We start from the raw sequence: 115,343 nt of genomic DNA, 5'->3' as shown, positions 1-115,343 counted from the left end.
TTGAAGCCCACGAAGGTGCGGGACTCGGCGACGATGTCGAGCGGCTGGGAGGGGCGCCCTTGCCGTACCCCGGCGAGCGCGGCGCCCTCGGGAACCTCGACGAGGAGGCCCGATTCGAGCAGTGGCTTGGTCAGCCGGGTGAGGCTTCCCGCCGAGAGGCTGAGCCGCCGGGCGATCTCGGCGCGGGACAGCGGGCCGTGTACGAGCACCTCGAGCGCCACCGCGCGTTCACCCGTACTGAGCGGCAGCCAACTGGCGGTCCGTGTGGTCATGGACGTCGGACTCCCCCCAACCCAAGATTTCTTTCACTGCGGAAGTAACGGCCACAGTCTATGTCTGGATCTCTCCCATCGAAAAGATGCCTGCAGGCCTCTTGACGCCACAATTATTCCGCCTCAAAAGTAAATGGCCTGAGGACGAGCCGCCGATGAGGGAGTCCCCCCGATGACCGTCGCCTCCAGCAGTCCACCATCACGCCTACCACTGAGCGGTGCCGAGGCCGTGGCGCCCTCCCGGAAGGCGAGGGCCCGCCCCGGCGGTGACGGGGCCCTCGCGGCCGTCTTCATCGCTCCGGCGTTGCTGGGCTTCCTGGTGTTCCTGCTCTGGCCGACGCTCCGCGGCATCTATCTGAGCTTCACCCGCTTCAACCTGCTGACCCCGGCGGAGTGGGTGGGGCTCGACAACTACGTCCGCATGGTCAACGACCCGATCTTCTGGGACTCGTTGAAGGTCACCGTCGAGTACGTCGTCATCAACATCGGCATCCAGACGGTGTCGGCGCTCGCCATCGCCGTCCTGCTCCAGCGGCTGACCCAGTCGGCCGTGCTGCGGGGCATCGTCCTCACCCCGTATCTGATGTCGAACGTCGTCGCCGGCCTGGTCTGGCTGTGGATCCTCGACACCCAGCTCGGCATCGGCAACGAGATCATCGGCGCCATCGGACTCGACCGCATCCCCTTCCTCGCCGACGAGACCTGGGCGATCCCCACCATCGCCCTGATCAACGTGTGGCGTCACGTCGGCTACACCGCCCTCCTGCTCTTCGCGGGTCTCCAGGCGATCCCGAACGGCATGTACGAGGCGGCCAAGGTCGACGGCGCGAGCGAGTGGCGGATGTTCTGGCGGATCACCATGCCGTTGCTGCGGCCGGTGCTCGCCGTCGTGCTGATCATGACCGTGATCGGGTCGTTCCAGGTGTTCGACACCGTCGCGGTCACCACCGCGGGCGGTCCCGCGAACGCGACCAACGTCCTCCAGTACTACATCTACGGATCCGCCTTCGGCCGCTTCCAGTTCGGCTACGCCTCGGCGATGTCCGTCGCGCTGCTGGTCGTACTCAGCGCGATCACCGTCCTGCAGTACCGGCTCACCCGGGCCGGCCAGTCCGACCTCGGCTGACGGAAGGGAGACACCGACATGGCTGCCATGACCGCCGCGACGACAACACCGCCGGCCGTACGACCCGTCAGGCGCAGGTTCTCCCCCGGGCGGGCCGCCGCCTGGGCCGTGATGGGGCTCATCGTCCTCATCACCCTGCTGCCGTTCTACTGGATCCTGCGCACCGCGCTCTCCACCAACGCGGGCCTGAGCGCCGACCCCACCAGCCCCCTCCCGGTCGACGTCACCGGCAGTGGCTTCGAGCGGGCCCTCGGGCTGCAGTCGACGAAGGAAGCCATCGCGGAGGGCGGCGCGGGCGGCGGGCTCGACTTCTGGCGCTATCTGCTGAACTCGGTGATCGTCTCGACCCTGATCACCGGCTGCCAGATCTTCTTCTCCGCGATGGCCGCCTACGCCTTCGCACGACTCAACTGGCGCGGCCGGGACACGGTGTTCGGCATGTTCCTGGCCGGACTGATGGTGCCGACCATCTTCACCCTGCTGCCGAACTTCGTGCTCATCAAGCAACTCCACCTGGTGGACACGCTGTTGGGTATCGCGCTGCCCACCCTCTTCATGACGCCGTTCGCGGTGTTCTTCCTGCGGCAGTTCTTCATGAACATCCCCCGGGAGGTCGAGGAGGCCGCTCTGCTCGACGGAGCGGGGAAGGTCAAGATCTTCTTCCGGGTGATCCTGCCGATGGCGTCGACGCCGATCATCACGCTGTCCGTACTGACGTACATCACCTCCTGGAACGACTACTTCTGGCCGCTGATGGTCTCGTACAGCGACAGTTCGCGCGTGCTGACCGTGGCACTGGCGATCTTCCGGGCACAGACCCCGGCGACCGGCGTGGACTGGTCGGGGCTCACGGCGGCGACGCTGATCGCCGCGCTGCCGATGCTGGTGCTCTTCGCCTGCTTCGCCCGCCGCATCGTCAGCTCCATCGGCTTCACCGGGATCAAGTGAGGGAACCCTGATGCGACTTCGTACGCTGACCGCGCTGGCCGGAGCGCTGACACTGTCCCTGCTGACCGGCTGCGCGAAGGGCGACTCCACGGGGGCGTCCGCGAGCACGGTGACGTACTGGCTGTGGGACGCCAACCAGCTGCCCGCCTACCAGGCCTGCGCCAAGGGGTTCGAGAAGGAGAACCCCGGGCTGAAGGTCAGGATCACCCAGCTGGGCTGGAGCGACTACTGGACCAAGCTCACCGCGGGTTTCATCGCGGGCACCCAGCCTGACGTGTTCACCGACCACATTCAGAAGTTCGGCCAGTTCGCCGATCTGAAGGTGCTGGAACCGCTCGACGACCTGGACATCAAGGAGTCCGACTACCAGCCGGGCCTCGCCGCCAACTGGATCGGCCAGGACGGCCACCGCTACGGCGCCCCCAAGGACTGGGACACCGTCGCGCTCTTCTACAACGACAAGATGGCGAAGGCGGCCGGTCTCACCGCCGAGCAGTTGGGCAGCCTTTCCTGGAACCCCGAGGACGGCGGAACCTTCGAGAAGGCCATCGCCCACCTCACCGTCGACCGTAACGGAAAGCGGGGCGACGAGCCGGGCTTCGACAAGAACAACGTCAAGGTGTACGGGCTGGCCACCAATGGCGGAGGCTTCGCCGACGGCCAGACGCAGTGGAGCCCTTTCACCGGCTCCGCCGGGTGGAGCTACACGGACAAGGCACGCTGGGGCACGAAGTACCAGTACGACAGCAACACCTTCCAGTCCGTCATCAAGTGGTACTTCGGCCTGGCGAAGAAGGGCTACATGGCGCCGTTCTCCGACTACAACATCCAGTCCAACCAGGCCAACACCCAGGTCGCCGCGGGCAGGGCCGCCGCCGCCTTCGACGGTGCCTGGATGATCTCGTCGTACGACGGCTTCAAGGGCAGGGCCATCAAGTCCGCCCCCACCCCCATCGGCCCGAGCGGCAAGCGCGCCACGATGATGAACGGCCTCGCCGACTCCATCACGAAGGCCTCCAGGAACAAGGCCGGCGCCCGGAAGTGGGTGGCCTACCTGGCCTCCGACGAGTGCCAGAAGGCCGTCGGCGACTACGGGGTCGTCTTCCCGGCCACTCCGGCCGGCACCGAGGCCGCCGTCGCCGCCTACGAGAAGAAGGGCATCGACGTCTCCGCCTTCACCCAACCCGTGGCCGACAAGAAGGACTTCCGGACCTTCTCCTACCCGATCACGGATTACGCGGCGGACGTGACGGCGCTGATGCAGCCCGAGATGGAGGCCATCTACGGCACCGGCAAGCCGGTGAGCAGCCTCGACGAGACCAACGACCAGATCAATCTCATCCTCGACCAGTGACTCGATCAGTGATCCACCAGTGACTCGACCAGTGAAGGGCACGCCTTACATGACGTTCTCCCTCGGCATCGTCGGCGCCGGACAGTTCTCGGGCCAGTTCGCCAAACTGTTCCTGGCCCACCCCGGCGTCAGCGACCTGTACGTCACCGATCTGCTCCCCGACCGGGCCGAGCAACTCGCCGCCGCCGAAGGCCTCACGGGCACCTTCCCGTCGTACGAGGCCATGCTGGAGTCGAACGCGGTGGACGCGGTCGCGATCTTCACCCAGCGGTGGACGCACGGCCCGCTGGTACTCCAGGGGCTGAACGCGGGCAAGCACGTGTACTCCGCCGTCCCCATGGCCGTCACCACGCAGGAGATCGCGGCGATCATCGACGCGGTGAGGGCGACCGGGCTGACGTACATGATGGGCGAGACCAGCCAGTACAACCCGGCGACCGTCCACGCCCGAAACCAGATCGCCAAGGGCGCCTTCGGCCGGATCTTCTACGCCGAGGGCGACTACGTGCACGACATGGACCTCGGGTTCTACGAGGCGTACCAGTACAGCGGCGGCGAGAACTGGAAGGCGACCGCCAGCTATCCGCCGCTGCTGTACCCGACGCACGCGGTGGGAGGGGTGCTCGGGGCCTGGCAGACGCACGCGGTGAGCGTGTCCGCGATCGGTGTGGTCGACGGGCGCGGCGACGGTGTCTTCGACAAGGACGTCAGCCAGTTCGGGAACGACTTCTCCAACGCCACCGCGCTGTTCGAGGTGGCGGGCGGCGGCTCGTTCCGTACGAACGAGTTCCGGCGCGTCGGCTATCCCTCGCACATACGGGAGTCGCGTTTCCGGTTCTTCGGGACCGACGCCAGCATGGAGCAGCTTGCCACGGTGGCCCTGTGGCAGGACAAGAAGGGGGTGAAGGACATCAGCGAACTGCTGGAGCCCAAGCCCACCCTGTCACCTGACGACCCGTCACTCCAGCACATAGCGCCGGACCTCCGGGCCGCCTTCACCTCCGGGTCGGCTCCCGTGCACGACCGCTCGCGCCTGCCGCGGGAGTTCGACAACCTGCACAACGGGCACGAGGGCAGCCATCACTTCCTGGTCGACGACTTCGTCACCGCGGTCAACACACGGACACTGCCGTCCGTGAACGCCTGGGTGGCCGCCCGCTACACCCTGCCGGGCATCATCGCCCACGAGTCAGCCCTGCAGGGCGGTGCGAGGCTGGACATCCCCGACTTCGGGGACGCCCCGGAGGCGTAACGGCCACGCGAGCCGGGCGCCCGCACTGCGTCAGGTGCCCGGCTTGCGGCCGTACACGTAGACGTCGTCGCCCTTCTTCAGCAGCGACCAGTACTTCTTGGCGTCGGTCTTGGTCATGTTGACGCAGCCGTGCGAGCCGGGCGGGTTCCACATGCTCACGCCGGCCGAGTGGAAGGCCGGGCCACCGTCGAAGAACTGGCTGTAGGGCATGGGCACGTCGTAGATGGACGAGACGTGGTCGATGTGCCGCCAGTAGATCTTCTTCAGTCCGGTGCGGGTCTCGTAGCCGTCACGGCCGGTGCGCACCGGCACCGGTCCGTACACGAGCTTGTCGCCGTCCTGGATCCAGCTGAGCTGGAGCGTGAGGTTGACGCAGGCGATGCGGCCCTTGTTGACGGGGCACTTGCCGTCCTTGTTGGGTTTGTCGCCCACGGCCTTCTGCTTGCCCATGAGGTCCATGACGCCCCAGGTCACGGGGCCCGCGTAGCCGATGTTCGGTGTGATGCCGTGTTTGGTCTGGAACGCCTTGATCGCCGAGCAGTCGGCGGCGGACTGCCTGCCGTCGACGGGCCGCCCGAGGAACTTCTCGACCTGCTTCTGATACGGGCCGGTCGACGTGGTGCAACTCGCCGCCTGCGCGGGCGCGGTGCCCAGTGCGAGAGTGAGCGGTGCCACCAGTCCGGTGATCCCGAGTGCGACGGCGCCCCGTCTGCGTATGTCCCCCATGGTCGGCCTCTCTGTGTGCCTGGTCGCTGCTTCTGCTTGCTGGACACTCGGTCGGGGCAGAGGGTTGTACGAAGGGGCACGCCGAGACGAAGCGATTGCACGGTCATGTGGATCACACTGCGGGAATTCGCTGGATTTCTCGTTCGGGAACCGCATTGCGGAGATAGAGTCTCCCTATGACCAACAGTGATTCCGTGTCCCGTGTGGCCCTCAAGAAAATCACCCCCGCCGTGTCCGGAGCGATGGGCTCCCTGCATGCTGCCGCTGTTTCCGCGGCCCAGGACGCGAAGGTCGAGTCGGAGATCCTGGAACTGATCAGGATTCGCGCGTCGCAGATCAACGGCTGCGCGTTCTGCCTGGACATGCACACCAAGGACGCGCGCGCCAAGGGCGAGACCGAGCAGCGGATCTACGCCCTGAGCGCCTGGCGGGAGACTCCGTTCTTCAACGCGCGGGAGCGTGCCGCACTGGCGTTGACCGAGGCAGTGACACTGGTGCACGACGGACACGTCCCGGACGCCGTGTACGCGGAGGCCACCGAGGTGTTCGACGACGAGCAGATCGCGGCGCTGATCTGGGCGGCCACCGTCATCAACGCGTACAACCGGATCGCGATCGCCACGCGGATGGTGCCGGGCGCCTACCAGCCCGTCCCGAAGAAGGACTGATCTTCGAAGACCGATCTCCGGAGACTGGTCTTCGGAAGAGCGACAGGATTTCCAGCGACTGATTTTCGAAGAAGAAATATCCGGTCAGGGAATTCCCCCAATATTCGGGAACGTTTGATCGCGCCGGGCCGTATCACTTTCGGCCCGGCGCGTCCTTGTGCCGTGTGTGCCCGTGAATTCAGTTGTCCGGCAGTGGCTCCATGAGGTCGTCCAGCCACTGCCGCCATTCCGGGGCGTGCACGGCGGGCCCCGCGGTCAGCGGGCGGCCGGTCCAGGCGCGCACGGGACGGATTCCGTGAAGGGCGTTGACGAGCCACACCTCACGGCCGTCCAGTTCCGCCAGGGTCCGCTCGTGGTGGGCGACCCGGATGCCGGTGCGCGTCGCCCGTTCCTGGACGAGCGCCATGGTGACCCCGGCGAGGACGGGCAGGCGCGGCGGCGGCAGGCAGAGAGTGTCGTCCTCCCACCACAGCAGGCTGGAGTTCGCCGCCTCCAGCACCACCCCGGAGGGCGCGATCAGCACCGCCTCGTCCGCGTCCGCCCCGGCGGCCCGGCCCCGGACCCGGGCCAGCGCGTCCAGGTCCGGCCCCTTGCGGCGCGGCACAGTGCGCGGGTCGGGCTGCCCCGCCGCCCACACCCGTACGTCCGTGCCGAGCGGTGGCGCGTGCCGCAGCAGCAGGCGCAACTCCAGGGAGCCGGCCACGAGTTCGACGCGGGGGAACCACTCCCCCGTGCGCGGCAGCGCGGCGGTCATGTCGTGCCAGAACTCGATGAGCCGCCGCAGGGGAGGCGCGCCGCACTCGCCGCAGGCCCGCAGGAAGCGTTCACGGTGCCGGTCGAAGCCACGCACCCGCCCGTCCCGCAGCAGCCAGGAGTCCGCGACGAGCAGCCGCCCGCCCTGCGCCGGTGCGGGGGTGAGACCGCGGTCGGGAGACCACGCCGACAGTCCCTCCGCGATGGCCGGTTGTGTCAATGCGGTTCCTCTCAGTACTTCTGGCCGGCGGCGGCCGGAGAGCCGTGCCGGGGACCGTAGGGCGCGTGCTCCAGCCAGGCGCCGCACCGCGGCACGACGGGGGAGAGGGCCGCAGCCGCGCGCTGTTTGACGCGTACGATGCGCCGATGGGGCCGCAGGTGGTCCAGGGCCGTGCCCGCGGCCGCGCTGTTGAACAGGCCTGCCTGGCGCCGGAGTTCGGCGAAGGAGGCGACCGCCTCGGGGGTGCCTGCGGCGACGGCATGCGCGGCGGCGGCCGCGTCCGCGATGCCGCTGTTCATGCCGCGCGCCCCGAACGGCGGGAAGAGGTGGGCTGCCTCGCCGACGAGCAGCACCCGGCGGCCCGGGTCGGTGTAGGAGGCGGCGACCTTGCGCAGGAAGCGGTACGTCGACACCCACAGGATCCGCTCGTCGTAGCCGTCGCCCACCACCGCGGGCAGCCAGCGCCGTACGGCCTCCTCGGTGCCGTACTCCTCCTGCCGGTCGTCGTCGCGGCACTGCAGGTCCACCTGGAAGCCGCCGGTGAACGGTACGCGCATCACGCTGCGGCCGCCGAGTTCCGGATGCTCGTAGTGGAAGACCCGTTCGAGCGGCAGCTCGGCCCCCGGGATGTCGGCCACGTCCACGACGACGTGGAAGCCGTCCCCGTGGGTGCCCTCCATGGCGATGCCGAGCTCGCGCCGTACGGCCGAGCGGGCGCCGTCGGCGGCGGCGGCGTGCGTGCCGGTCCACACACGGCCGTCCTCGTCGGTGAGGGCGACCTCGTCCGGCGTGACGCGCACGCCCGCGATCCGGGCGCCCCACACGAACTCCACTCCGGCGTCCTCGCAGGCGGCGAGCAGGAACCGCTCGGTGTCCACCTGGCGCAGGCTGGTGAAGGGCGGGATGCCCGTGGGTGGCGGGAAGGTGCGCGCGTACACCTCGCGGCCCCTGTAGAGGGTGCGTTTGGTGTGCCAGGTCTGCCCGTAGCCGGTGATCTCGTCGGCGAGTCCCGGGCGCATGCCGTCAAGGAGTTCGAGGGTCTCGCGGTGGACGAACAGGGCGCGGCTGCCGGGCCGTTCGCGGCCCTCGGGGTCGGCCTCCAGGAGTGTCACCTTCAGGTCCTGGGCGCGCAGGGCGAGGGCCGCCGACAGCCCCACGGGTCCGGCGCCGACGACCAGGACCCGGCTCATCCAACCCTGCTCTCGGTGAGCATGCGGGTGATCTCCACCCGCTTCACCTTCCACGTGGACGTCATCGGCAGGTCCTCGAACTTCCACTGGCGCGGCTCGGCCATCGCGGGCAGGTCCGCCGTGGCCTCCTGCCAGCGGCCCATGTCCAGGGGCTGCTCGCCGCGGACGCACACCACGGGTACGGGTTCGCGGTCCGCGCCCCGCACGATGACGACCTCGCGCAGTTCCTCCAGTCGGGACATCAGCGTGTCCTCGACCTCCAGATTGCTGTGCACGGAGTCGATCTGGTCGATCTCACGGTCGATCAGGTACAGGGCACCCCAGCGGCTCTGGTAGCCCATGTCGCCCATCTCCCACCAGCCGTCGTTGAGCTGGCGCAGATAGCGGTCCCGGGCGCCGAGGTAAGTGAGAATGCGGCCACGGGTGCGGGCCTCGATGCGTCCGGCCGTACCCGGCCCGACCCGACGGCCGGAGCCGTCCGCGACCCGTACCCGGGTGAAGCCGGGGATGCCGATGCCGACCCGGCGGCCGTCGGCGCGGGCCGCGCTGCGGCGGGTGAACCACTGGAAGGCGACCGGGCCCGTCTCGCTCTGCCCGTACAGCTGGATGAGCCACGGCGAGCGCCGCTGCGAGGCGTCCAGGAGCCGCTGCACGGTGCGGGGGTGGATCGCGTCGAAGGTGGAGCCGTAGCTGCGGACGCGGGACAGCGGCGCTCCGGGCGCGTCCACCAACTCCTCCCACAGGACGAAGGTGTTGGGGTGGGTCTCGACGATGCCGGGTCGGTGCCGGGCGAGGATCGGGCCCACGGAGGACGGGGCCGGGTCGGTGATCAGCACCAGTGGGCTGCCGAAGTGCAGCAGGACGCCGAGGAGATGGTAGAAGCGCGAGTGCACGAACGACATGTGCAGGGCGGCGGTCTCGCCGCGGGTGGGCCAGCCCATGGCCTTCTGTGGGACGAGCCGGTTCCACATGGTGTTCGGACAGTGCACGGCGAGCTTGGGGACGCCGGTGGTGCCCGAGCTGTGGGTGATGAGGGAGGCCTCCCTGGGGTGGAGCCGGACTGGGGCGGGGGTCGCGGCACCCGTGTACTTCTCCAGTGGCTCGGCGCCGGGCGCGTCGTCCACGGACAGCGTCCGCCGTACGACGTCGGTGAGCTCGACGTCCTTGAGGGGGCCCTCCAGTTTGGCTCTGTCGGTGATCAGCCAGGGGCGGCGGAGCCGTTCGAGGAGCTGACGGACCACCGGGCCCGCGAGCCCCGGCGACAGGAGGACGGGGACGGCGCCGATGCGGGAGACGGCGCAGGTCAGCAGGACGATGTCGACGTTGTCCGTCTTGTGGACGACCACTTCCTCCGAGGGCCGTACCCCGGCCTCCCAGAGGCGGCCGGAAAGTTCGTCGACCACGTCGGCCAGCACCGTGTAGCTGAGGTCGACGCCGAGGTCGGGGTTGACGTCGAGCGGGTGGTCGAGGGTGACGAAGACGCCGCCGTGGCGGTCGGCCGCCTCCCGGAGCATCGAACCGAGGTAGAAGCCACGGTCGGCGGGGAGCAGGGGCTGCGACTGTCGCATGTGCCCAATCCTTTCTGCGGGAGGCCGGGTCACCACGCGCCCTCGCGGACGAGGTGGCGGCGGAGCTTGCCGGTGGGGGTGCGGGGCAGGGACGGGACGAAGCTGACGCTGCGGGGGACCTTGAAGGCGGCGAGCTTCTCGCGGGCCAGGCAGATGAGTTCGGCCTCCAGGCCCGCCGGGATTGGGGTGGCGGGGACGACGAAGGCCCGCAGCCGGCTGGCGCCACGCTCGTCGGCGACAGCGGCCACCGCCACTTCCCGGACCGCCGGATGTCTGCGCAGGAGGGCCTCCACCTCCAGTGGGGAGACGGTGATGCCGCCGACCATCTCCATGTCGTCGGCCCGGCCCAGGTGCCGGAAGGTGCCGTCGGTCTCGCGGCGGGCCCGGTCCCGGGTGTTCAGCCAGCCGCCGACCAGGGTGCGCTCGGACTCCTCGGGGCGGTTCAGATAGCCGGGGGTCAGCGTCGGTCCCCGTACCCAGAGTTCTCCCTCCTCGCCGTCCGGAACCTTGTTGCCCGCGGGATCGCGCAGCTCCACCTCGAAGCCGGGGACGGGGCGGCCGACGGTGCCGGGATGGTTGTGCTCGAAGCTGTTGGCGCAGAAGGCGTGCCCGGCCTCGGTCGAGCCGATCTGCTCCAGCACAGGTGCGCCGAGCAGCTCGGTGACCTGCGTGCCCAGACCGGCGGGCATGCCCTCGCCGGCCGACACGGCGGCCCGCACCGAGGCGAAGCACGTCTCGTGCCCGTTGCCCCGGTCGGCGACGAGCGCGGCGTACGCGGAGGGCACGGAGTACAGCATGGTCACGCGGTGCCGGGCGACGATCTCGTCCACGGCGGCGGGGGTGGGCCGGCGGTCCACCAGGACGGCGGAGGAGCCGGAGAAGAGCGGGAAGACGAAGGCGTTGCCGAAGCCGTAGGCGAAGTACAGCTTGGACACCGACAGGGTGACGTCGTCCTCGGTGATGCGCAGCAACCGCCTGCCGATGAGGTCGTGGTACGTCTTCGGGTCGCCGTGGCAGTGGACGACTCCCTTGGGGTGGCCCGTGGTGCCGGAGGTGTACTGGATGTAGAGCGGGGTGTGTGCGTCGACCGGGTGGGCGTCGGTGGCCGGTTCGGCGGTCGTCGTGAGGGCGATGAGCTGGTCGGCGCCGAGGCGGGTCCGGCGGGGGAAGTTGTCGTCGAGTCCGGGTCCGGTCACGCAGAGCGCGGCTTCGGTGTCCTCCGCCATGAACTGGTGCTCGGGCGGGGTGAGTTCGGGGTTGACCAGGACGGCGACGGCACCGAGCCGGGCGCTGGCGAGGAAGGCCGCCACCCAGGCCACGGAGTCGGGCAGGGCGAGCAGCACCCGGTCGCCGGGTCGCACTCCGTGGTCGGCGAGCACGGTGGCCGCGCGGGCCGCGAGGTCGTGCACCTCGCCGTGGGTGAAGGCGCGGTGGCCCTGGTGGAAGGCGATGCGGTGGGTCCACTCGCGGCGTTCGGCGAGCGCGGCGAGATGGGCGGCGAGGTTGCCGGGGGCCGCCATGTCGGCGGGGACGAGGGTGGACTGCGGTGTCGTCATCGGGCGTGCTCCTCAGCGGTGGCCGGGAGGCCGAAGCGCTCGGTGTGCTGGTGGGCCCGCATCTGGGCCGCGGTCTTCAGCAGCATCTCGTCGTACTCGGCGGCCGGGTCGGAGTCCAGGACGATCGCGCCGCCGGCACCGAGGTGCATACGGCCGCCGGTGAACACGGCGGTGCGGATGACGATGTTGAGGTCGGCGCCGCCGCTGCACCCGAAGTATCCGAGGGCTCCGGAGTACACGCCGCGGGCCTCGGTCTCCAGTTCGTCGATGATCTCCAGGGTGCGCAGCTTGGGAGCGCCAGTCATCGATCCGCCGGGGAAGCAGGCTCGTACGCAGTCCACGGCACCGGTGCCGTCGCGCAGCCGTCCCTCGACGGTGGAGACCAACTGGTGCACGGTGGCGTACGTCTCGGTGGCCATCAGGCGGGAGACGCGGACGCTGCCGGTGGCGCAGACGCGGCCGAGATCGTTGCGGAGCAGGTCGACGATCATGAGGTTCTCGGCGCGTGTCTTGGCGTCCGCGGCCAGTTCGTCCCTCAGTCGCAGGTCCTCGTCCGGTGTCTCACCGCGCGGCGCGGTCCCCTTGATGGGCTTGGCCTCGGCGATGCCGTCCCGGGTGATCCGCAGGAAGCGCTCGGGTGACGAGCCGGCCACATCGAGGTCCCCGAACCTCAGGAAGGCCGCGTACGGTGCCGGGTTGAGTCGGCGCAGCACCCGGTAGTAGTCGTACGGGTCGTACGGCACGGGCAACCGGGCGGCGTTGGTGAGGCAGATCTCATAGCTGGTGCCCGCCCTGAGTTCGCGCCGGCAGGCCTCGATGTCCGCGAGGTAGGTCGCCCGGTCGCGGACCAGCCAGGGTTCGGCGGCGGGCTTCGGCCCGGTGGGTGTGGTCGTGGGCGGGGCCGGGGTCGGATCGGCGGACGCCACGAAGGTGAGCTGGGCGGTGGCGGTGTCGAGCCAGTCGGCGGCCTCGCGGGCGGCCTGGGGGGTGTCCTCGGCGACGCAGACGGCGTAGGTGCAGCCCTCCTCGTGGTCGACCGCGATCAGCCGGTCCGCGAACAGCCAGCAGGCGTCGGGGGTTTCGGCCCGGTGGCGGTTCGGGGAGCCGCAGTCGGCCTTGGTCTCGTAGCCGAAGTAGCCGACGTAGCCGCCGGTGAAGTCGAAGGGCAGTCCGGTCCCGTCGACGCGGCGGGTCGTCAGCTGCCGCTTCAGGTAGTCGAAGATGCTCGCCCGGACCTTGCGCGGGGGCAGTCCGGGCCGCTCGACCTCGCAGACCCCGGCGGTGGCGTCGTAACGGACGAACTCGGCGAGGGGGCCGCTGCCGTCGCCGAAGAACGAGAAGCGGGCGCGGCCCTCCTCCACCTGGGAGCTGTCGAGCCAGAACGCGCGGGGCGCGTCGGCGCACATGCGGGTGAAGGCGGCCTCGGCGTCGATCGCCGTGGCGATACGGCGGGTGTGCAGCCGGTAGGCCGGGCTGGGGGACCGTCGCTGACGGGGGATAGCGGCCGCGGAGGGGGTGACGGCGGTGTTCTTCGTACGCGGCCTTGAGGCCCGTTCCGCTGTCATGTTGCGGAAGTTGACGAGCATCCGGTGGCCGTAGTCGGTGAGGACGGACTCGGGGTGGAACTGGACTCCCCACAGGGGCCGGGTGCGGTGCCGCAGTCCCATGACCACCCCGTCCTCGGACCACGCGGTGGCCTCCAGGGTCTCGGGCAGTGGTTCGCTCACCGCCAGCGAGTGGTAGCGGACCGCGGTGAAGTTCTGCGGCAGCCCCTGGAACAGGTCCCGGTCGTCGTGCCGGACGGTGGAGAGGTACCCGTGGCGGGGCTCGGGTGCGGGAGCCACGTTCCCCCGCTCCCCCACGGCGATGCCCTGGTGGCCCAGGCAGACACCGAGGACGGGGACCGTGGACCGGGCGATGACCCGTGCGGCGATGCCGAAGTCCCGCGGCTCCGCGGGGTGTCCGGGTCCCGGCGACACCACGACGTTGTCGAATTCCCCAAGGTCCGGGATGCCGTCGGGCGGGGTGTCGTTGAGGACGACCACCGGTTCCTCACCGTTGACCTCGGCGATCAACTGGAACAGGTTGTACGTGTACGAGTCGTAATTGTCGATGAGCAGGGTCTTCACCCGCCCACCCCCCTTTGATCGTTCGCGGACCTAGGCGGCCCGTCGCTTGTGCCGTCCGCGAAGCGCCTGGAGCGGCGGGTACAGCCATTTCTTGAAGAAACGCTGCAGTCGCGGCATGAGAATCCACGTGACAATGGCTGTCACGCACAGGCACAGCAGCAGAGTGCGGAAAAGAGGATTAACGCTTTCGAGGTAAGGGAGTACGGTCAGATTGAAAAGGAGTACGGGCGGGAAGACCGCACTCATGTTGACGAACCAAAGTTTCCATTTCGGTGGCGGACGGGGTGCGGCCGGAGTCACGGCCTGGGAGTCGAACCACGCCTTGGAGCCGTTCATGGTCCGCCGGCCGGTCTCCCGTCCGAGGCCCTCCAGCCGGGCGGCCCACTCCACCCAGGTGACCGAGTTCTCCCAGGCACGGATCGAACCATCGCTGTCGAAGCGGTAGACCACATGCCAGTCAGCCTCTCCGTCGACCAGTACGCCACCACCGAGGAAACCCTGCTGCTGCGCACTCTCGCGCAGCACGGCCCACCCCCAGGAATGGAAGTCGGCCTCACGGCCCGGCACCACGTGATACGCCACGGTGACGGTAACGGGATTCCTGCTCACCCCGTCGAGTACGGATAACAACCACGTCACGTTCAAAGATTCAACGAAGAATTTTCAGCTGTCCGAAACGGAACCCTATGTCATCCTTTCATCCGGCTTGACGCCATCTGCCGAACCATACCGCTGGTAACTTCCTCGGAATTCCCGAAAGCGGTTGCCGGGCCAGGAAAGGAAGGAGCACGATCACCATCCGGCTCGGCAAGAAAGCAAAGGAGAGCCATGTCCCGCTACGACTGGAACATGAACCACGAGGGAATTGATCGGGCCCGCGCGGCGATCGAACCCACCCGAAAGGAAGTGACCGCGCACCCGATCTACCAGCGAATGAACAGCCGTGCGGACATGGCGACGTTCCTGGAACACCATGTGTTCGCGGTGTGGGACTTCATGTCGCTTTTGAAGTCCCTCCAGCGGGAACTGACCTGCGTGGACGTCCCCTGGGTGCCGCTCGGGTCGGAAGTGAGCCGGCGGCTCATCAACGACATCGTGCTGGTCGAGGAGAGCGACGAACTGAACGGCGGCTTCACCAGCCACTTCGAGCTGTACCGCGCGGGCATGGCGGAGGCGGACGCGGACACCACGCGCATCGACACCTTCCTCGACCTGGTCAAGGAGGGCCACGACGTACCCGCGGCGCTGCGCGTCGCCCAGGTCCCGGCCCCGGCCGCCGAATTCGTCCGCACCACCTTCGAGATCATCTCCGAGCGGCCGCTGCACTGCCGGGCCGCCGCGTTCGCCTTCTCCCGGGAGGACCTCATCCCGGACATGTTCGACCAGGTGATCAAGAAGGAGGGCACCGACCGCTTCCCCCTCTTCTGCGACTACCTCGCCCGCCACATCGAGGTCGACGGCGAGGAACACACCCCGATGGCCATGCAGATGGTCGCCGACCTCTGCGGCGAGGCCGACACGCGCTGGCAGGAGGCGGCGGAGACGGCGAAACTCGCCCTGGAGGCGCGGATCCGGCTGTGGGACGGCATCGTCGAGGCCCTGGGATGACCTCGTCGGGCTGACGGCCCGGGAATGACCTCCTCGGAGTGACGGCCGAGGACTGACCTCCTCGGACCGACGGCCGTGGGACCGGCCGCGGTCCGAGGACCGTGGGGAGCCGCCCGCGCTGGGGTTGCGGGCGGCCCCCACGAAATCGCTACTGCCCTACGCGGAACGCGAGTTGAGCGGCTGTACCGTGACCGGCGTACTGGAAAGGGAGGGCAACCGCCCCACCATGCCCTGCCCCGCCGGAGGTACCCGATTCCGTGACCGTGACCAGGGCAGCGCCGCCCCGCGCCGACCGCCACGACGAGGACGAGCAGCAGAGCCGACAACACAACTCGCCCCTCGCCCTGACCATGCTGCTGCTCCTGGTGGTCGTCCTGCAGGGGCCGCTCCGCGGGGCGCTCGCCGCTCCGGTGATGCAGAGCTGGATGACCGTGTTCGTGGCGGTGGTGGTGCAGGCCCTGCCGTTCCTCGTGCTCGGTGTGCTGCTGTCGGCGGCGCTCGCGGTGTTCGTACCGCCGTCGTTCTTCGCCCGCGCCCTGCCGAAGAAGCCCGCGCTCGCGGTGCCGGTCGCCGGAATGGCCGGGGCGGTGCTGCCCGGCTGCGAGTGCGCGTCCGTGCCGGTGGCCGGGGCACTGGTGCGGCGGGGCGTCACCCCGGCGGCGGCGCTGGCGTTCCTGCTGTCCGCGCCGGCGATCAACCCGATCGTGCTGACCGCCACCGCCGTCGCGTTCCCCGGCGACCCGGAGATGGTCCTCGCCCGGTTCGTGGCCGGTCTGCTGGTGGCCTGCGCGATGGGCTGGCTGTGGCACCGGCTGGGCCGCAGCGACTGGCTGCGGCCTCCGGCCCGCCCGGCGACGGAGGGCCTCGGCAAGGGGGCCGCGTTCTGGGGGTCCGTACGGCACGACGTGATGCACGCCGGCGGTTTCCTCGTCGTGGGAGCGATGGCCGCGGCCACGCTCAAGGCTGTCGTACCGGAGCACTGGCTGCGCAGCGCGGCCGACAACCCCGTGCTGGCGGTGCTCGCCCTGGCGATCCTCGCCGTGGTGCTGTCGATCTGCTCCGAGGCGGACGCGTTCGTGGCCGCGTCCCTGTCGCAGTTCTCGCTGACCGCCCGGCTCGCGTTCCTCGTCGTGGGGCCGATGATCGACCTGAAGCTGTTCGCGATGCAGGCGGGCACGTTCGGCCGCGGTTTCGCACTGCGCTTCGCCCCCGCCACGTTCGTTCTGGCCGTGCTGGTGTCGGTCCTGGTGGGGGCGGTGCTGCTGTGAACCGCCAGGCCCAGGCACTCATCCTGTTCCTCGTCGGCGTGGCCGTGCTGCGCGCCGGCTTCACCGACCTCTATCTCCGGTACGTCAAGGCCGGCTTGCAGCCGCTGCTGCTCCTGGCCGGCGTCGTCCTGATCGCCGCGGCCGCCGCGACGATCTGGTACGGCCGGCGGCGCCCCCGCCCGGCCGACGGCGACGAGCCCGAGCCGCACGAGGGCCATGAGGGCCACGAGGGCGGCCACGTCCACCACGAACCGCACGTTTCCTGGCTGCTCGTCCTGCCGCTTGTCGCCCTCATCCTGGTCGCCCCGCCCGCCCTGGGCTCCTACAGCGCGATGCGCGCGGGCACCGCGCTTCAGGAAGCCCCCTGGGGCTACCCGAAGCTCCCCGCCGGCGACCCGCTCCGCCTCGAACTGGCCGACTACGCCGGACGCGCGGTCTACGACCACGGACGCTCCCTCGGGGACCGTCACGTCAAGCTCACCGGCTTCCTCGCCCTCGACGAGAACGGCAGCGCCTACCTCGTCCGCATGACCCTCAACTGCTGTGCCGCCGACGCCCAGCCGGTCAAGGTCGGCCTGTCCGGGGAACTCCCGCCCGTGCTGCGGCCGGACACCTGGCTGGAGGTCACCGGCACCTACACCGGCAAACAGGTCAAGGACCCCGTCAACGACGGCGTCATCCCCTTCCTCAAGGCCACCGAGGCCAGACCGGTCAAGGCCCCGCGCGACCCGTACGACGAGAGCTTGAACGGCTGACCCCCGCACCGGGGCGAGTGCCCGGCAGGGGCGAGTGCCCGGCAGGGGCAAGTGCCCAGCAGGGGCGGGTGCCCCGTACGGCGCCCGCCCCCTCTCCTCACCGCTGCCGCATCACACAGCCGCGGGCTGCGGCACCGGAGTCGCCAGCCGGCCCGTACGGTGCAGGCCGTACAGGGCGGCCGCGCAGGCGGCGCCCAGCGCGCACAGCGAGATCCAGGGCAGCGCGGGCATCCCCGCCTCGCGGGCGGCGTCGAGTGCCGCGCCGGTCAGCAGGTTCCCGAGCGTGATGCCGATCCCGCAGATCGTGTTGTAGAGCCCGTAGTGCGTGGCGACGAGACGGTCACCGGAGAGCCGGACGATCGTGTCCATCTCGAAGGGGTACGCGATCATCGTGCCGACCGCCAGCAGCAGCGCGGCGAGCGTGGGCGGCCCCGCGGCCAGCAGCCACAGCCCCACGCCGGACTCCGGGACGGGCACGGCGGTGGCCGCCAGCAGCGGCACGAACGCCAGGCCCATCACGGCCAGCCCCAGAGTCAGCGACTGACCCGGCTCGTACCGGGCCTTGCACCAGGCCGTCACCCTCGTCTGGCCGAGGATCGTGCTCAGCCCGGAGACCGCGAACAGCACCGCCACCGCAGCCGTACCGAACTCGCCGTCGCCGCCGAGCCGGCGCACCTCCAGCGGCAGCGACAGATAGACCTGGAACGTGAGGACGTACGAGCCGATCATGGCGCCGGAGAAGAGCAGGAACGGCCGGTTGGCGAGGATGCCCCGCCACTGGGCGAGCACGCTCTCGCGGCCCTCCTCGGCCGGCTCCTCGCGGTCCTGAGCCCTGCGGGTCGGCAGGGCACGGATCTGCACGACCGACAGCAGCGCGAAGATCCCGGCCGACACCAGACAGGTGATCCGGAAGTCCACCCCGGTCAGCACCATGCCCACGAGGGGGCCGAGCAGGATGCCCGCCTGATAGAAGACGTTGAACAGGGCGAACGCCTCGACCCTGCGCTCCCCCGCGTCCGCCGCGAGATAGGCGCGTACCGCCGGGTTGAACAGCGCGCCCGCGAGACCGGTCGCGGCCGACGCGACGATCAGCGCGGCCAGCGAGTCCACCAGCCCGAGCGTCGCGAAGCCCACCGTGCGCAGCACGCATCCGGCGACGATCAGCGGCTTGTAGCCGAACCGGTCGGCCAGTGTCCCGCCGACGAGGAACATGCCCTGCTGGCTGAAGTTCCGTACGCCCAGGACGAGTCCGACGAGCCAGCCGGCCAGACCGAGCGTTCCGGACAGGTGGGCGGCCAGGTACGGCATCAGCATGTAGAAGCCGAGGTTGATGGTGAACTGGTTCACCATCAGCAGCTGGACGCTGCGCTCGTACGACCGCAGCTGTGCGAAAGTCCCCTTCACTTGCCCTCCTCCTCCGAGGGCGTGCGCAGGACGAGCGGGTCGACGACGTCGGTGCACCGGGTCCAGCGGGCGACCTCCCTCTCGTCGGCGCGGCCGATGAGCTCCGGCTCCGGGGGCGGCGGCACATCGAGGAGCCCGTGCCGGGCGCAGTACTCGTCGTCGTACACCGTCCCGAGATAGCGCTGCGGCCCGTCGGGGAAGATCGCCGCGATCCGCGCGTCGGCGGGCATGGTGCGGGCCAGCCAGCCGGCCACGAGGGCAACGGCACCCACGCTCCAGCCGCCGGTGGCGTAGTGCGAGGCCGCCAGCTTCCGGCAGGCCCACACCGCCTCGTGCGGGGCGACCCAGTGGATCTCGCTGAAGTAGTCGTACGCCACGTTGCGCGGATAGATGCTGGAGCCGAGGCCACGCATCACCCGGGTCCGGGCCGGCTGGCCGAAGATGGTCGAGCCGATGGTGTCGACGCCGACGATCGTGATCTCCGGGTAGAGCTGCCGCAGCACCCGGCCGATGCCCGCGGAGTGCCCGCCGGTGCCCACGCTGCACACGAGGACGTCGATGTGCCCCAGTTCGGAGGCGAGTTCGAGGGCCAGCGGGGTGTACGCGGCGGTGTTGTCAGGGTTGTTGTACTGGTCGGGGCACCAGGAACCCGGGTGCTCCTTCAGCAGTTCCACGACCCGGTCACGCCTGGCCTGCTGCCAGCCGCCCGTGGGGTGGGGCTCGTCGACGATGTCGACATGGGCGCCGTAGACACTGAGCAGCCGGGTCATGGACGGCTCCAGACCGGGGTCGGTGACCAGGGTGACGGGGTGGCCGTGCACCAGTCCGGCCAGGGCGAGGCCCAGGCCGAGGGTGCCGCTGGTGGACTCGATGATCCGTCCGCCGGGGCGCAGGTCCCCGCGGGCGCGGGCCCGTTCGACCATGTACAGACCGGGCCGGTCCTTGATGCCGCCGGGGTTGAAGCCCTCCAGCTTCGCCCAGAAGCCGCGGCCCGCCGGGGCCAGGGGCTCCGACACGCGCAGCAGCGGGGTGTCCCCGACCAGCGCCGACAGGGCGGAACGGCTGGGCGTGACAGGGGTGTTCGTGTTCGTGGCCGTGGTTGCGGCGGTGTTCGTGTCGCTGGTCGTGCTGGTCTTCATGGTCGTGCTGTTGTTCATGGTCGTGCCGTTGTTCATGGTCGTGCTTGCGTTCGTCAGTGACTGCATGTCCGTTCGCTCTCGCTCGATGAATGCGTGCGCGTGCTCATCTCGCGCCACGGCCTCGGGGCGGCAGGTCGGTCGGTCCTGCCCGCCGGCCGGTGGGCGCGGCAGCCGGTGCGGTCGGCTGCGGGCGAGAGGTCTAGATCCGCCAGCGTGAGGTGCGAACCAGCACCGTCCGTCCCGTACGTGCTCTTCGGCGTCCGCAGAGCCGACACCGCCGACGCCTCACGGTCGTGAGAACACCGGCGAGCGGCACCGCCCCCGCGGCGGCGGGTGGTTGCTCGGCCGCGGCGGCGGTGGTGGTTGTACGGAGGGTTCCGTCCGCCGTGCACTTGTCGACGCCGTGATGGCGATGGGGACCATGGGGTGCCTCATCGCCCGCCACGGTGACGGTGGTTGGGGGGACGACGGGCGTGGACGTCGGCACGGCGGCACGCGCCGGCGCCTGCGTGTCGTCGGACGGGCCGTGCACGAGGGCGCACAGGCCGATCACCGCGAGCAGGCTGCCACGCACGAGAGCCATCAGCCGGCACAGCCGGCGCGATGCGGTGGGGGTTCCGCGGGTGGTGCGTGCGGGCATGCGGGTGAGGGTCGGCAACAGATCCTCCGGGCGCCCGCGCTCTCGGGCACCACGGCGGGAGCCATGGCGCGCGGAGGCAGCGGGCATGAGTCGGGGGTGTGGGGGCGAACGGTCCTGCTGTCCGTCGGACGCCGGCTCGGACCAGAGCTCGGGCTCGGACCGGGGTCAAACCCGGGAGTCGGCCCCGGACACTGGCCCCGAAGGCGGGACGGAACAGCCGGAGAGGATGAGTTCGCCGGGCTCTAGACCTGCTGAACGACCGCTGCTCTGAGGCTTCCTGACGACGAGACGGAGAGCTCCGGCTCGTTGGGGCTGCGGTGTGCCACGGCCCGCCGAGGGCTGATCAGTTCGCCAACCGACACTGCAAAGCACGGCTGTGTGAGGGCCGGACCCTGGTACGCCTGTCCGGCGGCGCAGTGCTCGACCGGATGCGATGGAGCGTGGTCGCGGTGGCGTTCGTCCTTCGCGGTGGGAGGCATGGAGCCGTGTGCGTCCGTCGCGCCGTGGCCCTTCTCTGCCGCACCGGCGGAAGGCGCCGCCACGCTGGTCACCAGCTGCCCCGCGACGCCGTCGGGGCTCGCTCCGTGTGTGAGGACGACACCCAACAGCAGTGCGGCGAGAGCCAGCAGACGCAACAGCGGACCCGCACCGGAGCAGGCCCGCGCCATGCGCAGGGGTAACCAAGCCGTAACCACGCCGTGATCCTAACCGGCCCACGGATGCAGATCCGCCCACGCCTGGAGAGATCGCGGCAACAAGCCACGCACATGACCGATTTGCTTCGGCGAGCACTCGTGCGCGGCTGGGTGGCGTCGTTCTGGGCGCACATGTGACAGGCGAGGACCGGCCCGGCCGGGGCTCCGCGGTTCGGCACGCGGATCGGGCGCGATCGGGCGCTTGGATCGGCGCCGATCGACGTCACCCCGTCGTCCGCCCCCACCGGGTGTCCATGCGGCGCCACTCCTCGTCCCACTGCGCCATGCGCCGCCGGTCCAGCCGCTCGCGTACGCCGTACGCACAGGCCCATACCGCCCCACCCGAGAAGGCCCCGGCCATCGTGCCCAGCATGGCCGCCTCCACCTGCGCCTCGGCGGGTGCGAGCGGCCGCGCCGTCAGGAATCCGTGCCGGTCGGTCCATACGGTGACGTGGGTCCCGGGCCGGGTGTCGGGCGCCATCTGGGTGCGACCCGTGTGCTCCACGCCGCCCGTCGCCCTCCAGCGGACGGTGACCCAGGCGAGGTCGTCGTCCGCCACGCGCCGGGACGCCGCGCCCTTGGCGTCGACGGCGCTCCTGGCATTCTCGACGACCGTGGCCGCCACCGCGTGGCGTTCGGCCCGCTGCCCTTCGAAGGCCTGGCCCGCGGCCTCAGCAGCCGTCACCCCGACCAGGGCACCGCCGAACACGCCCAGCACCCAGGCCACCAGCAGCACCCACGCCTCCACGAGGTCGCTGCCCCGTCTCAGCGGGCTGCGGCGCCATCGCCACAGTCCCGCACGGGTGAGGGTTCTCTTTCCCTGCGTCTGCGACATCGGCCGACACCCCCTACGAGCACCAACCACGACCCACTTTCCCGCCACCCGCCTTCCAGTGTGCGCCGCCCGCGGCCACCGCGCTTCCGAGCCCCGACACCGACTCCGCGCCGCGACGGCCCGGTCACCGTGAGCGGCCGATTCGAGCGGCCCGCACGCCCGTTGAAGGCCGTGCGGGCCGTGCGGGCCGTGCGGGCCGGCAAGGTCGCGGTCCGATGTGTGTCCTATGTGTGTCCGATGTGTCTACGGCCTCAGAAGTGCTGGCGAGCGTAGGCGAGCGCGGCGCTGACGTTGATCAGCCCGGGCCCGGTGGCCGCGTCGAAACCGGGTCCGGCCTGGTTACCGAACCGAGGGTGTCCGTGGCCGACGGTGACGTCGGTGGAAGTGGCGGCCAGTGCCTCGGCCACCTGCCCGGGCGTCAGACGGGGCTGGGCGCCCAGAAGGACCGCTGCCGCCCCGGCGACCTGTGGGGCAGCCGCCGATGTCCCGGAGAACAGCGCCCACCCGTCGTCCGGCCGGGTACCGTCGCCGGGGTCCGGCACCAAGCCGTCACCTGCCTGGCTCTCCTCGATGTCGATCTCGCAGCCGGGCGGAACGGGCAGCATCAGGTACTGCGCCCGCGGCAGTTTCCCGACCAGTCCGCAGACCGTGGGCACCGTGACGTTCTGGAACCAGGGGCTGACGTAGCCGCTGGCGTAGTCCGAAGCCTGAAGGTCGAGGCCGGGACCGGCGAAGACGCCGCCGGCCGCGATGACGCCCGGCACCTGCGCCTCGATGCTGAACTGGCCGTTGCCTGCGGAGAAGACGACCGTGATGTTCCGCTCGACGGCGTCGCGGATCTCCAGGGCCCATACGCGGGCAGCCGCAGGCGGCGGTCCGGGCGGCGGGTACGGATCGTCGCCGCCCCAGGAGTTGGTCATCACCCCGGGGCTGTCGCTGTCGGCCAGCAGGTCGCTCTTGGCCCTGACGAAGGCGGCGACGGCGCTGGTCAGCAGCCCGTTGCTGTTGCTGGCGCGGTAGGGCCGCAAGGTCGCGCCGGGCGCCACGGCGAAGATGTTCGCCGACTCACCGGTGCCGTGGCCGACGGGGTCCTCAGCCGGATTGGTGCCCGGTTCGAGTACGACGGCAGGCCGGATGTCATAGCCGTGCAGGGTGAAGTAGGGGTGTGCGAACTGACCGGTGTCGGTCATGGCGACCGGCACACCACTGCCCACCTGACCGTCGTGGTGCGCGGCGGTCGCCCCGACCAGCATGGCCACGTCCCCGGGCAGTCGCAGGTGGAACTTGGCCACGCTGGGCGGCTGCGGGGGCGGGAACAAGCGGTGCGGTGCGCGCGGTTGCTCCAGGACCACCGCGTCGATGGCGTCGGCCCCCGGTACGGCGCCCACGGCGCGGTCCTCGGGCTGGCCCTCGCCGACGATGTCCAGGTGGGTGACGTAGCGGACCCTGCCGGACTCGACCTGCTGCAGGGCGTCGTAGGACTCGATCCGGCCGCCCGTCAGCTCCTCGAACGCCTGGGGCGGTCCGCTGACGGTCAGGCCCATCTCGCTCTCGGCCGTCACGGTCAGCCCGGCCGCCTCCGCGATCCCGCGGGCGGAGTTCCGGGTGCTCTGGTCTGCCCGGAAGGGGACGGCGGACTCGAAGGTGCCGGCTTCGGCCATCGGCGCCCCCTCGCGGGAACGGGCCGATACATAGCCGAAGACCGTCGACGGAGGCGGCTGATTGTTCTGCGCGAAGGGTGGCAGGGTCATACTTCCTCCCGATGGCGGCCGGGCGGGCGGCCGCCCGGTTGATCAACGGATCAGTGGCCGGGAGAGTGCAGGGAAGGCGGCGCGACGACCGTGACGCTCCGCACGACGGTGCGCAGCTCCGGCGGCACGGGCAGTGTCTGCGGCCTGGACCAGTCGGACGCACGGGCGCCGAACGCGTCCAGCAGCCGCTGCCACTCAGCTGTGAGCAGTGCCCCCGCCGCCATGGGCAGCACGCGAATGCCGCGCTCGGCACACCACCCGGTCAGGAGGTCGGCCGATGCGTCGTCCCGCAACTCGGCCACGGCCTCGACGACCTCATCTCCTGGCCTCTGACCAGGCACATCGCTTGAGTGGCACATGCGTGGACCTCCCCGCGGTCTCCCACACCCGAGCCTCCCATTCGGGTGACGGGCACCGCGACGGCGACTACTCCAAACGGGTGACCCTCAGGTCGGCGAGCCGCCCCCACTGGCCCCGGCGGCTTCGGCGCCCCGCAGCATGATCGTCCGGGACACCGCGAACGTCACCGGAATCGCCGCTCCGGAGGCGAGCAGCGGGGCGAGCCGACTGCCGGCGTGCAGGACGCCGACGATCACGTACATGCCTGCCGTCGTGATCAGGAAGCTGGTGGCGTTGGTCAGGGGGAACAGCAGGAATTTCCGCCAGGTCGGGCGCGTGCGGTAGGTGAACCGCGCGTTCAGGAAAAACGATCCCGTCATGCTCAGGGCGAAGGCGAGAAGGTGGGCCGCGAGATACGGCAGGCGCATCAGGAACAGCAGATAAAGGCCGTAATAGGTCGCGGTGTTGACCACACCGACCAGGGCGAAGGCAAGGATCTGGCCCGAGATGGGGCGAGCCGGTACGGGGCGAGCCGATGCGTGGCGAGCCGGTGCTTGGCGGGCTTCGGGAGGTTCTGCCGTGTGTGTGACCGTGCGCGTCTGCGCATGAGACTCCTCGTCGTGCTGCACGCCCTGCGGCCCTCCGTTTGTTCCCCGTTGGTCGCCTTCACCAGGAAGTGCGGGCGCCCCCTCACCTCGTAGCAGATCCGGCCGGTGTACTCCCCGATGCTAACGACCTCGCCCTCCGAGTCGAACACGTCCGAAGACCGGTACTCGACAAGGTCGTTAGCATCGGGACATGCGCTTTCGTCGTAGCCATGACAACCCCGACAACCTGCCCGACTTACCTCGCGATGCGCGAGCCGACCAGTACCCGATGCCGTCCGTCCCATACGGCTGGTACGCCGTGCTCCGCAGCACCGAGTTACGGCCGGGCCGGGTCGTCAGCCTGCACTACTTCGGACGTGCCCTCATCGCCTTCCGAGGGGCGGACGGCCGGCCCGCGGTACGGGACGCGCACTGCCCGCACTACGGCGCGCACCTGGGAGCCGGCGGGAAGGTCGTGGACGGCACCGTGGAGTGCCCGTTCCACGGGTGGCGCTTCGGTGCGGACGGCCGGTGCGTGGAGGCACCGTTCGCGGTCCGGACCCCCAAGGTGTCCATCGGCGGCTTCCCGGTCCGTGAGCACAGCGGGCTCGTGTTCGTCTACACCGGCCCGGGTGAGCCGCCGTGGGAAGTACCCGACATCCCCGAGACCTCATCCAGGGACTTCACCGAACCCATCGACGACACCTGCCGGGCGCGCATCCACATCCAGGAGATGCGCGAGAACATCGTGGACGAGTCCCACTTCCACTTCATCCACGGTCAGAGCGAGCCGCCCGTCCAGGACCTGCGCACGGACGGCCCCTTCGCCGAGGTCCGCGGCCGGATCCGCCGGCGCGTGTTCGGCCGGGACATCGACAACACCTTCGACGCGTTCATGTACGGGCCGGGCGTCATGGTGGTCCGTGCCCACGGTCCCGTCCTGTCGGTGACCGCCGTCGCCCTCACCACCCCCGTCGACGACCGCACGAGCGAGATGCGGATGCTGTACTACGTCCGCAAGCCGTCCCGCCTCCCGTTCCTGGCGCCCGCGCTCAAGCTGGTCTTCCGCATGGAAGCCCTGGACGAGGTGCGCGAGGAGGTCCGGATCTGGGACCACAAGATCCACCAGGCTCGCCCCGTCCTGCTTCCGCACGAGAAGGGAATCAAGGCGCTGCGCCGCTGGTACGCACAGTTCTATCCGGCCGGTTGCCCCGCCCCGACCGACGTGCCGCCCGGCAGTCCGTCCGGGCCGTCGCACGACCTCACCGCGGTCCGTCACGGCAGTGGTCGTATCGCCTGATGGAACGCGGTGTTGACCGCCAGCAGACCGCCGTCCACACACAGGGTCGTCCCCGTGATCCAGGCCGCGTCCCGTGAGGCGAGGAACGCGACCGCCGCCGCGATGTCCTCCGGCTCCCCGACCCGCCCCAGCGGGTACGCCGGGGCCACCGCGTCGAGTGCGGTGTCGCGGCCTTCCCACGCCGAGGTGCGGACCGTGCCCGGCGCCACCAGGTTGACGCGGACCCCGCGCGGCGCCGCGTGCCCGGCGAGGGTGCGGGTCAGCGACATCAGCCCGGCCTTCGCGGCGCTGTAGGCGTGGTTGCCGAAGTCCTGGATGCCGTTCACGGAACCGATGGTGACGATCGCGCCGCGCCCCGAGGCCACCAGGTGCGGGAGCGCCGCGCGACAGCAGCGGTAGGCGCCGGTCAGGGTGAGGTCGATGTCGCGCGCCCACACCTCGTCGGGCCCGTCCTCGAAGAGCGGGACGTCGGGCGTGCAGCAGGCCGCGCTGTTGACCAGAACATCGAGCGAGCCGAAGGCGTCCACGGCGTACGCGACGGCCGCCTCCACCGACGACCGGTCGCCCACGTCGCACCTGTACGCCTCGGCCGTGAGCCCGCGCTCGCGCAGGTCCGCGGCCGTCTTCTCCGCCGCGTCCAGGTCCACGTCGGTGACGAGCACGCGGGCGCCCTCCTCCCCCAGCCGCCGGGCGGTGGCCGCGCCGATACCACGGGCCGCGCCCGTGATGAGGACCCCGTACCCGTCGAAGCGCTTCATCGGGCTGTCCGAATGCGTCTGATGCTTCTGATGCTTCTTCGGATGCGCCGGGTTCATGGACCGATTCATGGACCGATTCATCGGATTCATGCGCCGAACGTACTTGCTCGGCCGTCCGCCTGACGGTTGTCAGCGGTACCCCGTCGCGTCCGCCGGCTTGTTCGCGTCCTGGACCTCGACGATGTAGCGCCAGGCGTCGGGGCGGCTGCCGTCGAGGTCGGTGAAGCCGTACACCTGGGCGAGGCCACCGCTGGAGAGCGACTCGCCGTTCCAGCGCGCGACGTCGGGGTCCGCGGCCAGGGCGGTGACGGCCCGGCCGACATAGTGCGGGGTCTCGGAGATACAGAAGTGGGGGACCTGCTCCAGGGCGTCCCGCCAGGTGTCCTCGGTGACGCCGAAGGTCTCCAGCATCATCTCCGAGCGGAGCCAGCCGGGGGTGAGGGCCACGGCGGTGGCGCCGCGCGGGCCGACTTCGTGCCCCAGGGAGAAGCCCATGCGCAGGACGGACGACTTGGCGAGGTCGTAGAAGAAGGAGTTGCGGTAGGTGTCGCGGTTGTACTCGGCGGTGCCGTCGGTCATCTCCACCACCAGGCCGCCGGGCCTGCGCAGCAACAGGGGCAGGGCATGGTGGAGGGTGATCGCGTGCGTCTCGACGGCAAGCCTCAGCAGCCGCAGGCCCTTGTCGAGGTCGTGCTCCCAGACCGGGGTGTCCCATGCGAAGAGCAGTTCGCCTCCCCAGATGTCGTTGACGAGGACGTCCAGGCGCCCCTGCTCGTCGTCGATACGGTCCACGAGCGCACGGACGCGGTCCGGGTCCAGGTGGTCGGTGGGTACGGCGATCCCGTGCCCGCCCGCCGCGGTGACGAGGTCGGCGGTGTCCTCGATGGTCTCCGGCCGGTCGTACTCCGAGCGCCGTGCGCGGGTGCTGCGGCCGGTGACGTACACGGTGGCCCCGGCGGCCCCCAGTTCCACGGCGATCCCGCGCCCCGCCCCGCGCGTCGCCCCCGCGACCAGTGCGACCTTGCTCTCCAACGGCCTTGCCATGTCCGACCTCCCGTGCCTCTGAACCGCCACCCTGACGAACACCGGCTCCGGAACCGGTGTCTCTTCGAGGGTGTCGTGGAAACCGGACATCTTCTGTCGGGTTTCCCGACGACGACTTCGGAGTTTCCCGATGACGTCGAAGTTTCCTGACGGCTTCGGAGTTTCCTGGCGCCATGCCGGTGGTCGGGGAATCCCGTACCGGCGGCCCGGAGAACTCCGCGGCTCTGCCAGGATGCGTGACCGATGAGCGAGAGTGCGGACTGTGTCGAGTGCGGTGGAACGGTCGCCCCGGACGGGCAGTGCTGGAACTGCGGTGCCGCCCAGCCGGGGTTCCGGGCGCATGTGGAGATCACGGCGGAGGGCGGTGCGGCGGGCATCAGCGACCGGGGCCTGCGACGGGGCGTCAACGCGGACGCGATGGCGCTGGTCGCGACCGGGGCGTGGACGGTGGGGGTTGTCTGCGACGGGGTGACTCTGTCTCCCAGGTCAGAGCGAGCCGCCCGGGTGGCGGCCGACGTGGGAAGCAACTTCCTTGTCGAGCAACTGAGTTCGGGTGTGCTGCCTGAGGTCGCGCTCGTCGGGGCCGCGGTGCGTGCGCACCGAGCGGTCGCGGCCCTCGCGGGGGTCGCCGGTGCCGCTGCGGACCGCCGGGACGTCACAGCCGCCGTCGCACCGGCCTGTACCTATGTCGCCGGCGTCGTCGGACCGGAAGGCATCTGGAGTGCCTCCGTCGGCGACAGCCGCGCCTACTGGCTGCCGGACGAGGGTCCCGGGGCGGCGCTCACCGAGGACGACACGGGCGGCCTCGAAGCCCTGACCGCGTGGCTGGGCGCCGACGCGGACGAGCCGGCGCCGCACGTCCGGAGCTACCGGCCGCCGTGTCCCGGCCGGCTGCTGCTGTGCACGGACGGGCTGTGGCGGTACCTGCCGGACGCGGAGGGGCTGAGGGCGGTGGTCCGGCGCGCGGGGGCGGGCGGCGAGGGTCCGCGGGTCGAGGCACGGGCCCTCGTCGGGTACGCCCTGGAGGCCGGCGGGCACGACAACGTCACGGCCCTGCTGCTGCCGGTCGCGTCGAGCGTGACGGCCAGGTGAGGCGTACGTCAAGGACGAGTGGGGCGTACGTAAGGGACGAGTGGGGCGTCCGTCCGGGATGAGCGAGGCGTCCTCCGGGCCGGGGCCGGGCCGCCATGCCTTCGCGGCGGACCGGCCCCTGCCCCGGGTCGTACGGCTCGGCTCGTACGCGGGTCGGTCAGTGCCCGCGGGCGATCCACTCCTCGAGGTGGGGTGCCTCGGCGCCGATCGTCGTGGACTCGCCGTGTCCGGTACGGACGACCGTGTCGGGCGGGAGCACGAGCAGCCGGTCACGGATCGAGTCGATGATCGTCGGGAAGTGGGAGTACGAGCGCCCGGTGGCGCCCGGACCGCCCTGGAAAAGGGTGTCACCGGTGAAGACGGTACCCAGGCCGGGGTCGTGGAGGCAGACCGCGCCCGGGGCGTGGCCCGGGGTGTGCAGGACGGTGAGCTCGGTGCCGGCCACCTCGATGACATGGCCGTCGGCCAGCCGGTTGTCGGGGAGGCGGTCGGGGTGGGTCTGCTTCCACAGCGGCAGGTCGTCGGGGTGGAGCCAGATCTTGGCGCCGGTGCGCTCGGCCAGGGCGGGCGCGGCGTCGATGTGGTCGTTGTGGGCGTGGGTGCACACGATGGCCAGCAGCCGCCGGTCCCCCAACGCCTCGGCGATGGCGTCCGCGTCGTGGGCGGCGTCGATGACGATCGCCTCGCGGTCGTCGCCGACGATCCACACGTTGTTGTCGACGTCCCACGTGCCGCCGTCGAGCGTGAACTGGCCGGACGTGACGAGGTGTTCGATGCGCGCGTCGGTCACAGCGTCACCACCGAGCGCAGGACGTCACCGGCGTGCATCCGCTCGAACGCCTTCTCCACCTCGTCGAGCTGGATGGTCTCGGTCACGAACGCCTCCAGGTCCAGTCGGCCCTGGAGGTACAGGTTGATCAGCATCGGGAAGTCGCGGTCCGGCAGGCAGTCGCCGTACCAGGACGACTTCAGGGCGCCACCGCGGCCGAAGACGTCCAGCAGCGGCAGCTCCAGCTTCATCTCCGGCGTCGGCACGCCGACCAGGACGACCGTGCCGGCCAGGTCGCGGGCGTAGAACGCCTGCTGGTACGTCTCCGGGCGGCCGACCGCCTCGATGACGACATCGGCGCCGAAGCCGCCGGTCAGCTCACGGATGGCCTCGACGGGGTCGGTCTCGCGGGAGTTGACGGTGTGCGTGGCGCCGATGCTCTTGGCGGTGGCCAGCTTCCGGTCGTCGATGTCGACGGCGATGATCTTCTCGGCGCCGGCCAGCCGGGACCCGGCGATGGCCGCGTCGCCGACACCGCCGCAGCCGATGACGGCGACACTGTCGCCCCGGCCCACGTTGCCGGTGTTGATGGCGGCGCCGATGCCGGCCATCACGCCGCAGCCGAGCAGTCCGGCCACGGCCGGGGAGGCGGCCGGGTCGACCTTGGTGCACTGTCCGGCCGCGACGAGCGTCTTCTCGGCGAAGGCGCCGATACCCAGGGCCGGGGAGAGTTCCTGGCCGGTCGAGGCGAGGGTCATCTTCTGCTCGGCGTTGTGCGTGGCGAAGCAGTACCAGGGCCTTCCGCGCCGGCACGCCCGGCAGTTGCCGCACACGGCACGCCAGTTGAGGATCACGAAGTCTCCGGGCGCGACATCGGTGACGCCCTCGCCGACCGACTCCACGACGCCGGCCGCCTCATGGCCGAGCAGGAAGGGGAAGTCGTCGTTGATGCCGCCCTGCTTGTAGTGCAGGTCGGTGTGACACACGCCGCACGCCTGCACCTTCACCACGGCCTCGCCGGGTCCGGGATCCGGTACGAGGATCGTCTCGATCCGCACCGGCTCGTTCTTGCCCGGTGCGATCACCCCGCGTACTTCCTGCGCCATGGTGGGCCCTTCCGTCGGTCGGTAGTTCGCTACCGACCCTACGTGTGACTGATCGGTAGGGGATGTGGATCACTGCGGAGGGCCGGGAACGGCGGCCCGAGAGGCCGCGAAGAGACGGTTCCGTTCACAAAACCACTTCGGCCGCGCCCCGTACCCCACGTAGCCTGAACGCTCCGCCCCACTCCCTCGCGAGGAGCGACGTGAGCGCACAGGAGACAGAGACCGAGCAGCAGCCCGCGTGGCGGCTGCTGCTCGGGTACATACGACCGCACCGGTGGACGCTGCTGCTGGGCGCGCTGCTGGCACTGGCCACCGGCGCCAGCGGACTCGCGCTGCCGCTGGTGGCGCGGGAGTTGATCGACGACCTGTCGCACGACCGGCCCATCACCGGGGCGCTGCTCCTCATGTCGGGACTGGTGATCGCCAACGCGGCCATCGGCGCGCTGGGGGCATACGTACTGCGGCGCACCGCCGAGTCCGTGGTGCTCGGGGCGCGGCGCACCCTGTCGTCGTATCTGCTGCGGCTGCGGATAGCCGCCGTGGACCGGAGCGAGCCGGGCGATCTCATGGCCCGCATCACCTCGGACACCACGCTGCTGCGCGAGGTCACGACGGACTCGTTGGTGGGCCTCGGCACCGGCGGGCTCACGCTCGTCGCGACCGTGGTGCTGATGGGCCTGGTCGATCCGGTGCTGCTGGCCGTCACCGTCGGTGTGATCCTGGTCGCGGGCACCGTGCTCGGTGTGATCGTGCCGCGCATCAACCGTGCCAGCCGTGAGGCGCAGAACGCGGTCGGCGCGATGGGCGCCTCTCTGGAGCGGATTCTCGGCTCGCTGCGCACCATCAAGGCGTCCGGTGCCGAGCACCGCGAGGAGGAGAGGATCCACGAGGCGGCCGAGGAGTCGTGGCGGCAGAGCGTGCGGGCCGCCAAGTGGTCGGCGGCGGCGGGCAACACGGCCGGGCTGTCGATGCAGATCGCCTTCATCACGGTGCTCGCGGTGGGCGGGGGCCGGGTCGCGACGGGCGCGATCGACGTGGGCACCCTGGTCGCGTTCCTGCTGTTCGTCTTCTATCTGATGTCGCCGATCCAGCAGGTCGTCGGCGCCCTCACCCAGTACCAGACCGGGGCGGCCGCGCTCGCCCGCATCCAGGAGGCGCAGCGGCTGCCCGCCGAACCGGTGTCCCGGCCCGCGCCGTTGCCCTCCCCCGGCGCCGAGCCCGCCGCGCTCGCCTTCGAGGACGTCCGCTTCCGGTACGCCGAGGACCTTCCGTACGTCCACCACGGTGTGACCTTCGCGGTGCCGGCGCAGGGCATGACCGCGTTCGTGGGTCCGTCCGGCGCGGGCAAGACGACGGTGTTCTCCCTCATCGAGCGGTTCTACGACCCCGAGGCGGGCGTCATCACGCTGGACGGCCGTGATGTCACCGACTGGGAGCTGTCCCGCCTGCGGTCCGCGATCGGTTATGTGGAGCAGGACGCGCCCGTGCTGTCGGGTTCGCTGCGGGACAACCTGCTGCTGGGCAACCCGGAGGCGGCCGAGGCCGAGCTCACCCGCGTACTGAAGACGACGCGCCTGGACGGACTGGTCGCGAAGCTGCCTCAGGGGCTGGAGACCCTCGTTGGGCATCGCGGCACCAAGCTCTCCGGCGGCGAGCGCCAGCGCGTCGCCATCGCCCGCGCCCTGCTGCGCCGCCCGCGTCTGCTGCTCCTCGACGAGGCGACCTCGCAGCTCGACGCGGTCAACGAGGCGGCACTGCGCGACACGGTCGCCGATGTCGCCCGGACGACCACGGTCCTCGTCGTCGCGCACCGGCTGTCCACGGTGACGATGGCCGACCGCATCGTCGTCATGGACGCGGGCCGGGTACGGGCGGTCGGCACCCACCGGGAACTCGTGACCGCCGACCCGCTGTACGCCGAACTGGCCGCCACCCAGTTCCTCGCCACCGCCTGAACCGACGGGGCGCGAGCTCTTCGCTCATGTCCCGAAGCTCATGTCCCGACCCGTTTCGGAAACCCGAAGCACTCTTTCGGACGTGCCGCCCGTCGAGCCGGACACGGTCGCACGTACGCCGCCATACTGACCGGTGTGCGGATAGCGATCATGACGGCCGGTTCACGGGGTGACGTGGCCCCGTACACCGGGCTGGGGCACGGGCTGGCGCGGGCCGGACACGACGTCACCCTGGTGACGCACGGGCGTTTCGAGCCGCTGGTGGAGGGGTCGGGGGTGCGGTTCCACGCGCTGCCCGTCGATCCGCGGGCCGAGTTGGAGTCGGAGCGCGGACGCGGGCTGCACCACAGCACCACGGGCGCCGGAAAACTGGTCCGCGTGGTGGAGATGGCCCGCAGGCTCGCCGGGCAGATGGCCGACGACGTCCTGGCCGCCGCCCGCGCCAGTGACGTGCTGCTGCTGTCCGGAGCCCTGGTGCCGCTCGGGCACACCGTCGCCGAGGGGCTGTCCCTGCCGAGCATGGGTGTGTACCTGCAACCACTGGCCCCGACCAGCGAGTTCGCCCCGCCGATGACCGGCACCCGCTCCTGGGGACCGGTGCTGAACCGGGCGGCCGGGCACGGCGTGACCCTGGCCGTGGAGCGGGTCTTCGCCGAGACGGTACGGGATCTGCGGGCTCGGCTCGCTCTGCCCCGGGCCGGTCTCGGGGCCGTCCGCAAGGCCCATGAACGGCGGGGCTGGCCCGTGCTCCACGGTTTCAGCCCCCTGGTGGTGTCCCGGCCCCGCGACTGGCGGGCCGGGCTGGACGTCGTCGGCTACTGGTGGCCGTACGACCGGGAAAGTCAACTGCCGCCGGAGCTGCGGGACTTCCTGGACGCCGGCCCTCCCCCGGTCTTCGTGGGCCTGGGCAGCGCCACCGTGCCCGACGCCGAGCGGCTGAGCGGTCAGGTCGTACGGGCGCTGCGGGCGGCCGGGCTGCGCGGGGTGATCCAGCGGGGCTGGGGCGAACTGCGCGGTGACGGTGACGACATGCTCACCATCGGTGAGGTGCCCCACTCGCTGCTGTTCCCGCACATGGCGGCGGTGGTCCATCACGGAGGCGCGGGCACGACCGCGGCGGGCCTGCGCGCGGGCGTGCCGGCGGTGCCCGTACCGATCCAGTTCGACGAGGGCTTCTGGGCCGCCCGGCTCGTGGCGCTCGGAGTGGCACCCCAGGCCCTGCCGCTGCGGGGCCTCACGGCCGGGGCGCTGACCGGGGCGTTGCGGGAGGCGACGGCCGACTCCTCGTACCGGCAGCGCGCACGGAGTCTCGCCGAGCGCGTCCGCGGCGAGGACGCGGTGGCGCCGGTTCTCGCAGCGGTGCAGCGCGTCGCCGCCTCCGCCTGACCGTCGCGCGCCGGTGAGTTCGTCCGTGTGTCAGGGACCGGAGTCCGCAGGCCCGTCGCACACCTTCCACCCCGGCGGCCGGAGTATCCCCAGGAGCAGCCGTACGAGTTCCTCGACCACCTCGTCGAGGCTCGCGTTCACCCAGCCCGCCTGCCAGTCGTGCAGCAGGCCGTTGACGCTGCCGATGAAGGCGGCGGCCGCGATGCGGTAGTCCCGCTGGGCCGCCTCGCCCCGTTCGGCCGCCGCGGCCGCCTCCCCGCAGATGAAGTCGACCCAGCGGGCACGGCGCTCCAGGCGCTGATGTTCCAGGCGCGGGCTGACGCCGTTGATCTCGATGAAGGTGATGCGCAGCCGGCGCGGGTCACCGGTGACGTTGGCGGCGTACGCGCGGAAGGCCGCCGTGGCACGCACGGTGATCGACTGCCCGTCCGCGGCGGCGAGCCCGGCCAGCGCGGCCTCCTCCGCCCAGTCGTTGACCTGGAGGTGGAGCGCGGCCAGGACGTCCTCCAGGGTGCGGAACTCCTCGTAGAACTGACGGGTCGACAGGCCCGCCGCCTCACTCAGCCCCGCCACGGTCGTGCCACGGAACCCCGGGCTGTCGCCGAAGAGCTGGAGAGCGGCGTCGAGGAAGCGGCGACGTCTCTCTGCCTGGCGCTCCTCGGCGGACCTGCCCCCGTAACGACCGGTCGGCTGTTTGAGCCTGCCCGCCACCCCGTTCCCCTCTCACGCACGACGGCCATCGGATCCGGTTCGGCCGTCGCTCAATTTTGTCGTGTCCGCGGTCTTGTGTTGACGGCCACCCCTTCCTTACTTTCCAGTAAGTTCATTCTGAACGGTGGCGTGTTCAGACTTCGCGCCACCAAGAGCCGCCTTGCCGTACCCCCACCGAGCAGGAGGAACGACCCATGCCCGCCTCCGGAACGCGTCGTATGAGAACCCGTCACCTGTGCGCGGTTGCCGCCGCCCTCGCCCTCACCGCGGGAGCCACGGCATCCGCGTCGGCCGCCCCGGCCGCCTCCGCCGATCTCCGGGAGGTGATGTTCGTGGGCAACAACTGGGACGGCACCGCCGACGTCATCAAGTCCTCGGGCGACTTCGCCAAGATCGGCCGGATCAACGTGATTCCGGACAAGGACGAGCGGATGGCGGAGATCAACGCCGATCCGATCAAGTGGATCGCCTTCATGACCATCCGCAACAGCGTGGGCGAGGGCCACGACCAGTTCGTCGACGACATGTACTCCACCCCCGACGGCACGTCGATGGTGGTCTCCCGCCCGAGCTTCGCCGATGTGGTCTCGATCGACGTGGCCTCGGGCGACATCAACTGGCGCTTCCCCGTGTCGGGTTTCCGCGCCGACCACATGGCGGTCTCCCCCGACGGAAAGCGGGTCGCCGTCTCGGCGTCCACCTCCAACACCGTGCACGTGCTGGACATCAACACGGGCAAGCAGGTGGGTTCGTTCGGCACGGGCGACAAGCCGCACGAGAACATCTTCACGAGCGACGGCAAGTACATCTGGAACATGGGGATCGGCGACGTGACCACCGCGCTCGACGAGCCCTGGCTGGACTGGACGAAGGGCGACCGCAAGATCACGGTCGTCGACGCGGCCACCTTCAAGCAGGTCAAGGTCATCGACATGCGGGAGCGGCTCGACGCGATCGGCCTCACCGACTACTCCGACGCGGTCCGCCCGGCCACGTTCAGCCCGGACGAGTCGAAGCTGTACTTCCAGGTGTCGTTCTTCAACGGCTTCTTCGAGTACGACATCGCCACGGACAAGATCACCCGTACCAAGGAGCTGCCGAAGAACCCGGCGACCAGCACGGACCGCACCACCTGGGTCAACGACTCACGCCACCACGGCATATCGATGAAGCCCGACGGCAAGAAGCTGTGCGTCGCGGGCACGATGGACGACTACGCGGTCGTCGTCGACCGCGCCACCCTCCAGGAGGGCCCGCTCGTCACCGCCTCCAAGCCGTACTGGGCGACCGTCAGCGGTGACGGCAAGTCCTGTGTGATCTCCGAGAGCGGTGCCGACCAGGTCACGGCGATCGACTTCGCCACCGGCAAGAAGACCGTGTCCGTGGCTGTCGGCGACCACCCCCAGCGTGTCCGTCTGGCACACGTGCCTGCCAACTGGACGGGGCCGGCCGCCGACTGATCCACCTTCACCTTCAGCGGCCTACTGGTTGAACTCCGAGGCCGTCCACGACGACAGCTCCGTCCGCGCCGCGCTCAGCAGCGACGCGGACGGGGCTGTCGCGCCGTTGGTGACCAGGGCGTAGTGCAGCGTGCCCGAGTCGGCGGCGGTGAGCAGCAGCCGGCGGCTGCCGGTGCCGCCGGGCTCGGCCGCGGTGGCGATCGGAGTGGTGCGGGTGTACGCGGGCGGGCTCGCCGTCGTGCCGAGGTCGGAGACCACGGTGGTCGACGCGTTCGGGAAGGACGCCGGGAGGTGCAGTTCCGTCGGCTCGGAGCTGCCGTCGGAGCGCCACACCAGCAGGGCGTACTGGCCCGAGCCCACGAGCTGCCTGACGTTCGGCAGAGAGCTCGGCACCGGGTTCCAGGTCAGTGTCGTGGAGCCGTCCCGTGACCGGTCCTCGTAGGTGAAAGCGACCGAGCGGCCCGCGGTGGCGCTCGGGTAGACGCGGTCCAGCAGCCGCGCGTCCTGGCGCAGCACGGCCTTGCCCGAGTCGTCGAGGCGTACCGCGGACAGGTCCTCGCCGTTCCAGGCGTCGCCCTCGGTCTGCGCCTTGTCCGGGTTGTCGTTCATCAGCTCGCGGTGGCGGCCGTTGTAGATGTCCCACTGCCACTGGGAACCGGACAGGACGGGGCCGGAGCCCGCCGGGTCCGACCACCAGTTCGCTCCCTTCACCCGGGAGTCGAGGGCTTGGTACATCGCCTTGTAGACGGTCGGCGCCTTGTCGGAGACGGATCCGGTGAGCGGGTGCCCGAACTCGCTGATGATCCCGGTCGTCCCGGCGGCGGAGGCCCGGTCGCGCACCGTACCGAAGTCGCCGGCGTACTGGCCGTCCTCCGCCTTGCCCCACATGAAGACGCCGGAGATGGCCTTCTGGTCGTAGAAGTGGGTGTTGAAGACGAAGCGCGGGCCCATCGTGCCCGCGTCGAGCAGTCCGCCCTCCTGCTTCTGGAAGTCGAGGTTGGCGTTCCAGAAGAGGTTCGGCTCGACGAAGGCCGGCTTGGTCTGCCAGCCCGCCGCGTCCATACGGGCGCGGAACTTGACGTAGAACGGCCACAGGACGTCCTTCTCCCACGCCCGGCTGGTCTGGCCCGTGTCGTAGGTGCCCGCGTGCGGCTCGTTCCACGGGTCGAAGCCGACGACGCCCGCGAACTGGGTCGCCGTGAGGTTCTGCTTCACGTACGCCATGGTCTTCTGGGCGGTGTCGAGGAAGGCGTCCTGGAGGCCGTACTCGTTGTGCCAGAAGTCGTACGTCGCCTGCTTCACGGCCTCGTTCGAGGTGATGTTCTGACCCCAGAACGGGCAGATGCCGCAGTATTCGTCGGGGTAGTCGCCGAGGTCGACCGCCCACTTGGGGGCGCCGTCGCCGGTGTACCAGCTGTCCGGGTCGAACAGCCAGCGGGAGTAGAGGTCCTGGTGGAAGTCGGGGTACACACGGATGCCCGCGTCCAGGAACGCGCGCATCTGGTCGGTCGCGGCGGCCAGATAGGCCGTGTCCACCTGGCCGCGCACGGGCTCCGCGTACGCCCAGGAGAGCAGGAAGCGGACCGAGTTGCCGCCGCCGAGCGCCCTCAGCGCGGTCGCGGACTTCCTGGCGTCCGCGACCGAGGCGAAGGGCAGGCCGTTGTTCTCCTTCAGTTTCGTCTCGCCGGAGACGTTGTAGCCGCGCAGGACGACCTCGCGGCCGAGACCGTCGGTGAAACGGCCGTTCTCGACGGTGAGGGTGGCCGCGGCCGGGGCGTCGAACCAGAGTTCGTCGGGGAGAGCGGTGGCGGGCTGGGAGCCCGCCGTGGTCAGGAAGCCGGTGACGAGGACGAGGACACCGAGCCAACGCGTTCGCAGTCTTGACATGGCCACCACATTCGACATGTTCACTACCGTCGCAACGACCACGCGAAGCGTCAATAGTACCTGACTCTTGAGTAAGTTTCTTATTACTCAAGAGAGTTACTCGCCTTCCGCCCCACCCGGTCAGGTAACCACCCGCCTGCTCAAGTTCAGCAGGTACTCCCTCCGGTCGAGCGGGTTGTGGTCGGTACGAGCCCGCTCCGGTACGGCACCGGGAGCGACGGGGGCGTAGTGGTCGAAGACGGACTCCAGCTCGCCCTCACCGCGAGTGAGCCCCGGCAGCCGCTGCTCCAGCCGGTGCACCTGTGCCGCCGGCACCCATCCCTCCAGCACGGTCACCGGGCCACGCGTGTTGGTGGACCGCGGTACGGCGCGCAGCTTCGCCAGCACGGGCAGGATCGCGCCGAGCGTGTCCGCCGGGACGTCCAGCCGGAAGCGGTGCAGCGGCTCGTGCACACGGGTGCCGGCCCGCAGCAGCGCGGCCGTCAGCACCAGCGGCGTCACCCCGCGGAAGTCCGCGCCCGTGCTCGACATGCTCTTGTCGAACCTCTGGTGGGCGTGGCTCTGCCGGGGCGAGTACCCGGAGTGCGTCATGGTGACCGTGCAGTCGGGGATCTGCCAGCCATGGATGCCCTGGGTCAGCACCTCCCGCACGGTGTCCTCCACGGCCTTGAAGAACGCGTACGGCATCGAGCCGAGTTCGACCTCCAGCCGGAATTCCACGCCGGAACCGACGGGCGCCGGATCGACGCGCAGTCCGACCGTCGCGAGAAAGGGATTCCCGTCCTTCTTGTTGAACTCGACGGCCGCACCGGTGCCGGTCAGCCGCTCGACGCAGAGGGGTGTGGTCTCACGGAAGGTGACGTCGAGGCCGAACGCGTCGGCCAGGGTGGCCTGGATGACCTCCTTCTGCACTTCGCCGTAGAGCGACACGGAGATCTCCTGGCGGATTCCGTCGTGCCGCAGATTGATCAGCGGGTCCTGTTCGGCGAGTTGGGTGAGCGCGGTGTGCAGGGCGCCCTTGTCGCGGGATCGCACGGGCACGACGACCGTTTCGAGGGTCGGTGGCGCGAAATGGTGCTCGTCGGCTCCCTTCCGGGGTACGCCGACGGCGTCCCCGATCCGGACGTCGGCAAGCCCCCGCAGTCGCGCGATCCGCCCCGCCGCCACGGCCGCCGCCCGGACGGCCGAGCCGCGCTCGAAGACGTCGATCGCGGTGACCTTGCTCTCCGGCTCGCCGTCCCGGAAGGTGAGGCGGTCCCGCGTCCGCAGGATGCCGGAGAACATCCGTACGTACGCGATCTTCTCCCCCGCCACCCCGCGCTCGACCTTGAAGACGGTGCCGGAGAGCGGTCCGTCCGCGTCGCCCTCGGCGCACGGCAGCAACTGGCGGACGCCCGCGATGAGTTCGCCGATACCCGCGCCTGTGACGGCCGAGCCGAAGAACACCGGGTGGACCAGGGCCCGCCCGGTCTGCGCGGCCAGCTCGGTGCGCAGGCGGTCGTGCGGGACGGCCGCCTCGTCGTCGACGTACGCGGCGAGCAGTCCGTCGTCGTGCTCGGCGAGCAGTTCAAGGAGCCGGGGCGGGTGGCCGTCGTACGGCGTGAAGCGGGCGACTCGGGACCCCGCCTCGTCCACCTCACCCATGGGGACGATCGCCCGGGTCAGCCGCGCGGAGATGTTCTGAAGGACTTCCTCGGGCCGCGCTCCACGGCGGTCGATCTTGTTGACGAAGATCAGCGTGGGGATGCGCAGCCGCTGCAACGTCCGCATCAGGACGCGGGTCTGCGCCTGGACGCCCTCAACGGCCGAGACGACGAGTACGGCGCCGTCGAGCACGCCGAGCACCCGCTCCACCTCGGCGATGAAATCCGGATGGCCGGGCGTGTCGATCAGATTGACCGTCACATCGTCGATCTCGAAGGAGACGACGGCGGACTTGATCGTGATACCGCGCTGCTGTTCCAGCGCGAGGGAATCTGTCTGGGTGCTCCCGTCATCGACGCTGCCGATCTCGTCGATGACTCCGACGGCGTGCAGCAGCCGTTCGGTGAGGCTGGTCTTACCTGCGTCGATGTGCGCGAGAATTCCCAGGTTGAGCATCTGCACCGAGCGTCATGTCCTTTGAAGTGAGTGTGGTTTCTTCCCGGGTGGACATGAACGCAGGACGCATAGCGGCTCCTCACTCTCTGGGATCGCCAGGATCTCTGGGATCTCCGCGACCTCTGGGGTCTCGTCCCGTGCAGTGGATCAGAGCGCTTCGCGTGGCCGCAACGGAATAACACTCAACGTTGTTACGTGAAACCCCGGTGACGGAAGCGTTGACGTGGTCATGCACAGGTCCTATCTTCTGGCCGAGCTTACGAACCACGTTCGAAATACCGGCAGCTGTCGGTGAACTCTGCACCCTCCACAGGGAGAAGCCCGTGAGACCTGCGCTCACCCGTCGAACGGTCCTCGGCATGATCGCCGGCTCGGCCGCCGCCACCGCCGTCACCGGTGTCTCGGCCGGTACGGCCCGCGCCGCCGTCCCCGCCTCACCCGGAGTGACGTACACGAACTCGATCGCCGAGCAGCGGGCCGATCCGCACATCTGGAAGCACACCGACGGCTACTACTACTTCACGGCCACGGTGCCCGCGTACGACCGGATCGTGCTGCGCCGCGCCACCACGATCCAGGGCCTCTCCTCTGCCACCGAGACCACCATCTGGACCAAGCACGCGACCGGTGAGATGGGCGCCCACATCTGGGCCCCGGAGATCCACTTCATCGACGGCAAGTGGTACGTCTACTTCGCCGCGGGCGCCGCGAACGACGTCTGGAAGATCCGGCCGTACGTGCTGGAGTGCACCGCCGCCAACCCGCTCACCGGTGCCTGGACCGAGAAGGGCCGTATCGCGCTGCCGCTCGACACCTTCTCCCTGGACGCGACGACGTTCGTCGTGAGCGGGTCGCGCTACCTGTGCTGGGCGCAGAACGACCCGGCCGTCGGCAGCGGTACCAACCTCTACCTGGCGAAGCTGTCGAACCCCTGGACCATCACGGGCACTCCGGTCAGGATCAGCACGCCGACCGCCTCGTGGGAGACCATCGGCCACCGGGTCAACGAGGGCCCGGCCGTGATCCAGCGGAACGGCAAGGTCTTCATGACCTTCTCGGCGAGCGCCACCGACGCCAACTACTGCATGGGCCTGCTGACGGCGTCCGCCTCCACGGACCTGCTGAACGCCTCGTCGTGGACCAAGACCGCGGGCCCGGTCTTCGCGAGCAACGCCGCCACCAGCCAGTACGGTCCCGGGCACAACTCGTTCACGGTGTCCGAGGACGGCGAGTCGGACGTCCTCGTGTATCACGACCGCAGTTACAAGGACATCAGCGGCGACCCGCTCAACGACCCCAACCGCCGTACCCGCGTCCAGAAGCTGTACTGGAAGGCCGACGGCACGCCCGACTTCGGCATCCCGGTCGCCGACGGTCTCACGCCGGTCCGGCTGTCGTCGTACAACTTCCCCGACCGGTTCATCCGGCACTGGGAGTACCGCGCCAGGGTCGAGGCGAGCGTCTCCCCGCTGGCCGACTCGCAGTTCCGTGTGGTCACCGGTCTCGCCGGCAGCGGCACCGTCTCGCTGGAGTCGGCGAACTTCCCCGGCTACTACCTGCGGCACAAGAACTTCGAGGTGTGGGTGGAGAAGGACGACGGGACGACGCAGTTCCGCGGCGACGCCTCGTTCACCGCGCGGGCCGGCCTCGCGGACTCCGCCGGCGTCTCGTACGAGTCGTCCAACTACCCGGGCCGCTACATCCGCCACTACGACTACCTGCTGGGCGTCCAGGCCCTGAGCACGGCCACCGACCGGGCCGACGCCACCTTCTACACACAGTGAGCCGGGCCCCAGCCGCACCGAGGAGAGCCGCGACATGACCACCGCCGACCGCGACAGACCCGACCGTCCCTTCACGCCGTCCCGCCGCACCCTGCTGCGCGCCATGGCCGCGCTGCCCGCCTCGGCGCTCGTCCTGGGTGAACTGCCGGGCATGCACGGCACCGCCCTGGCCGCCGCGCCACCGAACGGGTCCGCCACCCGCTACACGATCGTGCCGTTCCTCAACAGCAACGACGGCACCGTGAACGTCTACCAGTCCGACGACGCGACCGATTTCAGGCTCGTCCAGTCCTCCGCGTACACGCCGCCCAGCAACCGCATCCGCGACGCCAGCGTCCTCAAGCACACGGACGGCTACTACTACATCACCTACACCACGCACACCTGGCAGGACCCCAGCACGACGATCGGCTTCGCGCGCAGCTCCAACCGGGTCAACTGGACGTTCCTGTACGACTACACGGTCCCGATCGCGAACCTCTCGCGGGCGTGGGCGCCCGAATGGTTCGTCGACAGCGACGGCAGTGTGAACGTCATCGTGTCGTGCTCGACCACGAACGACGAGTGGATCTTCACCCCGTACCGCCTGCGCGCCACCAACTCCGCACTCACCGCGTGGAGTTCACCGGTCGCCCTGTCCGGGATCGGGGCCAACCACATCGACACGTTCATCGTGCGGATCGGCTCGACGTACCACGCGTTCCCGAAGAACGAGACGACGAAGTACATCGAGTACGCCACCGCCTCCAGCCTGAACGGCCCGTACACGATCCACAGGACGGGCAACTGGGCGGGCTGGGGCGGCACCCGTGAGGGGCCGGCGCTGATCCAACTCGACAACGGCGGCTGGCGGATCTTCTTCGACGGCTACGGCGACAGCAGTTACTACTACAGCGACAGCTACGACACGTTCGCCACCTGGACGGCGCCGAAGAAACTGCCGGGGATCTCGGGCACGGCCCGGCACTTCACAGTGATCAGGGAAACGGTGTCGGGCGGCCCGAGCCTGCCCACCGGGGTCACCCGCTCCTTCCGTTCCGCCAACTTCTCCACCCGCCACTGGCAGGAGCAGTCATCCCTGCTCAACCTGGCCGTGGTGAGCTCCTCCAGTTCCGCGGCGGAGAGGCAGGCGTCGACGTTCACGGTGGTTCCGGGTCTCGCCGACTCGAACGGCTTCTCGTTCCGGAACGCGGCCGGAAACTATCTGCGGCACTGGGACTTCCGGGCCCGCTTCGACCCGAACGACGGCTCGTCGGTGTTCGCCGAGGACGCCACGTACATCGCCCGGACGGGCACGGCCTCCGGCTCCGTCCGCTTCGAGTCGTACAACTACCCGGGCCACTACTTGCGGCACTACGACTACGAGCTGCGGGTGGACCCGTCGGACGGCACGGACATCTTCCGCCAGGACAGTTCGTTCGTGCCTGTGACGGCGCTCTGACCTGCGCCACCTGCGGGCGAGTTACCGCTGCCCCCATCAGAGATACTTTTCCTCATGCTGATCGCAATCGCTGCCGTGGGCATCACGGTCTTCTGCCTCACGCTCTGGTGCTCGCTCACGGTTGCCCGGATGCGGGACCTTCCCCCTTGGCGTAGATACCTCCCGCTGTCCCTCTTCCTGATCGCGCTCGCCGCCAGTCTCCTGCGCGCCTTCGACATCCCTCAGTTGGCCAACGCCATCGCCTTCCCTCTCAACCTCGCGGCCGTCGTCATGTCTCTGCGTGAGATCCGCACTCGACAGCGCGGAAACCGAGACACGGGACAGGAACACTCACGAGGTGTCCCTCTCGTGCGGTAAGGGGAGAAATGCGTCTATGACGATGGAGCCGACTCCGTGGTAGGTCTGAAGGGCTCCGCCGTCCGACGTCGTGGGGCCGCGGCCAGTGCGTTGACGCGAGGGGAGTCCGATATGCCGGTGAAGAATGGTCGTCTGACAGTGCTGTCGGTGCTGCCCTTCGCCATGATGGCCTTAGTCACCGCTGTCGACATCGGCACCGGCCCTGGGGTGGGCTTTCTGCCGCTGGTGTCGCTGGGGCCCGCTTTCGCCCCGCTCGTGGGCGGCTGGCGGCGCACCGCCTGCATCGGCGTCATCGCCCTGCTGCTGTGCGCCGGACTCGGGTGGTACAACGACCTGCTCGACGCACGGCGCGGCTACATGACCTTCGCTTCCGTCGTAGGCGTCACCGCGGCCGGACTTGTCGCCGTGTCCATGCGCCAGAAACGGGAGGTCGAACTCGCCAACGTCCGCTCGATCGCCGAAGCAGCCCAGCGGGTCCTGCTCAAACCGGTTCCGCTGCTGGCCGGGCAGATCCGAGCGGCCGTCTCCTACATGTCCGCCGTCGCCGAGGCACGCATCGGCGGCGACCTGTACGAGGTCGTCGCCTCACCCCACGGCGTACGGGTCATGGTGGGCGACGTACAGGGCAAGGGGCTGGAGGCGGTGGAGACCGCTGCCGTGGTGCTGGGAGCCTTCCGCGAAGCCGCCCCGGAGGAAGCCGACTTGGCCGCTGTGGGGCGCAGGCTGGAGCGGTCCATAGAGCGGCAGATCGAAGGGGAGAAATTCGTCACCGCCGTCCTCGCCGAGGTGAGGGCCGAGGAGGTCACCTTCCTCAACTTCGGCCATCCAGCACCCCTGTTGGTCCGCGCCGACGGTTCGGTCACCTGGCCCGAACCGACCGTCTACGCACTGCCGCTCGGCCTGCACGCGCACGGTACGGCGCCGCCGGAGGCGTACCGCACCGACTTCCGTCCCGGCGACCAGCTCCTCCTCTACACCGACGGAGTCACCGAGGCACGCGACGCCGACGGCCGCTTCTATCCCTTGGCCGAGCGCGCCCACCTCCTGAAGGAACACGACGCCGAGGCCGCGCTGGAAGCCGTGCGCCAGGACCTTCTGCTGCACGTGAACGGCCCCCTGCACGACGATGCCGCCATGCTGCTCCTGCGCTACCGGTGAAGCCCCGGCACCGGGTAGACAGCCAGCCCCGCCTGCTCAGGCCCGGGAGCGGCCCGGAACCTGGTCACCCGGGCGTCGGCCTCACCGCTGCCCGCGGCCTGGACCAGTGCGAGGTGCGCGAGGGGTAGCCCCTCGGCCTGATCGGCGACTCCGGCACCGCCGTGGCGCGAGTTCCTCGTCTCCGGCCGGTGCGGTCCTTGGGGGCCGCACCGGCTCGGTTCATCGCGTCCGGCTACTTACCGCACACCACGGATCGGAGCCGTGGCCAGTGCGCCGAGCAGGGCGAAAACGGTTCCCGCCACGAACGCGGCCGGGTAGTTCTGGTCTCCGCCGCCGATGGAGAGGAACAGTGGGGCGATCAGCGGGGCGAGCGACTGCGGCAGGGAGTTGGCGATCTGGAACACGCCGAGGTCCTTCGCCGCGTTGTCGGGGTTGGGCAGGACTCGGGCGACCAGTGCCATGTCCACGGCCAGATAGGTGCCCATGCCGAGGCCGACGACGGTGCCTCCCACGAGGAAGTGGGCGTACGACGCGGACAGGCCGATGATCAGCAGGCCCACTCCCATGACCGCGGCCGAGACGCCGACGAAGATCTTGCGGCGCTGGAGGTGGTCCGACAGGCGTCCACCGAGAATCGCGGTGAACAGGCCTCCGGCGGTCGCGGCGAGAGTGCCGTAGAAGATGAGGTCGGGGGCCTCGCTGTCGCTGTAGCCGAGGTGGTCGGTGATCACATAGGCCTGGAAGGTGAGGAAGAACGCGTAGCCGACGTAGAGCAGGAAGCGCCCGGCCCAGGCCCAGCCGAAGTCCCGATGAGCGAAGGGGTTGACCCAAAGGCTGCGTGCGATGTCAGTGAGACGGAAGGGGGCGAGGCGGCCCGGGTCGGCGGGGCGGTCGGGCATGACGGCCACCAGGATGCCGATCATGATGATGCCGAAGAGGGCCGGCAGCAGGAGCATCGGCGCGACTCCGGAGCCGGCGAGAGCGACCAGGCCGGTGCCGATGAGGGTGCCGACCTTCGAGGTGAAGCCGACCATGCCGGAGACTCGGCCGCGTTGTTCCTCGGGCACGTTGTCGGGCAGCAGTGCGTTGAGCGCGGCCTGGGAGGCGTTGAATCCCATCTGGGCGATGCCCCATCCGACGGCGACGAGCGTCACGTTGCCTGCCAGCGCGATAACGGCCAGGCCTGCTGTGCCGGCGAGTACGCCGCCTGCGAGCCAGGGCCTGCGGCGCCCGAATCGGCTGGTGGTGCGGTCGGAGAGGTTGCCCCAGATCGGAGTGGTGATCATCGACAGCAGTGCGCCGATGCTGAGGACGGCGCTCAGGCTGCCGGCCTTGGTGTCCGGGGCGATCTGGCTGATCTTCAGGGAGATCGACACCGTGACGGGCGTCAGGAGCGCGGCCCACAGGCCGAGCTGGCCCAGCATGTAGGCGGCGATGAATCGTCGGCTGACCGGTGCCGATGGCGAGCCGGCGGGGGCGCTGGTCGCCTCCGTGGGGGAAGACAGGGGTGTGGTCACGAGGACCTCCAGGGTAGCTACGCATCAGCGTCGGTGATGATGGCGTCACACCTGTGGGGCTGCGGGGACGTCCGCAGAGGCGTGGGCGCTCACCCGGCGGGTGAGCGGGTCCGGGGGCACGTCCGGTTCGCGGAGTGCGTCCGGTTCGCGCAGTGCGTCAATACGGGGGGGCGGCGCCGACGGGCGGTGTTAAGGGCACCGGGAGGGCGTCGCCCCCCTTGGCGTCAGGCGGAGAGCGCCTCGACGGGGAAGAGGGCCAGGTCGGCCGCGAGGTGGTGCAAGGTGCTGGGGGCGGCGGTGCCCGAGGTCGCGGCGGCGTGGGTGTGCCGCCACGCCGCCCGGTGTGCGGTCTCGTACCGTGTGGGGAGCAGGTGCTCGCCATCCGCGTCGATGCGTACGATGGTGGCCGGGCGGGCACTGGAGGGGGCGGCGAAGTCCAGCCGCCACTGTTCGCCGGCCCCGCGCAGCACGAGGCGGGTGTCGTTGGTGCCGATGCCGGAGCGGCAGCCGCTGAAGCTCACCGGAACGCTCCCGCACTGGGCCGAGCCGCCGTGGCCCCGCGCGTCCAGGCGGGTGACCCGCAGCGAGTCGAGTGCGCCCGCCGTGGCGCGCACCAGCGCCAGCTGATCGAGAAAGGCGTGCGCGGGGGAAACGTCCGCTGCGGTGAACACCTCGATCAGCGCCGCCTGCGCCGCGGCCGCTCGGAGGGCCGGGACGACATCCGTGGTCGCGGGATGCAGGGCCCAGGGGGTGTCGACGACGACCGGTACCTGCGCGGCGTCGGCCAGTGCGGCGAGTTCCTTCACCGTCTCGGGGGGCGCCGGCGTCGGCCGGCTCAGCAGGACGGCGCGTGGTCGCAGAGCCAGGGCCCTGTGCAGCCGGCCGGTCCACGCGGGTCCGCCGATGGCCCGGATGTCCGCGGCGCCGGTGTCGTCGGCGCGCAGCCACTCGGGCAGCGACGCGAGCGTGCCGTGGGTGAACGGGGTGTCCAGTGCCTTGTCGAGCGCCACGGTGAGCGGCCGGGAAGCGGGCGTCGTGCGGGTCGTGCCGGGGGTCATGCCGCCACTCCTTGCTGTTGCAGTACTGCGCCCGCGAGAGCGGCCAGGTCGGTGGCGTATCGGAGGTCGGCGACCAGTTCGTCGGGGGTGTGGCGAGGGGGCGCCGTGCCGTCGGCGAGGTCGGCCAGGTGGAGCCACTCGGCGTCGTAGCCGTTGTGCCGGTAGGGGCCGAAACGCAGGGTGCGGTCCGGGGTGCGCACGGTCGCCTCGGCGGATCCGGCGCGCACGTAGGACGGAGTGAAGTCCAGGCGCAGTTCGCTGTGGGCGCCCCAGACCTCGAAGGTCCACTCCGGGCGCCAGGCGGTGCCGATGTGGCCGATGAGTTCCACGGTGCGTCCGTCGGGGCCGTGCAGGGTGACGCGGTAGCCGAAGGGGCGCAGCAGCAGCGCGGTGTCGACGGCCTCGACGTGCGGGAGGAAGCGGCGGACGAGGGGGAGGTTGTGGATGGCGAGGCCGAGCAGCGAGCCGCTGATCGCCGCGGCACGGGCCGCGGGATCACCGAGGTCGCGCTGTGGCGGCGGCTGCGGCAGGGAGTGCAGTTGCGTGGCGAGAGCCTCGTAGCGGGCGTTCGGGGGCAGTTGGATGACCGAGCGGATGTGGCGCGCGGTGTCCGGGAGGTCGCCCCAGTGTTCCTCGGCGGCCAGGTAGGCGGGGTCGTACGTGTGCATCGCGCCGACGATCACCGGGACCCCGGTTTCCACTGACGCTTCGGCAATCCGTTCGGCGTCCGCGGCGGACGTCGCGAATGGCTTCTCCACGAGGACGGCCTTCTTCCCCGCGCGGGCGCACGCCACGGCCTGCTCGGCGTGGAAGGCGTGGGGGCTGCAGATGGCGACCACATCGACACCGTCATCGGCGAGCAGATCCTCCACCGACGACGAGTGCCGGGCGCCGCAGCGGGCCGCGACCGCTGCGGCGGTGCCCGGGTCGACGTCCATGACATGGGCGATGTGCAGGCGGTCGGACAGGCCCGCCAGGTGAGGCAGGTGGATGGCCTGGGTGACGGGGCCGGCTCCGATGAAGCCCACTCCGAGGGTGCTCATCGGGCAGCCTCCGCGACCGCGAGGTGGTCGGTGACCCAGCGCCGCGACAGCAGCGCACTGCCCTTGGCGTCGCCGCCCTGGTCGGGGACGTCGACCTCGACGACGAGCCAGCCCTCGTAGCCGGACGGCAGGCAGTCGAGAACTCCCATGAGGTCGACGTCGCCCTGGCCGGGCTCCGTCCACACGTGCCGGTCGTAGGTCGCCTCCGCGTAGTCGCCTTCGGTGACCCGGGCGGCGGCGGTGTGCACGTCCTTGAGGTGGACGGCACCGACCCGGTCGGCGTACGCCGCGACGAGCTCGACAGGGTCGGCGCCCGCCCAGTGCAGGTGACCGGTGTCGGGGCCGAAGGCGAGCAGGGCGGGGTCGATCGCGTCGAGGACCGTTCGGATCTCCTGCTCGGTCTCGATCCAGGTGCCGACATGGGGGTGCAGACAGGGGCGCAGCCCCTCCGCGGTGATCGCCTCACAGGCCCGGCCGAGGTGCTCGATGACGGTGGCGAGCCGGCCGGCGTCGAAGGCGTGGCCGACTGCGGGGTGTGCCCGTCGCTCCGGGGCGAAGAAGGGGGCGATGAAGACTTCGGTGAGGCCGAGTTGTGCCTGCTGTGCGGCGTGAACGCGGGCCTGTTCCACGGCCGGCTCCTCGAAGCCGGCGCTGAAGTAACCGGGCGCGGCACGCAGTCCGTGGTCGTCGAGAAGGGCGCGGAACTCGTTGACCGTGGTTCCGGCCGGGATGTCGGCCTGCACGGCGTCGAAGCCCGCTTCCCGGACTTCCCGGTAGACGGTGGGCAGGATGTCCCGGCTGAGCCGGATGCCGTCCGGCGTGAGGTACCACGGCAGCGGGTTGATACCAATGGGGGGCATGATGCTGAACTCCCTTGGATTCAGGGGCGGGTGCTGAAGGCCGCGTCGAAGGCCGCGTCGGGCGGCTCGATCGCGGTGAGGGCGCGGACCCGGGCAAGCGCGTCCGGGGCTCCGACGAACCGGTCCATCCCGGCGTCCTCCCACTCCACGGAGAGCGGGCCTTCGTAGCCGATCGCGTTGAGGACGCGGACGCAGCCCTCGAAGTCGATGTCGCCGTGGCCCACCGAGACGAAGTCCCAGCCGCGTCGCGGATCGGCCCAGGGCAGGTGGGAACCGAGCCGGCCGTTGCGTCCGTTGAGGTTCTTCTTGGCGTCCTTGAAGTCGACGTGGTAGATCCGGTCGGCGAAGTCGGCCGCGAAGCCCAGGTAGTCGAGGTCCTGCCAGACGAAATGGGAGGGGTCGAAGTTCAGGCCGAAGGCCGGGCGGTGCTCGATCGCGCCGAGGGTGCGCTGCGTCGTCCAGTAGTCGTAGGCGATCTCGCTGGGATGCACCTCGTGGGCGAAGCGCACGCCCTCGGCGTCGAAGACGTCGAGGATGGGATGGAAGCGCTCGGCGAAGTCCCGGTAACCGCGCTCGATCACCTCGGCGGGTACCGGGGGGAACATGGCAACGGTGTGCCAGATCGACGAGCCGGTGAAGCCGGTCACCACCCCGGCGCCGAGTGCGGCCGCCACGCGGGCAGTGTCCTTGAGTTCGGCAGCCGCCCGCTGCCGCACACCCTCGGCGGCTCCGTCGCCCCAGATCCGCTCGGGCAGGATCGCACGGTGCCGTTCGTCGATGGGGTGGTCGCACACGGCCTGCCCGACGAGGTGCTGGGAGATCGCGTGGACAGCGAGGCCGTGCTTCTGCAGGAGCTTTCGCTTGGCCGGCAGATAGTCGGGCTCTGCAAGGGCCCGCGCGACGTCCAGGTGGTCGCCGGAGCAGGCGATCTCCAGACCGTCGTAGCCCCACTGGGAGGCATGGCGGCATACCTCCTCGAAGGGGAGGTCGGCCCACTGGCCGGTGAACAGGGTGACGGGGCGAGGCATCTCCGGCTCGTTTCTCAGCTGGTCGCGATGGGGGTGTAGACGCCGGCGTTCGCGGCGCTGGCCTCGACGGCCTCGATGACCTGCTGCACGTACAGGCCCTGTTCGAAGCCGGGCGCGGGGTCAGTACCGTCGCGGATGGCGGTCAGCAGGTCGTGGGCCTGGTGGGTGAACGCGTGCTCGTAGCCCAGGCCATGGCCCGCGGGCCACCAGGCCCGCAGGTAGGGATGGTCGGGCTCGGTGACGAGGATGCGGCGGAAGCCGGCGGTGCCGGACGGCTCGGTGGCGTCGTAGAACGACAGCTCGTTCATCGACTCGAAGTCGAAGGACAGTGCGCCCTTGGTGCCGCTGATCTCGAGCTGGATGGCGTTCTTGCGGCCGGCCGCGAAGCGGGAGGCCTCGAACGTGGCCAGCGTCCCGCCACCGAAGCGGGCGATGAAGACAGCGGCGGCGTCGACGGTGACCTGGGCCGGGGTGCCGTCCGGCGCGTGGCGGCGGTCGACAAAGGTGGCCAGTTGGGCGGAGACGCCGTCGAGCGTGTCACCGAGGAGGTACTGCCCGAGGTCGATGAGGTGTGAGCCGGTGTCGCCGAGTGCGCCGGCGCCCGCCCGGGCCCGGTCCAGCCGCCAGGAGAAGGGAGCGTCGGGGTCGTGCAGCCAGTCCTGCAGATAGCGGGCCCGGAACTGCAGGACGCGTCCGAGACGGTCCTCCTGGATCAGCTGACGGGCCAGGGTGAGAGCCGGGACCCGTCGGTAGGTGAAGCCGGCCATGGACCGTACCCCGCGCTCGCGGGCTCGCCTCGCGGCCACCGCCATCGCCCCGGCCTCCGCGACGGTGGTCGCCAGGGGCTTCTCGCACAGCACGTGCTTGCCCGCCTCCAGGGCGGCGATCGCGATGTCGGCATGGCTGTCGCCGGGCGTGCAGATGTCGACGATGTGCACGTCGTCGCGAAGGACGGCCTCCTTCCAGTTGTCGGTGGCATCGCGCCAGCCGAGCTCGTCCGCGGCTCGGCGTGCCCGGGCCGCGTCGACACCCGCGAGGACGGTCCGTTCCACGGGCCGCTCCTGCGGGAAGACCCGGCCGACCGTGCGCCAGGCCTGGGAGTGCACGCGCCCCATGAAGGCGTGTCCGACGAGTGCGACACCGAGAGGTTGCATGTGAGGAGTCCGTCCTGAAGCAGGAACGCGGGTGCGGGGGCCGGGCATACGTGTGCCGGGGCGCCGCGTCATCGACCCGAAATGAAAAGTGATCAGGTGTTAACGTTTGGCCAAACGTAAGCGGCTGATAGCTTTTGACGCAAGAGGTCAACTCGAACTTTCTTTCCACCGGGAGGCTGATCGGTGACGGGCACGACAAGCGGTCCCCGCGGGCCGTACCGCAGCGGAATCAAACGGCGGGAGCAGATCGTCACCGCAGCCGCCAAGGCCTTCACCGAACACGGCTACAACGGAGCGTCGATGCGGCAGATCGCCGCGGATGTCGGGGTCTCCCCCGCCGCCCTGCTCCGGCACTTCGCGAACAAGGAGGACCTGCTCTCGGCCGTCCTGCAGTGGTGGGCGGGCGAGACCGCCAGCCTCACTCGCACGGCGAACACCGGCCTGGCCTCCTTCGACCAGCTACGAGCGGTGATGCGCTACCACACCGAACACCGCGGCCTGCTGGAACTGTTCATCCGGCTCACCGGCGAGTCCTCCGACGAGAAGCACCCCGCACGGCCGTTCATCCAGCAGCGCTACGCCGAACTGCTGAAGACCCTCATCCAGCGCCTTCTCGACGCCGCCGCCGACGGGGAAATCCCGCCGACGACCGCCGAGCAGGCCGAACGGGAGATCCGCACACTCTTCGCCACGATGGACGGCCTGGAGATCCAGTGGCTGCTGGATCCGGCGGTGGATCTCGCCGGCCTCTTCGACTGCCATCTGGACCAGACACTGCGACGGTGGCGGAGCGGCGACTTCCTGTAGGCGGCTGCCCGCTTCACCTCCCTCGCCAGGCCTTGTCCGGCCCGCTGGTCCCTGGTGAGCTGCAGGCCACCCGGGGGCCGCAACTTTCACCCGCGTGGAAGGGGCACCGTCAGGTGCACGCTCCAGCCGTCGCCCGGCCGCGGGCCGGCGGTGATCCGTCCACCCCATCGCTCGGTCCGCTCGCGCATCGACTCCAGGCCCAGACGGTTCCGGTCCACGGAGTCGGATGACGGTGCCGCGTCGGATGACGGTGCCGCGCCCAGGCCGTCGTCGGATACGTCCACGATCAGATCGTCGCCGTCGACCACGATCCCGATCTCGGCCACCGCCGCCTCGGCATGCTTCACCACGTTGTGCACCGCCTCCGAGATGATCCGGTACACGTCCTCCTGCAGCTCAAGGGGGGCCTCGATCCGATCACGGTCGGCCCGCACCTCGACCACGAGGCCGGTCCGGGCCTGGACGCCGACCGCCTGGCGACGGACAGCCTCGACGAGCCCCTGCTCAGCCAGTTCGAGGGGACGCAGCTCGAAGACGAGTTGCCGCAGGTCCGCGAGCGCGGTGGAGGACAGCGAGGCGAGCTCCTCGGCCGAGAGACGGAGCCGATCGGGGTCGACGCGGCGGTCCAGCTGGCTGCGCAGCACCATCGCCTGCATCCGCATGGAGAACAGCTGCTGGACGACCGAGTCGTGCAGGTCCCGCGCCAGCCGCCGACGCTCGTCATGGCGGGTCTGCGACCTCGTCTGAGCCAGCAGGGCCGCGGTGTCGATCGCGATCGCGGCGTGATCCGCCATGGCCTCGAGGAACGCGATCGGGCCGGGCTCCTCCCCGGAAACGTAGTACGCGTTCACCACACCGAGCGTCCGGCCCCTGACGACCATCGGCATCGATACGAAGCCGTCCCAGTCCGGCCGGCCCATGATCTCGTGGAGCGGCGCCCAGAGGGGGTCGGCCAGGATCGAGGCTTTCCGGTGCGGCACCACCACGTGGCGGCTGCGCACGAACGCGTCGAGGAAACGGATGTCCGCCCCGAGGCGGCGGCACGCGCCGAGCCGCTCGACGAACTCAGGCGCCTCCCCGAACCCGGCCATGCCAAGGATGCGCAGTTCGGCGTCCGGATCGTCGATCGCGAGGATCTGCACCGCCGCGATGTTCGACGTCATGACGATCTCGGCCGCGACCGCTTGCAGGATCGTCTCCAGCGACGCGGACTCGGTCACGCTCGACGCGACCCGGGCGATCGCGGTGAGGCGCTCCTGCTGCCGTCTGACGTCGGTGACGTCCCGGAACCAGACGACATGGCTGTCGTCGGCGCCAGCGGCGATTCGGTATTCCAGCTCGCGGGGGCGCCCACCCACCGGGGCCCAGCGCACTGTCAGTGCCCCGACGGTCGATTCGCTGTCGGGGCTCGCGAAGGGGCTGGAACAGCCGAGGAGTTCAGCGGTCGGGACGCCGAGCAGGTGGCCGGCCGCGGGGTTGAGGAAGGAGAATCGCCCCGTTCCGTCGATGACGGCCAGCCCGTCCGCGGACACGTCAACGAGGGCGCGGGCGACATCGCCCACCGGTGCCTGCTCGGTCACAGGTCGCATGCTCCTTCGAACGCGTGGATCCGGCCCCTGGGACGCACCGGAGCCAGCACATCCGTCTGCCTGATTGAAGCAGCTCGGTGCGATGAGTGCACGGCCGCACCGACCCGGCCCTCCTACGTCAATTGTCGCGGATCTCCGGTCCTTCGCGAACGAGGGATGCGCCGGGGGAAGGGCACCCGATTCGACCGCTTTCCCCTGCTCTCCACTGCTCTCCCTACGGGTTCGCGACGAATGACGTAGTCGCGGTGTGACAAGCCTCCGCGCCAGCCCGGTCATTAGCGCGTTACCTGCGTTCCCGCGGCTCTTTAGCGTCGGTCCCATCGCCATCGCGGTGGACGCGTGATGGCCATGAGCGACGCTGCGAGGAGATGATCGACGTGGCAGGACCGTCCACGGGGGTGCGGCCGGGGCGCCGCCGAGTTCGGGGGCGAGGCCGTCGTCCGGTCCCGGCGGACCGTGTCCGAGGCCGTGATCTCGTGATCTCACTCAAGCTCTTCGGGAGCCGGAGAGCCGTGGTGGCTGCCGGCGGATCCACGACCATGCCCGCGTGTGTGGGCGGATCCGCGTCCCAGGCTCCCGTAACCACTTCCCCGTGCTGAACTCCTCGCCTCGTGTCCGGCCGGTCCTGAACCTCTGAGTCCCGCCTCACCTCCCCACCGGCGGCAGGGTCGCCGAGAAAGGTCACGACAGCTGCAATGACTGACGACAAGCGTTCCTCGGTGCTGGTGATCAGCGCCCACTCCGGGGACTTCGTGTGGCGCGCCGGCGGCGCGCTGGCCCTCTACGCCGAACGCGGCCACGACGTGCGGATCGTGTGCCTGAGCTACGGCGAGCGCGGCGAGTCCCAAGGCCTCTGGAAGCAGGAGGGCATGACCCTGGAGAAGGCCAAGGAGGCCCGGCGCGCGGAGGCCGAGGCAGCCGCCGAGGCACTCGGGGCGTCGATCACCTTCCTCGACCTGGGCGACTACCCGCTGCGGATCGACGACGCCGGACTGGACCGGATCGTCGCCGAGATGCGCGCGGCGCAGCCGGAGGCGCTGCTCACGCACGTCGCCTCCGACCCCTACAACCGCGACCACAACGCCGCGCACGAGGCCACGCTTCTCGCCCGGCAGGTCGCGCAGGCCGCAGGGCACGACCGCACCACCACCCCGATCGGCGCGCCACAGGTGCTGCAGTTCGAGCCGCACCAGCCCGAACAGTGCCGCTTCGCACCGAACCTGCTGCTGGACATCACCTCGGTCTTCGACCGCAAGCGCAAGGCCATGGAGTGTATGGGCGCCCAGTCGCACCTCGTGCAGTACTACACCGACCTCTCCCTGCGCCGGGGTGTGCAGGCGGTCCGTAACGGCGGCGCGAAGTCGATCGTGCAGGCCGAGGCCTACCAGCGCCTTTTCCCCATTGTCGGAGATGAGCTCCGGTGAGCCGGGGCAACGACAGACACGTCATCGTCCGCACGAGCCGTGGCCCTTCGCAAGAGGTCGTGACCGCACTGGCGAAGAGCGGCGTCGCGACCGCCCACGAGGCGTACGGCCGACGCGGGTTGCTCGGACCGGAGTTGCGGCCGATCTACCCCGGGGCACGCATCGCGGGCCGCGCCGTGACCGTGCTGTCGCACCCCGGCGACAACCTGATGATTCACGCCGCCATTGAGCAGTGCCGCGCCGGAGATGTCCTGGTGGTCGCGACCACCTCCCGGTCGACCGACGGTATGTTCGGGGAGCTGTTCGCGACCCAGCTGCGCCACCGCGGAGTGCTCGGCCTGGTCACCGACGCCGGCGTCCGCGACGTGGCCGACCTCACCGCCATGGGCTTCCCCGTCTGGTCCCGTGCGGTTCACGCACAGGGCACCGCGAAGGCCGTCCCGGGCTCGGTGAACGTTCCCGTAGTGGCTGCCGGGCAGTTGGTCAACGCCGGCGACATCATCGTCGCCGACGACGACGGCGTACTCTGCGTCCCCCTCGACCAAGGCGAGGCCGTAGTCGAGGCAAGTGCCCGCCGCGAGGCGAACGAGGAGGCCAAGCGCCGCCGCTTCCTCCAGGGCGAGGTCGGACTCGACATCTACGACATGCGACCGCTCCTCGAACGGCTCGGTGTGCGCTATCTCGACGCCGACGACGCGACGGACCCCGACACCGCCCCTGCGGAGGAATCCCCATGAGCACGTTCGTCCTCATACCTGGCGCCTGGCACGGCGGCTGGGCCTGGCAGCGAGTGGCCCCCGCGCTGCGCGCCGCCGGCCACGAGGTGCACACCCCCACTCTGACCGGTGTCTCCGACCGCGCCCACCTGCTCAACCCACAGGTCGGACTGTCCACCCACGTCCAGGACGTCGTCGCCCTTCTCGATGCGTACGACGCCCGCGACGTCGTCCTGGTCGGGCACAGCTACGCCGGCCAAGTGGTCACCGGAGTGGCCGACCGCGTCCCCGAGCGGCTGGTCAAGCGCATCCACCTCGACGCCTTCGTCGGCGACGACGGCGACGCCGCCATCGATCTGCTGCCCACGACGGTCGCCGACCACTACCGCGAGTCCGCCGCGGGCCCGGGGTACGGCTGGCTGGTTCCCGTCCGCCCGCTGGAGAAACTCGGCGTCACCGACGAGGCGGACGTCGACTGGCTCACCCCGCGGCTGACACCGCACCCGTGGCTGACCTACACCGAGCCGCTGCGGCTGACCGGGAAGGGCGAGCAGGTCCCGGCCGCGTTCATCGAGTGCGTGGACTGGATGCGTGTCTTCAGGCCGCAGGCGGAGAAGGCCGCCGCCCGCGGCTGGCCGACCCACGAGATCGCGACCGGCCACGAGGCCATGGTCACCGCCCCCGACGAGCTGGCTGCTCTGCTGCTCGACGTCGCCGCCGCCTGATCCGAGAGGAAAGAACACCATGGAGTTCCTGGTCCGCGCGGAGAACCTGCTCCCGCACGGCACCCCGGACGAGGTCCGCGACCAGCTCAGGAGGGACGAGCGGGCGCGGGCGATGGAGCTGCGTGCGGCGGGCGTCCTCAAGCGGCTCTGGCGGGTGCCCGGCCGCAACGCCACCGTCGGGCTCTACGAGGCCGACGACCCGGCCGCCCTGCACGACGCGCTCGTCTCGCTGCCCATGTGGAAGTGGATGGACGTGTCCGTCGAGGCTCTGGCCACCCATCCCCAGGAGAAGCAGTAGTGAGCGCGCGGCTCGCCGGCGTGGTCGCGATCGTGACCGGCGCGGCGGGCGGGCTGGGCCGCGCGATCGTGCGGCGGCTCGCCGCCGAGGGCGGGACCGTCGCCGCCCTCGACCTGGTGCAGGAGTCCGGGTGGTCGTACGGGGACGACGGATCGGGGTCCATCGCGAGCTGGACCTGCGACGTCACCGACCGCAGCGCGGTGGGCAGGGCCGTCGAGGACATCGTGGGCCGCTTCGGCGGGGTCGACGTCCTGGTGAACAACGCGGGCCTGCTCTCCGGGCGGGAGAGTCTGCTCGACGCCACGCCGGAGGAGTTGCACCGCTACTACGACGTCAACGCCGTCGGGCCGCTGCTGATGGTCCAGGCCTGTTTTCCGTACCTGCGTGACAGCGAACACCGCGGCCGCGTCGTCAACGTCGCGTCGCGGACCTTCTTCACCGGCGCGCCGGGGCAGATCGGCTACATCGCCAGCAAGGGCGCACTGCTGGGTATGACGCGGGTGATGGCCCGCGAGCTGGGTGAACACCGCATCACCGTCAACGCGGCGATGCCCGCCCAGGTCGCGACGCCGGGCACGCGTGCGCACTCCGGCGACGAGGTCTTCGCGAAGACCATGTCCCAACAGGCCATTCGGGAGTTCGTGACACCCGAGGACTTCGCCGGGCTTGTGGCCTTCCTGGCCTCACCGGACGCTCGCCTGGTCACCGGCCAGTCGATCGTCTGCGACGGCGGCGGCCTGCTGCACTGACCGACAGCTGCCGGCGCCGCTGCACCATCTCTAAGATGCCCTCTAAGCGGGGGACGATCGGGGTCACAGCAGCCCCGAGAACCCAGGTGCGAGGACCGACCTCGGCCCGTCCGTCGGCCAACTCCTTCAGCACGGCGCTCAGGTGTGTACGGAGTGCATGCGCCGCCCCGGCCTCGTCGCGGTCACGAACGGCGCGGAGGATCGCCAGGTGCTCCTCGAGGGATGAGGCGAGCCTGCCCGGATTCAGGATCAGCTTGAACCGGTGCCGAGCGGTCCGCCCTTCCAACCGGTCGACGACTGCCCGTGCCGTCGCATGTCCGCCGAGGCCACGGACGAGTCCGTGCAGCTCGGCGTCGAGTCGCGCGTAGGCCAGCAGATCACGCGCTTGGACGCCCCCTGCAGCGCGTCGCCGAGCCTGTCGAGTGGCTCGGCGTCCTCTTCGGAACGAACTCGCCGGTGACGATGGCCTCGCGGACAGCAGCCCGGAGGTCGACCTTGGTTTCGATGCAGTCGACGCCGAACCCGGCGCTGGAGGCCGCGGTCGCCTCGGGCCGGCAACCCCGTCGCAGCGCCGCAGCCTGTGCCGCGTGCAGGGCCGCGGTGGCCCCGCCGCCCGGGGCAGGGACCCGGACGGCGAGATCGTCGAGATACTGTCCGATCGGCTGTCGGGCCAGGTCGCCGGCCGCTGCGTCTTGGGTGTTCACCGGAAGACGACTGTTCGGTTCCCGAGGACCGCGATCCGGTTCTCGCTGTGCCAGCGCACGGCGCGGGCCAGCGCGCGGCTCTCCGCCTCCCGGCCGCAGGCCGCGAGTTGGGCGGGACCGAGCGAGTGGTCGACGCGGATGACCTCCTGCTCGATGATCGGGCCCTCGTCGAGGTCGGCGGTCACGTAGTGCGCGGTGGCCCCGATGTACTTGACCCCTCGCGCATGGGCTTGGTGGTAGGGCTTGGCGCCCTTGAAGCTCGGCAGCATGGAGTGGTGGATGTTGATGGCCCGGCCCTCGAACTGCTCGCACAGGTCGTCGGAGAGGATCTGCATGTAGCGGGCCAGGACGACGAGGTCGACACGCTCCTCACGGACCAGGTCCAGTAGTGCGGCCTCGGCCTGCGGCTTGGTGTCCTTCGTCAGCGGGATGTGCCGGAACGGCACGCCGAAGCCGTCGGCGATGCGGCCGAGGTCGGGGTGATTGGACACGACCGCGACGACATCGAGGTTCAGCTCGCCGATGGAGTTGCGGAACAGCAGGTCGTTGAGGCAGTGGGCGAACTTGCTCACCATGATGACCACGCGCGGACGTTGTGCGGCGTCGGCCAGTTTCCAGGTCATGCCGAACCTGTCGGCGAGGACTCGCATCTCTTGGCCGAGGGCGTCGAGGCCCAGCGGGGAGCCGTCGACGTGCGCGAACTCCACACGCATGAAAAAGGCGCCGCTGTCCGCGCTGCCGAACTGCTGGCTCTGCACGATCGTGCACTTCTCCCGCGCCAACAGCCCGGTGACCGCGTGCACGATGCCCGGGGAGTCCGGGCAGGACAGCAGCAGGACGCCGTGCTGGGTGCCGGCGGGCGGGGTCATGACGCCTCCAGGAGCGAGTCGGGCGGGTCGGGAAGGGCGAGCGTGGCCTCGGGAAGACGCCGGGCACCGGCGCGATCGGTCAGGACAGACGGGCGAGCCAGGCCTTGCGCCAGGCCTCGGTGCTCTCCAGGTCGTTGAAGGTGAACACGTGGAAGCCCTGGAGGTTGTTGTCCTCCTGCGCGAACGCGGGCGTCAGTTTCTCGATCAGCTTGTTCGGGCTGTAGCCGCCGGGCAGGAAGAACCGCCAGAACATGTTCTGCTGCTTCTTCAGAAACCGCGCGGACTGTCCGAGCCCGAGACCGGCCGACACCCGGATCAGCTTCTGCCGACTGATGGCTCCGGGTATGCCGACCCGGATCGGCAGCGTGACACCGCGGGCCCGCACCGTACGAGCCCACCGGATCGTGGTGGCGGCGTCGAAGCAGAGCTGGGTGATGATCTGCGTGGCGTACGGCGCCTTCGCCTCCAGAGCCTGCTCGATCAGCTCGTCGTCGATCAGACCGTGTCCCTCGGGGTAGCCGCCGATTCCGACCGACGTGAAGGAGTGGCCGATCGTTTGCAGACCCTGGAACAGGCTCAACGCGTCCGGGAAGTCCCCGGCAGGCTCGGCTGCGTCGCCGCCGATGCAGAACAGACGGTCGATACCGCTGTCACGCAGCTGCTCCACGATGTCGGCCAGGTGCGCCTGGTCGCGCACCAGCCGCGCGGCGATGTGCGGCGCGGCCCGGTAGCCGTGTCCGGTCAGCGAGGCGGCCAGGGCGATCGTGGGGCCGATCCCCTTCGCCTCGGTCGTGGTCACGGTGAGCGCCACGTCCGTGGGGACGTGCGCGAGAACCTTCTCCTCGGCGCTCTTGAACGGCAGGATCTCGTAGGTCGCGTCGCGCAACGCATCGGCCACGGCCGCCTTCGCGGTGCGCGGGACCGGGCGGCTGAGCGGCGGGGTGGAACCCCTCGGGTCCGTCACCGACGTCACGTCACTTGCTCCTTCAGTTGGTGCGGGCGAACTGGACGCGGGGAGCGGGCTCGGCGTGCTCCGTGGCGGTCGTGGCCGCGGGGATCAGGGCCCATGGCCCGCTCATCGTCGTTGTCCCGGACGGGGATGACCTTCGTGCGCGTAGTCGAACCCGACGTCGCGACTGAGGAGCTTCGGCAGGGCTCCCGACGCGAGCCGTGGCCGCCGCCGGACTCTCGAAAGTCATGATCGCCGAAGAACCTTTCCACTGGGCCGCCCGTTTCGGTGCGCCGTCGGCGAAGCCACCGCGGCAGCACCGCCGGACCGGCGATCCGGGCTTGCTACGACGCTAAGAAACACCCCCGTCACCAGGGATCACGCGGATGACCGGACCTCCCCTTGGCGAGCGTCGCGTCCCAAGCAGGACAAGTGACGTAGACGCGCGCATCGCCCCCGGGCAGCGACGGATGACTCTGTCGGACGCGGACGGAAGGCATGCCCGCCCTGCGCGATACGCCGATCCGGCGGAACCCGGATCGCGGGCAGGATCGAGTACGCGGCAACGCGGAGTCCGGCCTTCGGAAAAGGCACATCCCGACGGCGGAAGGCAACCAACCCGATGCACCCTGTTCCCGGCCCGTGCGCCCGGTTCGACGACCTCGTCTCGGGCACTGCGAGTTGCTGACGAAGGCGCAGATCCTCCAAGGGCTTCCTGCCGACAACGAGCCCGTGGACGCGACGCGGAGACAGGTCCTTGCACGGGTGGCCGTTCGCGACGGTCCTGCCCGGCTCTGCCTGCCTCCCCGACTCCCCACACGGCTGACGTAGAGGCCGAGGCCCGCCTCGTACGCGACCGCCGTCAACGAGGCGCTGCGGATTGTGGCCCGCCTCCCGGAGGCCGGGCGGCTGTGCTGATCATGGGCAGCATCGTGACCGCCGGCCAGGCCGGCGGTGCACGCTCACTGTCGGCCGGTCGAGCATGACCGAGGGCCGATACCACGCGGACCGCGTCCGCCGATGCGGCCACGTCGTGCACGCGGACGCCCCACGCCCCGGCCCGTGCGGCAATCACGGTCGTCGCGAGCGTGGCGGCATCCCGGCCCGTCGCAGGACGGTGGATGCCGTCGCCGAAGAGGGCGTCGCCCAGGAAGTGCTTGCGTGAGGCTCCCACGAGAACGGGAAAGCCCAGGTCGACCAGTTCGCCGAGATCCGCCAGCAGACTCCAGTTCTGCCCGCCCCGCTTGGCGAATCCCAGTCCCGGGTCGAGGATCAGCTGGTCGGGGCGGACGCCGGCTTCCACTGCAGCGTGCACCCGCATCATCAGCTCGACCGAGACCTCGCGCACGACATCGTCGTACACGGCGGCGGCGTACATGTCCCGGCTCGCGCCTCGGGAGTGGTTGAGCACCCACGTCACTCCGGCGGCCGCTACGACGCGTGCCATGGCGGGGTCGGCCAGGCCTCCGCTGACGTCGTTGACCAGGAGGGCCCCCGCGGCCACAGCGGCGTCGGCCACCGCGGCCCGTGTGGTGTCGATGCTGACCGGGACACCGGCCGTCGCCAGTTCACGCACGACGGGGACGACACGCTTCAGTTCGTCGGCGAGATCCACGCGGTCGGCGCCCGGGCGGGTGGACTCCCCGCCGACGTCGACATAGTCGGCGCCGGCACTTCGGAGGGCGAGTCCGTGCGTCACCGCCGCGTCCGTCGTGACGTACAGGCCACCGTCGGAGAAGGAGTCCGGGGTGACGTTGACGACTCCCATCACCCGGCAGCGCTCGGCGAAGGCGGGGACATCGCCCTCATCGGTGGCGGACCGCGACCGCCCCGGATTGTGGACCGACACCGACAGGGCTCCTCCGTGAATGCGGGGTGACAACGTCGCGGCACCGATCAGCGGGCGGGGCGCGTGGTCGTGTTCTCGAACAGCGCCAGACCGGCCGCGGTGTTGGAGGCAGGCACGTGATACGCCGAGTGGACCTTGCGGACCTCGGCGTTCATCGCTCCGCGCATGACCAGCCACATGATCAGCTCGATGCCTTCGGAGCCCGCCTGGCGGATGTAGTCCTCCCGGCTCAGCGCCGCGAGTTTCTCCGGGTCCTTCTCGATCGCTTCGAGGAACATGTGGTCGAAGCTGGGGTTGATGAACCCCGCTCGTTTGCCGGCGAGTTGGTGCGACATCCCGCCGGTGCCGAGAATCCCGACGCTCCTCGCCCCACCGTAGCCGGCGATGGCCCGCCCGAGGGCCTGGCCGAGCGCGTAGCAGCGCGCCGCGGTCGGCTGCGGGTAGCGGATGACGTTGACCATGATCGGGACGACCGGGCAGGGCCAGGCGTCGCCGGGCTCCGGCGTCCAGACGGACAACGGCACGGTGAAGCCGTGGTCGACGTCGAGTTCGGAGAACACCGTCAGGTCGAAGCCGTCGTCCATCAGCTGGTGCAGAAGGTGGAAGGAGAAGTCGGGGTCCCCCACGACGTCCGGGACCGGGCGACGGCCGAAGCCCTCGTCGGCGACCTGGTACTTCTCCGCGGTACCGATGGCGAACGTCGGGACGATGTCGAGGTCGACCCCGTTGGCGTGGTCGTTGTAGACGAGGATCGCGACATCCGGCGTGTGCTCCGCGAGCCACTCCCGCGCCGGCCGGTATCCCTCGAACAGCGGCGCCCACACCGGCTCCCCGGTCATGCCGCGGTCCATCGCCGCTCCGATCGACGGCACGTGCGACGTGGCCAGTCCCCAGATCACCTCAGACATCGGTACGCCCTCCCGCCAACATCGCGGCCTTGAAGTCCGCCTCGGACATCCCGGTGAACACACCGCCGAGGTACTGCATGGACAGCCCGTCCATCAACGCGAGCTTGTAGATGTAGAAGATGCTGCCGCCGAGATCGAGCATCGCCTGCCAGTCACGACCGAGAACCGCGGCCGTCTGCTCCTCGGAGAGGCCGAAGCGCCGGCAGTAGCCGGCCTGGTCGGCGAGGAACTCCGCGCGGGCGTCTTCCTTGCGCAGCGACATGAACAGCTTGTTCATATGGTGCCCGCGGCGGCTCGTCGGACCGTCGAAGACATAGGTCCCGGGCAGGTCCGGCCTGCTCTGGCTGGTCATGTGGTGCTCCCTGGCTAGGGCCGCGCGATGCGCCGCCAGTGGTTTGCTCCGACCGTAGAGCGCGAGATTCCGCCCGCCATCACACAGTTGTCGCGACCGCCGGGCGACGACCTGTCGAGTGCGGTGCACGACAAATGACGTACCGGCGGCCGGCTACGTCAAATGACCTGGAGGCACCGGCCGCCCCGGTCGTTCCGCTTCCGCCATTCCTCACTGCCGCCGCGCCGGGTCGGTCCCTAGCGTCGGACGGAGGATTCGCGACTTCAGAACGGGTGGCACCTATGAGCGCCAAGAACCTGCAGGACCTGCTGGACCAGGCGGGCAACACCGTCGATCTGCTTCGAAACTCCCAGCTCGGGGCCTACATCTACCCGGTTGTGCCGGCCGAGTTCACCAATTTCCGCCGCGAGGTGACGGCCTGGCAGAAGACGGCCGTGCTGTTCGATCAGTCGCACCACATGGTCAACTTGTGGGTGTCCGGCCCGGACGCGCTGAAGCTGTTCACCGACACCGGCATCAACAGCACCGCGAAGTTCCCGGTCGACTCGGCCAAGCAGTTCGTGCCGGTGTCCCCCGAGGGCGGTGTGATCGGCGACGGCATCCTGTTCCGGCTCGCCGAGGAGGAGTTCGTCTTCGTGGGACGCGCCCCGGTCGCCAACTGGCTGATGTTCAAGGGCGGGCAGGGCTACAACCTCGACATCCGGTTCGACGACCGCTCCCCGTCGCGCCCCTACGGCAAGCAGGTCAACCGTGACGTCTGGCGCTTCCAGATCCAGGGCCCGCGCGCCTGGGAGGTGATCGAGAAGGTCAACGGCGGTTCCGTCGAACAGGTCAAGTTCTTCAAGATGGGCTACATGAACATCGCGGGGGAAACGATCCGCACCCTGCGCCACGGCATGGCCGGCGCACCCGGGCTGGAGATCTGGGGATCGTACGAGACCTACGACAAGGTCCGCGACGCCATCCTCGAAGCCGGACGGGAGTTCGGCCTCGAACCGGCCGGAGCCCGCGCCTACTCCTGCAACACGCTCGAATCGGGCTGGATCCCGTCGCCGCTGCCCGCGATCTACACCTCGGAGGAGCTGCGCCCGTACCGCGAGTGGCTCGGTGCCAACAGCTACGAGGCGATCAACGCGCTGGCGGGCAGCTTCGTCTCCGACAGCATCGAGGACTACTACCTCAACCCGTGGGAGCTCGGCTACGGCGGGTTCGTCAAGTTCGACCACGACTTCGTGGGCCGCAGCGCGCTGGAGGCCATCGACCCGGCCACCCAGCGCCGCAAGGTCACCCTCGCCTGGAACGCCGAGGACGTCGCCGAGCTCCTCGCCTCCCCGCTCGCCACCGAGGGCCCCCGCTACCAGTTCTTCGACCTGCCCAACGCCAACTACGGCTCGTCGAACTTCGACGCGGTGCAGGACGCCGACGGCAACACCGTCGGGCTGTCGCTGTTCACGGGCTACAGCGCCAACGAGCGCAAGGCCCTGTCGCTGGCCACGGTCAACCCCGACGTTCCGCTGGGCGCCGAGGTCAAGGTCATCTGGGGTGAGCCGAACGGCGGCTCGAAGAAGAAAACCGTCGAGCCCCATGAGCAGTTCGCCGTGCGCGCCATCGTGAGCCCTGCCCCGTACGCCGCCATGGCCCGCGATGCCTACCAGCCGGGGTGGCGGACCGCCGTCTCCGTCTGAGCCCCACGACCAGCCAGGGTGCCGGTCTCCCCGAGGGGTCCGGTCTCCCTGAGAGGGCCGGTCTCCCTGAGAGGGCCGGCATCGTCCGTCTCCGCACCCCGGTTCTCCTCACGGGCACGGAATTCGAGTCAGCCCTGCGGTGGCACGAGCCCTTTGCGTACCGCGACGAGGGCGGCCTGGGTGCGGGAAGTGAGCTGGAGTTTGCGCAGGACGTTGCTGACGTGCGTCCGTGCGGTGCGCTCGCTGATGACGAGCTCGTCGGCGATCTCCTGATTGGAACGTCCCTGGGCGACGAGGATGAGGACGTCGCGTTCACGGCTGGTCAGCGCACCGATACCGGTCGGCGGCGACACGATCTCCCGGGTGAGCTGGCGGGCGATCGCGGGGTCGAGGAACACCTCGCCGGTCGCCGCCGCGCGAATCGCGGCGACGACCTCGTCCGGTTCGGCGTCCTTGAGCAGATAGCCCGACGCACCGTTGGCCAGCGCGGCGTGCACCCGCTCCATCTCTCCGAAGCTCGTCAGGACCACGACCTTCACACTCGGATACTGCTGGGTGATCCGCGCCGTCACCGCCACGCCGTCCATCTTGGGCATCAGCAGGTCGACCACGGCGACGTCCGGCAGTTCCTCGTAGGGGGCCATGGCCGCCAGCCGGTCCAGGGCCTCCTGGCCGTTGCCGGCCTCGGCGGCCACCTGTAGGTCGTCGAGCAGCTCAAGGTAGGCGCGGATACCACGGCGGACGACGGCGTGGTCGTCGACGATCAGGATCCGGATCGCTGTCCTGTTCGGAGCCGGCTCGGTCGGGGCGTTCACGGTGTCGGGTCCTCCGTCGGTTCGTCGAGCTGGTCGGGCTGCGAGAGCGAGGCATGGGGTACGAGCACCGGTAGCGGGACCATCGCACACGCCCTGCGGATGCCCCTGCCGGCGTCGGCCATGGTCACGGCGAAGGCGTGGTCCGGTACGCCCTTGCGGATGGTGACCCGGATCGCCTCAGCGCGCCCACCTGACGACGGCGTGGATGGTCACCGCCGCCCCAGCTGGTTCGATGCCGTCGGCCGGAGCTCGTCACTTCGAACACTTCGACCTCGTCGGCGAAGAGTGGCACACTTTCGGCCGGTGCGCTATCGGCACGGCTTCCCAGCATGACCGTCGACTCGGCCTGCATCCCGATGGAGAACACCTGCCGCACGATCGAGTCGCGGAGGTCAAGGCGACGACGGTCATCGACCGGTCATCCGGAAGCGGACGGGGCCGATGGTCGAACTCGCGGCGCCGCGCGGGCCTGAAAGGTGCGGCCATTCCCACCAAGCCAGCACATCCAGCACGTCGGCGCCGACGACGATGAGGTTGAGATCCGGCTTCGGCACAACTGCTGGACGCATGACGCAGACCTGGCCGATGTGTACCCGTGGTGCGGCGGCAATCCTGGACTTCATCGTCTCGCCCCTCTCCCTTGGCTGACGGGCCACGTCGTCTGCTCAGGATCAGGCTGTTCGCATGACACCCGCACCAGCAAGAGAGACCGCCTTATGGAACGACGCGCCTTCGCCGCCGCACTGTCCGCTGCCGCCGCAGCTCCCCTGCTGATCGGCGCCGCGCCGGGCCGTTCCGGGCACCAGGTGAGCCCCCAGGCAGACGCGCACCTTCAGCGCGAGATGCTGAAGGTGCTGGCGGCGGTGCTCCAGGACACCGACACGGCCCGGACCGTGGTCCCCTGGATCCTTGACATCGGATTCGACTGGGCCCCGGCCACCGCGCCGGTGGACCAACTGGACTTCATCGTCGCCTACTCCTTCGGCAACCGGCCGCCGGCCAACGGCGGCGACCCGACCAGGGTGCTTGCCGAACCGGGGCCGATGAACGAGCAACTCGCGGACGTCGTCGCCGAGATCAGGGCGGTGCGCACTCTGCCGGTCTACGCCCAGTGGGAGATCGCGCACTTCCTCACCACCAAGCACGGGCTGGACCAGGTGACCGCGATCGAGCCGGTGATCGCTGCCGACGGCACGATCACCTATCTGAGTACCGATGGCGTCGCCGCCCAGGTGGCCGAGCTGCGCAAGGCCGCGTCTGGCGGGATCGGGACGGCCGGCGTGGTCGGCTGGCGGGACCACATCAAGCGTTGCGTGCTCACCACCAAGGGCCGGGGCATGACCGCCTTCGCTCCGGAAGGCTTCACCATGCCGGACACCTACGACCCCGAGTCCGGGCAGCCTTGGACCCGGCGCCGCGATCTGTACCTGGTGCACGACATGTCGGCGCAGTGGACCATGAAGCGGACGCAGCTGATCGCCGAGCTGTATCCCAACGGCTGAGCCCGTCTGGCGCGAGGAAGGAAAGGAAGAGACCGGCCTCGCGGGGCGGTGTGGTCTCTTCCTCTCCGGTGGTCCGCAGCCGCGCGCCGGACCATTCCCGGGCCAATCGCTGTCGGCAGGACCGCAAGCAGCCATCGTCGCCGCCACCGTTCTGCGCTTGACGCACCAGAGTGACCAGCCGTCTCGACTGCTGAGCACCAACATGCAGTTCCCTCGGCAGTGTTTCCACGGATACCGGTCGTGTCAGCCGGCGCTCATGCGTCAGGGGCACAGGTCGGTCTTCGTCTCGCCGGTTTCCGGGTCGTAGGGGTAGGAGACATGCTGGTGGATCATTTGCCATTCGCCGCCGCGCCGCTGGAGTACCCGGGTGCCCCGTGACCAGGTGCTGTCGGTTGTCCCGTCGTCCATCTCGCCGGTCATGTGGTTCAGACCCCAGACAACCGCGAGATCGTCGCGGATCAGCACCTTCATCTCGGGCACGTCCCAGGTCACGCCACCTGGCGCCGAGTCCAGTCCCGCGCGGCAGACCTCACGCACCCGGTCCCGGCCGATGTACTGCAGGGGCGCGTCGTGCTCGTAGGAGACGATGTCCTCAGCGATATGGGCCATCAGCCCGTCCAGGTCCTTCGCGGCGGTGCGGTCGAACCAGTGCCGGTGCACCGCACGCACCTCGTGCTCGGCCTGGGCCTGTTCGTCCGGGCCGTGGAGGTCGGGGAAGGAGTGGTGCTCGTGCGCCACCACCCAGCGTCCCCCCTCCTTGCGCAGTCCCAACGTGAGCCGCATCCGGAGCTCCGGCTGATCGGCAAGTTCCTCCTCGGTGCCGCAGCGCAGCAGTGCGTAGGCGAAGGCGACGTCCTCGCCCGCCGTGACCTCAAGCTCCTCGATCTCGAAGCAGGCGCCTTGCGCCTGCCAGGTGAAGAACGGCGGCCAGACCTCCCGATACGCATCAAGGCCCCGCACGCCCTCGTACGGCGGCGGCACATCGAACATCACGATGTCGTCGGCGTGGTCGGCCGCGACCACGTTCAGGGCGCCCTGATGCACGGCCGCCGCCCACCGCTCGATCAGGTCGCGGATCTGCTCAGTGTCGTCGGACATACCGATCGCGGTTCCTTTCACTGCCCTTGTCGCGCCGGAACGCGAGGGACGAGCCTGTGCTGCTCGCCTCCCTACACGTAGACCGGCGCCGGGCAGGAAACTCATCGCGGGCACCGTGTCGCCAGCGCCTCACCGCTTCGGATCTGACCTCACCTCGTCGCGCGCGGGGCCCGCTTCGTTCGGTTCGGGTGCGGTGGCCGTTCGCTCGGCGTGGGGAGCGCCATCGACCGCTTCTACGGCGGCTGACGAGGTGGCTGATGAAGTGGCTGACGAGGTGGCTTCGGAAGTGTCGAGACTCGTTCGCAGGACGACCGGCCTCAGCAGGACCGCCGCGACGATGCCGAGGGCGGCCACGGAGGCGGCGATCAGGAAAATGTTGCCGGTGGCTGCGCCGTAGGCGACGCCGGCGCTCTCGTGATCCTGCGACATCCGCTCGGTGACCTGACGAGTCAGCACGGCGCCGAGAACGGTGACCCCACACGTACCGCCCAGGGAGCGGAAGAAGGTGACCGTGGAACTGGCCGTGCCGATGTCCTTCAGTGGGACGGAGTTCTGCACGACGAGGATGAAGTTCTGGAGTGTCATACCGACGCCGGTGCCGATGCACAACATCGCGACGCTCATGAAGACCAGGGACGTCCTGTGGTCGATGGTGCCGAGTCCGGCGAATCCGGCCGTGAGCAGGATGGTGCCGGCGGTGACGAAGGGCTTGAGCTTCCCGGTCCTGCTGAGCAGCCGGCCCGCCAGAATGGAGGAGACCAGCAGGCCGCCCATCATCGGAATGGTCAGCAGCCCCGCCTGGGTGGCCGAGTAACCGCGGCTGACCTGGAAGTACTGGCTGAGATAGACCGAGGCCGAGAACATGGCCGTACCGGCGGCGAGGCTTCCGAGGATCGCCAGCACAGTCGTTCGCTGCTTGATGATGTGCAGCGGCACTATGGGCTCGGCGGCGCGCGTCTCGACCCACAGGGCGACGGACAGCAGGACCACTGCGGCGCCGACCATGGCGGCGGTCTGCCAGGACGCCCAGGCGAACGAACCGTCGACGAACGAGATCCAGACGAGCAGGATGCTGATTCCCGAGGTGATCAGGGTCGCGCCCAGGTAGTCGATCTTCACGTTGTCGCGGCGGACTACCGGGAGGCGCAGCGTCCGCTGGAGCAGGATCAGCGCGGCGACGGCGACCGGGATGCTGATGAGGAAGCACCACCGCCAGCCCAGCCATGAGGTGTCGACGATGAACCCGCCGAGCAGCGGACCCCCGATGGTGGACAGGGCGGTGACGCTGCTGAGGTAGCCGCTGTACCGGCCGCGTTCGCGCGGCGGGATCATCGCCGCGATGGCGATCTGGACCAGGGACTGCGCGCCGCCCACGCCTATGCCCTGGACGGCGCGCGCGGCGATGAGCTGCCCCGGGGACTGGCTGAGCCCCGCAGCCACCGAGCCCAGGATGAAGACGGTGATGGCGATCTGCACGAGCGTCTTCTTGCTGAACAGGTCGGCCAGCTTGCCCCAGATCGGGGTGGTGGCGGTCGTGCTGAGCAGGGTCGCGGTGACGATCCAGGTGTACTGCGTCTGCGAGCCGTTCAGCGCGCCCACCATCTTCGGAAGTGCGCTGGAGACCACGGTGCTGCTGAGCGTCGAGACGAAGAGCGCGATGAGCAAGCCGCTGAGGGCCACGAGCACCTGGCGCTTGGCTTTGGACGGTGTGTCTGCCGTGCCGGACTCGTTCACTGCGGCTGTGCTCATCGCGTGGGCTCCAGTAACTGTCGGAGGGGAGGGCTGACTTGTCGGACCGGCGGCGGCCCGTGCCTACACGATCACCGTGCGGACGCCCTCCCCCCCCTCGCTCAAGCGACTCGATGCCCTCGTTGACCTCGTCGAGGGTGATGCGCCGGGAAACCATCGCGTCGAGGTCCAGTTGCCCGGTCTCCGCCAGCCGGATGTAGCGGGGGAAGTCCCGCAGGATCTGGGACCCACCCACGACGGAGCCCTGGATGCGCTTGCCGGTGAAGATGGCGGACACCGCCGGGAGGGTGAGCATGGCGTCCCGCGCAGGGGGCATCCCGATGAAGGTCACCGTGCCCTCCAGCCGGGCCATGTCGAAGGCCTGCACCAGGAGTTGGGGCAGTCCGACCGCCTCGAAGGAGTGGTCGGCGCCGCGCCCGCCGGTGAGGGCGCGGACCTGCCCGACCGGGTCACCCTCTGCCGGGTCGACGGCGTGGGTGGCGCCCACCCGCAGGCTCGCCTCGCGGCGGCCGGGCGACAGGTCGACGGCGATGATGGTGGACGCGCCGGCAATGCGTGCCCCCTGGATGACGGACTGGCCCACGCCGCCGCAGCCGATGACGGCCACGCTCGATCCGGGCTGGACCGCGGCGGTGTTGAGGGCGGCGCCGAGGCCGGTCGTCACGCCGCAGCCCAGCAGGGCGAGTTGTTCGTCGGGCAGGTCGGTCCGTACGGCGACGACGGTCGCCTCATCCACGACCATGGCCTCGGCGAACGATCCGCAGCCGCAGAGCGCCGACGCCTTCTTCCTGTTGGGCAGGTCGAACCGGGGTAGGAACCGGTTCGCCTTTCGCTCGCAGTGCTGGGACATCGTGTTGACGCACCACCACCGTTGCCGAGCGGCAGGCCGGAGCCGGTCAGCCAGTCCGTCGCCGGTGTGGACCCCACGGCGACCACGACCGCGTCCGCGTCGAGCTTGGTGCCGTCGGCCAGTTCGACGGCGACCACTCGGCCGGCGGACTCCTCGAACCGGGCCACACCTGTCCCAAGGCGCAGTGCGACCCCGTGATCGCTGTGCATCTGCCTGACCAGTTCCCCGATGCTTTCTCCGACCTGGCGTTGCATGGGCACCGGCAGCGGGTCGACCAGCGTGACCTCCAGTCCCATGGTCCGGGCCACCGCTGCCACTTCGGCCCCGAGGAATCCGGCGCCGACCACCACGACCTTCGGCCCGCCCAGCAGATGGGCGCGCAGGACCAGGGCGTCATCGAGCGTGCGCAGGACATGCACGCCTGCGAGGTCGTCGCCGGGCAGCCGGCGCGGAGTGACGCCCGTGGCGATGACCAGGGCGTCGAAGCCGACCGGGTCGCCGCCGTCCAGCCGTACCCGGCGCTCGGCCAGGTCCAGCCCGACCGCTGTGCGGCCGAGTCGGAGGTTCGCGCAGAGCTTGCCGATGGACTCTTCGTCGCGCAGGCGTCCCCGCTCCGGCTCCCAGGCGCCGGACAGGATCTGCTTCGACAGCGGCGGCCAGTCGTACGGAAGGTGCAGTTCGTCTCCGACCAGGGTCAGTGCCCCGTCATATCCCTTGTTGCGAAGAGCCTCGGCCGTGGCCAGTCCCGCCGCCGAGGCGCCTACGATCACCACATCACTGGGCATGGCGTTCCTCACCAGGTGACCGGCAGTTCGTAGGCGCCGTAGACGAACCCGTCGTGCTTGAACGGGATCTCCGCCAGATCCGCGGCGAGCGCCAGGGTGGGGATCCGCCGCAGGAGGGCGGGATAGACGACCTGCAGCTCCATACGGGCCAGCGGCTGCCCCAGGCACTGGTGAATCCCGTAGCCGAAGGTCACATGACGGCGTGCGTCACGCATGAGGTCCAGCCGGTCGGGGTCGGGGAAGACGGAGGGGTCCCGGTTGGCGGTTTCGTTCACCGGGATGATGCCTTCTCCGGCGCGGATGACCTGGCCGGCGATCTCGATGTCCTCCAGCGCCACCCGGCGCAGTCCGCCGTGGGTGATCGTGATCCAGCGCAGCAGCTCGTCGACCGCGGAGGCGACCAGCTTGGGGTCGTCGCTGTCGCGCAGGAGCGCCAGTTGGTCGGGATGCTGGAGGAGGGTCAGCGTACCCAGCGTGATCATGTTCGCGGTGGTCTCGTGCCCGGCGAACAGCATCAGCACGCCCATCTCGGTGGCTTCCTGCCGGGTCAGCTCACCGGCCTTGACCCGCTCGGCGAGCCCGGAGAGCAGGTCCTCGGCGGGATGGGTGAGCTTCTCGCCCAGGAGGCCGTCCAGGTAGGTGAGCAGTTCCTGACGTGCTGCGAGCCGGTCCTCGCCGGGTGTGTCCCGGTTGATGATGGCCTTGCTGTTGTTCTGGAAGAACTCGTGGTCGTCGTAGGGGACGCCGAGCAGCTCGGAGATCACCAGCGAAGGCAGTGGCAGCGCGAGCGCCTCGACGAGATCGGCCGGTTTGGGGCCGTCGAGCATCTTGTCGATCAGGTCGTCGACGGCCCGCTGGGTGGGCGGACGGATCGCCTCGACGCGCTTGATGGTGAACGCGGACGTCGCCATCCGGCGCAGTCGGGCGTGTTCGGGATCGTCCATCATGATGAAGCTCATGCCGATCGAGGTCTTGCCCTGCTTCCGCAAGGCATCGGCCATCGCCTTCTCCCCGAGGGAGAGCTTCGGAGCACCAGGACGCATGGGATCGACGCTGACCCTCTGGTCGGACAGCACCGCCCTGTGTTCCTCCCAACCGGTCACCAGCCATGCGACGGTTCCGTCCCACAGCCGGACCCGCACGAGCGGGCCCTCCGCCTGGCGTGCCCTCATCGCGGGTGCCGGATCGAGCGGACACCGCGCGGACCTGGTGATGTCGTACTCCGGAGCGTCCGCGGAGGGCTCGCCGGTCGGCTTGCCTACTGCACTGATCACTGCTTGCTCCTCGCTTGTGGGGGGATCTTCCAGTGGGAGATCGTCGAGTCGGTTGTGGTGCGTGGCCATGGCGGCGCGCAGACCGAAACAGGTCGGCTCATTGGGCGTGACAGGAATCCGTTCGCACCCGGGGCGCATCGGATCTGCCGGGGAGAGCACCTTTGCGGGGCACCCGGGAATGGCACGGCGTTCCTGCACGTCGATGGGTCCCGACGATCCGGTCGTGGCGTGACCGCTCTGCTCGGCAGATCGCCGTTCCACCGACCGGTGACCGCTCGCTCACCACGACTGTGGCGCACGGCAACGGCGCGGTCGGCGTCGGCGTGGACGTGGGTTCCACGCCCGCCCGTTCGGCATGTTCCGGCGCGTGCGCCGGGGGCATACGGCTGCCCGGCAGAGGTCGGCACAAGCCCGGTGCGTCGCCGCTGCGGGCCACTCGATCTCCTCCGCCTCGACGTCTCCGTAGGCCCAGGCAACCACCAGCCCACAACTTAAGTCAACCCGTTGATTTAAGTTTTCGCCAGAAACAACCCGCCGGGCACACAGAAGCGCGCCGGGCGGGCCGGCGGTCAGCCCTCGCGCGTGACCGGCGCCTGCCACAGGGCAACAACGGCATCAATCAGACCGCTCGCCGTATCACGCCAACTGGCCCTGGACGTCGGCGTGTTGTCCGCAAGGGCGCGCTCCCGTTCCGCGACCATCTGTGTGATCAAGTGACGCGTCATAGCGGAACGCTCGGCGTGCACTTCCGCCGGCAGGTCGGGCAGACAACGGTTCATGCCGTCCTGCAGCTTCTGCATCGACGGGGACGCGGCCGCGAACTCCTCACTCGTGACCGCCCGCAGGGCCGGATCGGCCGTGACCTGGGCAATGAACCGGCCGTACCAGCTGGAGGCGCCCAGGGCCTCCACATGTTCGGTGACGGGGCGCACCGCACAGGCCACCCAGTCCCGCAGGTCGGCGGAGTCACCGATGTCGGTCAGCATGCGCAGACGGCCGGCCTCTATCCCCTCGGCATGCCGGCGAGCGAGGGCACGCACCAAGTCGATCTTGGTACCGAAGTGATAACTGACCGCGGCATTGTTGCCCTGTCCGGCGGCCTCGCTGATCTGGCGGTTGGCGACCGCATGCACCCCGTGCTCGGCGAACAGCCGCTCCGCCGCACTCAGGAGCGCCTCCCGCGTCGCACTGACCTGCTCGTCCCGCCTCGTCCTGCCGGCCATCACCACCACCACTTCGGGACATTGGATCAGCCCGCGGGGGCCCGTCCCCCAGGCCTCCGCAGACCCTCGACCAGGTCGGCGAGGTCAAACGACGAAAGCGTACGCAATGACATCGCCCGGCTCAGGCCATCCTCCTCCGCCACACCTCGACGTGGATTCCCGTGGGTTCCGTCGGCCCGACTTGAACACGGCCACCCGCCGGGGCTACATTTTAAATCAACCCGTTGATTTAACGCTAGCGGGCTGCCCATCTCTACCTGCTCAAACGGAGACCAGCCATGTCCCACACCTCCACCCGACCCGCGGACACGAGAAAGTCCGCGCCCCCGAATCCGAATATGATCGTGGCAGTGCTGGCCTTCGCCGGGATCGTGGTCTCACTGATGCAGACCCTGGTGATCCCGATCGTGCCGAAGCTGCCCACGCTGCTGAACGCCCCGCCCTCGGACACCGCCTGGACCGTCACGGCGACGCTGCTCGCCGCCGCCGTCGCCACCCCCATCGCCGGACGGCTCGGCGACATGTACGGCAAGCGCCGCATGCTCCTGACCAGTCTCGCCATGCTGACGATCGGCTCGGTCATCGTCGCCCTCAGCGACTCCCTCACCCCGATGATCGTCGGACGCCTCCTACAGGGCCTGTCCGCCGGCGTCATCCCCCTGGGGCTCAGCATCATGCGCGACGAGCTGCCCACCGACCGGCTCGGTGCGTCCACCGCACTGATGAGCGCCTCCCTCGGCATCGGCGCCGCCCTCGGCCTGCCCATCGCCGCCTTCGTCGCCGACAACTTCGACTGGCACGTCCTGTTCTGGGCCTCAGCCGTCATGGGCGCCCTCGCTCTCGTCACCGTGGTCACCCTCGTGCCCGAGTCCAAGGTGCGCACCGGCGGCCGCTTCGACCTGATCGGCGGCCTCGGTCTGGCGGGCGCCCTGGTCTGCCTGCTGCTGGCCATCTCCAAGGGCGGCGACTGGGGCTGGACCAGCGGCACCACCCTCGGCCTCTTCACCGCCGCCGCCGTCGCCTTCGTCGTCTGGGGCTTCCTCGAACTGCGCACCAGCCAGCCGCTGGTCGACCTGCGCACCACCGCACGCCCTCAGGTCCTCTTCACCAACCTCGCGGGGCTGGCCTTCGGCTTCTCCCTCTTCGCGATGCAGCTGATCGTCCCTCAGATCCTCCAACTGCCCCGGCAGACCGGCTACGGCCTGGGCAAGGACCTGCTCACCGTCGGCCTGGTCCTGGCACCCCAGGGCCTCATCGTGATGGTCGCGGCTCCCCTGTCCTCGAAGATCTCCCAGACCAGGGGCCCCAAGCTCACGCTCATGATCGGCGCTCTCATCGTCGCCGCCGGCTACGCCCTCAACATCGTCATGATGAGCGAGATCTGGCAGCTGGTCCTCGTCTCCTGCATCATCGGCGCGGGCATCGGCTTCGCCTACGGCGCCCTGCCCATGCTCATCATGGGTGCGGTCCCGGTGTCCGAGACCGCCGCCGCCAACGCCTTCAACACCCTCATGCGGTCCATCGGCACCTCCATCGCCAGCGCCGCCTCCGGCGTCATCCTCGCCCAGATGACCACCGACTTCGCCGGCCACGCCCTGCCCTCCGAGGGCTCCTTCAAGGTGATCATGGCCATCGGCTGCGGCGCCGCCCTCGTCGCCCTGCTCCTCGCCTCCTTCCTCCCGCGGCAGCGTGAAGGCGCCACCGCGCTCCGAGCCCCCGCGGAAATGGCTGCCGGGACGCCTGTCCAGAAGGCGTAGACACAACGTCCACGTCCCGCCCCTGACCGGAGTCGGCCGGCGGTCCCACCTGCCCAGCGGTTCGGCCCGTGACCCGGCGGCTCCTTGTCGGCCCACTGACCGGGAGCTCTCGATTTCCCGAACAGGGCTCCCTTCCCCCCACCATGAGGAGTGACATGAACCACGCCCTTGCCAGTGCCCCGGACAAGACCGTGCCGGACTTCCCGATGCCGAGGGAGGCCGGGTGTCCGTTCGCCCCGCCGCCCGGACTGCGGCAGCTGCACGAGGAGCAACTGCGTGCCGATCAGCCGCTGACGAAGGTCCGGATCTGGGACGGGTCCACGCCCTGGCTCGTCACGCGGTACGACGACCAGCGAGCCCTGCTGGCCGACCCGCGCTGCAGTGTCGACCAGAGGCGCTCCGGATTCCCCTACATGAACCCCGCCTTCCGCGAGGTCGCCGAGCGCGGCAGTGAGCCCTCCTTCCTCACCTTGGACGATCCCGAGCACGCGCGGATCCGCCGAATGATCTCCGGCGCCTTCACCGTCAAGCGGGTCGAGGCCATGCGGCCCGCCGTCCAGCGCATGACCGACGACTTCATCGACGCCATGCTGGCCGGCCCGAAGCCCGCCGACCTCGTCCGTACCCTGGCCCTGCCGCTGCCCTCCCTGGTCGTCTGCGAACTGCTCGGAATCCCTTACGACGACCACGAGTTCTTCCAGAGCAAGAGCGAAGTGGGCATGCGCCACGACGCCGACCAGGAAGAGGTGGCGGCCGCCCACCACGCGCTGCTGGAGTACCTCGACCAGCAGATCGAGACGAGGCTCAGCAACCCCACCGAGGATCTGCTCTCCGAACTCGCTGCCCGCTACCGCGAGGGCGAACTCACTCGCCGCCAGGCCGTCTCCATGGGGCTACTGCTGCTCGGAGCCGGCCACGAGACCGCCGCCAACATGATCGCGCTGGGCACCGTCGCCCTGCTCGAACACCCCGACCAACTCGCGATCATCCGCGACACCGACGACCCGCAAGTCGTCGCACGCGCAGTGGACGAGCTCCTGCGCTACCTGACCATCATCCACCTCGGCAACCGCCGCATCGCCCTGGAGGACATCGAGATCGGCGGGCAGACCGTCCGTGCCGGAGAAGGCCTCGTCCTGCCCAGCAACACCGCCAACCGGGAAGAGGGCCACTTCCCCGACCCCGACCGGCTCGACCTCCACCGCGACGCCCGCCGCCACCAGGCCTTCGGCTACGGCATCCACCAGTGCCTCGGCCAGCCCGTGGCACGCCTGGAACTCCAGGTCGTCTTCGGCACGCTCTTCCACCGGGTTCCCACCCTGCGCCTGGCCACCGACCTGCAGAAGCTCCCCTTCAAGGACGACGGCCTCGTCTACGGCGTCTACGAACTGCCGGTGACCTGGTAACACCCCGCGAACGAACCCAAAGCACGTACAAACCCAAAGCACGTACGAACACAAGCACCAACGAACACAGGAGACAGACATGCGTGTGGAACTGGACGAACCGAAGTGCGTCGCGTCGGGGCAGTGCGTCATCGCCTCCCCCGACGTGTTCGACCAGCGGGACGAGGACGGCATCGCCATCCTGCTCAACGACCACCCTGGCGACGATCTGCTCGACGACGTACGCCACGCCGTGGCCGTCTGCCCCGCCGCCGCGATCCGGCTGACGGAGCGGTAATGGCACCGTGCCGGACCACGCCCTGATCCTGAGGGACCACGGCAGCGGCATGGGCAGGTAGGGACGGAGGCCACCGCCCAGGTGAAGTCTGCGAGCGTGCGCATCGGCCGCTTCTGAGCGGGCGGGACGAGCCGGGCCGGGGCGGGCGGCGGCCTCCGTGGGTCACTTGTTGACCGAGTAGGAGTGGGCGCCTGTTCCGGCCAGGGCTCCCCCGTCGACGATGAGGTACTCGTCGCGTATCGGACGCCCGGTCAGCCAGGACTCCAGGATCTCGCGGGTGCCGGCCGCGTAGCGGGCCTGGGCGGACAGGGACGAGCCGGAGATGTGCGGGGTCATGCCGTGGTGCGGCATGGTGCGCCAGGGGTGGTCGGCGGGGGCCGGTTGCGGGTACCAGACATCACCGGCGTAGCCCGCCAGCTGACCGCTGCGCAGGGCGCGGTCCACGGCGTCCCGGTCGACGATCTTCGCTCGTGCGGTGTTGATGAGGTAGGCGCCGCGCCTCATCGTGGCCAGCAGCTCGTCGCCGAACAGTCCCTCGGTCTCGGGGTGCAGCGGCGCATTGATCGTGACGACGTCGCAGTGCGGCACCATGTCGGCCGCGCTCTCGTGGAAGACGAGCCCCAGCTCGCGCTCGACGTCCTCGGGAAGCCGGTACCGGTCGGTGTAGTGCAGCTTGACGTCGAAGGGGGCGAGGCGGCGCAGTACGGCCAACCCGATCCGCCCGGCGGCGACCGTGCCGACGTGCATGCCCTCCAGGTCGTACGAGCGGGCCACACAGTCCGCGATGTTCCAGCCGCCGCCCAGGACCACCTGGTGGGAGGGCAGGTAGTTCCGCACGAGGGACAGCGTCATCATCACCACGTGCTCGGCGACGCTGATGCTGTTGCAGTACGTCACCTCCGCGACCGTCACCCCGTGCGCGATCGCGGCGTCGAGGTCGACGTGGTCGGAGCCGATGCCCGCGGTGACGGCCAGTTTGAGGTTCTTCGCGGCGGCGAGACGGTCCGCGGTGAGGTAGGCCGGCCAGAACGGCTGCGAGATCACGACGTCCGCGTCGGGCAGTTCGCGGTCGAACACCGACCCGTCGCCGTCCTTGTCGGAGGTGACGACGAGGGTGTGGCCCGCCTTCTCCAGGAAGCCGCGCAGACCGAGTTCGCCGGAGACGCTGCCGAGCAGGTGGCCCGGGGTGAAGTCGATCGCCTCGGGGGTGGGGGTGGTCTGGCCGCCGGGGTAGTGGTCGATCGTGGGGAGGTCGTCGCGGGCGTACGTGGTCGGGTATCCGTCGGTGGGGTCGTCGTACAGGACGCAGAGCACCTTGGCCATGTCGCGGCTCCTCAACTGGCGTTGCGGGAAGGTGCAGTTCACGATCCACGGCATCGTTCGCGCTGGTCAAAGCGATCCTTGCTATGCCCTCATAGCCCGCTTCTATCAGCTGCGTCCGCCCAGGTAGGAGTGCAGCAGCTCGTCCAGCGCGTCCCGGACGCCGGCCTCCCGCGCCACCGTCACCAGTGCCTCGGCGAGCACCGACTCGGGTTCGCTGCGCGCCACGACCAGCCCGACGCGCGGCCCGTGCGCCGCCCCCGTCAGCGGCACCACCCGCATGCCTTCCGGCACCCCGAACATGTGGAGCCACGCGTGCGAGATGACGCTGGACCAGCGGCCACCGGGCAGATGGGCGTAGAGCCCGGCGACGCTGTCCGTCTCGATCGCGGGGGCGGCGGTGGCGCCGTCGGCGGCGAAGCACTCGTCGATGATCCGCCGGTTGCGCATCCTCGGGGAGAGAAGGCACAGGGGCAGGGCAGCGGCCTGCGACCACCGGGCCGTGTCGGACGTGCCCAGCGGGCCGTCGACCGGAGTGAGGAGCATGTACCGCTCCTCGTAGAGCGGGAAGCGCCTGACCTGGCGCAGTGTGTCGTCGTCCAGGTAGGTCATCGCCGCGTCCAGTTCGAACTCGGCCAGTCCGTGCGTGATCTGTGCCGACGACAGCGACTCCAGGGTCACTCCGGCGCGCGGATGGCGTTCGCAGAACGGAGTGGTCAGCAGGGAGGCCACCGGCAGCGCCGTCGGTACGACGCCGAGTCGCAGCGTACCGGTCAGCCCTCCGCGCAGTGCCGACAGTTCCTGCCGTAGCGCGTCCCGTTCGGCCAGGATCCGGTGCGCCCACGCCAGCACCACCTCACCTTCGGGCGTCAGCCCTTCGTAGCGTCTGCCCCGCCGCACGATCGGCACGTCGAGTTCGTGTTCGAGCCGGCGTATCGCGGCGGACAGCGACGGCTGCGAGACGTAGCAGGCGGCTGCGGCGCGGGCGAAGTGGCGTTCGCGGGCGAGTGCGACGAGGTACTCCAGCTGGCGCAGCAGCATGCACGGCCTCCGTGGGACGAGGGACGGCTGGGGTTCGAGGGTGCCGACGTACAGCATCGGTCAGGCCGCGCGCAGGTGAGGGTGAGTGCGAGGACCGTCGGCCGCCGGGCGGACGCACATCAGGAGCCGGGCGGCGGGCCGGGGCGCTGCCCGTCCCGCAGTCCGGCGAGGTCGGCGCCGCGGCGCAGTACGTCGCGGAGCATGGTGGGGGTGAGGGTGCGGGTGAACAGGTTGCGCTGGCTGGGGTGGTAGCAGCCCAGCAGGTGCAATTGCCGCTCGTCACCGGGACCGACAATCACTACGTGCGCACCGTGCCCGAAGACCGGGCGCGGACGGGGCACTTGCCATCCCGCTTCCGCCAGCACCGGCAACAGCGCGTGCCACGCGAAGGCGCCGAGCACCAGGACCGTCCGCAAGGTGGGCCGCAACAACTCCAGTTCACGGGCGAGCCAGGGGCGGCAGGTGTCCCGCTCGGTGGTGGTCGGCTGGTTGGCGGGCGGCGCGCAGTGCACGGGCACGGTGATCCGCACCCCGTACAGCTCCATCCCGTCGCCGCGGTGCGTGGCGGTCGGCTGGGAGGCCAGCCCGATGTCGTACAGCGCGGCATACAGCGCGTCACCGGCCGGGTCGCCGGTGAAGATGCGCCCGGTGCGGTTGCCGCCGTGCGCGGCCGGCGCAAGCCCGATGATCGCAAGGGGAGCGTCCGGCGGGCCGAAGCTGGGCACCGGCCTGGCCCAGTACTCCCAGTCCCTGAAGGTCCGGCGCTTGACGCGCGCGATCTCCTCCCGCCAGGCCACCAGCCGCGGGCAGGCCCGGCATGCGGTCACCGCCGCGTCCAGATCCCGGACCGCGTTCATCGCGGGAAAGTCGCGTGACTCCGGCGGGGGACGTCTGCCGGGCATGCCGTCGCACCTCCTCGACACCGCAAGGGGTCGTTGTCGATGCCGCCCGTAACGGGCACTCGTGGAGGCCACTCCGGGAGCGGTCGGCTCGCCCGAGAAGTCCCCGATAAACTGGTTGAGTCCGATTCCGTTTCGCGGCGGAGGGCCGAGCCGTCCAGCAGCTCAGGCCGAGCCGACCGATCGATCTGGAAGGGCATTCTCATGGCCAAACAGATCACGTATCGCAGAGTCTACGAGGAGACCTCGCCTCAGGACGGTAAACGTGTGCTCGTCGACCGGGTCTGGCCACGCGGCATGCGCAAGGAAGACGCGCATCTGGACGAGTGGCTCCGTGACGTCGCCCCGTCGACCGAACTACGCAAATGGTACAGCCATGAACCGAGCCGCTTCACCGAGTTCCGCCGCCGCTACTTTGCCGAACTGCGGGATTCCGGGCATCGGCAGGCCGCGGAGCATCTGCGTGATCTCGCCGCGCAGGACAAGCTCCTGCTGCTGACCGCCACCAAGGACGTGGACCACAGCCAGGCCGCCGTACTCGCCGAGTGGCTGACCAGGAAGCGGTGACGACCACTCATCCATGCGCCCTGACCAGTAACCCGTCGCTCGCCCATGTCGCCGCCGGAGTGGAACAGGAGGCCGCCGACCGGGGCAGGCTGAGTCTGGTGTGCGCCACGCATGACGACCGGGCCCGCGAGGACGACCTGGTCCAGCTCATGCGGGAGCAGCACGCGGCCGCCGTCCTCCTCGTCGGCAGTGTGGTGCCGGACGAGGCGTACGACCGGCGGATGATCGGATACGCCGAGGCGTTGAACGCCGCGGGATCGCGCCTGGTACTGGTCGGCCGTCCGGCGCCGGCGCCCGACCTGCCGGTGACCGTCGTGGACTACGACAACCGGGGTGGTGCCTTCCAGGCCACCTCGCACCTGCTCGCGTCCGGGCACCGGCGGGTGCTGTTCCTCGGCGGGGAGACCGGGCTGAGCAGCGGGGACGAGCGCAGGGCGGGGCACCGGGACGCGCTGCGCGCGCACGGCGTCGACCATGTCGAGGAGCTGGACACCGCGGGGACGTACACCCGTGCCTCGGGTTATGTCCGCACGCGGGACGCGTTGCGGGCCGGGCTGGAGTTCACCGCGGTGTTCGCCGCCTCCGACGTGGTCGCGCTGGGCGCACTCGCCGCGCTGCGCGAGACCGGCCTCGACGTACCGGGCGACGTGTCCGTGGTGGGCTTCGACGACGTGCCCTTCGCCACTGACCTGACACCGCCGCTCACCACGGTCCGGGTGCCCTACGAGGAACTCGGCCGCACCGCCGTACGCATGGCCCTGTCGCGCACGCAGGCCCCCGCCGACGACCACGTCGTACTCGGCACACAGCTGGTCATCCGCCGGTCGGTGCGCCGACTGGACTGGTAGGCACGCTCGTTCGCGGACCTGCCGTCCGGCCTCTCCCCCGTACCCCGATCGCCGCCCTGGTGCGTGGCGCGCCGGCGGGCTACCGCCGGAGCGCCGACGCCAGCCGTGCCGCTGACGGATCCTGGCCGAGGAAGTCGAGCAGCTCGGCGAGCGTCGGTGCGGTGGCGGGGCCGTGGCGGGTGACCGCGAAGGCCGCCGCGGCGTTGGCGCCCTGTGCGGCGGCGGCCGGGTCCAGCCCGTGGCCGAGGAGGGCCAGGAAGGCTCCCATGTGGGCGTCGCCGGCGCCGTTGCTGTCGACCGCGGTCACCCGGCGGCCCGGGAGGTGCTGGGCCTCGCCGCGGGGCGGGACCAGCCAGCAGCCGTCCGCGTCGGCCCGCAGCAGCACCCCGGTGCCGGAACCCAGCCGGGCGGCGAGCGCGACCGCCGCTTCACGGGCGTCGGCCAGTCCGGTGAGCAACCGTCCTTCACGCTGGTTGCAGCTGATCCAGTCGCAGCGCGCCAGGACGGGTTCCAGCACCTCCTCGGGGATCTCGGCGACCAGCGGACCCGGATCGAGGAAGACCTGGATGTGCTCCGGCAGCCGCTCCACGAGTGAGGCCAGGACCGGGCCGTTGACCGGGTAGGCGAGCCCGTATCCGGAGATCTGCACCATGTCGCCGGGTCGCAGCGCGGCGAGTACGGCCTTGGCGTCGGCCTCGGTCAGCCGGGCCTCCGCCCCGAGGCTGGTGGCGAAGGTGCGCTCGCCACCGTCGTCGACGAGGGCGACGCAGAATCCGGTGTCCGTCTCCGTGACCGGAGACAGCACCAGCTCGACGCCTTCCCGGGCGAGGTCCGTCCGTACCCGGTCACCGAACGGCCCTGTGCCATGGGCGCCCGCGTAGACGGCCGGCATGCCCAGACGGCGGGCGGCGGTAAGGACGTTGAAGCCGCCGCCCGTGGTGAGGGCGGTGTCGCTGGAGATGATGTCGCCGCCGCGTTCGGGCAGTGCGGCCACCCGCATCACCAGATCGACGATGGCGTTGCCGGCCAGGACCAGCCGGGCGCCCGTGACGTCGCCGACGACGCCGTTCTGACCGTTCACGTTCTGACCGCTCACGTTCCAACTGCCTGCGTTCCGACTGCTCATGAGGTCTCCTGCGCGGCCGCAGTGGGAAGTACCTGCTGCTGGGGACGTTGTTCGGACGCCTCCTGGCGGACGGTGCCGTCCAGCCTGCGCAACAGCGCGTAGACGCCGGCCGCGAGCGTCAGGGTCACGACCCATCCGAGCCCGTTGGACCCGATCCAGCTGTGGGCGAGCGGTCCGGAGAACCACACGTCGGTCGCGCTGGTGCTCGCCTCGGTGAACAGCAGGCCCACCACGATGGCCACCGCCCAGGCGATCATCGCGGCCCAGGCGAAACCGCCGCGGAACCAGTAGCGGCTGGAACGTCCGACGTTCATCAGGGCTTCGCTGTCGTAGGACCGGCGAACCATGAGGTCCACCGCGAAGACGCCCACCCAGGCGGTGATCGGCACGGCGAGGAGGGTGAGGAAGGTGATGAACGGGCCGTAGAAGTCCTGGGCGATCAGGATGAAGTAGATCCCGCCCGCGAAGGTGACGACGACGTCCAGGCCGACGGCGAGGGTACGCCGGACCCGTATGCCCAGGGTGATCATGGTGAGTCCGGCCGAGTAGACGGACAGGTGGTTGGAGAGCAGCAGCCCGCCGAAGGCGGCGATGAGGTACGGGATGGACATCCATGAGGGCAGCATCGCGTTGATCGCCGACACCGGGTCGGAGGCGGAGGCGAGGTCCGGCTCACCCGCCGCGAGCAGCGAGCCCAGGGAGATCAGCACGACCAGCGGAATACCGGCGCCGAAGGCCGAGGCGGCCACCAGCCTTCCGCCGGGGACCTTCCGGGGCAGGTAACGGGCGTAGTCGGCGCCCGCGTTGGCCCAGCCGATGCCGGTCCCCGCGGCGATCATGCCGATTCCCACGACCATCGAACTCGCCGGTCCCACCGGCGCGCTGAAGACCTTGTTCCAGTCCACCGTGGCCGCGAGGAAGGCGATCACGATCAGGTTGAGCACGCCGAAGACGTAGGTCGCCCACTTGTTGATCCACATGATGGTGGCGTGCCCGAGACCGCTGATCAGCAGGGTGCAGCCGATGAAGACCAGCAGACACACCACGGTGAGCACGGTGTTCCGCTTGATACCGAAGGCGACGTCGAGCAGCGCCAGCAGGGCGAACGCGGCCGTGGTGGTGTTGATGGTCTCCCAGCCGAGCCGGCTCAGCCAGGTGACCAGCGTGGGGCCCGCGTTGCCCCGCACCCCGAACACCGCCCGGGAGAGGGTGAGCGCGGGCGCTCCGCCCCGCTTGCCGCCGATGCTGAGTGCGCCCACCAGGGCGAAGGAGCCGAAGGAGCCGAGCACGGCCACGATGGCCGCCTGCCAGAAGTTCAGGCCGCGGAAGCTGACGAGCGCCGCGCCGAGCGGCAGGCCGAGGATGCTGATGTTCGCGGCGAACCAGGTCCAGAACATCTGTCCGGCGTGGCCGTGGCGTTCGGTGTCCGGGACCGGCTCGATGCCTCTGGTCTCCACGGTGCCGACGCGGTCGTTCTCTGAAACCGCCATGGTCGTACCTGTCTTTCTCTCCGGTCTCTCCGGTGTCTCAAGTCGATCCGGTCGATCCAGTCGATCCGGTCGATCCAGTCGATCCGGTTGATCCGGTCGATCCGGTTGATCCGGTCTCTTCGGCCGGGAGTGCTCCGGTGCGGGTTGGTGTGCGGGCGTGTGTTCACTCGGCCGGATCGGCGCGCAGTGCGAGCAGAGCGGTGACCATCGGTTCCAGGTCGAGACCGTTGACCGAGCGCAGGGTGGCCAGTGCCTCGGCGGGCAGGCCGGAGGCGCCGCTGATGGCACCGGCGATGGCACCGGCGATGGCACCGATGGTGTCGCAGTCGCCGCCTAGGTTCGCCGCCAGCAGACAGGCCCGCCACGGGTCGCCGTCGGCGAGGGCCAGTACGGCGAAGGCCGCGGGGACCGACTCCTGGCTGGCGACGCTGGTGCCGACCAGATCGCATACGCGGTCCAGGGCCTGCTGCTCGGGCAGACCGCGGACCAGGTCCACGGCCCAGCCGATACGGGCGGCGATATCGGCGCCGGCGACCCAGTGGCCGCGCTCCGCACCGGCCGCGGCCGCCGTGATCGCCGCGTCGAAGGCGTCCTCCAGGTCACCGCCGTCGACGCCCCGGCTCACCGCCGCGGCCACGGCGGCGGCGGAGGCTATGCCGATGGTGGTGTCGTGGGTGACCTGGCACGCCGCCGCGACCTCGTCGAGGAAGTGCTCCAGCGATGTGTGGGAGAAGGCGATGCCGACAGGGGTGATCCGCATGGCCGCGCCGTTGGTGGCGCCGGACTTGCCCGCCTCCTCCGGCGGTACACCGCGGGACACCGCCTCCAAGGCGGCCTTGGTGGAGGGGCCGAGCAGATCGAAGGAGCCCTTGGCCTTCATGTCGCGCTCCCACTCCAGGAGCTCGTGTGCGAACCGCAGCGGGTCGATACGGCCGCCGGACTCGGTGAGCAGCCGGCCGACGATGATGGCTTGGTCGGTGTCGTCCGTGACCGAACCGGCGGGCATTCCGGCACTCACCGGATTGTCCGACGGGCCGGGCTCGAAGCCGGTCACGGTGCCGAACCGGGCGACGATCGACCGCCGGGACATGATCTGGGTGGGCATCCCCAGTGCGTCGCCCATGGCCAGGCCGTACAGGGCGCCAAGGGCGCGGTCATGCTGGTGGTTCATTCGGGCTTCCTGTGAGTGTGAGTGTGCGCGTGTACGTCGGATATGAGCCGGGTCATTCCGGCTGCGGCTGCTCGCCGAAGCCGAGGTGCAACTGGAACCGGGCGGGGTCGAGAAGGCTGGTCACCTGCTCCACGACCCGGCCGTCCGCTCCGCGGCTCACCCGGCGGGTCCTGAGCCAGGTCTCGCCCTCCGGACGGCGGAGCAGCGCCGCCTCGTCGGCGGCAAGCGGCTGTACGCTCGCCCACTCGTCTCCGTGGGTGGCGCGCAGCCCGGCCGCGGCCAGGGTCTTGGTCAGCGAGTCGTCCAGCAGCCCGCGGAGCGGGACGTCGGCCAGAGCCGGGGCCAGCGGAACCCTGCTGCGCTCCAGTGCGACGGGTGTCCCCTCCGGCAGCACGCGCATCCGGTCGAGCACCATGAACTCGGTTTCCTCGACGCCGAGTTCCTCGGCCAGCCGGGCATCGCGCACCGCCTCGAGACGGAGGATCTCGGTGGTGATCCGGGCACCCTGGTCGGCCAGCGCCCTGGTCCATCCAAGCGTGTTGTCCAGCAGGCTGCCGTCGAAGGTGACGAACGAGCCGACACCGGCGTGCGTGGAAATCAGTCCTTGCCTGCTGAGCTCGTCCAGCGCCTGGCGGACGGTGGTCCGGCTGACCTCGAAGCGCCGGGTGAGCGCGTGTTCGCCGGGCAGCCTGCTGCCCGGCTCCAGGGTGCCGCTCTGGATCTCGCGGGCCAGGACACGGGCGATGCGCTGATGCTTGAGGACCTGTTTAGGCATGGCTGGAAGCTAGCCATACATGTCCAGTCTTGTCTAGAGTCAGATGTCTGCAAGGTTCAGCGCCCGCCGGTCGAGGCGCAGTGCACCCTGAGCCCGCTGCGCGTGATGCGTCAACCGGGCCTTCTGCACCATCCCCAGGGCGGGGCGCAGCCCTTGTGCCGCTGCTTGCCGCACAAGGCAATGAAGGCTGTACTCCCCATTAATAAATGGCGGTGATTCTGCGAGGGCAGGCGCAGTGGCCGTGGCGGGAAATCGTCTCTGCCGACGCAAGAGCGTAATGAACAGGGCTAGCCTGTCAGCGACCCACGCCAGAGGGAGACCAATTTTGCACACGTTCGTTCTATTCGACCTGGAATTCACGTCATGGCCGGGGGCACTTGAGCAGGACTGGGGGGCGTCAGGGCAGCTTCGCGAGATTGTGCAGATCGGCGCGCTCCGCCTGCGTGAGGACTTTTCCATCGTCGAGGAGTACGAAGCGCTGGTCCGGCCCACGGCCAATCCACAACTGTCCTCGTACTTCACCGAGCTCACTGGAATCGACCAGGAGACCGTGGACCGTGAAGGGCTCTCCCCGGCAGCCGCACTTGGCGAATTCCTGGGCTTCTGCCGTGGTCAGTCCGTACTCTCTTACGGCAACGACATGGTCGTTCTCGGAGAGAACGTGGGTTGGGTGCGAGCCCGTGGTGAAGAAGTCAAGAACAGCTACCTCGCTGCCCATTTCCTGAATATCCGCCCTTGGCTGAACGCCATCGCACCGACAACGGCGACAGTCAACGTGGGTCGCCTGTGGCAGGTTCTGGGTCTCCCCCGGCCCGCAGCCGGGAAAGAGCATTCGGCACTTTTCGACTGCTATTCCTTCGCGGCGGCCATCAAGCACTTGTGCAGCATCGGGGCCACCTTGCCGGAAGGGTGCCTGCAGCGTTCTTGAGGGTGGCTGTCTACCGGCGATCCGGAATCTGCATCCCACACACCACACCCTGCACCACAACCCCTGTCGTGCGAATTACCGACAGAGCGCACCCTGATCCGGCGACGCCTCCGCTGTCACTCTTGGGCGGCCAACAGATGGACAGACACTTCGGCACCCCTGTCTGTCACCCCCCCCAGGGAGGCTCCATGCGTTCCAGACGCTCACTACGTTCCATGCGGATCCGAGGGCCGAGATCCGCTGCCCACCCCACTGCCCAGCCCGCTGACGGCGCCCGACGCGGCGCACGCCCGGGGCGGCTCGCCCTGGTGCTGACCGCGGCGGTGGCGGCGCTCGCCGCCCTCCTCTCTGTGCCCGCCGCGTCCGCCGCACCGGCCGCGCCGTCGGCGATCGCCGGCTGCGTGGACTGGCCGACCAGCAAGTTCCTGCAGACCCCGCTGACCTCCAAGGCCAACGGCGGCGCGGGCTACGCCTGGCAGAACGGCAGTTACTACGGCGAGGGCTACCACGTCAACTGCAACGCCGCCGGCAACATGAACCAGTACTACGCGCTCGACCTCGGCATGGCCCAGGGCGACGAGGTGCTTGCCCCCGGCGGCCCCGGCACCGTGCTCTACGCCGGTTGGGCCCCGGCCGGCTGGGAGACCTGCGGGCAGTACATCGTCGTGGACCACGGCGGCGGCTACTGGAGCGTGGTGTGCCACCTGAGCAGGATCCTGGTCAGCAAGGGCCAGCAGATCACCGACGCCACCGTCATCGGCCTGGTGGGCGGCACAGGCGGCTTCGCCCCGCATCTGCACTTCTCGCTCATGTACAACGCCAAGCTCACGGCGGCCGGCGGCGTCTACGGCGGCCAGAGCGCCCAGCCGCGCCGTCTGTGGCACCTCGGCTGCGGACAGGGCTACTACGAGTACATCACCAAGGGCCAGAAGGTCTGCTACTGACGAACTGACCACTTCGGGCACCGGCCACCGGGCCGGACTCCGCCACCAAGCCGGTAAGGCTCCGCGCAGCACGGGAAAGACGCCGCGCGGACACCGGGGGCGGAGTCCGGCCCGGCTCTCTGTGCCTCTCCACTTTTCTGCGGCGGGAGGAAGGTAAACAATGACCGCCGATGACCATGACCGTGCCCATGACCCTGCCCATGACCCTGCCCCTGAACATGCCACTGTCGCCCTGGCACCGCCCTCCCGCGTTGGCCCGGCCGCCGAGGACGCCGGCTTGATCACCGTCGCAGTGGTGGACGACCACCCCCTCGCCCGGCACGGCGTCGCCCACATCCTCGGCGCCCCGCCGGGCTCGGGCACGTCGACAGACACCTCCGGAGCCACATCCGGGGCCGTATCCGTCTGCGTGTCCGTGGGATCGCTCGCCGAACTGGAGGACGCGCTGGCGGCCGGTGCGGCCCCCGACGTGATCGTCATGGACCTCTACCTCGACGCGGACACCCCCGCCCTGGACGGGGTCGCGGCGCTCGCCGCCACCACCCGGGTCATGGTGATGTCCGCCTCGGGGCGCCCGGCGGACGTGCTCGGCGCGATTCGGGCCGGTGCCTGCGGCTACGTCACCAAGCACTGCAGCGCGGAGCTGTTCGTGTCGGCGGTGGAGACGGTGGCCGCGGGCGGCTTCTCGCTCTCGGCCGAGCTGGCCGACATCCTCCAGGCCGAGCTGACCCGGGTGGGCGGCGGCCCCGCGGACCCCGGGAGCCCCCGGCTCTCGGCCCGTGAGGAAGAGACGCTGAGCTATGTGGCACGCGGCTTCACCCACGCACAGATCGCTACGCGGCTCGGGGTGCGCAAGACCACCGTGGACACGTACGTCGAGCGGATCCGGGCGAAGCTCCAGGTCGGCAACAAGGCCGAGCTGACCAGGGCCGCGCTGGCCAGGATGCGCCGCGACACCACGGGGCCCGCGCCACTGTGACGACGGCGGAGGAGGGAGCGGACCCCGGGTGTGGCGGGGCCCTGCGCAACGAGCGGATCGTGCTGCGGGCGTATGTCCTTTTCCGGCTCGGCGGGCTGCTCCAGGTGGCCATCGGCGCGGTCGCGACCCACCCGCACTACCGCCCGCTCTGGGCCGGTCTGGCGCTGTGCGCGGCGGTGTTCGCCGAGAGTCTTGCGCTGGTGGCCGTGGCGTTACGGCGCCGCCGGGTGCCACCGCCCGCGCTCGCGGTCGCGGACTCCGCCGTACTGGCCGTAGTCCTGGTGGTGGGTGGCGGGCTGGCCGACCACACGCACGGCTCCACCTGGGCGTACTTCGCGTATCCGTTCAGCTTGCTGGCCAGCATCGGCTTCGGGCTCGTGGTCGAACGGCTGGCGGCCGTGCTCGTACTGGCCGCCGTGCCGGCGAGCGCGTACGCCGCCACCGCCGTGCTCCGGCTCGGCGAACCCATGTGGAACGCGGTCCCCAACGGTGTCCCCTACCTGGCCAACGCGGGCATCGCCTGGGCCGTGGCCCGCGCCCTGCGGCGCACCGGACGGGAGCTGGACGCGGCCACCTCCACCGCGGCCGCCCGAGAAGCGGAACTCGCCGCCGAACGGGAGCGTGTCCGGCACGCCCGCCTGCTGCACGACCGGGTGCTGCAGACCCTGGAGACGCTGGCTCGTACCCCCTGGATCACGGATCCGGGGTTACGGGCCCATGTGCGGGCGGAGGCGGTGTGGCTGCGCGGGTTCGTGCGCGGCGAGCACCCGGCGCCGGGCAGGGCAGGCCCGGACGGCCGACACGGCCCGGACGGCCAGGACGGTACGACGCACCTGGTGCACGGGCTGTCGTCCCTCGCGGAGGACATGGCGCGCGTCGGCCTCGCCGTGGAGCTGAACACCGCCCAACTGCGCAGCGCGGGCCGCCGGGAGGGAGCCGGGGCAGCCGTCCCGGCCCTGGTCGCCGAGGCCCTGGTCGACGCCACCCGGGAGGCCCTGGCCAACGTCCTCCGGCATGCCGGAACCGAACGGGCGGTGGTACGGGCGGAACTGTCCGGGAACGCGGTCCTGGTCAGCGTCCTCGACAACGGCACCGGCTTCGACCCGTCCGCGATGCCGGGCGGCGGCCTGGGCCTGCGCAGCTCCGTACGGGACCGGGTGACGGGTGTCGGCGGCCGGGTACAGGTGGAGTCGGCTCCCGGCACCGGGACGTACGTGGAGATGCGAGTACCGCTGTCCGCTACGGGGTGACAGCGACCGAACTGCTCGAACGCGTCGAGGCAGCGGGCACGTCCTACGCCGCGGCGCAGAGGTTGGTTGCCGCGTTTCTGTACCCGTCCGTCGGACGAAGAGCGAGGATGCGGGCATGGCGTTGTCGACGGCGTTCACAGAGATGTTCGGCGTGCGGTACCCGATCGCGCTCGCTCCGATGGGCGGGTCGGCCGGCGGCGCGCTGACCGCGGCTGTCTCCCGGGCTGGAGGGCTTGGACTGCTCGGCGGCGGATACGGGGATGCGCAGTGGCTCGACCGCGAGCTGCCGATCGTCAGCGAGGGCACCGACAAGCCGTGGGGTGTCGGCTTTCTCACCTGGGCGATCGATGTCGGCGCGGTGGAGCGTGCGCTGGGGCACGGCCCGCGTGCGGTGATGCTGTCCTTCGGCGACCCGAGCCCGTTCGTGGACCTCGTCCGGCAGGCCGGAGTGGCGCTGATCCTCCAGGTCACCGACTTGGAGGAGGCCAGACGTGCGGTGGATCTGGGCGCCGACGTCATCGTGGCCCAGGGCACCGAGGCCGGTGGGCACGGAGCCCGGCGCGGGCGGTCCACCTTGCCGTTCGTGCCCGCCGTGGTGGATCTGGCGGCACCCGTGCCGGTACTGGCGGCCGGTGGGATCGCCGACGGCCGGGGCGTGGCCGCGGCCCTGGTGCTGGGCGCTGCCGGAGCGGTCATCGGCACCCGCTTCCAGGCCACCACCGAGGCCCTGGTCGACCCCTCGATCACCAAGGCGATCCTCGAAGGCGGTGGGCAGGACACCGAGCGCAGCCGCGTGCTGGACATCGCCCGCAGCGCCCGCTGGCCGGAGCAGTACACCGCCCGCACCCTCGGCCATCCCCACCTCGACCGATGGCGCGGCCGGGAGGCCGAACTCGCCGCCGATCCCCAGGCCCATCAGGACTACCAGCACGACGTGGCCCGCGGTGCCGTACCCCCACTGCCGGTCTGGGCCGGCGAGGGCGTCGACCTCATCACCGACCTGGCCCCGGCAGCCGACCTCGTCGCCGCTCTGGCCACTCAGACCGAGGAGGCACTGACCCGGGCGGGACGCCACTGACCCACCCACGCCGGCGCGGTTCCCGCTCCTGTGCCACGCGCCGCGGGTGAAGCCACCGAGCCACGGGTTGTCACTCACAGTCACGCCCATGAGCTCCGCCCTTGCAGCCGTGCGCATGACACCTCACTCTCCCCCACAACCAAACTCGCGACATTTGCGACACTTAACCCGATTGCGTCGATTAAGCAGTTTATGATCAAGGGTGAGGTTTGGTGTCAGACAGGGGGCAGGCCGAGGGGCTGCCGTTCCACGAGCGCGCTGTGACCGGTGTCGGCCTCGTGGCTCAGGGTGCGGCTCTGGTGGCCGCACTGTTCGGCGTGGCGGGCCTGTTCGGCTGGGTCCTCGGCATCGATGTCCTGAGGGGCGTGCTGCCCGGCGTTGCCGGATCCATGAAGCCGAACACCGCCCTGGCGCTGCTGGCGCTGGGACTCTCCCTGGTCATCGCGGCCCGCAGATCCGTGACCGCGCGAATGACCACGGTGGCCCGTACGGCCGCAGTCCTTGCGGCCTTGATCGGTGTGCTCACCATTGTGGAATACGTCACCCAGGCGGACCTGGGCTTCGATCAGCTCCTCTTCCACGACGACACCGTCCAGGTGGCGACAGGGGCGCCCGGACGCATGGCACCGAACACGGCCGTGGCACTGATGCTCGCAGGCGTGGCGTCACTGTGCGCGACCACATTCCGGCTGCCCGCCTGGACGAGTCAGATCCCGGGCCTGGCCGTCCTCGCCCTGGGCATGCTGCGGCTCTACGGCTTCGCCTACGAAGTGCCTGAGCTGGAACGGTTCGGCGGCTACACGGCCATGGCCCTGCACACCGCGCTCGCCCTGGTGCTGGTGGGCCTCGCGGCCTTCCTGACCCGGCCGAACGAAGGCCCTGCGGGACTACTGATGAACGCGGGCACCACGGGAGCACTGGGCCGCAGGCTGCTCGTCACCACCCTGGTCGCTCCGCTGCTGTTGGGCTGGATCGTCCTGGCCGGTGAGGACATCGGTCTGTACGAGACACGTCTGGGCACCGCGCTGCTGGTGTGTGGCCACGTGACCGTGTTCACCGCGGTCATCTTCACGACCTTGAACGTGGGCCGCCGTATCGAGGTGGCGCACGCCCGTGCCGAATGGCAGGTGCGGCAGAACGAACTGGTGCAGGCGTTCATGGACCACACGCCCGCGGTGATGTTCATCAAGGACCTGGACGGTCGCTTCCTTGCAGTGAACACGAGGTTCGAGGAGAGCATGGGCCTGCCCCGGGAACAGATACTGGGGCGCCCGGACCAGGACGTTCTGCCGCCGGACGTGGCGCGTCAGGCGCGGGCCGCCGACCTCGACATGCTGGCACGGGGCACCCCCGTCCAACGGCACGAGCATCTCGACCTGCCGGCGGGCCCGCAGGACTTCCTCGCCGCATTGTTCCCGCTCAACGATCCGTCCGGCGTGCCCTACGCCGTATGCGGTGTGTTCGTCGACATCACCGAACGGGTCGCGGCCCAGCGCGAGGTCCAGCAGGCCAACCAGCGCTTCCTCGCGCTGCTGGAATCCGGACCCGACGCCACCCTCATCACGGACGGCGACGGCACCATCGTCATGGCCAACGCGCAAGTGGAACCACTGTTCGGTCATGCGCCGGCCGGCCTCATCGGCACCAAGGTCGACAATCTGGTACCCGGCCCGCTGCGTCCGCGGCACAACGCGCTTCTGCGCCGGTACCTGCAGCTGCCCGACCCGAAGCCGACGGTGGTGGACAAGGACCTGTACGGGCTGCACAGCGACGGCGCCGAGTTCCCCGTCGAGGCGAGCGTCAGCACCCTCCAGGCCGAACAGGGAACGCTGGTGTTCCTGACCGTGCGGGACATCACCGAACGCAAGAAGGCCGAGGCCGAACGCGCCGAGCGCTACGAGCAGCAACGACGCATCGCCTACACCCTGCAGCACAGCCTCATGGGCGAACCGCCCCTCCTGCCGCACCTGCCCAGCGCCCACCGGTACTTCGCATCCGTCCAGGACCCCGGGGTCGGCGGCGACTGGTTCGACATCATTCCCCTGGACAAGGACCGTACCGGCATCGTCATCGGAGACGTGATGGGCCGGGGCCTCGACGCGGCGGCCGTCATGGGCCAGCTGCGCGCCGCCGCCCACGCACTGGCCCGCACGGGCGTACCACCCGGCCAGCTCATGACCGGGCTGGACGCGTTCGTCAGCGACCTGGCGGACCAGCTCGTCACCTGCTGCTACCTGGTGATCGACCAGGGCACCCGCGAGGTCACCCTGTGCTCGGCCGGACACCCCCCGGTCATCGCACTGAACCCCGAAGGCCCTGCCAGCCGGCTGCAGGCACCGGTCAGCGTGCCGCTGGGCGTCAACGATGCGTCCGGCGGCGAGCCGTACGAGCAGACGACCCATCGGCTGCCGCCGGGCAGCACACTCGCCCTCTACACCGACGGACTGGTCGAGCGACCAGGCACCGACATCGACGTCCAGATCGACGTCCTCGCCCACACCCTCGACGTCACGCTGAAGGGCGCCCCCGCGAACCCGGAGCACCTGGATCACGCCGCAGCCCAGCTCATCGGGACCCTCCTTCCCGACTCGGCCGCCCATGACGACGACGTGACACTGCTCCTGATCGGCGTACCCGAGTGATCCGCGTACCCGAGTGACCGGCGCACCCGAGCGATTGGCGTACCCGAGCGATTGGCGCGGCCGAACTCCGGCAACAACCCCCGGGACCGTCTACTGCGGCCGTACCGGATGCTTGCTCATGATCGAGACGCGGTTGAACGCGTTGATGGTGACCGCCACCCAGATCACGGCGGAGATCTGGTCGTCGGTGAGCACTTCGCGGGCCGTGCTGTAGGCGGTCTCCTGCAGTGCCGCGTCACCGGGGTCGGTGGTCGCCTCCGCGAGTGCGAGCGCCGCGCGTTCGTCCGGGGTGAACAGTTCGGTGTCCCGCCAGGCTGCCAGCACGCCGAGCCGCTGCGCGGTCTCACCCGCGCGCACGGCCGCCCTGGTGTGTACGTTGAGGCAGTAGGCGCAGCCGTTGATCTGCGACACACGCAGATTGACCAGTTCCACGAGCGTCCGGTCGAGCCCCGCCTCGGAGGCGACCGCGCGGACCGCTTCCGAGGTCTGCACCAGTGCGTGGTAGGCGGTGGGGCTCTGCTTGTCGATGAAGATCCGCTGAACCGCGGACCCGGTCGCGTGGGTGCTCAACCTGGGACTCCTCCGGGGCCTGTCCGGCTCCCTCGTCGTGTGGTGTACACCTGTTGGTGCCACTGCCTGTCACACGGCATGATAGTTGAATGTATAACAATTTTCGGGTGGGAGGCGGTCCCCAGTGAGCAATGTCGAAACGAAACCCGTGGAACTGCGGTGCGGCGCAGCGGTGGACGGCGAGCGGCCGGCCGAGGCTGCGCGGGTCGACGTACTGACCCCGCGTGATGTGCCCCTAGGCGGCCCCCGGGCGATGACCGTGCGACGGACTCTGCCGCAGCGGGCCCGGACCCTGATCGGCGCCTGGTGCTTCGCCGATCACTACGGCCCCGACGACGTCTCGGTGACCGGCGGCATGGATGTCGCCCCGCACCCGCACACCGGGCTGCAGACGGTGAGCTGGCTGTTCAGCGGAGAGATCGAGCACCGTGACAGCCTCGGCAGCCACGCCTACGTGCGGCCCGGCGAGCTGAACCTCATGACGGGCGGCTACGGCATCTGCCACTCGGAGGTCTCCACCCCGCGGACCACCATCCTGCACGGCGTCCAGTTGTGGGTGGCCCTGCCGGAGGAACACCGCAACACCGAACGGGACTTCCAGCACTACGCACCCGAGTCCGTACGGATCGACGGGGCCGAGGTCAGGGTCTTCCTCGGCTCCCTCAACGGCCACGTCTCCCCGGTGCGGACCTTCACGCCCCTGCTCGGCGCCGAGATCGTCCTCCAGCCGCGCGCGGCCCTCACGCTCGCCGTGGACCCCGGCTTCGAGCACGGCCTCCTGGTCGACCAGGGAGCGGTACGCCTGGCCGACACCCTGGTCGGCCGCGCGGAGTTGGGCTACGCCCACCCCGGCATCGACACGCTCACGCTGACGAACGAGTCGGACGACGTCGCACGGACGGTCCTGCTCGGCGGAACCCCGTTCGAGGAGGAAATCGTCATGTGGTGGAACTTCATCGGGCGCAGCCATGAGGAAATCGCCAAAGCCCGCGACGACTGGCAGAACTCCTCCGATCGCTTCGGCGCCGTCGAGGGCTATCCGGGCGACCGTCTTCCCGCCCCCGCCCTGCCGAACGCCGTCATCACGCCACGCAGGAACCCACCGCGCGACTGATTCCGACGCGTCATCAACCCCATCTGAAAGGCACCCCATGAGCCAGCATTCCGCCGCTCCGACCGTCGAGCGGGCAGACTCCAGGAACCGCTACGAAATCCTGGTCGACGGCCAGCGCGCCGGACTGACCGCCTACCGCGACCGCGGTGAACAGCGCGTCTTCTTCCACACCGAGGTCGATGACGCCTACGCCGGACAAGGCCTGGCCTCCCGGCTGGTCCAGGAGGCGCTCACCGACGTGCGTGACTCGGGAAAGCGGATCGTGCCCGTCTGCCCATACGTGGCCAAGTTCCTGAAGAAGCACGATGAGTTCGCGGACATCACCGACCCCGTGACACCCGACGTCCTGCAGTGGCTGGAGACGGAACTGGGCTGACCGCTCGCGCACGCCGAGGCCGAGCCGTTGAGATGGTGTCGATGTCGGTATCGATGTCGGTGTCGGTGTCGGTATCGATGTCGGTTCACTGAGGTCAGGCGGTTGTCCCGGTCAGGGTGTCTCCCGTCCTGGTGACGTAATAGGTCACCAGGACGCCGCTCCAGAAGTGGAAGGTGAGCGTGACCCGGGAGCCGTCCCTCAGCGAGTTGGCGAAGTCGGGGGTCAGCTTGATGGAGTCGCCGGTGTACGCCGAGAACGCGGTGTCCCACTGCTGATAGGGAGTCCAGCTCGCTGGGCCCGCGTTGCTTCCGTCGTCGTACCTGGCCTCCATCGTCGCCAGCATGTCGCCCCGGAACCGGGTGGGGATGGTCATGCCGCCGCTGGTGGTCCCGGAGGCGTTCGACAGGACCGGTGTGTCATATGTGATCACGTCGATCCGCCATGGCACACCGCGGGAGAACCCGGCCTCCAGCGTCGCGTTGACTCCGTACGTCCGGTCGCCGGCCAGCTCGGTGAGGGCGGTGGCCGTCAGGGTGAGCTGGTTGCCGGAGACGGTGTAGTCCCTGCCCTGCACGAGGTTGCGGGAGCCGTGCCGCAGTCCCTGGAAGTCGGTGCCGTTCGGGTTGAGCGTGAGCGTCTGGTTTGTGACGGCGCCCGACTTCGGCAGGAACAGCAGGTCGCTGGCGGCGGTGCCCGAACGCGTGGTCCAGCTCGACTTGATCTGGGCGAAGAGCTCCGGATCCCGCCATTGCAGGGTGTTGCGGTTCAGGAACTGACCGGCGTCCCACAGCATGGTGGTGAGCTGCCGCTCACGGGCGTAGTTGCCCAGGAACTCGAAGTACTTGCGCTGCTCGCCCCGCTCGATGATGCCGGGGCGGTTGTGGTCGTAGGCGAGCAGGGCGTACTCACCGATGACGACCGGGATGCCGTGCGCGACGAAGGTGTTGTAGACGCGGTCGAACGTCTCGGTGAGGTCCTTCTCCGAGGTGGCGTCGAACCGGGTGTATCCGGCGATGTTCACGCTGAACGGCCACCATCCGTAGAAGTGGACGGTCGTGACCACCATGGGATCACGCAGAGCGGTGAGGTGGGCGGCCAGCGCATCGAGCCGCCCTTGGTCGGCATTCGTGTAGAGGGTGGGCAGGACCAGCAGCCGGTCGCTGTTGCCGCCTCCGGAGGCGCGGACGATCCGGTGGAAGGCGGCGTTGAGCTCGTCCAGCAGCCGGTAGTTCTGGTCGTCTCCGGAAGTGCCACTGAATGTTGGTTCGTTGATGCTCTCGAACACCAGCTTCGACGGCTTGTCCCGGAACTCCGCCGCGATCTGGGTCCAGGTGGCGGTGTACCGGGCGAGGACGGCGTCGTGATCCGCCGAGAGGTTGTTGACCCACATCCACGAGTCGTGATGCATGTTGATCATCACGTACAGGTCTTCGTCCAGCGCCCAGTCGACGACCTGCCGCACCTTCCCCATCCAGGCCGGGTCGATCGCGTAGTCGGGTGCGGCACCCTGGTGGACGCCCCAGGTGACGGGCAGTCGGATGCTCCTGAACCCCTCCGACTTGACCTTCCTGAGGAGTTCCCTGGTCACGGGTGGGTTGCCCCAGGACGTCTCGTCGGGGATGGCGTCATAGGTATTGCCCAGATTCCAGCCTGGCTGCATGGCCGCCACCGCGGCGCGGGCGGCAGGGGCACTGGGCGGGGGCGGGTCGGCTGCCCGGGCAGTGGCCGGCAGCAGCGGAAGCAGGCATACCGCCAGGAGCAGTGCCGTGAGTCCCGGCACGAACCGCGGTAACCAGCGTCCGCGGCGAAAGAAGCTTGACCGTCTCCTCGTCATCACGTGCACCTTCCGGCTCGTGGGCGGCACGGACCCGGCAGGGCCCTGCCAGACACTTCGACACGTGGCCGGCCTCAAGTCGGCCATGAATCCGCTGAGAACCCGATGAAAACCCGTTGAAAAACCCGATGAAGATGGAAACTTTCTCTGCTCGCGGTCGGAGAAAGTAACATGACGATATGTCAGACACCACAGGTTCGTCAGCACGAGATGCGAGACTTGCCGTCGGGCACACCCACGCGGCACTGTTCAACGAGCTCTCGCCCTCACGGCTGTTGGGCAGGCTGTTCGATGACCGGGAAGGCGACCTTGGCGGACAACGCAGCTGACGGACCGGCGAACCACGAGAGCGACCGAAGCGACTCGTCCAGGCCGGTGACCATCGCGTACATCGCCGAGTCGGCGGGGGTGTCGGTCCCGACCGTGTCCAAGGTGATCAACGGCAAGTCGGGGGTTTCCGCGGACACCCGCGCCAAAGTCGAGGAACTGGTCAACCGATACGGCTATCGCAAGCCCAGCGGTGCCAACCGGAGCAACGTCGTGGAGCTGGTGTTCCGCGAGCTCAAGGACATGTGGGCCGTGGAGATCATCCGGGGTGTGGAGCGGGTGGCCCGCCGGCACCGCGTGGGCCTCATGGTGTCCGAGTTCGGCCTGCACGACGCCACTCCGACCTGGGACGACACCGTCTCCCGGCGCCCCAACTGCGTTCTGTCCGTGGCCCAGCTCTCCGCGGGCGAGCGGGAGCAACTCAGGGCGAAGGGCATCCCGTTCGTCGTCTTCGACCCGACCACGGAGCTGCCGGACGACGTCCCGTTCGTGGGCGCCACGAACTGGTCCGGCGGCCGGGCCGCGACCCGCCACCTCACCGAGCTCGGGCACCGCCGCATCGCGATGATCAGCGGACCTCAGGACGTGCTCTGCTGCTGCGCCCGGCTGGACGGGTACCGCTCCGCTGTGCGGGCCGCGGGCCTGCCGGTCGATCCCGAACTCGTCGCGCACACGGAACTCACCCGCGAGGACGGCTGTGCGGCGGCGCGTTCCCTGCTCGCCCTGCCCGAGCGTCCAACAGCGATCTTCACCGCCAACGACCTCCAGGCGCTCGGCGTGTACCAGGCGGCACGCGAGGCCGGCCTGCGCATCCCCGATGATCTCAGTGTGGTCGGTTTCGACGACCTGCCGGTCGTGGCCTGGGTGGACCCGCCGCTGACCACCGTCCACCAGCCCTTGACCGAGATGGCCGTGGCGGCCACGGAGTTGGCGCTCACCCTCGGTCGGGGCGAGGCGGCGCCCCAGGTCGGCTTGGAGATCGCGACGACTCTGACGGTCCGGGCCAGCACGGCACCCCTCAAGGACTGAGATCGCAAGGCAGGTCTCCCTGTCTTACCGGCTACAGCCGGGGTGCGTCCGCGTCGGCCCGCGCCGGGAGGGGGACCTGTGCGGCCATTGACCCCATGCATGGCCATGGCTACCCTCCGCCAGAGAAACTATCTGATACATCGTTCGAAAGTTTCGAGTTCCCGTCAGGTCAGGTGCTTGCCCCCGATTGCTCGTGGCCCCTGGTCACAGTGCCCCAGCCTTGTGGTCGAACCAGCGAAAGGACTCGACAGAGTGCCGAGCACGTCCGAGACCGGCAACACCTTCAACAACCCCGTGATCCCCGGCTTCCACCCCGATCCGAGCATCTGCCGGGCAGGCGCGGACTACTACCTGGCGTGCTCCAGCTTCGAATACTTCCCCGGCGTGCCCGTCTTCCACAGCCGGGATCTGGTGCACTGGACCCAGATCGGCAACGCGCTGGACCGGCCGAGCCAACTGCGCCTGCCGCCCGGCACGCCCTCCTCGGGAGGGATCTACGCACCCACACTGCGCCACCACGAAGGGCGGTTCTGGCTGATCGTCACCAACGTGAGCGGCGACGGCAATCTGCTGCTCACGGCCACCGACCCGGCCGGCCCCTGGTCCGACCCGGTCCGGCTGCCCGGAGTCCACGGCATCGACCCGGATCTCGCCTGGGACGACGACGGCAACTGCTGGTGCACCTACGCCGGAGTCGGACAGGTCCGCATCGACCCCCACACCGGGGAGACACTCGGTCCGCCACGCCGGCTCTGGTCGGGTGCCCCCGGCGCCAAGGCCCCTGAAGCACCGCATCTGCATCGGATCGGCGACTACTGGTACCTGCTCATCGCCGAGGGCGGTACCGAGCGGGGTCACGCCGTCTCGATCGCCCGCGGCCGGACACCCACCGGCCCCTTCGAGCCGTGCCCGGCCAATCCGATCCTGACCCACCGCGGCACCGACCACCCCATCCAGAACACCGGCCACGCCGACCTGGTCCAGGCACCCGACGGTTCATGGTGGATGGTGCTGCTCGGTGTACGGCCGCAGGGTGGGACTCCCGGCTGGCACGTACTCGGCCGGGAGACGTTCCTGGTGCCGGTCGACTGGGTCGACGGCTGGCCGGTCGTCGGCGAACTGTCCCCCGTCATGCCCGCTCCCCCTTGGCCGTTGCAGCACCCCGCAGAGACGCCGGGCCGGGACGACTTCGACCTGAGCGAGCTGGCCCCGTACTGGATCTCGCCGCGTCACCGCTCCGCGCAGGACTGCACCACGAAGGAACAGCCCGGCCGACTGACCCTGCGCGCCCGCGGCGGATCGCTCGACGAGACCGACGTGACGTTCGTCGGCCGACGGCAGCAACATCTGTCCTGCCGGGTACGAGCCCTGGTCGACACGGCGGAAGGACAGGGCGGCCTGGCCGTCCGCCTGGACGAGCAGCACCACTACGACATCGAGGCCTCGCCCACGGAAGTACGGGTACGCGCCCGTGTCGGCCCCTTGAACACGGTCGTGGCGTCCCGGCCCGCAGCCTCCGGACCCGTGATCCTCCGTGTCGACCTGACCGCCGCAGGCACGGTGAAGGACGCACGCACCGGTCCCGACACCATCGCGATCGGCGTCGAGGAGCCGGACGGCACATTCGTCGAGCTCACGTCGCTGGACGGTCGGTACCTGTCGACGGAGGTCGCCGGTGGGTTCACCGGCCGGGTCATCGGCATGTTCGCCTCGGCCGGGTCCGTTCACTTCGACTGGTTCCACTACGAGCCGCTCGACGACTGAGCCGGCGGAGACGCACACGGCTGTGTCCGCTCGTCAGGGCACCGCCGTGCCTCGGTAGCCACGCGGGGGCGAGAGACCGGGCAGCACCGTGGGCGGGGCCTGCGGCCGTGTGTCGGCGGGTTCCCTCTGCGCCGGACGACCGGCGAGGGCCGCGACGATGTCGGCTGCGGTCAGCACCCCGGCGAGACGCCCGTCCTCCTTCAGCACCGGGAGGGCGTCGGCTTCGGTGTAGCTCATGATGTCGGCCGCGTGGCGTACGGTCTGCTCCACGTGGACGTGCGCCGGTCTGTGGCCGGGCAGGAGTTGGTCCACGCGCAGCCCGGACAGCGAAGCGGCCGGTGTCGCGCAGGCCACCGCCACCTCGGCACGGTCCAGCAGGCCGGCACAGCGGCCGTCCTGACGCACGACCGGGAGGTGACGGGAGCCGGAACGCTCCAGCAGCTCCCAGGCCACGAGCACGGTTTCGTCGACTGCGATCGTGACCACAGCGGTGCGCATCACGACGGCGACCGTCCGCGCCAGGACCTCCTGCTCGTCGGGAACCGTCCCTGGCTGCTGTTCCATGGTCGCCTCCAGCCTCACTCCTGTTCGGGGGCGTCACCGCGCGTCACGGGGAGGGAGTCGGTTTCCCTGCCGCGGCGGGGTAGTGGCCGCCGGGCCGCTGTTGCTGCTGTTGCCGTTGCTCTTGGTGTTGCTGTTGTCGGAGTACGTCGAGGACCACGGACCCGTCGACGGTCTCGCGGACGGTGAGCAGTTCGGCCAGGGCATCCAGGGCCTTGCGGTGGTCGCGCAGCAGGGCCACGGCGCGTTCCTCGGCCTGGCGCACCAGGCGGGCCGTCTCCTCGTCGACGATGCGCTGGGTCTGCTCCGAGTAGGGCCGCCGCAGCGGGTCCTCGGTGCTCTCGCCGCCGAGGTAGCGGGGGGCGCCGGAGCCGTACCCGATGGGGCCGAGGGTCGGGGACAGGCCGAACTCACGGACCATGCGGCTGGCGATCTGGGTGGCGCCGGCGAGATCGTCGGCGGCGCCGGTCGAGCCTTCGCCGAAGACGACCAGCTCGGCGGCCCGTCCGCCGAGCCGGACGGTGAGCAGGTCGGTCAGATAGCTCTCGCTGTACAGGTGCCGTTCGACTTCGGGGAGTTGCTCGGTGGCGCCCAGCGCGGGCCCGGAGGGAAGGATGGTGACCTTGGCGACCGGGTCGGCGTGCTCGCACAGGGCCGCCATGAGCGCGTGTCCTGATTCGTGGACGGCGACGGAGTGGCGTTCCTCGGGGAGCAGGGCGTTGGTGGACTCCCGCCGGCCCAGCAGGAGCCGGTCGCGGGCGTCGTCGAGGTTCTGGGCGTCGATGACGGCACCGCCGGCCCGGACGGCGTTGATGGCCGCTTCGTTGACCAGGTTGGCGAGGTCGGCGCCGGAGAAGCCGGGTGTGGCCCGGGCGACGGTGTCCCAGTCGACATCGGGTGCCAGGGTCTTGCCGCGGGCGTGGACGGTCAGGATCGCCGCCCGCTCCGTCTGGTTGGGCAGCGGTACCGTCACGTGCCGGTCGAAGCGGCCGGGGCGCAGCAGGGCGGGGTCGAGGCTCTCGGGCTGGTTGGTCGCGGCCAGCACCACGATGCCGCTGGCCTGGTCGAAGCCGTCCATCTCGGCAAGGAGCTGGTTGAGGGTCTGCTCGCGCTCGTCATTGCCGCCCAGCCGGGCGGCCCCGCCGCGTCGGCTGCCGACGGCGTCGATCTCGTCGATGAAGATGATCGAGGGGGCCCGTTTGCGCGCCTCGGCGAACAGGTCGCGCACCCGGGAGGCCCCCACCCCGACGAACATCTCCACGAACCCGGAGCCGGTCACCGACAGGAACGGCACCTGTGCCTCGCCGGCCACCGCACGGGCGATGAGCGTCTTGCCGGTGCCGGGCGGCCCCACCATGATCACGCCACGGGGGCCTTTGGCTCCCGCGACCGCATAGCGCTCGGGGTTGCGCAGGAAGTCGACGATCTCGCTGATCTCCTGTTTGACGCCCTGATAGCCGGCGACGTCGTCGAAGCGGTTGGTCGGCCGTTCGGTCTCGATGATCTTGGCGCGGGACCGCCCGATGGCGCTGAGCCCCCCGCTCATCGTCTGGGCCGCGCGGCGCCCGGCCCAGACGAAGAAGCCGACGATGAGCAGCAGCGGCAGGAACAGCACCAGCAGTGCCCCGAGGGGGCTGCCGTTGCTGTTCTGGGAGGCGGTGATCTGCACGTGCTTGGACTCCAGCTGCTGTTCGAGGCGGCTGTTGTCCAGGGCGGTGGGTATCCGCGTGGTGAACTTCGTACCGTTCTTGAGATCTCCCTTGATGGCGCCCTTGTCGTTGATGTCGACGGCCTTGACCTGGCCGCTGGTCACCTTGCCGACGAAGGTGCTGTACGGGAGCGATGTGCCCTGCCGGGGTGAGGGGGCCTGCATCAGGATCGCGAGCAGCAGGGCCAGCGTGGCCAGGGGCAGCAGCCAGCGCCTCCAGGAGGGCGACGAGGCGGGCGCCGACGGCTTCGGTGGCTCGCGGGGAGGCCCCGCTTTGGCCGAGCGTGACAGGTGGCGGCCCGGCAGAAGGACTGATGTGATCACGGACGGCTCCCTCTGCGGAAGGACGGACCTCGGGCGAGGCCGTTCCCGGAATGCGAAGGGACGCGGATCGCGGGTGGGCTCCTGCTTCAGGGATCAACACCCCTCCACCACTGTCCATTTTTACTTGTTTGACATGAAACGATCCACCTTTCAGGAGCCCCGGTCGGGAGGCCCGCAAGGGCCGGAGGCCGGTCCGCGCGGCAGGCTCGTCGCACGGCGCGGATTGCGGCGTTGGATTACGATTTGTCTAGCACTGACTTCTGATACATCTGATGAAGGAGTGCCCTACGGTGAGGTAGGTGTCTGACGATGGCCCTGATCTCTTCGTTCATCGCCGCCGTAGACCGTCCGGGCCGCTCCGTGCGGGCGGCGGCGGGTTATCTCCACGACTTGCTCTCCGCCACACAGCCGGGGCCCGGGAGCGGGTGTCCGCACGACAACGGAGAGGTTGCCGCCCCCCGGAGAGCGGCCTCGTTCGTGAAGGGATCCGCTCCGGGTCTGGGGGCGGTGACAGTGGCGTACGAGCAGCAGGGCACCGGGGAGCCGCTGGTCCTGCTGCACGGTGTCGGGCATCATCGGCAGGCCTGGGACGAGATCGTGCCGCTGCTGGCCGGGCAGCGGGAGACGATCGCCATTGACCTGCCCGGGTTCGGAGAGTCTCCCGACTTGGATCCGACCGTGCCGCGCGATCTGCCGACGGCCGTGCTCTGGCTGGGTGCCGTGTTCGCCGAGCTGGGCGTGGAGCGGCCGCATGTGGTCGGGCATTCGCTGGGCGGACTGATCGCGCTGAACCTGGGCCAGGCCGGTCTCGCGCGCAGCGTGACGGCCGTGGCGCCGGCGGGGTTCTGGACCGATGCCGAGCGACGGCACACCTACAGCATGCTGGCCGCGGCGCGACAGAGCGTGCGGCTGCTGCCGGACACGGCCATGGTCCGCCTGGCGCACACGCCGGCCGCCCGGGCCGCGCTGGCCGGCACCCTCTACGGCCGGCCGGACAGGTGCCCGCCCGAGACGCTGATCTCCGATCTGCGGGCGCTGCGGGACGCCACCGCCTTCAACGCGACCTTGCGGGCCGGGCGGGCGCCGGACCTGTTCACCGGAGACATCCCCGGCGTGCCGGTCACCATCGTCTGGGGCGCCCGTGACCGCATCCTGCCGCCCCGGCAGGCCGTTCGCGTCCAGGCCATGATCCCCCGGGCCCGGCTCGTACAACTGCCCGACTGCGGCCACATTCCGATGAACGACGCGCCCGACCTCCTCGCCCACATCATCCTTGAGGCAACCCCGTCGGCCCCTGTGGAGCAGTAGGCGGCCTCGTGTGAGAACGCCGCGGTTTCCACGCTCCGCCGCGCAGCCCGCATGACGCTCACCTCCAGGGGTACCCGCGCCAAGCGGGCCGGGCGACGCCCACCCGCCACCGAGGACACCAGGCCCTCAACAGGGCCGCTCCTCCGGGCGAACGTGGTCCGGGGCCGGCAGGTGTGTCCCGTGGATCAGTTGCCGTCACCGGACTCCCGCACCGCGCGGATTCTCGAAGGTGACGAGCCATGCCACAGCCGGGGGCCGAGTCCGAGAACCCCAGGGTGGCGCACGGCCCCTTCGCGCGGCTGCCGGGCTGGGTGTGGTGGCTGGGTGCCGTACTCGTCGTGGTTGCCGCGGTGGTGGTGGCGATCTCCCGGCGGCGCGAGCTGGTGGAGGCGTACCACCTGATCACCCGGGTGCGCCTGCCCGGCCTGACGGTCGCCGTGGTGTTCGAGGCGATGTCCATCATGTGCTTCGCGGCCGTGTCGCGCTGGCTGCTGCGGGCGGGTGGTGTGCGGTGGAGCATGTTCCGGATGACGGCCTTCGCCATGGCCGCCAACGCCATGGCCGGTGCGCTGCCGGGCGGGGCGGTCTTTTCCGCCGCCTGGGTGTACCGGCAGCTGTCACGCAGAGACGTGGGGCATGTGCTCGCGGCGGCCGTGCTGGTGATCGCGGGTGCGTTGTCGACGCTCAGTCTGATCGTCCTCCTCCTGGTCGGTGCGCTCGTGACCGGCCCGAGCGGCCTCGGCTCCTTCGTTCGCCCAGTGATCGGCGTGCTGGTGCTCGCCCTCACGCTCGGTCTGGTGGCCCTTGGTCTGTCCCGCTTCGCGAGCTTCCGCCGTGTGCTGCGGCGCGTCTGGGGGCACGTCGGTGAGCGTTCCAGGCGGGTCCGGCAGGCAGAGGTGGCCCTGGTCAACCTGGCCGACCAGGCCCGCAGCGTGCAGCCCGGGTTCCTGCCGTGGCTGCGGCCGTTCATGTTCGCCCTGCTCAACTGGATCCTTGATGCCGCATGTCTGGCCGCCGGGATGTGGGCGCTCGGCATCGGTGTGCCGTGGCACGGACTGCTGCTCGCCTACGGGCTCACCCAGATCGCGGGCTCTCTGCGTCTGACCCCCGGCGGCCTGGGCATCGTCGAGGCGAGCCTGTCCGCGCTGCTCGTCGCCTACGGTCTGCACCCCGGGCAGGCGATCGCTGCCACGTTCCTCTACCGGATCATCAGCTACTGGGCGTTGCAGCCGATCGGCTGGGCGTGCTGGATCGCCGTGACCCTCAGCCCCGCTCCGTCCTCGCGAAGCCGCAAGGCGGAGGGCGGGCGGTGATCCCTCGGACCGGCCCGACACCGGCGCAACGGGTACCACCGGCTCATCCTTCGCCTGGTCGTGGTGCCTGCCGAGCCGCGTGCCGGGCGGTCGGATGCGCGGCGGTGCGGCCGGCGTCGGCGGCACGGTTGATCGCGGTCTCGACGGCCGCGAGCCGGTCGGCGAGCAGTCCGAGCGTGGCGACCGCGCGGGCGAGCGCAGCAAGATGAGGGTCTCCCTGGCCGAAGGCTGGGGGATGGTCGGCCTCCGGTCCGCCGAGGGTGTGGGTGCGGACGTACGCCGCTTTCAGCTCGCCCCAGCGCTGGGCCTGTTCGGTGGTGAGCGTGCCGCGGAGTTCGGCCAGTTTCAGCAGGTTGGCCTCGGCGCCGGTGGTGAGGGTCTGGGCCTCGGCCCTGTAGTGGTCGTCGATCAGCGCGGCCAGTTCGGCGTCGTCCATGACCGGCTGGACGCGCTGGGCGATCTTGTTCATGGTGCGGTAGGAACCCTGCAGCCGAAAGGCCGGTTCCGTGCGGGTGGCGTCGGACTGGGCGGCCGAGGCGATGTACGCGGCGTTCACGGCCAGGACCGTCTCGCGGGCGGTCCGCAGGTGGCGCAGGACGGCCAGGATGCCCTCCAGCTCGGCGGGCGCGTACGGGTGGGCCAGCCGGTCCGCGTGAGCCGTGGAGTCGCCCTCGGCCAGGCGGACCAGGAGGTCGAGGTCGGTGCGGTCCCGGCCGGCGAGCGGCGCGAGGACCGGGTTCGCGGTGAGCGCGTTCTCGATGAAGCTGAAGGCGAAGGCGTCCTCCTTGCCGGTCAGGACGTCGCCGAGGTTCCATACGTCGGCGCGGTTGGCCAGCATGTCAGGCACGCTGAAGCGGCTGCCGGACTCGGTGTAGGGGTTGCCGGCCATGCAGACGGCGAAGCGCTTGCCGCGCAGGTCGTAGGTGCGGGGCTCGCCGTCCCGCACGCCCTCGATACGGCGCGTGGCGTCGCACAGCGGGATGAACCGCTGCAGCAGCTCGGGCGAGGTGTGCTGGATGTCGTCCAGGTACAGCAGGGTGTTGTTGCCCGCCTCCAACGCGAAGTTGATCTTCTCGACCTCCTGGCGGGCCGTGGCGTCCGGGGCCTCGGCCGGATCGAGCGAGGTGACGGCGTGCCCGAGCGCGGGGCCGTTGACTTTCACCAGCATGAGACCGAGACGGTCGGCCACGTACTCCATGAGTGTGGTCTTGCCGTAGCCCGGCGGGGAGATGAGCAGAAGCAGGCCTCCCGTGTCGGTACGCCGGGACTCGCCGGTGGTGCCGAGCTGCTTGGCGAGACTGTCGCCGACCAGGGGGAGGTAGACCTCGTCGATCAGTGTGCCGCGGACGAACGCGGACATCACCCGCGGCCGGTGCTCGTCCAGGCGGATACGTGATCGCTCGGCGGCCACCAGTGCCGTACGGCGACGCTGGTAGGCGCGGTGCGCGGGGACCTGGTGGGTGCGGAACGCCCTGGCGCGGGCGAGGAGTTCGTCGACCCGGACCGTGAGCGCACGGCCGCTGATGCGGGGGTGGGTGCCGAGCAGTCCCTCAACGGTCTTCGCGAGCGGCGCGTCGGACTCGTAGCGGGGCAGGCCGGGGCAGAGCTCGGCGGCCACCGCTTCGGCCAGGTCGCCGGGGGCCGGGTCGGTGCCGGTGGCAGCGGTGTACGACGACAGCCACGCCTCGACCAGCTGCTTGCGGGCGGTGAGGTCGCCGACCGCGGCGAGGTCGTCGTCGTACGCCGACGTGCCCACCGTGCGGCGGAACTTGTCGAGCAGCGTGCGGGCGCCGGCGCTGAGGACGAAGCCGTCGGGGCCGGCCGTCAGCTCCTCGAACAGGTACGCGGCCGCGGCGGCCCTGACCGGTCCGCTGATCGCCTCCGCCAGTTCCTCCCCCAGGTCGGCGATCGCGGGCGCCGGCCCGAAGGTGTCCCGGGCCCGGGCAAGTGACACCGAGCGCCGTGTCCAGCTCGCGCGTGCCTCGGGTGTCGTGCCGTGCGCCCAGAACAGCTGGGCGGCGGCGCGGGCGGCGGGCTCGTGCCGCAGCAGGCCGGCATCTTGGTGCAGGTGCAGGAGTGCGGTGAGGATCAGCACCGTGTCGTGGTCGTGGATTCCGCGCTCGTAGCCCTCGTCATAGGCCTTCTCCGCCGCCTGCCGGACAAGGGCGGGCAGGTCGGCCTCCGCCAGCGCCTGCGGACCGTGCTCGTCCAGGAGTCGGGCGGCGAGGTGTTCGGCGCGGTAGACCTCGGGCGACTCCGACGGCAGCGGACGGTCCCAGTACGGACGGGTGGCGGCGAAGTCGGGGTCCGTGACGGGAGAGCGGTAGTCCGTGCCGGTCAGGGCGAAGGCCACGCCGTCGCCGTGCGGAACCAGGGCGAGGTCGAGGGGCTGGGTGTTGACGGCGAAGCGGTGGGCGCCCAGGCGCAGGGTGCGGCCGTCGTCGGCGTACAGGTCAAAGCGGTCGCGCAGGGTGCGCAGGGCCTCCTGGCGGGCGGACTTGAGTCGGCCGTCGAGTTCCTCCGCTCTCCCCTGGTCGCCGAGTTCGCGCAGTTCGCCGGCGATACGGCGGACCTTGGCGGGCATCGGGTCGGAGGTGAAGTACGTGGCGACGGCGTCCCCGTCGGTGAGGGCGACGGCGCGGCGGGTGACCGTGCGCAGGACCCTGGTCGCCGAGTCGGCGAGGCGTTCGGCACGGCGGGAGCGGGCGTCGGCGAGGGTCTGCCTGCGGGCGGAGAACGCTTCGTGGACCTCGTCGCGCTTGTCCGTCAGCTCGCCGAGGAAGTCGTCGGACTCGGCGAACCGGGACTCCAGGTTCTCCACCTGCACGAGCATCCGGGTGAGGTGTTCGTCGCACGCTTCGGGGCTGTCGGAGGCCGCGAGCGCGCCCACGACCGCCTGGCCGAGCAGCGCGAACTCGGCGGCGAACACGGCATGTCCCTCCCGGTCCAGGAGGTCGCGGCGGCGGGCGTCGAGGACGGACCGGGCGCGGTTGACGCCGCCGAGGACCTCGGCGATGTGTTCCAGGACGCAGGTGCGGACGGTGGCGTCGCCGATGTCGAGTCCGGCGACGATCTCGGTCACCGTGCGCAGTTCGTCGGCGAGTTCACCTAGACGGGCGGCGAGAGGCGCGGCCTCGGCGACGGTGCTGAGCGCCTCGGCGTCCGCGACGATCCGTTCGATGTCGGCCTGGTGGTCGGCGAAGGCGTCCTCGCGGGCGAGGTGGGCGACGGCCCGCTGCCCGAAGGCGGCGAGGTCCGCCTGGATGTCGGCGTCGAGTTCGTCGATGCGGGCGGTGTCCGCGTACCGCGTGTCCTTGAGGGTGAGCAGATGGCCCTGGGCATGGCGGAGTTCGGTCAGTCCGGCCACCCAGGCGGCGGCACTGCGGGGCGCCTCGCCGCGCAGGCGTCGTACGACTCCGGCGGCCCGGGCGGTGGCGTCGGCGAGCGCGTCCGCGGCCTGCCGGGTCAGTGCCTGGACGGTCTCGAACTCGGACAGCACTTGCTCGGCGGTGGCGCGTACCTGATCCAACGGGCCGCGCAGGTCGCCGAGTTCGGCCTCGCCCAGCCAGTGGTAGGAGTCGGCGGCCCGCACGCAGGCGGCGGCGAGTGCCTCGTACACCTCGCTCGTCGGCGTGGTCTCCGCGACGGCGCGAGTGAGGGACAGGCAGTCGGAGATGCCGCGTACGAGGTCGGCGTTGCCGACGCGGGCCAGTGTGCCGGTGCCGGCCGGCTGGGCGGAGGCGTGGGTGTCGGAGACGTAGGGGGAGTTCCACAGCTGGACGCTGTGCACGCGCTGCGGCTCGGCGTCGGCTCCCGCGGGGTCCCCGCGCAGCACCGTCAGCGTGCCGTCGTCGTGGAGAGCCCAGCCGTGGCCGGACAAGGGGGTGGCGGCCTCCTTGCGGATCAGGTTGTACGGCAGCAGCAGACTGCGGCCTTCCACGCGCGCGTGGAAGGCGTACAGGACGTCCTCCCCGTTGGGTGAGCGGATCTCACGCTCGAACTCCAGGTCCGCGGTGCCGATGCCGTCGAAGGTCTTGTGCGCGCCGGTGGCGAGGCAGTAGCCGCCGGGGAAGACGATGCCCTGGTTCTCGGGCAGGCGGCGGCAGGCCCGGCCGATGCCGTCAAGACGGACGACGGTCCTGGTGAAGGTGTTGAACACCAGGTAGCGGTGAACGTCCTCGTTGTACGGAAGGACGTCCAGCAGGATGAGGGCGCCCACGCGCGCGTACGCGATGTCCGCGTCGGCGAGGGACTGCAGCGGCTCGGCGACGGGCTCGGCGTAAATACCTTCATCCGTCTCGGTGTTGTCCTCGACTTTGACGGTGAGAGTGCCGCCGACCGTGTCCACGAAGACCTCGTCCTCGATGGAGACGTGCGGGTGACGGCCGAGGACGTGGTCCTCGCGGGTCGTCCTCGTCCACTCGACATCGTGCGAGGGCGGGAAGACGTGGTCGCGGTCTCCGCGCGCGTCCAGGAACGTCACCTGTCCCTCGTCGGACACGGCCCAGCGCAGGACGCGGATGTCGCCCGCCTTCTCACCGGTCTGGAAGACGGCCAGCAACCTGCCATCGACGCGGCGGAGTCGGCGAAGGCGGGCCCCCCGGTAGTAGCGGTGGAGGGCGGTGAACTCGCGTACGAAGGCCGGGTCGTCGAGCAGGCCGGGCACGGCGTCGTCGGGCAGCCTGTTCAGATCGCGGTCATGCAGCGTGAAGACGTCGCTGAGAGTCGTCTCCGGCTCCAGTCCGAGAGGGACGTGGTGGCCGAAGAGCAGGGTGCCGCCCACGGAGACGATGTCGCGGGGCACGCAGTTGTGCTCGGTGCGCAGCCGGCCGGTGCTCATCAGCTCCAGCCGGGTGGAGCCGAACTCCTCGGTGCGACGGGCGTTGAGCGCCTCGGCGCGGCGGGCGAGTTCGGCGGCCTGCGCGGTGAGGCGGTCGCGCAGCACCTCGTAGCTGCCGGTGTCCGGGCCGGTGGTCATGGGTCCCTCTCAGGAAGTCGGGAACTAGGGCCTGTTCTGAGTTCCCCGTCGTCCGCGCGGAGCGCGGGCGCAGCGCCCGCGGCGGAGCCGCTGGTGTACGCAGCCGGTACGTGCGATCGGCGTGCGGTGTCTTAGGCCATGTGGCGGAGCCACCTGTCCTACGGCGCCGTGCGGCATGGGGGTCCCCCGCTCATAGGGGAGAAGCCGAGAGTGGGGGGAGTGCGTGCCGGGCGTCGGGGCACAGGCGGGGAACTCAGAACAGGCCCTAGGGCCGGGAGCTGCCGTCCCCTGTGCGGCAGCTCCCGGCCATGGGCTGTCAGAGCTTGGCGCTGCCGTTGACCGCGGCGAGCGGAGTGTCCGCGAGGCCCAGCTCGCCGGCCCTGTCCAGCAGTTGCTGAAGCCGTCCGGCATGCGTGCCGCCGCTGTGCATGAGCTTCATCAGCAGGGCGGACACGGTCAGGTTCTGCACATCGCCCGTGGAGACCGAGCCGAGGACACGGCTCAAGTCGTCGGCGAAGCTCGCCGTGCCATCCAGCCAGGGCCCCGCCAGCGCCTGTGCGGTCTCGGAGTGCTGGACGAATCCGTCGATGCCCTTGCCGAGCGCGATCGAGGACACCAGCCGGTCGAAGAAGACCGACTCGCCGCCGACGATGTCGATGTCGGCGTTCTCCAGCCCGGTGGCGAGCACGGTGGCCTGTGCCTCGGCGACCTGCCGCTGCACGTCGAGTCCGGCCAGGCGGATGTCCTTCTCGGCCTCCAGCCGCAGCCGGTACTCCTCGTGGCCGCGGGACGCCTCGTCGAGCGCGGCCATCGCCGCCGCCTTCTCGGTGAGACCGGCCGCCTCCGCCTTGAGCTTCTCCCCGATGGCCTCCGCCTCGGCGAGCGCCCTGGCACGGGCTCCCTCGGCCTCCGCACGCATGCGCGCCTCGGTGGCCTCGGCCTCCGCGCGGCCGGCCTTCTCGATGACCTCGGCCTCCTTGTCACGGACCTGGACGGCCGCCAGCCCCTCGGCGGCGCGTTCGGCCTGGATGCCCTCGGCCAGCCGCAGCTTGGCCCGCGCGTCGAGGTCGGCGCTCTTCAACCGCGCCTCGGCCAGGGCGAGTTCCTCGGCGGCGCGGTGCACGGCCGCCTGCTCGGCGGCCTCCGCGGCCTTGATGTCCTTGACCAGCTTCTCCTGCGCCTCGGCCTCGGCGGCGATGACGACCGCCTGCCGCTGCCGCTCCGCCTCCTCCACGGCACGCAGCCTCTTGATGGACTCCTCCTGCTCGGCGACCGTACGGTCCACCGCGACCCGCTCACGGATGACCTCGGCGATCTCCCGCTTCTCCGCCTCGACCTCCTTGGAGGCGGCGATCCGGGTCAGCTCGGTCTCCCGCTCCCGGGCGATGACTTCGAGCTGCCGGTCCTTCTCGATGCGCTCGTTCTCGACGGCGATGACCCGCTCGCGGTTCTTCGCGGCCACGGCGACCTCGCGGCCCTGGTTCTCCCGCTGAACGCCGAGCTGTTCCTCGGTGCGCAGGAACGCGCCCTGCGCCCGCAGCCGCTCCTCCTCCACCACGCGCGCCGTCTCGGCCTCCTCACGGGCCCGTACGGTCTCGATCTCCCTCTTCTGCTTGATCTCGGCGTCCGCCTGGCGCCGCTCCAGCTCCAGGATCGTCTCGCGGGCGTCGACGTTCTGCCGGGTGATCTCCATCTCCTCGGTGCGCTGGGCCTCGTTGGTGCGCACGTGCTCCACGGCCGTCAGCTCGGTGATCTTGCGGATGCCCTGGGCGTCCAGCACGTTGGCCGGGTCGAGCTGGGTCAGCGGCGTCTGCTCCAGGTAGTCGATCGCCGCGTCCTCCAGGTGGTAGCCGTTGAGGTCGACACCGATGACCTCGATGATCCGGTACCGCAGCTCCTCGCGCTTGGTGTAAAGGTCGGTGAAGTCCAGTTGCTTGCCGACGGTTTTCAGCGCCTCGGAGAACTTCGCGTGGAACAGCTCCTGCAGCGTCTTCTGGTCGCTCGCACGGGCGGTGCCGACGGCCTGAGCGACCTTGATGACGTCCTCGACGGTCTTGTTGACCTTCACGAAGAACGAGATGCGGATGTCGGCGCGGATGTTGTCCCGGCAGATCAGCCCGTCCCGTCCGGCCCGGGTGATCTCGATGGCCTTCACCGAGATGTCCATCACCTCGGCCTTGTGCAGCACCGGGAGCACGACCTGCCCCGTGAAGGTCACGTCGACCTTCCGCAGCTTGGACACGATCAGTGCCTTGCCCTGCTCCACCTTGCGGAACAGCAGCGAGACGACGAGTACGGCGAGCAGGCAGACGGCGACGAACACGCCGAGGCCCACGGTCATGGCATTCATGGCATACGTCCTTGAGGCGTAAGGGAGTTGGAGCGGGGAGAAGGAGGAGCCGGGGTGGGCGCGGTGGCGTCGCGACTCAGGCGGCGTGGCTAGGCGGCGCGGTCGCGCGGCCGGACCGCGTCACTCGATGCGTCCCGGCAGGGGTCGCGGTCGCCGGCATCCGGGATCCCGTTGCCGTCGCCCGTGCGGGCCTCCCTCGGCACGGGCAGCCCGGGTTCGTCCGGGAAGAGGCGGTGCAACGGCCGTACGATCAGGCAGGTCGTGGCCCAGGCGACGAGCAGCGCTCCTACGGATGCGACCAGGCGCAGCAGCCCGTCGGCGGGTCCCGGGGGCACGAACACGGCGATCAGAAGCGCGGCTCCCACGCTCAGGGACCAGGCGAGCACCGTCAGCACGGACAGGGCGACCGTCACGGGTACGCCGCTCATCCGCCACGCCCGCAGGTCCACGTCCGTGTCGAAGCTGTCGACGGCGGCGACACCGAGGGCGGACAGGAGCCAGAAGCAGACGACCACGACGAGGGCAGCGGTCAGCAGGATCGTGGGCAGACCGGTGGCGGCCGTCAGAAATGTCCGCATCTCCCCGTGCCCCCTCCGCTCGCAGCGCGCGCCACTTGTC

100 protein-coding genes and 3 pseudogenes (1 of these 103 only partly in view) are annotated in these 115,343 nt (G+C 70.1%); 42 read left to right on the top strand and 61 right to left on the bottom strand.

The window, feature by feature from the left end:
• Positions 1-272: the beginning of an ROK family transcriptional regulator gene (locus E0500_RS27245; protein ID WP_131557496.1), read on the bottom strand. 907 nt of this gene lie to the left of the window's left edge; the window shows 272 of its 1,179 coding nt (coding positions 1-272); its start codon is at positions 270-272; the stop codon falls past the left edge of the window.
• A gap of 172 nt (positions 273-444) precedes the next feature.
• Here E0500_RS27245 and E0500_RS27240 point away from each other — a divergent pair, with 172 nt between their 5' ends.
• From E0500_RS27240 to E0500_RS27225, 4 genes are read left to right on the top strand one after another with little or no spacing between them, the layout of a single operon-like run.
• On the top strand, positions 445-1,398 hold the full coding sequence (locus E0500_RS27240; protein ID WP_131557497.1) for a carbohydrate ABC transporter permease: 954 nt from the start codon (positions 445-447) through the stop codon (positions 1,396-1,398).
• Positions 1,399-1,416: 18 nt separating this feature from the next.
• On the top strand, positions 1,417-2,346 hold the full coding sequence (locus tag E0500_RS27235) for a carbohydrate ABC transporter permease (protein ID WP_181587147.1): 930 nt from the start codon (positions 1,417-1,419) through the stop codon (positions 2,344-2,346).
• A gap of 10 nt (positions 2,347-2,356) precedes the next feature.
• Positions 2,357-3,700, top strand: coding sequence for a sugar ABC transporter substrate-binding protein (locus E0500_RS27230; protein ID WP_131557499.1), 1,344 nt, complete (start codon positions 2,357-2,359; stop codon positions 3,698-3,700).
• A gap of 49 nt (positions 3,701-3,749) precedes the next feature.
• On the top strand, positions 3,750-4,952 hold the full coding sequence (locus tag E0500_RS27225) for a Gfo/Idh/MocA family protein (RefSeq protein WP_131557501.1): 1,203 nt from the start codon (positions 3,750-3,752) through the stop codon (positions 4,950-4,952).
• 30 nt (positions 4,953-4,982) lie between these two features.
• Here E0500_RS27225 and E0500_RS27220 read toward each other — a convergent pair whose 3' ends face one another.
• Positions 4,983-5,678 carry a L,D-transpeptidase family protein gene (locus E0500_RS27220; RefSeq protein ID WP_181587146.1) on the bottom strand — a complete coding sequence of 232 codons (696 nt, stop codon included), beginning with the start codon at positions 5,676-5,678 and terminating at the stop codon, positions 4,983-4,985.
• Between the two features lie 176 nt (positions 5,679-5,854).
• Between E0500_RS27220 and E0500_RS27215 the strand changes: the two genes are divergently transcribed.
• On the top strand, positions 5,855-6,346 hold the full coding sequence (locus E0500_RS27215) for a carboxymuconolactone decarboxylase family protein (RefSeq protein WP_131557505.1): 492 nt from the start codon (positions 5,855-5,857) through the stop codon (positions 6,344-6,346).
• A gap of 178 nt (positions 6,347-6,524) precedes the next feature.
• Here E0500_RS27215 and E0500_RS27210 read toward each other — a convergent pair whose 3' ends face one another.
• The 6 genes from E0500_RS27210 to E0500_RS27185 are packed head-to-tail and all read right to left on the bottom strand — an operon-like array spanning position 6,525 to position 14,407.
• Positions 6,525-7,319 (bottom strand): aminotransferase class IV, encoded by a 795-nt coding sequence (locus E0500_RS27210; protein WP_131557507.1) that lies wholly within the window; start codon positions 7,317-7,319, stop codon positions 6,525-6,527.
• An 11-nt stretch (positions 7,320-7,330) separates the two neighbouring features.
• Positions 7,331-8,509 carry an FAD-dependent oxidoreductase gene (locus E0500_RS27205; protein ID WP_131557509.1) on the bottom strand — a complete coding sequence of 393 codons (1,179 nt, stop codon included), beginning with the start codon at positions 8,507-8,509 and terminating at the stop codon, positions 7,331-7,333.
• Positions 8,506-10,077 carry a class I adenylate-forming enzyme family protein gene (locus E0500_RS27200; protein ID WP_131557511.1) on the bottom strand — a complete coding sequence of 524 codons (1,572 nt, stop codon included), beginning with the start codon at positions 10,075-10,077 and terminating at the stop codon, positions 8,506-8,508. The genes E0500_RS27205 and E0500_RS27200 overlap by 4 nt, the downstream gene beginning before the upstream one ends.
• 29 nt (positions 10,078-10,106) lie before the next feature.
• Positions 10,107-11,633, bottom strand: a complete 1,527-nt coding sequence (locus tag E0500_RS27195) for a benzoate-CoA ligase family protein (protein WP_131557513.1) — start codon at positions 11,631-11,633, stop codon at positions 10,107-10,109.
• Positions 11,630-13,762: an aminodeoxychorismate synthase component I gene (gene pabB / locus E0500_RS27190; RefSeq protein ID WP_131557515.1), complete on the bottom strand. Its 2,133-nt coding sequence runs from the start codon at positions 13,760-13,762 to the stop codon at positions 11,630-11,632. The genes E0500_RS27195 and pabB overlap by 4 nt, the downstream gene beginning before the upstream one ends.
• A gap of 30 nt (positions 13,763-13,792) precedes the next feature.
• On the bottom strand, positions 13,793-14,407 hold the full coding sequence (locus E0500_RS27185; RefSeq protein WP_131557517.1) for an antibiotic biosynthesis monooxygenase: 615 nt from the start codon (positions 14,405-14,407) through the stop codon (positions 13,793-13,795).
• 183 nt (positions 14,408-14,590) lie between these two features.
• On the opposite strand from E0500_RS27185, the gene E0500_RS27180 reads away from it, so the two are divergent.
• The 3 genes from E0500_RS27180 to E0500_RS27170 all read left to right on the top strand — a co-directional run bounded on the left by E0500_RS27180 (position 14,591) and on the right by E0500_RS27170 (position 17,393).
• Positions 14,591-15,370, top strand: coding sequence for a DUF3050 domain-containing protein (locus E0500_RS27180; protein ID WP_165934808.1), 780 nt, complete (start codon positions 14,591-14,593; stop codon positions 15,368-15,370).
• 257 nt (positions 15,371-15,627) lie between these two features.
• Entirely contained in the window at positions 15,628-16,638 is a 1,011-nt protein-coding gene (locus E0500_RS27175) for a permease (protein WP_131557519.1), read from the top strand.
• Positions 16,635-17,393, top strand: a complete 759-nt coding sequence (locus E0500_RS27170; protein WP_131557521.1) for a TIGR03943 family putative permease subunit — start codon at positions 16,635-16,637, stop codon at positions 17,391-17,393. Before E0500_RS27175 ends, E0500_RS27170 begins: the two co-directional genes overlap by 4 nt.
• A 111-nt stretch (positions 17,394-17,504) precedes the next feature.
• Here E0500_RS27170 and E0500_RS27165 read toward each other — a convergent pair whose 3' ends face one another.
• The 8 genes from E0500_RS27165 to E0500_RS27130 all read right to left on the bottom strand — a co-directional run bounded on the left by E0500_RS27165 (position 17,505) and on the right by E0500_RS27130 (position 24,705).
• Positions 17,505-18,797 (bottom strand): MFS transporter, encoded by a 1,293-nt coding sequence (locus E0500_RS27165; RefSeq protein WP_131557523.1) that lies wholly within the window; start codon positions 18,795-18,797, stop codon positions 17,505-17,507.
• The gene (locus E0500_RS27160; RefSeq protein WP_165934816.1) at positions 18,794-19,936 is read right to left on the bottom strand and encodes a PLP-dependent cysteine synthase family protein; all 1,143 of its coding nucleotides are present in this window, start codon (positions 19,934-19,936) and stop codon (positions 18,794-18,796) included. The genes E0500_RS27165 and E0500_RS27160 overlap by 4 nt, the downstream gene beginning before the upstream one ends.
• A 199-nt stretch (positions 19,937-20,135) precedes the next feature.
• Positions 20,136-20,576 (bottom strand): hypothetical protein, encoded by a 441-nt coding sequence (locus E0500_RS27155; RefSeq protein ID WP_258572947.1) that lies wholly within the window; start codon positions 20,574-20,576, stop codon positions 20,136-20,138.
• Positions 20,577-20,818: 242 nt separating this feature from the next.
• Complete coding sequence (locus tag E0500_RS27150) at positions 20,819-21,271, bottom strand: hypothetical protein (protein WP_131557527.1); 453 nt, start codon at positions 21,269-21,271, stop codon at positions 20,819-20,821.
• A gap of 223 nt (positions 21,272-21,494) precedes the next feature.
• Entirely contained in the window at positions 21,495-22,106 is a 612-nt protein-coding gene (locus tag E0500_RS27145) for a hypothetical protein (RefSeq protein WP_131557529.1), read from the bottom strand.
• A 251-nt stretch (positions 22,107-22,357) separates the two neighbouring features.
• A complete protein-coding gene (locus tag E0500_RS27140) occupies positions 22,358-23,857 on the bottom strand; it encodes a S8 family serine peptidase (protein ID WP_131557531.1) in 1,500 nt (499 codons plus the stop codon).
• 50 nt (positions 23,858-23,907) lie between these two features.
• Positions 23,908-24,216, bottom strand: coding sequence for a hypothetical protein (locus tag E0500_RS27135; RefSeq protein ID WP_131557533.1), 309 nt, complete (start codon positions 24,214-24,216; stop codon positions 23,908-23,910).
• An 87-nt stretch (positions 24,217-24,303) separates the two neighbouring features.
• On the bottom strand, positions 24,304-24,705 hold the full coding sequence (locus tag E0500_RS27130; RefSeq protein ID WP_131557795.1) for a GtrA family protein: 402 nt from the start codon (positions 24,703-24,705) through the stop codon (positions 24,304-24,306).
• 289 nt (positions 24,706-24,994) lie between these two features.
• Here E0500_RS27130 and E0500_RS27125 point away from each other — a divergent pair, with 289 nt between their 5' ends.
• Positions 24,995-26,083: a Rieske 2Fe-2S domain-containing protein gene (locus tag E0500_RS27125; RefSeq protein WP_258572945.1), complete on the top strand. Its 1,089-nt coding sequence runs from the start codon at positions 24,995-24,997 to the stop codon at positions 26,081-26,083.
• Here E0500_RS27125 and E0500_RS27120 read toward each other — a convergent pair.
• Both E0500_RS27120 and E0500_RS27115 read right to left on the bottom strand, forming a co-directional pair.
• A complete protein-coding gene (locus E0500_RS27120; RefSeq protein ID WP_131557539.1) occupies positions 26,059-26,841 on the bottom strand; it encodes an SDR family NAD(P)-dependent oxidoreductase in 783 nt (260 codons plus the stop codon). The two genes, E0500_RS27125 and E0500_RS27120, sit on opposite strands and share 25 nt — an antisense overlap.
• A 129-nt stretch (positions 26,842-26,970) precedes the next feature.
• A complete protein-coding gene (locus tag E0500_RS27115) occupies positions 26,971-27,885 on the bottom strand; it encodes an SDR family oxidoreductase (RefSeq protein ID WP_131557541.1) in 915 nt (304 codons plus the stop codon).
• Between the two features lie 243 nt (positions 27,886-28,128).
• On the opposite strand from E0500_RS27115, the gene E0500_RS27110 reads away from it, so the two are divergent.
• On the top strand, positions 28,129-28,977 hold the full coding sequence (locus E0500_RS27110) for a PP2C family serine/threonine-protein phosphatase (protein ID WP_131557543.1): 849 nt from the start codon (positions 28,129-28,131) through the stop codon (positions 28,975-28,977).
• A gap of 157 nt (positions 28,978-29,134) precedes the next feature.
• On the opposite strand, the gene E0500_RS27105 is transcribed toward E0500_RS27110, so the two are convergent.
• Positions 29,135-29,767 (bottom strand): MBL fold metallo-hydrolase, encoded by a 633-nt coding sequence (locus E0500_RS27105; protein ID WP_131557545.1) that lies wholly within the window; start codon positions 29,765-29,767, stop codon positions 29,135-29,137.
• Positions 29,764-30,852: an S-(hydroxymethyl)mycothiol dehydrogenase gene (locus tag E0500_RS27100; RefSeq protein WP_131557547.1), complete on the bottom strand. Its 1,089-nt coding sequence runs from the start codon at positions 30,850-30,852 to the stop codon at positions 29,764-29,766. Before E0500_RS27100 ends, E0500_RS27105 begins: the two co-directional genes overlap by 4 nt.
• Before the next feature lie 200 nt (positions 30,853-31,052).
• On the opposite strand from E0500_RS27100, the gene E0500_RS27095 reads away from it, so the two are divergent.
• Both E0500_RS27095 and E0500_RS27090 read left to right on the top strand, forming a co-directional pair.
• Complete coding sequence (locus E0500_RS27095; RefSeq protein WP_131557549.1) at positions 31,053-32,807, top strand: ABC transporter ATP-binding protein; 1,755 nt, start codon at positions 31,053-31,055, stop codon at positions 32,805-32,807.
• 150 nt (positions 32,808-32,957) lie between these two features.
• The gene (locus E0500_RS27090; RefSeq protein ID WP_131557797.1) at positions 32,958-34,193 is read left to right on the top strand and encodes a glycosyltransferase; all 1,236 of its coding nucleotides are present in this window, start codon (positions 32,958-32,960) and stop codon (positions 34,191-34,193) included.
• Between the two features lie 30 nt (positions 34,194-34,223).
• On the opposite strand, the gene E0500_RS27085 is transcribed toward E0500_RS27090, so the two are convergent.
• Positions 34,224-34,904 carry a TetR/AcrR family transcriptional regulator gene (locus E0500_RS27085; RefSeq protein ID WP_131557551.1) on the bottom strand — a complete coding sequence of 227 codons (681 nt, stop codon included), beginning with the start codon at positions 34,902-34,904 and terminating at the stop codon, positions 34,224-34,226.
• A gap of 194 nt (positions 34,905-35,098) precedes the next feature.
• Between E0500_RS27085 and E0500_RS27080 the strand changes: the two genes are divergently transcribed.
• Positions 35,099-36,364, top strand: coding sequence for a YncE family protein (locus E0500_RS27080; RefSeq protein WP_131557553.1), 1,266 nt, complete (start codon positions 35,099-35,101; stop codon positions 36,362-36,364).
• Between the two features lie 21 nt (positions 36,365-36,385).
• On the opposite strand, the gene E0500_RS27075 is transcribed toward E0500_RS27080, so the two are convergent.
• Positions 36,386-38,251: a cellulase family glycosylhydrolase gene (locus E0500_RS27075; RefSeq protein ID WP_131557555.1), complete on the bottom strand. Its 1,866-nt coding sequence runs from the start codon at positions 38,249-38,251 to the stop codon at positions 36,386-36,388.
• A gap of 120 nt (positions 38,252-38,371) precedes the next feature.
• Positions 38,372-40,357, bottom strand: a complete 1,986-nt coding sequence (locus E0500_RS27070; RefSeq protein WP_181587145.1) for a translation factor GTPase family protein — start codon at positions 40,355-40,357, stop codon at positions 38,372-38,374.
• 353 nt (positions 40,358-40,710) lie between these two features.
• On the opposite strand from E0500_RS27070, the gene E0500_RS27065 reads away from it, so the two are divergent.
• From E0500_RS27065 to E0500_RS27050, 4 genes are all read left to right on the top strand, one after another.
• A complete protein-coding gene (locus E0500_RS27065) occupies positions 40,711-42,135 on the top strand; it encodes a family 43 glycosylhydrolase (protein ID WP_131557801.1) in 1,425 nt (474 codons plus the stop codon).
• 34 nt (positions 42,136-42,169) lie between these two features.
• Positions 42,170-43,576 (top strand): AbfB domain-containing protein, encoded by a 1,407-nt coding sequence (locus tag E0500_RS27060; protein ID WP_131557557.1) that lies wholly within the window; start codon positions 42,170-42,172, stop codon positions 43,574-43,576.
• 54 nt (positions 43,577-43,630) lie between these two features.
• A complete protein-coding gene (locus E0500_RS27055) occupies positions 43,631-43,933 on the top strand; it encodes a hypothetical protein (RefSeq protein WP_131557559.1) in 303 nt (100 codons plus the stop codon).
• Between the two features lie 111 nt (positions 43,934-44,044).
• Positions 44,045-45,091 (top strand): PP2C family protein-serine/threonine phosphatase, encoded by a 1,047-nt coding sequence (locus tag E0500_RS27050; protein WP_131557561.1) that lies wholly within the window; start codon positions 44,045-44,047, stop codon positions 45,089-45,091.
• Between the two features lie 236 nt (positions 45,092-45,327).
• On the opposite strand, the gene E0500_RS27045 is transcribed toward E0500_RS27050, so the two are convergent.
• The 6 genes from E0500_RS27045 to E0500_RS27020 all read right to left on the bottom strand — a co-directional run bounded on the left by E0500_RS27045 (position 45,328) and on the right by E0500_RS27020 (position 51,751).
• Positions 45,328-46,608, bottom strand: coding sequence for an MFS transporter (locus E0500_RS27045; protein ID WP_131557563.1), 1,281 nt, complete (start codon positions 46,606-46,608; stop codon positions 45,328-45,330).
• 224 nt (positions 46,609-46,832) lie between these two features.
• Entirely contained in the window at positions 46,833-47,666 is an 834-nt protein-coding gene (locus E0500_RS27040) for a hypothetical protein (RefSeq protein WP_131557565.1), read from the bottom strand.
• Positions 47,663-48,709 (bottom strand): Gfo/Idh/MocA family protein, encoded by a 1,047-nt coding sequence (locus tag E0500_RS27035; protein WP_220140612.1) that lies wholly within the window; start codon positions 48,707-48,709, stop codon positions 47,663-47,665. Before E0500_RS27035 ends, E0500_RS27040 begins: the two co-directional genes overlap by 4 nt.
• Positions 48,706-49,569 (bottom strand): sugar phosphate isomerase/epimerase, encoded by an 864-nt coding sequence (locus E0500_RS27030; RefSeq protein ID WP_131557567.1) that lies wholly within the window; start codon positions 49,567-49,569, stop codon positions 48,706-48,708. The genes E0500_RS27035 and E0500_RS27030 overlap by 4 nt, the downstream gene beginning before the upstream one ends.
• Positions 49,570-49,589: 20 nt before the next feature.
• Positions 49,590-50,597 carry a sugar phosphate isomerase/epimerase gene (locus E0500_RS27025; RefSeq protein ID WP_131557569.1) on the bottom strand — a complete coding sequence of 336 codons (1,008 nt, stop codon included), beginning with the start codon at positions 50,595-50,597 and terminating at the stop codon, positions 49,590-49,592.
• A gap of 14 nt (positions 50,598-50,611) precedes the next feature.
• Positions 50,612-51,751, bottom strand: a complete 1,140-nt coding sequence (locus E0500_RS27020; protein ID WP_131557571.1) for a Gfo/Idh/MocA family protein — start codon at positions 51,749-51,751, stop codon at positions 50,612-50,614.
• Positions 51,752-51,934: 183 nt separating this feature from the next.
• Here E0500_RS27020 and E0500_RS27015 point away from each other — a divergent pair, with 183 nt between their 5' ends.
• Positions 51,935-52,558, top strand: coding sequence for a TetR/AcrR family transcriptional regulator (locus tag E0500_RS27015; protein ID WP_131557573.1), 624 nt, complete (start codon positions 51,935-51,937; stop codon positions 52,556-52,558).
• 86 nt (positions 52,559-52,644) lie between these two features.
• Here the strand turns inward: E0500_RS27015 and E0500_RS27010 are convergent, their stop codons facing one another.
• A complete protein-coding gene (locus E0500_RS27010; protein ID WP_165934809.1) occupies positions 52,645-54,138 on the bottom strand; it encodes a GAF domain-containing sensor histidine kinase in 1,494 nt (497 codons plus the stop codon).
• A gap of 704 nt (positions 54,139-54,842) precedes the next feature.
• On the opposite strand from E0500_RS27010, the gene E0500_RS27005 reads away from it, so the two are divergent.
• Genes E0500_RS27005 through E0500_RS26985 form a run of 5 tightly spaced genes read left to right on the top strand, consistent with a single transcriptional unit; the run spans position 54,843 to position 58,059 of the window.
• Positions 54,843-55,571 carry a PIG-L deacetylase family protein gene (locus E0500_RS27005; RefSeq protein ID WP_131557577.1) on the top strand — a complete coding sequence of 243 codons (729 nt, stop codon included), beginning with the start codon at positions 54,843-54,845 and terminating at the stop codon, positions 55,569-55,571.
• 23 nt (positions 55,572-55,594) lie between these two features.
• Entirely contained in the window at positions 55,595-56,308 is a 714-nt protein-coding gene (locus E0500_RS27000; RefSeq protein ID WP_131557805.1) for a 4-carboxy-4-hydroxy-2-oxoadipate aldolase/oxaloacetate decarboxylase, read from the top strand.
• Complete coding sequence (locus E0500_RS26995; RefSeq protein ID WP_131557578.1) at positions 56,305-57,012, top strand: alpha/beta fold hydrolase; 708 nt, start codon at positions 56,305-56,307, stop codon at positions 57,010-57,012. The genes E0500_RS27000 and E0500_RS26995 overlap by 4 nt, the downstream gene beginning before the upstream one ends.
• A 19-nt stretch (positions 57,013-57,031) precedes the next feature.
• Positions 57,032-57,310 carry a muconolactone Delta-isomerase family protein gene (locus tag E0500_RS26990; RefSeq protein WP_131557580.1) on the top strand — a complete coding sequence of 93 codons (279 nt, stop codon included), beginning with the start codon at positions 57,032-57,034 and terminating at the stop codon, positions 57,308-57,310.
• Positions 57,310-58,059 (top strand): SDR family oxidoreductase, encoded by a 750-nt coding sequence (locus E0500_RS26985; RefSeq protein ID WP_131557582.1) that lies wholly within the window; start codon positions 57,310-57,312, stop codon positions 58,057-58,059. The genes E0500_RS26990 and E0500_RS26985 overlap by 1 nt, the downstream gene beginning before the upstream one ends.
• Here the strand turns inward: E0500_RS26985 and E0500_RS45535 are convergent.
• The 7 genes from E0500_RS45535 to E0500_RS26955 form a co-directional block, all read right to left on the bottom strand.
• Entirely contained in the window at positions 58,013-58,432 is a 420-nt protein-coding gene (locus tag E0500_RS45535; protein WP_399120260.1) for an FCD domain-containing protein, read from the bottom strand. The genes E0500_RS26985 and E0500_RS45535 overlap by 47 nt on opposite strands.
• Positions 58,433-58,436: 4 nt before the next feature.
• Positions 58,437-58,763 carry a cyclodeaminase/cyclohydrolase family protein gene (locus E0500_RS44220; protein ID WP_309505153.1) on the bottom strand — a complete coding sequence of 109 codons (327 nt, stop codon included), beginning with the start codon at positions 58,761-58,763 and terminating at the stop codon, positions 58,437-58,439.
• Positions 58,760-59,632, bottom strand: coding sequence for a formyltetrahydrofolate deformylase (purU, locus tag E0500_RS26975; RefSeq protein ID WP_131557584.1), 873 nt, complete (start codon positions 59,630-59,632; stop codon positions 58,760-58,762). The genes E0500_RS44220 and purU overlap by 4 nt, the downstream gene beginning before the upstream one ends.
• A 79-nt stretch (positions 59,633-59,711) precedes the next feature.
• The gene (locus E0500_RS26970) at positions 59,712-60,605 is read right to left on the bottom strand and encodes a methylenetetrahydrofolate reductase (protein WP_309505152.1); all 894 of its coding nucleotides are present in this window, start codon (positions 60,603-60,605) and stop codon (positions 59,712-59,714) included.
• Between the two features lie 838 nt (positions 60,606-61,443).
• The gene (folP, locus tag E0500_RS26965; RefSeq protein ID WP_131557808.1) at positions 61,444-62,349 is read right to left on the bottom strand and encodes a dihydropteroate synthase; all 906 of its coding nucleotides are present in this window, start codon (positions 62,347-62,349) and stop codon (positions 61,444-61,446) included.
• A gap of 128 nt (positions 62,350-62,477) precedes the next feature.
• Positions 62,478-63,338 (bottom strand): class III extradiol dioxygenase subunit beta, encoded by an 861-nt coding sequence (locus E0500_RS26960; RefSeq protein WP_131557586.1) that lies wholly within the window; start codon positions 63,336-63,338, stop codon positions 62,478-62,480.
• Positions 63,331-63,690: a protocatechuate 3,4-dioxygenase gene (locus tag E0500_RS26955; protein ID WP_131557588.1), complete on the bottom strand. Its 360-nt coding sequence runs from the start codon at positions 63,688-63,690 to the stop codon at positions 63,331-63,333. The genes E0500_RS26960 and E0500_RS26955 overlap by 8 nt, the downstream gene beginning before the upstream one ends.
• Positions 63,691-63,971: 281 nt before the next feature.
• Between E0500_RS26955 and E0500_RS26950 the strand changes: the two genes are divergently transcribed.
• Positions 63,972-65,375 (top strand): aminomethyl transferase family protein, encoded by a 1,404-nt coding sequence (locus E0500_RS26950; RefSeq protein ID WP_131557590.1) that lies wholly within the window; start codon positions 63,972-63,974, stop codon positions 65,373-65,375.
• A 128-nt stretch (positions 65,376-65,503) separates the two neighbouring features.
• On the opposite strand, the gene E0500_RS26945 is transcribed toward E0500_RS26950, so the two are convergent.
• The 3 genes from E0500_RS26945 to E0500_RS26940 all read right to left on the bottom strand — a co-directional run bounded on the left by E0500_RS26945 (position 65,504) and on the right by E0500_RS26940 (position 66,813).
• Positions 65,504-66,190, bottom strand: coding sequence for a response regulator transcription factor (locus tag E0500_RS26945; protein WP_309505151.1), 687 nt, complete (start codon positions 66,188-66,190; stop codon positions 65,504-65,506).
• Entirely contained in the window at positions 66,187-66,318 is a 132-nt protein-coding gene (locus E0500_RS44215; RefSeq protein WP_258572942.1) for a hypothetical protein, read from the bottom strand. Before E0500_RS44215 ends, E0500_RS26945 begins: the two co-directional genes overlap by 4 nt.
• Positions 66,319-66,597: 279 nt before the next feature.
• Entirely contained in the window at positions 66,598-66,813 is a 216-nt protein-coding gene (locus tag E0500_RS26940; RefSeq protein WP_131557592.1) for a hypothetical protein, read from the bottom strand.
• A 93-nt stretch (positions 66,814-66,906) separates the two neighbouring features.
• Between E0500_RS26940 and E0500_RS26935 the strand changes: the two genes are divergently transcribed.
• Positions 66,907-67,692, top strand: a complete 786-nt coding sequence (locus tag E0500_RS26935; protein ID WP_131557594.1) for a hypothetical protein — start codon at positions 66,907-66,909, stop codon at positions 67,690-67,692.
• Between the two features lie 261 nt (positions 67,693-67,953).
• Here E0500_RS26935 and E0500_RS45085 read toward each other — a convergent pair.
• The 7 genes and pseudogenes from E0500_RS45085 to E0500_RS26905 form a co-directional block, all read right to left on the bottom strand.
• A pseudogene (locus E0500_RS45085) lies at positions 67,954-68,310 on the bottom strand (YybH family protein); the annotation flags it as partial.
• An 87-nt stretch (positions 68,311-68,397) separates the two neighbouring features.
• Positions 68,398-68,790, bottom strand: a pseudogene (locus tag E0500_RS45080) (YybH family protein); the annotation flags it as partial.
• Positions 68,791-68,919: 129 nt separating this feature from the next.
• The gene (locus E0500_RS26925; RefSeq protein ID WP_131557598.1) at positions 68,920-70,539 is read right to left on the bottom strand and encodes an MFS transporter; all 1,620 of its coding nucleotides are present in this window, start codon (positions 70,537-70,539) and stop codon (positions 68,920-68,922) included.
• Positions 70,540-70,735: 196 nt separating this feature from the next.
• Positions 70,736-71,281 (bottom strand): annotated as a pseudogene (locus E0500_RS45530) (zinc-binding dehydrogenase); the annotation flags it as partial.
• Positions 71,200-72,174, bottom strand: a complete 975-nt coding sequence (locus tag E0500_RS26915; protein ID WP_258572941.1) for an NAD(P)/FAD-dependent oxidoreductase — start codon at positions 72,172-72,174, stop codon at positions 71,200-71,202. The pseudogene E0500_RS45530 and the gene E0500_RS26915, both read right to left, overlap by 82 nt.
• An 8-nt stretch (positions 72,175-72,182) precedes the next feature.
• Complete coding sequence (locus tag E0500_RS26910; protein WP_399119929.1) at positions 72,183-73,448, bottom strand: cytochrome P450; 1,266 nt, start codon at positions 73,446-73,448, stop codon at positions 72,183-72,185.
• 569 nt (positions 73,449-74,017) lie between these two features.
• The gene (locus tag E0500_RS26905) at positions 74,018-74,671 is read right to left on the bottom strand and encodes a TetR/AcrR family transcriptional regulator (protein WP_131557812.1); all 654 of its coding nucleotides are present in this window, start codon (positions 74,669-74,671) and stop codon (positions 74,018-74,020) included.
• A 278-nt stretch (positions 74,672-74,949) separates the two neighbouring features.
• Here E0500_RS26905 and E0500_RS26900 point away from each other — a divergent pair, with 278 nt between their 5' ends.
• From E0500_RS26900 to E0500_RS26890, 3 genes are all read left to right on the top strand, one after another.
• Positions 74,950-76,428, top strand: coding sequence for an MFS transporter (locus tag E0500_RS26900; RefSeq protein ID WP_131557602.1), 1,479 nt, complete (start codon positions 74,950-74,952; stop codon positions 76,426-76,428).
• 155 nt (positions 76,429-76,583) lie between these two features.
• Positions 76,584-77,834 (top strand): cytochrome P450, encoded by a 1,251-nt coding sequence (locus tag E0500_RS26895; protein ID WP_131557604.1) that lies wholly within the window; start codon positions 76,584-76,586, stop codon positions 77,832-77,834.
• A gap of 79 nt (positions 77,835-77,913) precedes the next feature.
• A complete protein-coding gene (locus tag E0500_RS26890; protein ID WP_131557606.1) occupies positions 77,914-78,111 on the top strand; it encodes a ferredoxin in 198 nt (65 codons plus the stop codon).
• Positions 78,112-78,273: 162 nt separating this feature from the next.
• Here E0500_RS26890 and E0500_RS26885 read toward each other — a convergent pair whose 3' ends face one another.
• The 3 genes from E0500_RS26885 to E0500_RS26875 all read right to left on the bottom strand — a co-directional run bounded on the left by E0500_RS26885 (position 78,274) and on the right by E0500_RS26875 (position 81,374).
• Entirely contained in the window at positions 78,274-79,434 is a 1,161-nt protein-coding gene (locus tag E0500_RS26885) for an NAD-dependent formate dehydrogenase (RefSeq protein WP_131557608.1), read from the bottom strand.
• A 105-nt stretch (positions 79,435-79,539) separates the two neighbouring features.
• Positions 79,540-80,472 (bottom strand): LysR family transcriptional regulator, encoded by a 933-nt coding sequence (locus E0500_RS26880; protein ID WP_131557610.1) that lies wholly within the window; start codon positions 80,470-80,472, stop codon positions 79,540-79,542.
• 119 nt (positions 80,473-80,591) lie between these two features.
• On the bottom strand, positions 80,592-81,374 hold the full coding sequence (locus E0500_RS26875) for a uracil-DNA glycosylase (RefSeq protein WP_131557612.1): 783 nt from the start codon (positions 81,372-81,374) through the stop codon (positions 80,592-80,594).
• Between the two features lie 201 nt (positions 81,375-81,575).
• Between E0500_RS26875 and E0500_RS26870 the strand changes: the two genes are divergently transcribed.
• Positions 81,576-81,938, top strand: a complete 363-nt coding sequence (locus E0500_RS26870; RefSeq protein ID WP_131557614.1) for a DUF488 domain-containing protein — start codon at positions 81,576-81,578, stop codon at positions 81,936-81,938.
• The gene (locus E0500_RS26865) at positions 81,917-82,786 is read left to right on the top strand and encodes a substrate-binding domain-containing protein (protein ID WP_131557616.1); all 870 of its coding nucleotides are present in this window, start codon (positions 81,917-81,919) and stop codon (positions 82,784-82,786) included. The genes E0500_RS26870 and E0500_RS26865 overlap by 22 nt, the downstream gene beginning before the upstream one ends.
• A gap of 79 nt (positions 82,787-82,865) precedes the next feature.
• Here E0500_RS26865 and E0500_RS26860 read toward each other — a convergent pair whose 3' ends face one another.
• The 4 genes from E0500_RS26860 to E0500_RS26845 form a co-directional block, all read right to left on the bottom strand.
• On the bottom strand, positions 82,866-83,912 hold the full coding sequence (locus E0500_RS26860) for a PfkB family carbohydrate kinase (RefSeq protein WP_131557618.1): 1,047 nt from the start codon (positions 83,910-83,912) through the stop codon (positions 82,866-82,868).
• A complete protein-coding gene (locus E0500_RS26855) occupies positions 83,909-85,402 on the bottom strand; it encodes a cytosine permease (protein WP_131557620.1) in 1,494 nt (497 codons plus the stop codon). The genes E0500_RS26860 and E0500_RS26855 overlap by 4 nt, the downstream gene beginning before the upstream one ends.
• 163 nt (positions 85,403-85,565) lie before the next feature.
• Complete coding sequence (locus tag E0500_RS26850; RefSeq protein WP_131557621.1) at positions 85,566-86,573, bottom strand: ADP-ribosylglycohydrolase family protein; 1,008 nt, start codon at positions 86,571-86,573, stop codon at positions 85,566-85,568.
• Between the two features lie 52 nt (positions 86,574-86,625).
• Complete coding sequence (locus tag E0500_RS26845) at positions 86,626-87,348, bottom strand: GntR family transcriptional regulator (RefSeq protein WP_131557623.1); 723 nt, start codon at positions 87,346-87,348, stop codon at positions 86,626-86,628.
• A 325-nt stretch (positions 87,349-87,673) separates the two neighbouring features.
• On the opposite strand from E0500_RS26845, the gene E0500_RS26840 reads away from it, so the two are divergent.
• The 6 genes from E0500_RS26840 to E0500_RS26815 all read left to right on the top strand — a co-directional run bounded on the left by E0500_RS26840 (position 87,674) and on the right by E0500_RS26815 (position 95,169).
• Positions 87,674-88,276 (top strand): 3'-5' exonuclease, encoded by a 603-nt coding sequence (locus tag E0500_RS26840; RefSeq protein ID WP_131557625.1) that lies wholly within the window; start codon positions 87,674-87,676, stop codon positions 88,274-88,276.
• Between the two features lie 215 nt (positions 88,277-88,491).
• A complete protein-coding gene (locus E0500_RS26835; RefSeq protein WP_165934810.1) occupies positions 88,492-89,220 on the top strand; it encodes a M23 family metallopeptidase in 729 nt (242 codons plus the stop codon).
• A gap of 277 nt (positions 89,221-89,497) precedes the next feature.
• A complete protein-coding gene (locus tag E0500_RS26830; protein WP_165934811.1) occupies positions 89,498-90,199 on the top strand; it encodes a response regulator transcription factor in 702 nt (233 codons plus the stop codon).
• Positions 90,196-91,449 (top strand): sensor histidine kinase, encoded by a 1,254-nt coding sequence (locus tag E0500_RS45075; RefSeq protein WP_131557631.1) that lies wholly within the window; start codon positions 90,196-90,198, stop codon positions 91,447-91,449. The genes E0500_RS26830 and E0500_RS45075 overlap by 4 nt, the downstream gene beginning before the upstream one ends.
• A 115-nt stretch (positions 91,450-91,564) precedes the next feature.
• Positions 91,565-92,527 carry a nitronate monooxygenase family protein gene (locus tag E0500_RS26820; protein ID WP_131557633.1) on the top strand — a complete coding sequence of 321 codons (963 nt, stop codon included), beginning with the start codon at positions 91,565-91,567 and terminating at the stop codon, positions 92,525-92,527.
• Positions 92,528-92,739: 212 nt separating this feature from the next.
• Entirely contained in the window at positions 92,740-95,169 is a 2,430-nt protein-coding gene (locus tag E0500_RS26815; protein WP_131557635.1) for a SpoIIE family protein phosphatase, read from the top strand.
• Between the two features lie 90 nt (positions 95,170-95,259).
• On the opposite strand, the gene E0500_RS26810 is transcribed toward E0500_RS26815, so the two are convergent.
• Entirely contained in the window at positions 95,260-95,739 is a 480-nt protein-coding gene (locus tag E0500_RS26810; protein WP_131557637.1) for a carboxymuconolactone decarboxylase family protein, read from the bottom strand.
• A 124-nt stretch (positions 95,740-95,863) separates the two neighbouring features.
• On the opposite strand from E0500_RS26810, the gene E0500_RS26805 reads away from it, so the two are divergent.
• Positions 95,864-96,853: a pirin family protein gene (locus E0500_RS26805; protein ID WP_131557639.1), complete on the top strand. Its 990-nt coding sequence runs from the start codon at positions 95,864-95,866 to the stop codon at positions 96,851-96,853.
• A gap of 37 nt (positions 96,854-96,890) precedes the next feature.
• Positions 96,891-97,229 (top strand): GNAT family N-acetyltransferase, encoded by a 339-nt coding sequence (locus E0500_RS26800; RefSeq protein ID WP_131557641.1) that lies wholly within the window; start codon positions 96,891-96,893, stop codon positions 97,227-97,229.
• Between the two features lie 94 nt (positions 97,230-97,323).
• On the opposite strand, the gene E0500_RS26795 is transcribed toward E0500_RS26800, so the two are convergent.
• Entirely contained in the window at positions 97,324-99,063 is a 1,740-nt protein-coding gene (locus E0500_RS26795) for a cellulase family glycosylhydrolase (protein ID WP_131557643.1), read from the bottom strand.
• Between the two features lie 291 nt (positions 99,064-99,354).
• Here E0500_RS26795 and E0500_RS26790 point away from each other — a divergent pair, with 291 nt between their 5' ends.
• On the top strand, positions 99,355-100,419 hold the full coding sequence (locus E0500_RS26790) for a substrate-binding domain-containing protein (protein ID WP_131557645.1): 1,065 nt from the start codon (positions 99,355-99,357) through the stop codon (positions 100,417-100,419).
• A gap of 252 nt (positions 100,420-100,671) precedes the next feature.
• Complete coding sequence (locus tag E0500_RS26785) at positions 100,672-102,183, top strand: glycoside hydrolase family 43 protein (RefSeq protein ID WP_309505150.1); 1,512 nt, start codon at positions 100,672-100,674, stop codon at positions 102,181-102,183.
• Positions 102,184-102,216: 33 nt separating this feature from the next.
• Here the strand turns inward: E0500_RS26785 and E0500_RS26780 are convergent, their stop codons facing one another.
• A complete protein-coding gene (locus E0500_RS26780; protein WP_131557649.1) occupies positions 102,217-102,747 on the bottom strand; it encodes an HPP family protein in 531 nt (176 codons plus the stop codon).
• A gap of 43 nt (positions 102,748-102,790) precedes the next feature.
• A complete protein-coding gene (gene ftsH, locus E0500_RS26775) occupies positions 102,791-104,776 on the bottom strand; it encodes an ATP-dependent zinc metalloprotease FtsH (RefSeq protein ID WP_131557651.1) in 1,986 nt (661 codons plus the stop codon).
• 309 nt (positions 104,777-105,085) lie between these two features.
• Here ftsH and E0500_RS26770 point away from each other — a divergent pair, with 309 nt between their 5' ends.
• Together E0500_RS26770 and E0500_RS26765 are read left to right on the top strand one after the other, a co-directional pair.
• Positions 105,086-106,084 carry an alpha/beta fold hydrolase gene (locus E0500_RS26770; protein ID WP_131557653.1) on the top strand — a complete coding sequence of 333 codons (999 nt, stop codon included), beginning with the start codon at positions 105,086-105,088 and terminating at the stop codon, positions 106,082-106,084.
• A gap of 239 nt (positions 106,085-106,323) precedes the next feature.
• On the top strand, positions 106,324-107,397 hold the full coding sequence (locus tag E0500_RS26765) for a YbhN family protein (protein WP_131557655.1): 1,074 nt from the start codon (positions 106,324-106,326) through the stop codon (positions 107,395-107,397).
• A gap of 43 nt (positions 107,398-107,440) precedes the next feature.
• Here the strand turns inward: E0500_RS26765 and E0500_RS26760 are convergent, their stop codons facing one another.
• From E0500_RS26760 to E0500_RS26750, 3 genes are all read right to left on the bottom strand, one after another.
• Positions 107,441-112,375, bottom strand: a complete 4,935-nt coding sequence (locus E0500_RS26760; RefSeq protein WP_131557657.1) for a DNA repair ATPase — start codon at positions 112,373-112,375, stop codon at positions 107,441-107,443.
• Positions 112,376-112,691: 316 nt separating this feature from the next.
• A complete protein-coding gene (locus E0500_RS26755; RefSeq protein WP_165934812.1) occupies positions 112,692-114,725 on the bottom strand; it encodes a flotillin family protein in 2,034 nt (677 codons plus the stop codon).
• Positions 114,726-114,814: 89 nt separating this feature from the next.
• Entirely contained in the window at positions 114,815-115,303 is a 489-nt protein-coding gene (locus E0500_RS26750; protein WP_131557659.1) for a hypothetical protein, read from the bottom strand.
• Positions 115,304-115,343: the final 40 nt, after the last annotated feature.

Source organism: Streptomyces sp. KM273126, assembly GCF_004337435.2.
In the GTDB taxonomy this organism is placed as follows: Bacteria; Actinomycetota; Actinomycetes; order Streptomycetales; family Streptomycetaceae; genus Streptomyces; species Streptomyces acidicola.
Note: the sequence above shows the minus strand (reverse complement) of the source record. Positions and strands in the feature narration are given on the sequence as shown.

Bases quoted from the DNA above. Each gene is read 5' to 3' on its own strand.
- E0500_RS26795 (WP_131557643.1), bottom strand. From the start codon at position 99,063: ATGACGAGGAGACGGTCAAGCTTCTTTCGCCGCGGACGCTGGTTACCG.
- E0500_RS27220 (WP_181587146.1), bottom strand. From the start codon at position 5,678: ATGGGGGACATACGCAGACGGGGCGCCGTCGCACTCGGGATCACCGGA.
- E0500_RS27160 (WP_165934816.1), bottom strand. From the start codon at position 19,936: ATGAAGACCAGCACGACCAGCGACACGAACACCGCCGCAACCACGGCC.
- E0500_RS27115 (WP_131557541.1), bottom strand. From the start codon at position 27,885: ATGGCAAGGCCGTTGGAGAGCAAGGTCGCACTGGTCGCGGGGGCGACG.
- E0500_RS27145 (WP_131557529.1), bottom strand. From the start codon at position 22,106: ATGTCGCAGACGCAGGGAAAGAGAACCCTCACCCGTGCGGGACTGTGG.
- E0500_RS26890 (WP_131557606.1), top strand. From the start codon at position 77,914: ATGCGTGTGGAACTGGACGAACCGAAGTGCGTCGCGTCGGGGCAGTGC.
- E0500_RS26915 (WP_258572941.1), bottom strand. From the start codon at position 72,174: ATGCCCAGTGATGTGGTGATCGTAGGCGCCTCGGCGGCGGGACTGGCC.
- E0500_RS26885 (WP_131557608.1), bottom strand. From the start codon at position 79,434: ATGGCCAAGGTGCTCTGCGTCCTGTACGACGACCCCACCGACGGATAC.
- E0500_RS27125 (WP_258572945.1), top strand. From the start codon at position 24,995: ATGCGCTTTCGTCGTAGCCATGACAACCCCGACAACCTGCCCGACTTA.
- folP (WP_131557808.1), bottom strand. From the start codon at position 62,349: ATGGGAGTCGTCAACGTCACCCCGGACTCCTTCTCCGACGGTGGCCTG.
- E0500_RS27030 (WP_131557567.1), bottom strand. From the start codon at position 49,569: ATGCCCCCCATTGGTATCAACCCGCTGCCGTGGTACCTCACGCCGGAC.
- E0500_RS26960 (WP_131557586.1), bottom strand. From the start codon at position 63,338: ATGTCTGAGGTGATCTGGGGACTGGCCACGTCGCACGTGCCGTCGATC.
- E0500_RS26850 (WP_131557621.1), bottom strand. From the start codon at position 86,573: ATGAACCACCAGCATGACCGCGCCCTTGGCGCCCTGTACGGCCTGGCC.
- E0500_RS26750 (WP_131557659.1), bottom strand. From the start codon at position 115,303: ATGCGGACATTTCTGACGGCCGCCACCGGTCTGCCCACGATCCTGCTG.
- E0500_RS27020 (WP_131557571.1), bottom strand. From the start codon at position 51,751: ATGCAACCTCTCGGTGTCGCACTCGTCGGACACGCCTTCATGGGGCGC.
- E0500_RS26950 (WP_131557590.1), top strand. From the start codon at position 63,972: ATGAGCGCCAAGAACCTGCAGGACCTGCTGGACCAGGCGGGCAACACC.
- E0500_RS27075 (WP_131557555.1), bottom strand. From the start codon at position 38,251: ATGTCAAGACTGCGAACGCGTTGGCTCGGTGTCCTCGTCCTCGTCACC.
- E0500_RS26790 (WP_131557645.1), top strand. From the start codon at position 99,355: ATGACCGGGAAGGCGACCTTGGCGGACAACGCAGCTGACGGACCGGCG.
- E0500_RS27080 (WP_131557553.1), top strand. From the start codon at position 35,099: ATGCCCGCCTCCGGAACGCGTCGTATGAGAACCCGTCACCTGTGCGCG.
- purU (WP_131557584.1), bottom strand. From the start codon at position 59,632: ATGACCCCGCCCGCCGGCACCCAGCACGGCGTCCTGCTGCTGTCCTGC.
- E0500_RS27035 (WP_220140612.1), bottom strand. From the start codon at position 48,709: ATGAGCACCCTCGGAGTGGGCTTCATCGGAGCCGGCCCCGTCACCCAG.
- E0500_RS27240 (WP_131557497.1), top strand. From the start codon at position 445: ATGACCGTCGCCTCCAGCAGTCCACCATCACGCCTACCACTGAGCGGT.
- E0500_RS27135 (WP_131557533.1), bottom strand. From the start codon at position 24,216: ATGTGCCACTCAAGCGATGTGCCTGGTCAGAGGCCAGGAGATGAGGTC.
- E0500_RS26880 (WP_131557610.1), bottom strand. From the start codon at position 80,472: ATGCTGCTGCGCCAGCTGGAGTACCTCGTCGCACTCGCCCGCGAACGC.
- E0500_RS27090 (WP_131557797.1), top strand. From the start codon at position 32,958: ATGACGGCCGGTTCACGGGGTGACGTGGCCCCGTACACCGGGCTGGGG.
- E0500_RS26755 (WP_165934812.1), bottom strand. From the start codon at position 114,725: ATGAATGCCATGACCGTGGGCCTCGGCGTGTTCGTCGCCGTCTGCCTG.
- E0500_RS26780 (WP_131557649.1), bottom strand. From the start codon at position 102,747: ATGGAACAGCAGCCAGGGACGGTTCCCGACGAGCAGGAGGTCCTGGCG.
- E0500_RS26800 (WP_131557641.1), top strand. From the start codon at position 96,891: ATGAGCCAGCATTCCGCCGCTCCGACCGTCGAGCGGGCAGACTCCAGG.
- E0500_RS27200 (WP_131557511.1), bottom strand. From the start codon at position 10,077: ATGCGACAGTCGCAGCCCCTGCTCCCCGCCGACCGTGGCTTCTACCTC.
- E0500_RS26990 (WP_131557580.1), top strand. From the start codon at position 57,032: ATGGAGTTCCTGGTCCGCGCGGAGAACCTGCTCCCGCACGGCACCCCG.
- E0500_RS27100 (WP_131557547.1), bottom strand. From the start codon at position 30,852: ATGGCGCAGGAAGTACGCGGGGTGATCGCACCGGGCAAGAACGAGCCG.
- E0500_RS26770 (WP_131557653.1), top strand. From the start codon at position 105,086: ATGGCCCTGATCTCTTCGTTCATCGCCGCCGTAGACCGTCCGGGCCGC.
- E0500_RS27140 (WP_131557531.1), bottom strand. From the start codon at position 23,857: ATGACCCTGCCACCCTTCGCGCAGAACAATCAGCCGCCTCCGTCGACG.
- E0500_RS27065 (WP_131557801.1), top strand. From the start codon at position 40,711: ATGATCGCCGGCTCGGCCGCCGCCACCGCCGTCACCGGTGTCTCGGCC.
- E0500_RS27205 (WP_131557509.1), bottom strand. From the start codon at position 8,509: ATGAGCCGGGTCCTGGTCGTCGGCGCCGGACCCGTGGGGCTGTCGGCG.
- E0500_RS26760 (WP_131557657.1), bottom strand. From the start codon at position 112,375: ATGACCACCGGCCCGGACACCGGCAGCTACGAGGTGCTGCGCGACCGC.
- E0500_RS26870 (WP_131557614.1), top strand. From the start codon at position 81,576: ATGGCCAAACAGATCACGTATCGCAGAGTCTACGAGGAGACCTCGCCT.
- E0500_RS26765 (WP_131557655.1), top strand. From the start codon at position 106,324: ATGCCACAGCCGGGGGCCGAGTCCGAGAACCCCAGGGTGGCGCACGGC.
- E0500_RS26895 (WP_131557604.1), top strand. From the start codon at position 76,584: ATGAACCACGCCCTTGCCAGTGCCCCGGACAAGACCGTGCCGGACTTC.
- E0500_RS26820 (WP_131557633.1), top strand. From the start codon at position 91,565: ATGGCGTTGTCGACGGCGTTCACAGAGATGTTCGGCGTGCGGTACCCG.
- E0500_RS27040 (WP_131557565.1), bottom strand. From the start codon at position 47,666: ATGACCCCCGGCACGACCCGCACGACGCCCGCTTCCCGGCCGCTCACC.
- E0500_RS26925 (WP_131557598.1), bottom strand. From the start codon at position 70,539: ATGAGCACAGCCGCAGTGAACGAGTCCGGCACGGCAGACACACCGTCC.
- E0500_RS27055 (WP_131557559.1), top strand. From the start codon at position 43,631: ATGCTGATCGCAATCGCTGCCGTGGGCATCACGGTCTTCTGCCTCACG.
- E0500_RS27155 (WP_258572947.1), bottom strand. From the start codon at position 20,576: ATGCCCGCACGCACCACCCGCGGAACCCCCACCGCATCGCGCCGGCTG.
- E0500_RS26900 (WP_131557602.1), top strand. From the start codon at position 74,950: ATGTCCCACACCTCCACCCGACCCGCGGACACGAGAAAGTCCGCGCCC.
- E0500_RS27230 (WP_131557499.1), top strand. From the start codon at position 2,357: ATGCGACTTCGTACGCTGACCGCGCTGGCCGGAGCGCTGACACTGTCC.
- E0500_RS26860 (WP_131557618.1), bottom strand. From the start codon at position 83,912: ATGAGCAGTCGGAACGCAGGCAGTTGGAACGTGAGCGGTCAGAACGTG.
- E0500_RS26845 (WP_131557623.1), bottom strand. From the start codon at position 87,348: ATGCCTAAACAGGTCCTCAAGCATCAGCGCATCGCCCGTGTCCTGGCC.
- E0500_RS26935 (WP_131557594.1), top strand. From the start codon at position 66,907: ATGGAACGACGCGCCTTCGCCGCCGCACTGTCCGCTGCCGCCGCAGCT.
- E0500_RS27195 (WP_131557513.1), bottom strand. From the start codon at position 11,633: ATGACGACACCGCAGTCCACCCTCGTCCCCGCCGACATGGCGGCCCCC.
- E0500_RS27025 (WP_131557569.1), bottom strand. From the start codon at position 50,597: ATGCCTCGCCCCGTCACCCTGTTCACCGGCCAGTGGGCCGACCTCCCC.
- E0500_RS27050 (WP_131557561.1), top strand. From the start codon at position 44,045: ATGCCGGTGAAGAATGGTCGTCTGACAGTGCTGTCGGTGCTGCCCTTC.
- E0500_RS27215 (WP_131557505.1), top strand. From the start codon at position 5,855: ATGACCAACAGTGATTCCGTGTCCCGTGTGGCCCTCAAGAAAATCACC.
- E0500_RS26855 (WP_131557620.1), bottom strand. From the start codon at position 85,402: ATGGCGGTTTCAGAGAACGACCGCGTCGGCACCGTGGAGACCAGAGGC.
- E0500_RS26835 (WP_165934810.1), top strand. From the start codon at position 88,492: ATGCGGATCCGAGGGCCGAGATCCGCTGCCCACCCCACTGCCCAGCCC.
- E0500_RS27225 (WP_131557501.1), top strand. From the start codon at position 3,750: ATGACGTTCTCCCTCGGCATCGTCGGCGCCGGACAGTTCTCGGGCCAG.
- E0500_RS27060 (WP_131557557.1), top strand. From the start codon at position 42,170: ATGACCACCGCCGACCGCGACAGACCCGACCGTCCCTTCACGCCGTCC.
- E0500_RS27235 (WP_181587147.1), top strand. From the start codon at position 1,417: ATGGCTGCCATGACCGCCGCGACGACAACACCGCCGGCCGTACGACCC.
- E0500_RS27120 (WP_131557539.1), bottom strand. From the start codon at position 26,841: ATGAAGCGCTTCGACGGGTACGGGGTCCTCATCACGGGCGCGGCCCGT.
- E0500_RS26955 (WP_131557588.1), bottom strand. From the start codon at position 63,690: ATGACCAGCCAGAGCAGGCCGGACCTGCCCGGGACCTATGTCTTCGAC.
- E0500_RS27180 (WP_165934808.1), top strand. From the start codon at position 14,591: ATGTCCCGCTACGACTGGAACATGAACCACGAGGGAATTGATCGGGCC.
- E0500_RS27005 (WP_131557577.1), top strand. From the start codon at position 54,843: ATGACTGACGACAAGCGTTCCTCGGTGCTGGTGATCAGCGCCCACTCC.
- E0500_RS27110 (WP_131557543.1), top strand. From the start codon at position 28,129: ATGAGCGAGAGTGCGGACTGTGTCGAGTGCGGTGGAACGGTCGCCCCG.
- E0500_RS26875 (WP_131557612.1), bottom strand. From the start codon at position 81,374: ATGCCCGGCAGACGTCCCCCGCCGGAGTCACGCGACTTTCCCGCGATG.
- E0500_RS26995 (WP_131557578.1), top strand. From the start codon at position 56,305: ATGAGCACGTTCGTCCTCATACCTGGCGCCTGGCACGGCGGCTGGGCC.
- E0500_RS26905 (WP_131557812.1), bottom strand. From the start codon at position 74,671: ATGGCCGGCAGGACGAGGCGGGACGAGCAGGTCAGTGCGACGCGGGAG.
- E0500_RS26940 (WP_131557592.1), bottom strand. From the start codon at position 66,813: ATGAAGTCCAGGATTGCCGCCGCACCACGGGTACACATCGGCCAGGTC.